This window comes from Rufibacter psychrotolerans (genome assembly GCF_016924645.1).
Taxonomy (GTDB): Bacteria; Bacteroidota; Bacteroidia; order Cytophagales; family Hymenobacteraceae; genus Nibribacter; species Nibribacter psychrotolerans.
Genome location: NZ_JAFFJV010000011.1, coordinates 57,672 through 173,014, shown reverse-complemented (window position 1 = coordinate 173,014; position 115,343 = coordinate 57,672). Strand labels below are relative to the sequence as shown.

Sequence of the window (115,343 nt, the reverse complement as noted above, 5' to 3'; positions counted from 1 at the left end):
CTCGGGAGCTATCTGCTGGCAGGCGGCGTACATCTCATCGGCGGTCATCACGGAGGTAACCTGCACGTTGGGGTGCTCCATTTTCAGGGCGGTAGGGCCAGAAACTAAGAAAACCTCTGCTCCTTGCTCGGCCAGGGTGCGGGCCAACGCATACCCCATTTTGCCGGTGGAATGATTGCCGATAAAACGAACCGGGTCTAAAGGCTCATAGGTGGGCCCGGCGGTGATCAGGACTTTCTTGCCGCTAAACAATGTTATGAGAAATAAAATGCTGTTGTAAAACCTGAACAATCTCCTCGGGCTCCGCCAGGCGTCCCTGCCCTACCAGTCCGCTGGCCAACTCCCCGTGTCCGGCCTCAATGATGTGGTTCCCGTAGGAACGCAACAACCGGAAGTTCTCCTGAACGGCCGGGTGCTGGTACATGTCCAGGTCCATGGCAGGCGCCACAAACACCGGGCACCGGGCCGAGAGATACGTAGCCGATAAAAGATTATCGCACAAACCCCGGGCAAACTTGGCCACCGTATTGGCGCTGGCGGGCGCCACCAGCATGACATCGGCCCAGAGGCCCAATTCCACGTGGTTGTGCCACAGACCGGAGTTGTCATCGCGCACAAACTCGGTTAAGACCGGTCTTTTAGACAAGGTGGCTAACGTTACAGGGGTTATAAAAGCAGAAGCAGAAGTGGTCAGGATTACCTGCACTTCTGCTTCTGCTTTGATGAGGAGCCGCACCAGCAAAGCCGCTTTGTACGCTGCAATGCTACCGCAAACCCCCAGGAGTATTTTCTTATGCCGAAGCATTCAGAAACGGTGGATTAAAGCGCGGATGAAGTTTGCGCTTCGTCGTCGGCTTTGCGGAAATACACTTTGCCTTCAATGAACTCCTCAATAGCCATGTTGGTAGGCTTAGGAAGACGCTCATAGTATTTAGAGATCTCAATCTGCTCGCGGTTCTCGAACACCTCTTCCAGGTTGTCTACGGTAGTAGCAAACTCGGCCAGTTTAGAGTTCAACTCCTCCTTCACCTTTACGGCAATCTGGTTGGCACGCTTAGAGATGATAGAGATAGACTCGTATACGTTACCGGTTTCAGTGGCCAGGTCAGAGATATTACGCGTTACAATGGATGCTGGTACTTGGGCCATATAGCTAGTGAATTGGGTTTTACAAATGAATAATTACTGGTTGGTTGCCGTGGCGGCGGCTGGCTGACTCTTGCTCAGTCTCTCCAGGGCCTGACGGCTGGCATCGTAGCGCTCTTCGGCGTTACGCAAAAACTTGCTCTGCGGATATGCATCTACAAACGCTTGGTACATGGCAACGGCTTCCAGGTAGCGGTCGCGTTGCTTGGTCTCAATACTTTCCTTGGCGTAGTTGAACTGGGCATCTAAGCGAAGGTAAGCGGCTTCTTCATTGTACGTGGAAGAAGGGAAGTTTTTCCGGAAGTTCTCCAGGGCCACAACCGCTGCCTTGTAGTACTGAGGATCGTAGTTGGTAAGCTTGTAGTATTGTCTGGCGTTGTCAAAAGCCTTCAGTTCAATCTTGCGCGAAAGCTCATCATAAATGGTGTTGGCTTCCTGCATGTACTTGCTCTGCGGATACCGGCGCATAAACTCCTGCAGCGCAGTCATGGCTTGCGAAGTGCTCTGCTGGTCCAGGTTCTGATCTGGTGACTCGTTGGTCAGCGATTTGGCATTCATGAACGCTGCCTCTTCCGCGTACTGGCTCCGCGGGAAAGTCTGCCCGAAAGAAGTGAAGTGGAAAGAGCTTTCCAGGTACAGGCCCTGGTGGTATTTGGTATAGGCGTACAGAAAGTTGGCCCGCTCGTACTCGCTGCGTCCTTTTAACAGAGGCATGAGGTCTTCCAGCAGAGCACCGGCTTTGTCGTAGTCCTGGTCCTCGTAGTAGGCAAGCGCCGCGGCGTATTTCTTGTCTACGTCGTCGCTCTTCAGGATTTTATTGTATTTCCCACAAGCGCCCAGTACTACTACCATGAGCATGATGGGCAAATAGGAAAGAATGCGTTTAGTCATAAGCGCGCAAAAATAACGATTTTTTTTATATGTAACAGAACGTTGGGCCTTTCCATTCAGTATAGCGTGGCTTTTACTGCGAATTACCCAGCCTGGAAACCCGCTTCTTCACCCCGTTGGCCGGCGCCGGGCTAATCTTGTCTTTCTTCACCGCCTTGGTGGGTTTCTTGGGGCTGGCTTGTTTGGTGGCTGTGGCGGGTTTCGCAGGCTTGGCCGGAGCCGTTTTTTTCCTGGCACCGCGCTTCTCCAGCACGTAGGCCCGGGTGGGCTTTTCATCGGACCTCCACACAAACCCCTTCAGGCGGGTGTCGGGCTCCTCCAGTTCGTGGGGCGGAATCAGCTTGGCGTCGGGCTCCTCCAGGAACGTGATGTACTGCACCTGCCCATCCTGAAAGGTGAGCCGCATGTCGCTGGACACCGCCCGGTTCATGCCAATGGTGGAGGTATCGCCCTGCAGGGCGAAGTAAAGGCTCTCGGCGTTCCCGTTCACGTCAATGCGCCGGATCTTGCCGTCAGCGAAGTGGGCAATCATTCTGCGCCCCTTCACCTGGTTGTAGTTCTCCAGCGTGTCTACGGAAATAGCGAACGCCTCGCCAAACATGCGCATCTGGTCTATGGTGTTGTTGCGCAGCCTCATGACCACACTGTCGGCGGTCATCTGGTTTTTGTTGGCCCACAGGCGCGGGTTGCGGTTCATGTAGATGGTGGAGTCGCCCTGGTCATAGGTGAGCGAGTCGCACAGGCCCTGCAGGTCAGACTTGAAGATACGCACGTCATGGTAGGCGTACAGCTTGCCTTTCTTGGTTTTGTCCTTCACGTTCTCCACCGACACCAGCGTGTCGGCCGAGAGGTACATGGTGTCGCGCTTCTCAATGGTGCGCATCACCGGCGACCCGTAGACCTTGGCCCGGCCCCGGGCCCGCCAGTACAGCGCCGTTTGCCCGGTAATGATGGTGGTGTCTTTGATGGAGGTCATAGACACGTTGCGCGAGGCGGTATAGTACTCCTTGGTCTTGTCATAGGTGAGCACCTCGCCCCTGATCAAGTAATCGGGGGTTTTGATGCTGGCGTTGCCCCTGAAGTTAGACTCGCGGGTAACGGTGTTGTAGGTACCACGGTTGGCGAACAGGGTTCCGTCCGGCGACTTGATGGTGGTAGGCCCGAAGAACTCCACCACTTTGGTCACCGTGTTGTAGGCCATGGTGTCAGAGAGCACTTCGGCATTCTGGCCCACGTACTTGATGTTTTTCTTAAACGTGAGCACCTTGTCATCTGAGGTATAGGTGCCCAACTGGCTCTGGATGGTGTAATCTGGCCCTACAATGTTCCCGGCCTGGGTATAGAAGGCCTTTTTGGCGTTAAGGTCATAGTCCAGCGAAGGGGTGGTCAAGGTCATCTGCTCATCGCGCAGAGTCACGCCGCCGCGCATGTTGGCCATGCGGCGGGTTCCGTCATAGCTGGCCGTGGCGCTGGTGGCGTCCATGCCCGGCTGGGTAATGTGCACGTTTCCAAACACCTCCAGGCGGTTGCGGTCGCTGGCGTACTGGTAGGCCGAGTCTGAGGTAAGCGTAGTCTGCCCCTGGCGCATGACCACGTTTCCCAACAAACGCCGCACCTCCTCGCCGTTGTACCGGCCCGACTGCAGCGTGTTCGCTGACACCTCTACCGGCTGCCCGCCCCCTTGCGGCTGCGGCTGCGGCACCTGGCCAAACGCCAGCACCACAGAAAACAGGGAGAAAAGAGATACTAGAACTATCTTTGTGTTCATCAAATAAATGCAATAGCTGCGAAATTACTAAAAATACCCTTCCTTCACCGATGCTCCAGAAAGTTTTACAGTATATACATACCCACCAGTTAGCCACCCCCGACACCAGGATTCTGGCTGCCGTGAGCGGAGGCCTGGACTCTGTGGTGCTGGCCGATGTGCTGCACCGTCTCAAGCTGCCGTTTGCGGTACTGCACTGCAACTTCGGGCTGCGCGGCGAGGAGTCTGATGCCGATGAGCTCTTCGTGCGCAAACTGGCTAAACAATACGATGCGCCTTTTTACAGCGAGCAGTTCCAGACCCAGGCCTTCGCCGAGCAGGAAGGCATTTCCATCCAGATGGCGGCCCGCACCCTGCGCTACCAGTGGTTTGAGCAGATGCGCCAGCAATTGGGCTACGACGTCATCGCCACGGCCCACCACCAGTCCGATGCGCTGGAAACCGTGCTCCTGAACCTGGTGCGCGGCACTGGTTTGGCCGGACTTCACGGAATTCTGCCCAAAAACGGAAACCTTATCCGCCCCTTGCTGAGTCTGACCAAAGACGACCTGTACGACTGGCTGGTAGCCAAACGCCTGGCGTGGCGGGAAGATTCCAGCAACGAGAGCCGTAAGTACCACCGTAACCTGGTGCGCCACGAGGTAATCCCGGTACTAAAGCAGCTCAACCCCAACCTGGAGGAAACCTTCACCCAGACCCTGGAACGCCTGCAAGGTGCCGAAGCCGTGTTTCTGGCCTCTTTTCAGGAAATGAAGGCGAAAACGCAACGTGAGGAGAACGGCGCCACCTACCTTTCTATTGCTCCGCTGCAGAAGAGCCCCGCCCCGGTGGTGTTGCTCCACGAACTGCTAAAACCGTTCCACTTCTCCTATGTGCAGGCCCAGGAAATTGCCGCCGCCTGGGAGGGCATCCCGGGCAAAACGTTCGCCTCCCCTACCCACGTGCTGGTGAAAGACCGCGAAGACCTGGTCATCACCCCAAAACCGCTGGAGAAATTCGGAAGCGTGCTGGTACCGGAAGACGCCACCGAAATCCGGTTCGGGCCTTATCTGGCGAAAATAGCCCGGAAACCCGCCGAAGGCTACAAAGTGCCCCGCTCCAAAGATGTGGCCGCCCTGGACGCCGCCCTGCTCAAGTTCCCGCTCAAACTTCGCCCCTGGAAAGAAGGCGACTGGTTTATTCCGCTGGGCATGAACGGCAAGAAAAAAGTCAGCGACCTGCTCATCGACAAGAAAGTACCCGCCAACCTGAAGCCCGACGTGTGGGTGCTGGTCTCAGACGCCTCACTCACCTGGGTCATCGGACAGCAGTTGGACAACCGTTTCAAGGTAACCGAGAACACCCACGAAGTGGTGGAGATCACCGTGACCCGGGTTTGATGGATGATTGATGCTTGCTGAAGTTTAGTCCATGAGTCATCCTTTTTAGTGAAGCGGCTTTAAAGAGCTTTCATTGAAAAGCTGTTTCAGGCCCGTTTACAGGGAATCAGGCCTAAATCAACCATCAGCAATGAGTAATTAACTCATGTTGCGATGTTTACCGCCCAACCGTGAGACCCACCCCTACCCCTCCCAGGAGGGGACTTTCTCCTGCCAACGTTGCAGATGATTCCCCTCCTGGGAGGGGTAGGGGTGGGTAATGCTTCAACTGCTTTCATAAATCGCGATTTGAGTTAATTAGCAATTGACAACGAGCAATCAGCAATGAACAAACAGCCCTTGGAAATCAACAATTAACCAGATAATGAGGAAATAATTTTCAGGTGACGGCCTTTTTTCTAATTTCACCACGTAGTCTAGTAGAATATCCATCTAACCAAACCTAAAAAATGAAAGTAACCGTAGTTGGAGCCGGTAACGTAGGTGCCACCTGTGCCGACGTATTAGCGTACCGCGAGATCGCCAATGAAGTAGTGTTAGTAGATATCAAAGAAGGCTTCGCCGAAGGCAAGGCATTGGATATCTGGCAGAAATCGCCGATTAACCTGTATGATACCCGCACCGTGGGCGTCACCAATGATTACACCCGTACCGCCAACTCAGACGTGGTGGTGATTACCTCTGGGTTACCCCGCAAGCCCGGCATGACCCGCGATGACCTGATCAGCACCAACGCCGGCATCGTTCGTTCCGTGACCGAGAACGTAATCAAGCACTCGCCTGAGGCCATCATCATTGTGGTGTCCAACCCACTGGACGTGATGACCTACCAGGCCCACTTGACCTCAAAATTACCCCGCACCAAAGTAATGGGCATGGCCGGCATTCTGGACACGGCCCGTTACCGCGCGTTCCTGGCCGAGGAACTGAACGTTTCCCCAAAGGATATTCAAGCAGTATTGATGGGTGGCCACGGCGACACCATGGTACCGCTTCCGCGCTACACCACCGTAGGCGGTATTCCGGTCACCGAGCTGATTGACCCGGCCAAACTGGACGCCATTGTAGACCGCACCAAAAACGGTGGCGGCGAGTTGGTGAAACTGATGGGCACCTCGGCCTGGTACGCTCCGGGCTCTGCGGCGGCCCAAATGGTGGAAGCCATTGTGCGCGACCAGAAACGCGTGTTCCCGGTGTGCATCAAGCTGGAAGGCGAATACGGCATCAACGGCACCTATCTGGGCGTACCGGTAGTACTGGGCAAGAACGGTATTGAGAAAGTAATAGAACTGCAACTGAACGAAGACGAAATGGCGCTTTTGAGAGCCTCTGAAAAAGCCGTGCGCGAAGTAATGGACGTGCTGGACAACATGCCTACTGAAGCGTAAGCTGTTCACTTCTGATATGTAACAAAGAAGCCCGGCCAATTGACCGGGCTTCTTTGCTTTTAACTCAATTCCCTAAAAAAAGGTAATGATTTCCCTCGCTCGCCTCCGGCGAGTGTGAGGTATGGGGCGGCGTCCCGCCGCTGTGTGGTGATGATTTTCCAGGGCATATTACCGCTCCTACTTCAATCATTTTCCTCAAGTAACTAAAAGTCGCGTAATGCCGCAGACTCAACTACCTACTGGAACACAGTGATTCCTAATAACACCCACAGCGGCGGGACGCCGCCCCATACCTCACACTCGCCAGAGGCGAGCGAGGGAGAAGAGAGAGAAAGTTAGAACTCGCTGAAAGATACTTGGCATGACAGCGGGTGTTAGTTCGTTTAGGGTCAGTTTTACAATAAATAATGACAAAACGCACTTGTTTCGATAACCCACTCTGGCACGGAAGCAAATCCGCGTCATAGAAAACTATAAAGCCCAAAGACTCGCCACAGGACTCTATCCTTTTCCCATTGTCATCCTGGAAGGATCTTGTGTGAGAACTAGAATACCACTCAAGCAAAGCAATAACCCCTCCTTCCTCGCTCGCCTCCGGCGAGTGTGAGAAATGGGGCGGCGTCCCGCCGCTATGCGCATCTAATGAACACCCCCCCCCAGCGGCCAGAGTCCGCAAGAAGACCTACACTCGCCAGAGGCGAGCGAGGAATCACCAGGGTTATTGCTTGTACACCTTTCCGTCCTTCATCACAAAAGACACCTGCTGCAACAGCTTTATGTCTTCCAGAGGATTCCCGCTAACTGCTACCATATCTGCGAACTTGCCTTTCTCCACGGTGCCTAGCTTATCAGGCATGCCCAGCAACTCTGCGGCGTACAGGGTGGCGGCTTTGATGGCTTCCATGGCGGGCATGCCGGCTTCCACCATGTACTCAAACTCCTTGGCGTTCTTGCCGTGCAGGAACACGCCGGCATCGGTCCCGAAGGCGATTTTCACCCCTTTTCTGTACGCTTTGCCGAAAGTACCCTGCAACTGCGGGCCAATGGCCAATGCCTTGGGCGTGACCAACGGAGGGTAGTACCCCGGAATTTTGGCGGAGTCTGCCACAGATTTACCCGCCGTGATGGTGGGTACGTACCAGGTGCCGTTCTTCTTCATGAGGTTCATGGTTTCCTCGTCCATGAGCGTGCCGTGCTCAATAGAGGTCACCCCAGCCCTTACAGCCCGCTTCATGCCCTCGGCCCCGTGCGCGTGCACCGCCACCTTCAGGCCCAGGTCTTTGGCCGTCTGCACAATGGCCCTGATCTCTTCCTCGGTGAACTGGGGCGCCGAGCCGTCCTTGGCTACGCTCAGCACGCCGCCGGTAGAGGCGATCTTGATCAGGTCTGCGCCGTTTTTGTATTGGTACCGAACGGCTTTCCGGCACTCATGGGGTCCGTTGGCCACGCCCTGGGCCGGTCCGGGGTCGCCCTGCAGGTCCTGGCGGTAGCCGTTGGTGGGGTCCATGTGCCCGCCGGTGGCCGAGATGGCCTTGCCCACCACAAACATGCGCGGCCCTTTCACCAGCCCTTGGTTAATGGCGTTGCGCAGCTGCACGTTAATGCCGCTGCCGCCCAAATCACGCACGGTGGTGAACCCGGCCATTAGGGTCCGCTCGGCGTAGTTCACCGACCGGAACGCCACTGTGCCCTGGTTCAGCGAAAGCTCCTCGGCATACTGGTTGGGACTGGTCTCGCTCTCAAAATGCACGTGCATGTCCATGAAGCCGGGCAGCACGGTCTGGTTCTTCAGGTCGATGACTTTGGCTCCCGCGGGGGCTGCGGTATAGCCTTTCTCCACGGCCACAATCTGGCTGCCCTCCACCACTACCGTCATCTCGGGTTGGGGCTGGTCTCTGCGGCCGTCTATCAAGCGGCCGCAGTGCACATAGGTTCTTTGCGCCACGGCCTGGGCGCCGGTAAGGGCCAGCAGGGCGGTAACGGCTATTGCGTAAACGTGTTTCTTCATAGCATAGGGTAGGTTGGAAACGGTTAGGAAAGGTTAAGATACCAATTTCTGCGGCATCCCGCAGGGGTTTTGCCCCTGGACCACACAGCGCGCCCCTGATTTGGGGCTGTTTTGCCGAAAAGAGCCCCAAAACTATCTGCCGCCGGTTTGTTATTTTGGGGGCTTGCCTGCGACTAATAAGATACGCGGGCGGTATTCGCTGAAATTCATTATCTTGAAAAAGAAAAGAAACGGGTATGGAGCTCTCCTTTTGGTGGTTTTGGCTTATTGCGGGCATCCTGCTGTTGGTGGCAGAAATGGTGACCGGCACGTTCTACCTGCTCTGGCTGGGCGTTTCGGCTTTGGTGGCGGCGGCCCTGGCCTACTTCTTCCCAGACAGTTTCTGGCTTCCACCGCTGGCCGCCAGCATTACGGGGGTGCTCCTGATGCTGTTCACCAAGCCCCTGACCGCCCGGGCCCGCCAGGTGAAGGGCTACTCAGATCCGGTGCTGCAACTCACCAACCAACAGGGCGAAGTGCTGGAACCCATCACACCCTCGCGCCTGGGAATTGTGCGCGTGGGTACCGAGGTGTGGAGCGCCAGCGCCCAGGAGGAGCTGGCCCCGGGGCAGCGCGTGCTGGTGGTGCACCAGAGCAGCACCGTTTTGCAGGTGGTGCCTATTAAATAGTTTTCAGCGGAACCGGCGCTCCAGCCAGCCCGGCGCCCCGTGTATACCTCAACCTTACCAAACCCTATGACTACCACCCTCATCATCCTTGCCGCCGTTGTCGTGCTCATGGCCCTTTCTATCCGCATTATTCCGCAGCAGCGGGTGGGCGTGGTAGAACGCCTGGGCAAATTCCAGCGCCTCATGCACCCGGGCCTCAACCTGTTCATCCCCATCGTGGACCGGGTGCGCACCTACCACGACCTGCGCATTCAGCAGACCAGCGTGCCGCCGCAGAGCGTGATCACGCGCGACAACGTGCAGGTGCTCATTGACACCATTGTGTTCTACCAGGTGGTGGGCCCCGAGCAGGCCACCTACGGCATCTTTGACTACGTGCTGGGCGTGCGCAACATCACCACGGCCACCATGCGCCAGATCATAGGCAACCTGGAGCTGGACGAGACCCTCTCGGGCCGCGAGCGGATTTCCGCCGAGATCAGGACCGCCCTGGACGAGGCCACCGAGAAATGGGGCGTGCGCATTGAGCGCGTGGAGGTCATCGACATTAAACCGCCGGTAGACATCCAGGAGGCCATGGACAAACAGATGAAAGCCGAGCGGAACCGCCGCGCCACCATCCTGGAGGCCGAAGCCGCCAAGCAAGACATGATCCTGCGCTCTGAAGGGGACAAGACCAGCAAGATCCTGCGGGCCGAAGGCGAGCGCGCCGCCCGCGAACTAGAGGCCATGGGCCAGGCCAAAGCCATCACCGAGATTGCCGAAGCCGAGAAAGCCCGTATCCGCCTCCTGATTGAAGCGGGACTGGACGAGCGCGTGCTCACCTACAAATCCTTCGAGGCCCTGCAGCAACTGGCCATGGGCCCCGCCAACAAGATCTTCATGCCTACCTCGGCGGTAGAAACGCTGGGCAACATCGGCGCCATCGGCGATATGCTCAAGAACAGCAAAGGTTAACCCGTTACAGGGCTGTTTTCCAGAAAACCCGCCCAAAACGGAGACATGGTTTCTTGAAAAGAGAAGCACATAAAAAAAACGCCTCGCAGCAATCGTCTGCGGGGCGTTCTTTTTTTAGAGCAAATCTTCAACGTTGATATAAGTTCTCAGAAGGGAAATCCAGGCCACGCATTCTGTTCCCCTTGGAAGGGGTAGGGAGATGACAAGGCTATTTCAAGAACCACTAGTTTTTCTACAGAGCAAGTCTATTATTCTGGCGCGGAAGTTACTTCCGTGACTTTCAAAATTGAGTTAAAGCCCCGGAAGTAATTTCCGCGCCATAGTAAGTATCTACAAGAGATTACCCCTACGAACGACTAGGACTGGAATAATCACAAAGAGAAGTCATCCCCCTTACTCCTTTCGAAGGGAACAGAATGCATAGTTCCTTTTTTTAAGGGTAAAAACAGGAACTAACTATAACCTTCTTTGCAAGATTACTCTCCCTGTTTTAAGCCTCGTTCCAGGAAAACAAACCGAAAACTAATCACTAATTACTACCGCCTAACCCCTATTTCTGGCTGGCTTTAAAGAGCTTCTGCTTTTCTTCCTTGGTCAGGCTCTCGTAGCCAGACACCGAGATCTTATCCAGAATCTGGTCAATCTCCAGCTGCGACGGCGTTCCGGCGGCGGTGGACACCCCGTTGGGGGCCGAAGTGGAGCCGCCGGAGAATGGCCGGTTGGGGTTCTTGTACGTGACTTTCAAGGGAGAACGGCGCTGGAACAAGCCCCTGAACAACCCCAGCACCGCCTGCACCGGACGACCCCAGTCAGAGCCGCGCTGCAGTTGCCTAATGTAAAAGAAGCCCAGAATAGCCCCGCCCAGGTGGGCGATGTTGCCGCCCGCGTTACCGCCGGTTGCCCCCGAGATGGAAAGCAACACCATGAGCAAGGCGATGTACTTGATCCGCACCGGCCCGATGAGGATGAGATTGAAGGTATAGTTGGGCAGCAGGGTAGCGGCGGCCACCATAATAGCAATGACGCTGCCAGAGGCCCCCATCATGAAAGAGCCTTCGGCGCGCAGCTGCAGGTACGGGATGGTGTTGTAGGCAACCAGGTAGATCAGGCCGCCGGCCAGCCCGCCCAGCACGTACAGGTTCACCAGGCGCTTGTCGCCCAGGTACTCCTTGATCAGCATGCCAAACCAGTACAGGTTAAGCATGTTGAAGAGGATATGGAAGAACTCCAGGTGCGTGAAGAAATAGGTAATGAGGGTCCAGGGCCGGAACATGAACAGCTCCAGGTTGGAGGGCAGGCTCAGGAACGTCATGAGGTACGCGAACGTGCTGCCCGAGCCGCTCAGGGTCATGATGGTTCTCAGGATGATCAGGAACGCAAACACCACCACATTGATGAAAATGAGCTGGTGCAGGGCATTGTTGCCCTTGCTGAACGCTGAACGGATATCGTCAAAAATACTAGTCATGGTTTAGTAAAAGTTGTTTCGCTGGCGCTCCCATAGTCTCAGCAAGATATATGCAAAAAGCATCCCGCCCAAATGCGCGAAATGGGCTACGTTGTCACCCGGCATGCGGTTCAGCCCCGAGTACAGTTCAAAGGCGCCGTACAGGAAAACAAAGTACTTGGCCTTAATGGGAATGGGGAAAAACAGCAGCATCAATTCGGTATTGGGGAACAGCATGCCAAACGCCATCAAGATCCCGAACACCGCCCCCGAGGCCCCCAGCATGGCGCCGTTCAGCACTTTCTGGTACAGCAGCTGCGCGTAGGCCTTGGTCTCCGAGATAATGGCCGGATTGTCGGGGTTAAGCTGAAACTGGCGCAAAAACCCGGTGTTGTTAGAGGCCGAGCCGTGGGCCTCCAGAATGTCGCGGAACAGGAACGGGTCTGGGTTCTGCAGATACGTGGCCACCATCTGCTCCATCTGCGAGATTTCATACGACCGCACGCCTAGGTACAAGAGGCTGGCCCCAAACCCGGTGATGAGGTAAAACAACAGGAATCGTTTCTCGCCCCAGTACCGCTCCAGCAAGGGCCCGAAGATAAACAAACTGAACATGTTGCTGAACAGGTGCATCACGCTCCCGTGCATGAACATGTGCGTGACAAACTGATGCGGCCGGAACAGGTCTGAGCGCACGTCATGCAGGGCAAACAACTCAGTGGGGAACAGCCGGTCGCTCATAAAGTACATGAGTACGTTAAGCACGATGAGGTTCCGCACCATGGGGGTGATGGGTGGCATAGGGTAGTGTCTAAAGATATACGTTCAAAGAAAACGAAGATCGTGGGCCAGTATTGAACGCCGCCACCGCCTTCTTCCCTTAAACAGGTCACGAAAGTACTAGTTCTGCTCCCAACAGTACGGAAGAAAGCCCGCAAATGGTACCCTTCTCTCCTTATTTCACGCCAATCCCACCTGGTTTTCTTACTTCCTGCCTGCCGGTTGCTAATTTCTCAGGAAAAGGTCCTGCAGCTGCTCGGTTTGCAGGATCACCAGCGTTTTCTGGCCGCCCGGCGTGTAGTTGGGCACCTGGCAGGCAAACAGCCGGTCTACCAGCGCGTTCATCTCCTGGTCGCTGAGCTTGCCGGTGAGGCGCGAGGCCACCCGTTTGGCCATGGCCCGTGCCAGGTTCTCCTGCCGGTCCACTTTGAGGGCACTCAGGTTGTTCTTGTACTGCTCCAGCAAGCCCTCAATCAGTTCCCGCTCATCGCGCAGCGGAATCTCGGCCGGAATCCCGTTCACTACCAGGGTGTTGTTGCCGAAGTCGTTGAACACGAAGCCCAGCGCGCTGAACTCCTCGGCCAGCTCCATCACCAGCGAGAAGTCGGCGGGTGAGAGCTGCAGGGCCTGCGGAAACAGCAACTGCTGCGAGGCCCCGGTGCGCTTGCCCAGGGCCTGGCTGTATTTCTCATAGAGAATGCGCTCCTGCGCCGCCTGCTGGTCTACCACCATCAACCCCGACTTGACCTGCACCATGAGGTACTTCTGGTGCACCTGCAGGGCCTTGGAACCGCCCGAGGCGCTCACTGCGGCAGGTGCCAGGGCCTCCTCCTCGGGGAACAGGCTGCTGTCGTCTGAGGTGGCGCGGGAAACTTCGCGTACCGGGGCCTGCTCAACGTAGGCACCGGCACGTGCGCCGGCACCGGAGGCCCGGCTGGTAAAGGTGGCCGGCTCCTGCTCCTGGTAAGCGGTTCGGGGGGCCTGGGCCGGGGCCGCCTCAAAATCCATGGAGGCCGGAAACTTCAGGGGCTGCAGCGGAATGTAGTTCACGTCGGCCCCAAAGTCCAGCGAAGGCGTGATGTTGTGCAGGCCCAGGCTCTGCTTCACGGCCGCCCGCACAATGGCGTACACGGTTTTCTCGTCCTCAAACTTGATCTCCGTCTTGGTGGGGTGCACGTTGATGTCAATCGTTTCCGGGGCGATTTCCAGAAACAAGACGTAAAACGGGAAACAGTCTTTGGGCAGCAGGCCCTCATAGGCGGTGAGCACCGCGTGGTTGAGGTACTGGCTTTTGATAAAGCGGTTGTTCACGAAGAAAAACTGCTCGCCGCGGGTTTTTTTGGCAAACTCAGGCTTGCCGATGTAGCCGCGCACGGTCAGGAACGGGGTGGTCTCCTCGCAGGAAGCCAGCTGCTCTTTGTAGTCGCGCCCAAAGATGCCCACAATGCGCTGGCTCAGCTTGCCGGCAGGCAGGTTCATCACCTCCACCTCGTTCTGGTACAGCGCAAAGGCAATCTCGGGGTTGGCCAGGGCCACGCGCTGAAACTCGTCCAGGATGTGGCGCATCTCCACCGGGTTGGTCTTCAGGAAATTGCGGCGCGCGGGCACGTTGAAGAACAGGTTCTTCACGCTCACCACCGTTCCTTCGGCCATGGCCACCGGCTCCTGCTTGATCACCTCATTGCCCTCAATGCTGAGGCAGGTGCCCAGCTCCGCGCCCCGCGGGCGGGTTTTGAGCTCCACCTGGGCCACGGCCGCAATGGAAGCCATGGCCTCGCCCCTAAAGCCCATGGTCCTGATGCGGAACAGGTCCTCGGTGGTTTTGATCTTGGAGGTGGCATGGCGCTCAAAGCACATGCGGGCGTCGGTCTCGGTCATGCCCACACCGTCGTCCACCACCTGTATCAACTGTTTTCCAGCGTCTTTGATGATCAAAGTCACGCTGGTGCTGCGCGCGTCTACGCTATTCTCCAACAACTCCTTTACCACCGAGGCCGGGCGCTGCACCACCTCGCCGGCGGCGATCTGGTTGGCCAGGTACTCGGGTAACAAACGGATGATATCTCCCATATAGAAACTTCCCTGCGTAGTGTTTTTAGCTTTTGCCGTGGTCTGCGTCACCGGGAAACTGCCCGGCTTCGCCGATTTTTAAGGCGCAAAAGCAAATTTTTGAGTAATATTACCAGCTTAAACCGTGGCCTCACCCCCTCTGGTTCTGCCCTTTGGCTCTTTTTGCCCTGCCAGCGCCGGCCCAAAGAGCCAGGCTGTAGCCAGAAAGTCTAAGAACCAAAGGGTTGGGGAAAAGTTGCGCTGAACAAATGAGGTTTTAAGGCCGTTTGCACAAAACGAGCAAGAAACGCTTCAGAGCTACTCAGGCCACCGGCTAGTTTTCCTCTGCGAAATTAGCCCTATGAAACAGTTATTCAAATTAAATTACGCGTTGCGAAATGCTAAAGCGATATAGCCTGGGGCTGCTGGTGGTTGTGATGGGGGCCTGGTGGGTCTTGTCGGGCTTCGGCCCCAAAGGCCGGGGCAACATTTCCGTTCAGGAGCAGCGCTGGGTAGACAGTGTATATCAGTCTCTTACGCCAGACCAGCGATTGGGGCAGCTCTTCATGGTGGCGGCGTACTCTAACAAAACGCAGAGCCACGTCCGGGAAATTGAACACCTGATCACCCACTATGGCATTGGCGGGGTCATGTTCATGCAGGGCGGCCCCGTGCGCCAGGCCAAGCTCACCAACCGCTACCAGAGTATTTCCAAAGTGCCGCTCTTGGTGGCCATTGACGCCGAGTGGGGCCTGGACATGCGCCTGGACAGCAGCATGCACTTCGCCAAGCAGATGACCCTGGGTGCCCTGCCCGATGACCGTTACGTGTACCTCATGGGCCGCGAAATTGCCCTCAAGCTGAAGCGCCTGGGCATTCACGTGAATTTCTCGCCGGTAGTAGACGTCAACAGCAACCCCAAGAACCCGGTCATCGGCAACCGCTCCTTCGGCGAGAGCAAGGAACAGGTGACCGCCCGCGGCATTGCCTACATCAAAGGCCTGCAGGACCACGGCATTATTGCGGTGGCCAAGCACTTCCCCGGCCACGGCGACACCGACGCCGACTCGCACTTCTCCCTCCCCGTTCTTTCGCATGACATGGCCCGCCTCACCGAGGTGGAGTTGTACCCGTTTAAGCGCTCGTTTGATGCCGGCGTAATGGGCGTGATGGTGGCGCACCTGCACGTGCCCAAGCTGGATTCCATTGCCAACCGGGCCGCTACCCTATCGCCCTATCTGGTGCAGGACCTGCTCAAAGGCAAGATGCAGTACGAGGGCCTGGTCTTCACCGATGCCCTGAATATGAAGGGCGTGACCCGCTACCACAAACCCGGCGAGGTAGACGCCCTGGCCCTGAAAGCCGGCAACGACGTGCTCCTGTTCTCAGAGGATGTGCCCAAGGCCATTGCCAACATCAAACAGGCCATCGCCGACAGCACCATCAGTGAGCAGGAAATAGAACTGCGCGTGCGCAAGATGCTGCACGCCAAGTACTGGGCCGGCCTGAACCAATACGCGCCCGTGGACCTGGAAAATCTTTCGCAGGACCTGAGCCGACCGGTAAGCCACGTGCTGCAGCAGCAGTTGTATGAACAGGCGGTCACCGTGGTAGCCAACAAAAGCAACCTCCTGCCCTTCAGAACCCTGGACACCATCCAGTTTGCCTCGGTCTCTATTGGGGCAGATCTTAACAATGCCTTCACCCAGAGCCTGGAGAAATACACCTCGTTCCGGAAGTTCGCGGTCACCAGCCGGTCGGCGCCCGACAGCGTGTACCGGACCATTCAGCGGGAACTGGCGGGCTCAGACGTGGTGGTGGTGTCGTTGCACCGGCTCAACAACAACCCCAACAACAACTTTAACCTGCCGGGCAACGCCCTGGGCTTTATCCGGCAACTGCAGCGCGACTCCACTAAGAAAGTGGTGGTGGTGGTGATGGGCAATGCCTACAGCCTCAAGAACTTTGAAGCCAGCGACTGGCTGGTATGCGGCTACGAAGACAACGAGGTGTCCCGCAAAGTAGTGCCGCAGGTGCTGTTCGGGGCGCTGCCGGCCAATGGGCGCCTGCCCGTGACGGCTTCGCCGAAGTTCAAGGCTGGCATGGGTATCTCCACTCCCGCCCTCAGCCGCCTGCGCTACTCGGTGCCCGAAAGCGTGGGCATGAACTCGGGCATCCTCAGGCAGATTGACAACATTGCCCTGGAGGCCATCGCCTATGGGGCCACGCCCGGCTGTCAGGTGCTGGTGGTGAAAGACGGCACCGTGGTGCTGGAGAAAGGGTACGGCTACTATACATTTGACCGCAGCCAGCCCGTTACCGAGAAAACCATCTATGACCTGGCCTCTATTACCAAAGTGGCCGCCACGCTGCAGGCCGTCATGTTCCTGAAAGACCAGGGCCGCCTCAAGCTGGACGAGAAGCTGGTGACCTACCTGCCCGAGCTGAAAGGCTCTAACAAGGCCAACCTGTTGGTGCGCGACGTGCTCCTGCACCAGGCCGGGCTGGCTGCCTACCTCCCTTTCTGGAAGCGTACGCTGGTAGACGGCAAGCTGAACCCCTTGTACTATGACAGCCTTCCGTCTGAGGCCTACCCCAACCTGGTGGTGCCCGGCGTGTACAGCAACAAGGTACTGGAAGACTCGGTGTGGACCTGGGTGGTGAAATCTGACCTGGTGGGCAAGTACGTGCCGGGCGGCAAGTTTGAGTACCGCTACTCAGACCTGGGTCTGCACCTGATGAAACGGGTGGCCGAGCGCCTCCTGAACCAGCCCCTGCCCGATTTCCTGGAGCAGAACTTCTACGCCCCCCTGGGCGCTTCTACCCTTACCTTTAACCCGCTGGACAAATTCCTGAAGGAGCAGATTGCCCCTACCGCCCCGGCCTCAGACTTCAAACCCGAAACCCCGCTGCAGGGCACCGTGCACGACGGCAACGCGGCCATCCTGGGTGGCAAGGCGGGCCACGCGGGCTTGTTCTCCAACGCCAATGACCTGGCCATTCTCATGCAGATGGACCTGCAGAACGGCAGTTACGGTGGGCAGAAGTTCTTCAAGACACCCGTTGTCACGGAGTTTTCGCAAAATGGCAGCAAAAACAGCCGCCGCGGCCTGGGCTGGGACAAACCAGACCCCCAGGGCAACGGCCCCACCTCAGACCTGGCCCCCATGAGCACCTTCGGGCACACCGGGTTCACCGGAACCGGTGCCTGGGTGGACCCCGAAAACAACGTGATCTACATTTTTCTCTCTAACCGCGTGTACCCAGACGCTGAGAACGATAAACTGCTCCAATACAACATCCGCACCCGGATTCATGACGTAGTATATCAATCGTTAGAGCCGAAACCGTAACTTCGCGGCAAACACATACGCGCATGAAGATTGGAATTGTATGCTACCCTACCTTTGGCGGTAGCGGTGTGGTGGCCACTGAGTTGGGCAAGGCCCTGGCGCAAAAAGGGCATAAGGTGCACTTTATCACCTACAGCCAACCGGCTCGGCTGGACCATTTCAACGAGAACCTGTTTTACCACGAAGTAAATATCCCTAATTACCCCCTGTTCCAGTATCCGCCCTATGAGTTGGCGCTGGCCAGCAAGATGGTAGACATTGTGCAGTTTGAACGATTGGATGTGCTGCACGTGCACTACGCCATTCCGCACGCCTCGGCGGCGTTCATGGCCAAGCAGATCCTGCAGACCAAGGGCATCCAGATTCCGGTCATCACTACCCTGCACGGCACTGATATCACGCTGGTGGGCAAAGACGCCTCCTACGAGCCGGTGGTCACGTTCAGCATCAACCAGTCAGACGCCGTGACCTCTGTTTCGGAGGACCTCCGCAAGGAAACCTACGAGTACTTCCCTATTGAGAAGGAGATTGTGGTCATCCCCAACTTCATCAACCTGGAGCGGTTCCAGAAGCAGCGCAAAGACCATTTCAAGTCGGCCATTGCGCCGTTTGGCGAGAAACTGCTGGTGCACACCTCCAACTTCAGGGGCGTGAAGCGCATTGGCGACGTGATCAAGATTTTCTCCAAGGTGCGGGAAAAAGTACCTTCCAAGCTGCTGCTGGTGGGCGACGGTCCCGAGCGCCCCAAGATGGAGAACCTCTGCCGCAAGCTGGGCATTTGCCAGGACGTGCGGTTTTTGGGCAAGCTGGAGGCCGTGGAAGAACTGCTGTCGGTGGCCGATGTGTTCCTGATGCCCTCTGAGAAAGAGAGCTTCGGCCTGGCCGCCCTGGAAGCCATGGCCTGCGAGGTGCCCGTGATCTCGTCCAACGCCGGCGGCCTGCCCGAGCTGAACGTGCACGGCGTCACCGGGTTTGTGAGCAACGTGGGCGACGTGAAAGACATGGTCAAAAACACGCTCTTCGTGCTGCAGGACGATCAGCTGCCCCAGTTCAAGGCCAATGCCCTGGCCCGCGCCCAGGAGTTTGAGATCAGCAAGATTGTGCCCCTGTACGAGCAGGTGTACCAGCAGGCCGCCGAGGCCGTGCGCCAGCAGATATAGTCTTCATGCCCCTTTTGGGGCTATTTCATCAAAAACACCCTTAAAACAGACAGATACAAGATTCTTTATTCCGCAAAGCCCTACCTATGCACTTTGAGAAACCACAGCATTCTGAAGAAAATCCCTGGAAAACCCTTGATTCCACCCCCATCTACAGCAATCCCTGGATTAGCGTACGCGAGGACCAGGTCATTAACCCAGGCGGGGGAAACGGCATCTACGGCGTGGTGTCCATGAAGAACTTGGCCATTGGCATTATTCCGGTGGACGATGAGGGCAATACCTGGCTGGTGGGGCAGTACCGCTACACGGTGCAGGAGTACTCCTGGGAGATTCCCATGGGCGGCGGCCCCATTGGCATAGACGCGCTGGAGTCGGCCAAGCGGGAGCTGAAGGAGGAGACCGGCTTCACCGCCGAACAGTGGACCAACATTGGCCGCATCCACACGTCCAATTCAGTAACCGATGAGGAAGGCTTCATTTTCCTGGCCGAGGACCTCACTGCCGGCGAGACCGAGTTTGAGGAAACCGAGGACCTCAAAATCTGGAAGCTGCCCCTGCACGAGGCCGTACGCATGGCCATGGACAGTGAGATCACCGATGCCATCAGCGTGGCCGGCCTGCTCAAAGCCGAGAAGATTCTTTTAACCCGTCGGCCCAAATAAGAACCGTTTCTGGCACTAAGTCAGGGCGAAGCGCGTTTGCCGTTTTAAAGCAGATTTTGGCAAAACAGGGCTAGAACGGCTTTGACCGGCGCAGATGTGGCGCATTTCTTATTAATTCGTAATTTTGGGAAAGATGAACAGGTTGAAAGGAATCGGCAAAAAGGTTTACTCCGTGTGGTGCACCACTTGGTTTGTACTCCCTTTTCTTACCTCTTACCCGCTCTTCCGGGTCTTGATTGCCAAGCCCAACCGTCTGAAGCACGCGCACACGCTTAACCGCCTGTGGTCTAAGTTCCAGCTGCGCATGTACCTCATGCCGGTGACCGTGCAGGGCGTGGAGCAGCTTGATCCTACCCAGAAGTACGTGTTCGCGCCTAACCATAGTTCCTACATAGACATTCCCATGATCCTGGCGGCCGTGCCGGGCTTCCTGAACTTCGTGGGCAAGAAGTCCCTGACCAAAGTGCCGCTGTGGGGCAAGATCTATGACGCGCTGTACATCTCGGTGGACCGCGACAGCCCCATCAGCAGTGCCAAGGCCTACATTGCCTCCAAGCAGAGCCTGGAACAGGGCCGCAGCGTGGTAATCTTCCCCGAGGGGAAAATCTCGCCGGACTCTGGCCGCACCCTGCTGCCGTTCAAAGACGGGCCGTTCAAGCTGGCCATTGAGAAGCAGGTGCCGCTGGTACCCATCACCATGCCCTACAACCACCTGTTCCTGCCCGACGTGAAAGGCAAACTCATCATCCGGTACCATCCGCTGGAAATGATCATCCACCGGCCCATTCCCACCGCCGGGATGACCCTGAAGGATCTGGAGACCTTGAAACAACAGACCTTCCACATTATCAACGATACGTTACAACAGAAGAACCATGAGCACCAACATAGAAACCTTACGGCAGCTGGCGCACTTAGCCCGGCTTGAGTTTGACGAAACCAAAGAGCAGGAAATGCTCAAAGACCTGAACAACATCCTGGACTGGGTAGACCAACTGCGCCAGCTGGATACCCAGAACGTGGAGCCGCTCATCCACATCTCAGAGGAACTGAACGTGATGCGCGAAGACGTGGCCCAGAACACCGTGCGCCACGAGGATGCCCTGCGCCTGGCCCCGCGCAAAGACTCAGATTATTTCAGGGTTCCTAAAGTTCTGGAGTAAGCCAGAATGAAGCTTTTTCCGTTCTGGCCGGCGGTGGAGCCTGGCCGCCGCATTCTTTATTTTCTCCTGACGGCGCTGGTTTTAGGCGCCGTTGCTTTGGGCCTCTGGGGCTTTTACAACGGTCATCAATTAGTGTTCCCGCTGGAGAAGCAAGCCGAGCTCTTTCCCGCCGAGGCGCACCTTAGCCCTTCTTCTCCTCTGCTCACCCCCATGCGGGTAGAAGTCAACGCCTACCTGGTTTCTGAGCGGTACACCATTGGCGACATGCAGTTGCCGCTGTGGGCCACCTGGACCTACTTTGCCGGCCTGGCCGTGGCCCTGGCCTTTTTCTGGACCCTGGCGAGCACCCTGCGGCGAATACCATTTTATGTGGCGGTATCTTTGGGCATGCTCTGGCTGGCTACCCTCAACCTTGATCTGCTGGGCATTTTCTCCCCTACCAGCCGGGTGCTATTGGGGGCAACCCTGGGCATTCTGGCGCTGGTGAGCTTCGGGTTTCAGGCCTTCTGGACCCGGGTCCGGTTTTTGGGCCGTTTTCTGGTTTTTGGGGCCATACTGGCGCTGCTGGCCTGGGCGCTTTTCCACTTCTCGCCACTGGCGGCCCCGCTTACCGCCCTACACGTGGTGAACCATGCCACCCTGGCCAGCTTTGTGGCGGCAGTCTTGTTCATGGTGCTGGTGGCCTATGAGAACCTGCACGGCTTGCTGTGGTTCAACACGCAGGCGCAACAACCGCAGCGCCGGTTTGGCTTGGTGCAGTTCGTGCTCATTAGTGTGCTGTATTTGGGCAACCTGTTGCTACTCTACCTTCGGCAGATTGGTACCATTGAGGCAGAGTTTGCCGGGCTAGACGCACTGGTGGTTTTCCTGTGCTCGGCCCTGGTGGGGCTATGGGGCCTGAAGCAGCGCCAGGTACAGTATACCCGCTTCTTCCAGTTCGAGACAGAGGCAGTTCCCCTGTACCTGCTGCTGGCCTTTCTGACGTTTCTGAACCTGGGCTACGCTCTGCTGATGGCCAACGACCCGCTGGTGCAGGCCTACCGCAGTTCCATCATCCTCACGCACCTTTCGTACGGCACCGCGTTTTTCCTGTACGTGCTGGTGAACTTCGGCCCCTTGATCAAGCAGAAACTGCGGGTGTACAAAGTGGTGTATGACCCCAAGAAGCTGGCTTTTTTCACGGTGTATCTCATGGGCACCACGCTGGCGGTGATCCTGCTGTTCCGGAGCAATTACGCCCCCTACCTGCAGCACCAGGCCGGTTACTACAATTACCTGGGCGACCTGTACCGCCAGACCGAAGACACGCCGCTGCTGGCCGAGCAGTTCTACAACGAGGCCAGCCTGCAAACCCGCAACAACCAACGCTCCAGCCTCGCCTTAGCCGACCTGTACCGCCTGGGCGGCAGCCGCACCCTGGAGATGCAGCGCCTGGAAGAAGTTTTGGAACGGAAGCCCTCGCCGGAAGCGTACCTGCGCCTGGCCAGCCTGTTCACCGCCCCGTCTGACCTGTTTGACCACCTGAAGGTGCTGCAGGAGGCCGTGAAAAAGTACCCCGACCACGCCCCGCTCCTCAACAACCTGGGCCTGCTGTACGGCACGACCTCCTTTGTTGACTCGGCGGCGTTTTACTTAGACGCGGCCCTGGCGCAGAGCAAAGAGCAGGAAGTCATTCAGGCCAACCAACTGGCGTTCCTGGCCAGCCACAACTTTCCGCAGCAGGCCAAAGAATTCTCGGAGAAATATGCTCCAGGCAGCTACGCTCCGTTACAGGCCAACCGGCTGGCCATTGCGCTGGCCCTTGGAGCCCCAAAACCCCAGAACCTTCCGGCGCAGGCACAAGACAGTGTGCTGAGCACCCAAACCTTCGCCCGTTTCTACAACCGTCAACTGCTGCAGCCTGAAAAGAACGACAGTGCCACCCTTCAGCGCCTGAACGTGCTGTTGCGGCAAGAAGCCAACCAGGCGTTTCTGGATGACCTGAACCTGGTACGGGCCCTCTTGCTGCACCAAGGCACGGCCGCTAACCCGCAACCCGTGCAGGCCAAAGCCATTCTGGAGAACCTGGCGCTCAACAGCGAAGGCACCGCCGGCTACTACTATGACATTCTGGGCCAGTGGATGCTGCAAGGCAAACTGTACCCCTTGGCCGCCGACTACTTCCAGCGCGCGCGCCAGGCCGGGTACCGTGACGCCCACCTGCACGCCGTGGTAGCCTACGCTTTGGCCGGTAATTTCCCGCAGGCGGCCGGCATCGCGCTCAATACTACCGATTTCCCCGAGCCCTGGCAGCAGAAAGCCGCTACCCAGTTGGCCTTCGCTACCCAGATTACCCCTGAGCAGGCGGTGAACGCCCCCGATTCTTTGAAGGTGCAGTTTCTGCAGCTGCGGGCGCCCTCCCTGCCCCTGGCCCAGGTAGAGGCGGTGGCCAACGCCATCACTACTCCGGCCTTGGCGCCCGCGGCGGCGCTGCCCCTAGTGAGCAGGTACATTCAGGAAGGCACTTACCCTACTGCCGCCAACCTGCTGCAGATCCATTTTCCGGCCAGTTTTCCTAAAAACAGCCTAAAATCGCAGGCCAGCGCCCTACAGGCTGAGCTGTGGTGGAAGACCGAGCAGTGGCAGACCCTGAGCCAGCAATTGCCTACCCTGTACTTCGCTCCGCAGGACGCCGGCACCAGGCTCTATTACCAGGCACTGCTAGCCCAGCGTAATAAAAACGGCAAAGCGGCGACTAATCTCTTTACCCAGCTGCTGCAGCGGGCTCCCGGCTCTGAGCCAGCGCACCTGGCCGCCGCCGATTTCTTTGTGGCCCAGAAACAGCCCATGCGGGCCTATGACCTGCTGCTGGAGGGTATTAGTTACAACCCGGCGTCGGTGGTGCTGCGCAAGGCCTACGTGAAAATTGCTTTGAGCCAGGGCCTGCGCGAATATGCCCTGCAGGGCCTGGAGCAGCTGGAGCCTTTGGTTAGTCCTGCGGAATACCTTACTTTTAAAAGAGAAATTGAGCCCCAACTCCAGGCCAGCGAGGCCTTGCAGCAGGAGTGGCAATAAAAGCATACCTATGAGCACCATCATCAAAACCGAGAATATCTCCAAAGTTTACCAGATGGGCACGGAGACCATCCATGCGCTGCGGTCTATTTCCATTGAGATAAAGCGGGGCGAGTACGTGGCGTTCATGGGTCCGTCCGGCTCCGGCAAATCCACGCTCATGAATATTGTGGGCTGCCTGGACACGCCCACCTCGGGCACGTACATCCTCAACGGCAGCGATGTCAGCAACATGGCAGACAACGAGCTGGCCACGGTGCGCAACAAAGAGATTGGTTTCGTGTTCCAGACGTTCAACCTGCTGCCCCGGTCTACCTCGCTGGACAACGTGGCCCTGCCGCTCATCTACGCCGGTTACGGCAAAGCCGAGCGCGAAGAACGGGCCATGGAGGCCCTGAACAGCGTGGGCCTGGGCTCCCGGGCCAGACACAAGCCCAATGAGCTCTCGGGCGGGCAGCGCCAGCGCGTGGCCATAGCCCGGGCTCTGGTGAACGACCCCAGCATTATCCTGGCCGATGAGCCTACCGGTAACCTGGACACCAAGACCTCTTATGAGATCATGGGTCTCTTTGAGAACCTGCACGCCAAGGGCAACACCATCATTATGGTAACCCACGAAGACGACATCGCCCATTACGCCCACCGCATTGTGCGCCTGCGCGACGGCCTGATTGAGTCTGACCTCATCAATGAAAACATCACGGTGCCTGCCCTGCAGGCGGCCGCTTTAGACTCCCCTCAATGAAGATCTACACCAAAACCGGCGACAAGGGCGAAACCTCCCTCATTGGCGGTACCCGCGTCAAGAAATCGCACCTGCGCATAGAGGCCTACGGCACCGTAGACGAGCTCAACTCCTTTATTGGCGTGGTGCGCGACCAGGAAGTGAACCAGAAGCGCCAGGAGATCTTCTCCGAGATCCAGGACCGCCTGTTCACCATCGGCTCCACCCTGGCCACCGACCCAGACAAGGAAGGCAAGGTCCAGACCCCTGACCTGCATGAGGCTGACATTCAATTGCTGGAAGAGCAGATGGACCTGCTGGACCAGCGCCTGCCCCCGCTCCGCAGCTTTGTCTTGCCCGGCGGGCACCCGGCGGTCTCGTTCTGCCACGTGGCCCGCACCGTGTGCCGCCGGGCAGAGCGCCTAGCCATTGCGCTGCAGGAAGAATCGCACGTAGATGACCTGGTGGTGAAATACCTGAACCGTCTTTCTGACTTCCTTTTTGTGTTAAGCCGCGCCGTGGGTTTTGAATTAGGAGTAAAAGAAATAACTTGGAAGCCTCGTATGTGAGGCTTTTTTTATTCAGAATTGCCAGAAATGCGTACAATACTTACCTCTAACACCTAACCTATGCAAACAGAATCCATGCCTATTCATACCACCGTTACCACGGCCAGCCAACTCGCCAACCTTGACCTGGAGAACCTGCAGTTCGGGAAAGTCTTTGCCGACCACATGCTGGTGATTGACTACAAGGACGGTGCCTGGCAGGAGCCCCACATCTTGCCGTTTGGGCCCATTGAGTTGAGTCCGGCCACCGCTGCCCTGCACTACGGGCAAGCCCTGTTTGAAGGCATGAAAGCCTACAAAACGCAGGAGGGCGAAGTGGTGCTGTTCCGTCCGCAGGCCAACTGGGCCCGGTTGAATGAATCGGCCAAGCGCCTGTGCATGCCCGAGATTCCGGAAGACCTGTTCATGGAGGGCCTCAAGCAACTGGTGGCCCTGGACGCCGACTGGGTGCCGCAACGCCCGGGCTTCTCGCTCTACATCCGGCCGGTAATGTTCGGCTCTGAAGGACTGTTGGGCGTTCGTCCGGCCACCGAGTACAAGTTCATCATTTTCTGCAGCCCCGCCAGCAGCTACTACGCCGAGCCCGTGCGCGTGAAAATTGAGGAGCACTACACCCGCGCCGTAGAAGGTGGTTTTGGCTACGCCAAGGCGGCCGGAAACTACGGCGGTTCTTTGCTGCCCGCCAAACTGGCCCACGAGGAAGGCTACCACCAAATCATCTGGACCGATGGCCGCGAGCACAACTACATTGAAGAGTCCGGTACCATGAACGTGATGTTCGTGATTGACGGCAAGCTGGTAACTCCTGCCCTCAGCACCTCCATCCTGGCCGGCGTTACCCGCGATAGCGTGCTGCAGCTGGCCCGCGACTGGGGTGTTCCGGTAGAAGAGCGCAGAATCCAGATCCAGGAGATTGTAGACGCCTACCAGGCCGGCAAACTGCAGGATGCCTTTGGTACTGGCACCGCCGCCACCATCGCGCACATCAAGTCCATCACCTTTAGGGGAGATGAGATGGTATTGCCGCCGGTAGAAGAGCGTGCCCTCTCCAACAAGATCTCCGTGGAACTGGATAACATCCGCTACGGCCTGGCGCCCGACCCGCACGGGTGGGTAGTGCCAGTGGTTTAAATTTTTCTATCTTTTAAAAATCCGTTTCGGGGTTGTTTTCTGAAAAACGGCTCTGGAACGGATTTTTTGTTTTTGGCTTAGACACTCGTAGGAACTGCGCACACTACGAGGTCTTTTGAGCAAGAGGCGTAGCGGCCTTACCTGTAACGCCGTGGTTCTATGGAAATGATGGGCTCACCCAGAACAAACCTTTTCTCCCCTGCGGGGAAAATAATGGCAAAGGCGGTTCTCAGCGACCTCATCCGAAATCGCTGCGTGGAGCCACGGCGGTACAGGGTAACGCCGCTACATACCGCATGGTCCATAATTGTCAAACCAACCCTGGCCTGATATCTAACCTTTTACACCATCTTCCCTTATAACCACTATCTTTGCGCATACTGCTTTTAGCATTTTGAACCTATGACCCAAGACCAGATAAAAGAATTGAAAGGCCGTGTAGAGGCGTTGAGGAGGTATCTTTGACTACGATGCCAAGAAAGAACAAGTAACAGCCATTGAGGCGCAATCCACTGCCCCAGACTTCTGGGATGATCCCAAGAAAGCCGAAACAGTGCTGAAGGAGGCCAAGAGCCTGAAGACCTGGACCGATGACTTTGAAGCTACTTCCAAGGCCGTGGAGGACGTAGAAGTGCTCTTCGACTTTTACAAGGAAGGCGAAGTGTCTGAAGAAGACATGAACGCCGAGTTCAAAGCCGCCGAGGAAACCGTGGAGAACCTGGAGTTCAAGCGGATGCTCAGCAACGAGGAAGACCAGCTGGGCGCCATTCTGGAAGTAAACTCCGGGGCCGGCGGAACCGAAAGCCAGGACTGGGCCGAGATGCTCTACCGCATGTACCTCATGTGGGGCGAGCGCAAAGGCTATTCCGTGAAACAGATCGACTTCCAGCCGGGCGAAGGTGCCGGGATTAAATCAGCTACTTTGCAATTTGAGGGCGATTTTGCCTACGGCTATCTGAAGGCCGAAATTGGCGTGCACCGCCTGGTGCGTATTTCTCCGTTCGATTCCGGCGGACGTCGCCATACGTCGTTTGCCTCCGTGTTCGCCTACCCTATTGTAGACGATACCATTGAGATCAACGTGAACCCCGCCGATATTGAGTGGGATACCTTCCGTTCCGGTGGTGCGGGTGGTCAGAACGTGAACAAGGTGGAAACCGCCGTGCGTTTGAAACACAAACCGTCTGGGATTGTGATTGCCTGCCAGATTGAGCGCTCGCAGCTCATGAACAAAGAGCACGCCATCCGGATGCTGAAATCGCAGCTCTACCAGATTGAGATCAACAAGCGCAACGAGGAACGCGACAAGCTGGAAAGCACCAAGAAACGCATTGATTTCGGTTCGCAGATCCGGAACTACGTGCTGCACCCGTACAAACTGGTGAAAGACATCAGAACCGGCGTGGAGCGTTCAGACGTGCAGAACGTGCTGGACGGCGACCTGGATGAATACATCAAGGCGTACCTGATGCAAGCTTAAACACCTGATGCGTTTACAAAAACAAAGGCCTTTCTGAGCAGCTCAGAAAGGCCTTTGTTTTTGATAGCTATTTGGGAAAAGACCGCAAAAACGCAGAAAAGTTATTCCAATCCCTCAGACTCAACGCCTGAGTTCTTAGGCACCGGCAGCACTTTGTATTTCTTCTTCAGCAGGTGGTGGTGCACCCTGGCCTCTGGTTTGACCACAGGCAAATCGTCTTGCTTCCGCCCGAACTTGGCCTGCGGCATGTTGCTGTAGATGATGGTTTCTTCCCCTGCAAAAGCCTGGGCTTGGGGAAGGGCATCGGCGTACAGCTTTAGGGGAGACTTCTGAAAGAGTTGATCCTTCCTGAAAGGCTCAATCTTGAGTTTCGGGGCTTGTGAGGGGTTTGGCCTCGGATGGAGGCTATCGGAGGGTGTCTGGGCCACGGCCATGTTCGCCAGCAGCAACAGCACCCCACCCAGTAAGATCTTCTTTTCCATAATATTGAGATACATCCTATTGAAAGTAGGCAAGCAGCAAGGCGGCTTCAGGGCTCAAGGACACGTTGCTTTCCACCCGCTACACAAAAGCCAAAGGCAACCGGAGAAAATCGCAACTAAGTGACAGTCCCGTTTTGGGCCTGTTTTCCTGAAAACAGCCTTAAAACCTTTGTCCTACAACTGCCCACCTGTTCACCTGTTTACATAGACTCGGTCTTTTGAACCCATGCCCTAAACGGCATGTTCTCTTCTCAAAAGCTGCCTTTTCTCTACAACGGCAGCACTCTCCAAAACCATATCGTACGACCATGGCTTCTAAGTTTGCTTCTATTTTATACGGAGGCGAAATGAAAACATATTTCCGGCGCGGGCTTTTCTTGCTGGCCGCGCCGCTGCTGGTCCTCTCGCTGCTGGCGATGCGCGGTGCGGGGCAACCCATAGCTAAAATGGGACCGCTGGTGCTCAAATCTGAGCAGCTTCCGTTCCAGACCAGGGAGTTCTACATCAGTGATGTGATTGACGAGCGCCCCAATGCCAAAGGCGTGGGTTTGTTGGTGCCCACTCCTTCCACCGGGAGTTCAACACCGAAGACGGTAGACTTCCAGGGCGGCAGCGTGCCTGCTATCAAGAAATACATCAAGGAAAGCTTTTCGCACAATCCTAAGCTCAGGCCCATTGTCATGCGCTTGAAGGAATATCAGGTCACCGAGAAACAAACCTCGGGTTCCCGGGTAGAGGGGCAGATGCAGATTGTGGCCACCTTTGAGGTGCAGCGCGAAGGCAAGCGGCTGCATCTGTTCGACTACAGGAGCGGGGCCCGCTACGCCCGCCCCATCGGGAACCAGTCGGTGGTGGAGCCTACGCTGCGCAAGATGCTGTCTGAGTCGTTGCGGTATCTCACCACCTGGGTAGAGCAAGAGGCACCCACCAACGAGAAACTGGCCCGGTCAATCAAAGTCTCCTTTGAAGACTACACCCGCAACCAGGACGATGACACCCTGTTCTACGACCCTAGCCGTCCGCTGAGTTGGAGTGATTTCCAGGGTGGCTCGCGTATTTCGGGTTCGTTTGCGGCGTCGGTCTTCCCCGGGCTCTCCAACGACATCTATGCCACAGTGCAGAACGGCGTGATTCACGTGCGGGTGTCTACCAAACCGTATATTCTGCGCAACCTCTCTAAAGTGCTGCCCAGCGCCAAAAACGACTACGCCCTGAACCATGAGCAACGGCACTTTGACATTGTGAAATTGGTGTCTGAGCACTACAAACAGCGCATCAAGCCCGAAAAACTGACGCTGGAAGACTACGAGAGCATCATCAAATACCAGTACCTGGAAGCGCTCTGGGAAATGGACCGCCTCCAGAAGCAATACGACGGCGAAACCGGCCACGGCCTTAACCGCATGGCCCAGGAACGCTGGAACCAGAAAATTGACGAAGAGCTGCGGGCACTAAAAGTGAAGCAGTAAGCAATTCTCCTTTCTTGGCAAACTGCTTACATATTCCCTCGCTCGCCTCTGGCGAGTGTGAGAAATCCGGCGGCCTCTGGCCGCTATGCAGTGAGGAAGGGGTGAATAGTTAAAATCAATATGAGTGCGAGTGTAGGCTATAAGGCGGGGTCCGGCCGCGAAGAGCTCCAATCATTCATTCCAAAGCGAGCCAATCACTACTTTCCTGCATAGCGGCCAGAGGCCGCCCCATAGCGCACACTCGCCTGTGGCGAGCGTGGGGTATGTTCTGAAAAAGCAAGAAGGGCGGGCACTTTTGCAGTGCCCGCCCTTCTTGCTATGTTTTCCGGATATTACCCCAGAAACGAAAGAATCACAATTACCCGAAGATTTCGTCCAGCACTCCGGCCAGCCGTACCCCGCCTTTCAGGAGCTGCTCGTTCAGGGTTTGCACGTGCTCAAAGTTGTACTGGTAGCTCAATCTTTCCTCGGGTTTGGTGATGCCCTGGTACAAGCGGTCGGCGATCTGGTATGACTCAAAGAACCACTGCGGCATGAGCTGCTGCTGCCACGTCTTTACCTGGCTCCTGGTAGCAAAGTTGATGGCGGCGGTGTACTCGGTGTAGCTCAGCTCCTGGTACTCCACCAGTTGCTCGTCCCACACGCGGTGCAGGTTAGAGGGCTGGTTGAACCACTGCACCCGCACCCGGTTGCCGCCCAGATCCTCTGGCCGGCCCACGTGCATGGGTTGGTGCACATCGCCCACAAAGTGGATGAGCAGGCGCAGGTACATCACTTTCTTATCCTGCGCAAGGTCCTTCTTCTTCAGCTCGTTTTTAAGGAAGTTGATGCGTGTGAAGGCGTTGGTGGTGGTATCGTTCAGAAGGTGCTTCTCCACCTCAGCCTGGGTCAAGCCTTGCTTCAGGTTGATGTAGTGCCAGTTGCCCAGGTAGTTGTACGCGGGGTCAGACTTGATGAAATCGGCCCAGTTGCTGGCCATGGCAATAGACTCATTGCCCAGAATCTTCTTGATGTTCTTCCTGGTTTTGGAGGAGATGTGCCGGTCGGCAATCTCGCCCACGATGCGGTGGCCCAGCATGCCCCACGCCATTGACTGGAACGGCAGGTACATGAAGAGGCAGAGTGCTACTAATTTCTTGAAAACGCTCATGGCTGTTTTTAATGTTGAAGGGTCTGCAAAAGTAGCCTAAAAATCTGGGCTGCCCCAAATCCTGTCCCGGAGTTTAGAGGCTGTTTTCCTGAAACGGGCCCAAAACGGCTAGAAATCCCGCACGGAGCACACCACGCCCCGCGCAATCTGCGGCTCGTCTATCAGGCGGAGAATCTTCTGCGCCGCTTCCTGGGGCGAGGCCAGGGCCCCCTGTTTTTTGTACTCCCTGAACTGCTGCACACTGCTGAACTGCTCCACCGGAGCCTCCCTGATCTGCTCCTGCATCTCGGTGTCAATGATGCCGGGCGCCACCGAGAATACCTTTACCCCGGTGCCCAGTTGCTGCTGCTCCAGCTGCGCCGTTTGCGAGAGCATGTCCAGGGCGGCTTTGGAAGCGCAGTAGGCGGCCCAGCCGTCCTTCGCTTTCTGCCCGGCCCCGGAGCTGATGTTCACAATCATTTTCTGGCAGTGAGGGCGGTGCTGGTAGCTTTGCAGAAACAGGTTCATGAACATGGCCGGCACAATCACATTCACGTCAAACACGTACTCAAAGTGCTCGTTTTTGCTCTGGCCCATGTAGCCTATTTCTCCAATGACCCCGGCGTTGTTCACCAGCACTATTTTCTGGGCATCTTCCAGCGGGGCGAACACCTTGTGCAGGTTGTGCTCTACCCCGGCAATGTCTGAAAAGTCCAGCGGCTGGTGCCGGTAGCGGGCGTGCGTAAGGGTATTGTTGCGGGACACGCCTATCACAAAGTTCTGCTCGTTTTCCAGCAAGGCCTCGGCCAACGCTTTCCCCAGCCCACGGCTGGCTCCGGTGATGATATAGTAGTGCATATTTCTAATTAGGAATTTAGAATTAGGAATGGGGGGCTAAGAACGTCCTTTCTGCTGCATACGCAAAATCTTGGGAGGAAAGTTGGGGTAAGGTCGTGGGCAGAGACGCTCGCAGGTCCTGCGGACGCTACGAGGTCTTTTGAGAGGCGGTAAGGCGGTGGGAAGCTCATTGAACCCACCCCCCGCCCCTCCCAGGAGGGGAGTTTCGGGTATGCGTGTTTAGAGGGAGTAAATACTTCTCTCTGCAGCCTTGAAAATTAAGTTACGGGAATGGGAACTCCAAAGTATAGTCCCATGCACAGCTGCATCAAACTGTTTTCGGCTTGAATTCTGAAAACCAGCTAGAAAACAGAAACTCCCCTCCTGGGAGGGGCAGGGGTGGGTCTATTGCGTCTGCCTCCGCCTTGTCGCCTCTCAAAAGACCTCGTAGCGGCCGCGGGACCTGCGAGCGTCTCCGCCAATTCCGTTTTCACCCTCCTTTCCCCAAAACAGCCCGAAAACAAAAGAGCCACTCCCCATTCGGCAGCGGCTCCTTCAATTCTTACTTCCTACTTAAAGAATGTATTGGCTCAGGTCGCGGTTTTTCACCATGTCGCGGAGACGCTCCTCCACCAATTCTGGGGTGATCATGAGGCGTGCGTTGGCGGGGATGGTGTCGGGTACGTCAAACAGGATGTCGTTGAGCAGGCGGCTCATGACGGTTTGCAGTCTGCGGGCCCCGATGTTCTCCACTTCGGCGTTCACCTGGAAGGAGATTTCGGCAAGCTTATGCAGGGACTCATCGGTGAAACTGAGTTCCACACCCTCGGCGCGGAGCAGTTCTTCGTACTGCTTGGTCAGGGCGTTTTTAGGGTACTTCAGGATCTGGTAGAAATCGTCGGTGCTGAGACTCTGCAGTTCCACTCTGATGGGGAAACGGCCCTGCAACTCCGGAATCAAGTCTGAGGGCTTAGCCACGTGAAACGCCCCGGCCGCGATGAACAGAATATGGTCGGTTTTGATGACGCCGTACTTGGTGTTCACGGTGCTGCCTTCCACAATAGGAAGCAGGTCGCGCTGCACGCCTTCGCGGCTCACGTCAGGACCGCCGCCGCCTTTGTTGCTGGAGCTGGCTACCTTGTCAATTTCATCAATGAAGATAATGCCGGCGTTCTCGGCTTTGGAAATGGCTTCTTCCTTCACCTCGTCCATGTCAATGAGCTTGGCAGCTTCCTCTTCCAGAAGCAGTTTGCGGGCCTCGGCGATGGTTACTTTCCGCTTCTTGGTTTTCTTGGGCATCATGTTCCCGATCATCTCCTGGATGTTCATCATGGACATTTCGTCCATGCCCGGGCCGGCGATGCCCACCCCTGAGGTAGGGTTCTGCGATACCTTGATGTCGATTTTACGGTCCTCCAACTCGCCGTTCCTGATCTTTTCCCGGAAACGCTCGCGCGTGCGCTCGTTCAATTCATGGTCGCTGTCGGGGATGTCTGAGGTGGGATGATTGTTGCTGCCAAAGCCCACCATGTCGCGGTTGCCCGGCTGGCTGATGGGCGGGATCAGCGCATCCAGGATCACTTCCTCCACTTGCTGGGCGGCCTGTAGCTTTACTTCTTCCTTCTTGCGGGTTTTGACCATGTTCACGGCCTGTTCTACCAGGTCGCGCACCATGCTTTCCACGTCGCGGCCCACGTAGCCCACTTCGGTGAATTTAGAGGCTTCCACTTTGGTAAACGGCGCATCAGCAATGCTGGCCAAACGGCGCGCGATTTCGGTTTTACCTACCCCAGTAGCGCCAATCATGAGGATGTTGTTGGGCACAATCTCCTTCTGCATCTCGGGGTTGGCGTGCATCCGGCGCCAGCGGTTGCGCAACGCAATGGCCACGTTGCGTTTGGCGTCGTGCTGCCCAATGATATATTTATCTAGCTCGGCTACAATCTGGCTGGGGGTTAAATACTTGCTTGAATCTAACATGTTAAATGAGTGATTGTGTGAATGCGTGGTGGAGTGAATGAGATGTACCACGCATTCCATTCATGAAATTTATAGGTCTGGAGCGGCCTCTTGCCCCTCCTTTTTCATTTTTTAAACTGCTCTTCCTGACCTAAACGACTGGGGGAAAGAACTTGTTGGCCCCTCTCCTACATCAGGCAAGCATTCTGTCGGTTTTACGTCCGTTTTCAGGAATTCGGCCCCAAAACAGAAACCCTCCAACTCTTCAGATTCCCGGTCGCTGAACAGGCACCTTTTAAGTTCGCCCACAAGATCCTTTCAGGAGGACAATCGGGGAGAGTTATTCGCACCTCTGGACATCTCCAAATTTCCAAATCTTCCCATCTCCACATCTTCAATCCAGCTTCTTTTTCAGGAAACGGTTCAGGTCGGTGTTCAGGGTGAGGTAATTGCTGGCCCCGGCTACGTGAAATTTGGCGTACGTGTACTCAAACCGAAACGCGTGCACTTTGATAGATGTCCCGAAGGAAAAACCCGCCATGCCACCCACGTTCTCCACCACCAGCTCTTTTCTTCTGAGGTGGTTGTAGCCCGCCCGCAACTGAAAACCCGGCCCCAGAATAAACTCGCCGCCCACCACAAAGTGTCTTGCCAGTTTATCACCGAAGGTTTTTTCTTCCTTTACTTCCTCGTTGTTCTCGTTGAGGGTGCCTTTCTTGTTCGGGTCCAGGTACACAATGTCGAAGCGATGCAGGTGATGCGCGGTCACCGATAAGCGGAACGGCGCGTGCTCGGGCTTGAAACTGGCACCCAACTGGATGTCCAGCGGCATTTCTTCGCGCTCACCGTTGTCATAGGGGTTCACCATCACGCCCAGGTTCTTGATGAGCAAACCCACCACAAAATCCTTCTGCGGATGCTTGAACGTGCCGCCTAAATCTACTAGTGTGGCTAACGCCTGGTCTCCGGCAATGCTGGAAATAGCCAGTTTTGCGGTAGCGCCCAGCGTGAAATGCTCAATGGTGGCCGCGTGCGAAAGGGTAAGCGCGTAATCCCGCACCTTAAAGCTGCCTTCCTCCAGCCCGGCATCGTTGGTTTGGGTGAACGAGCCGTAGTCCAGGTACTGCACACCAATGGCGTTGCGGCCCCAACGGCTGCTCTCTAAGGTGTAGTTGAGGTTATTCTGGCTGACATCGGCCAGGTAGTTGAGGTACGTTAGCCCCAAGTGGTTATCGGTTTTGCCGTGCATCAGCGCTGGATTGGCCGTCACCGCATTCACGTCTTCCAGCCCCGAGGAAATGTTCACGCCGCCCAAGGCCGCCACGCGGGCGTGGGTAGGGATGTCCAGGAACCGAAACATAGAACGCCCTCCCACCTGGGCCGAAGCCAGCGGCACCAAGGCCGCTAACAGGAGTCCCAGAAGGAAAAGGCGTTTCTGCATCGTTTATCGTAAAATAGCTTTAAATCAACTTTCTGCTTTTACCGGCACCGCTTCTTCGCGCACGCGCAGGTCCAGCGGCTTGGCCACTTTCTCCTCCAGCAAGGCGATTTCCAGCACCTCGTCCACGCGGTCCACGTAGTGGATGTTCAGGCCCTCAATGTAGTGCGCCGAAATCTCTTCCACGTCTTTGCGGTTCTTGTAGCACAAAATCACGTCTTTGATGCCCGCGCGCTTGGCCGCCAGAATCTTCTCTTTGATGCCGCCTACCGGCAGTACTTTTCCGCGCAGCGTAATCTCACCGGTCATGGCCAGATGCGACCGCACTTTGCGCTGCGTGAACACCGACGCGATGGAAGTAAAGATAGCAATTCCGGCGCTTGGTCCATCTTTCGGCACCGCCCCTTCGGGGAAGTGGATGTGCAGGTCGTACTGGTCGAAGAGACGGTAATCCACCTCCAACTCATCAGCGTGGGCGCGCAGGTAAGAAACCGCCGTGATGGCTGATTCCTTCATCACATCGCCCAGTTGCCCCGATAAGGTCAGTTTGCCTTTGCCACGGCTCAGCAATGATTCCACGAACAAGATATCGCCGCCCACCGAGGTCCAGGCCAAGCCGGTTACCACCCCGGCGGTTTCGTTGTCCTGGTAAATCTCTTTGTCAAAAATCTCCGGTCCCAGAATACGGGACACGTCTTTCGGCTCCAGTTTGGCAGGCCACTCCTCTTCCATGGCTTTGGATTTGGCCACGTTCCGGATTACCGCGCCCAACTTGCGCTCCAAATTCCGCACGCCCGACTCGCGGGTGTAGTCTTCAATCACTTTCTGGATAGCCGCGTTGGACAGAGCCACGTCTTTGGCCGTCAGGCCGTGGTCTTCCTTCAGTTTAGGAATAAGGTGGCGCTTGGCAATCTCGGTTTTCTCCTCAATGGTGTAACCCGTCACCTCAATGATCTCCATGCGGTCGCGCAGGGCCGGATGAATGGTGTCCAGAGAGTTGGCCGTGGCGATGAACAGGACTTTGGACAAGTCGTATTCCACCTCCAGGTAGTTATCCGCGAAGGTATGGTTCTGCTCAGGGTCCAGCACCTCCAGCAACGCACTAGACGGATCACCTCTGAAATCAGAAGTCAGCTTATCCACCTCGTCCAGGATCATCACCGGGTTGGAAGAACCCACTTTCTTGATCTGGCTGATGATACGGCCCGGCATAGCACCCACGTAGGTTTTGCGGTGGCCTCTGATCTCCGCCTCATCGCGCACCCCACCTAAGGCAATGCGCACGTATTTACGTCCCAAAGCTTTGGCCACGGAACGGCCCAGCGAGGTTTTCCCCACGCCCGGAGGCCCGTACAGGCAAAGAATAGGCGCTTTCATGTCGTTCTTCAGTTTAAGAACGGCCAGGTACTCCAGAATGCGCTCTTTCACCTTCTCCAAACCATAATGGTCGGTGTCCAGGATCTTTTTGGTGCGCTTCAGGTTGAAATTGTCTTTGGTGAACTCGCTCCAGGGCAGGTCCAGCAGGAATTCACAGTAGTTCAGGGAAATGGGGTACTCAGCAGCCTGCGGATTGAGGCGGCTCAATTTGTCCAGTTCCTTGCTGAAGTGTTTGGCAACCGTTTCGGGCCACTTTTTCTTGGCCGCGACGGCGCGCATTTTCTCCACTTCCTGCTCCGGACCGTCCATGCCCAGTTCATCCTGCAAGACTTTGATCTGCTGGCGCAGAAAATAGTCGCGCTGCTGCTCGTCTATGTCTGAGTGTACTTTGGTATGGATTTCCTGCTTGATCTCCAACATCTGGATTTCGCGCATCATGAGCTGCAGCAAGGTGGTGCCACGCTCCACGCCGTCGTTAATCTCCAGCAGTTTCTGTTTCTGGGCCACTTCCACATTGATGTTGGAAGACAGAAAATGGGTCAGAAACGAAGGGCTGTCAATATTGTCCAGGGCCACCTGCGCCTCCTGCGGAATCTCAGGGTTCAACTTCAGGATTTTGGCGGCCGCCTCCTGCAGGGACTGTACTAAGGCCTTTACTTCCTTGCTCTTTTGGTTCGGGAAGGTCTCGGGGCAATAGGAAACCTTGGCCACCAGATAGGGGTCTTCCTGGGTGACCTCGTCAATCTTGAAACGGCTCTGGCCCTGAATGATGATGGTGGTATTGCCGTCTGGCAACACCAGCATTTTCAGGATCTTGGCCATGGTGCCCACCCCGTACAGATCATCGGGCATAGGCTCCTCGGCCGACATGTTTTTCTGGGCCACCACGCCCACGGTTTTGTCGCCACGGTAGGCTTTGCGCACCAACCGCACCGATTTTTTCCGGCTTACCGTGATGGGAATGACCACGCCCGGAAACAACACGGTGTTTCTGATGGGCAGCAGCGGCAGGGTTTCTGGGGTATTTTTCTCAGCGCCTCCTTCGTCGTCCAGTTCTGAGGTGATAATGGAGATGATATCGCCATTGCCATCGTCAGTCAAATCAGACAACATGAGTTGCTGTAGTAAGTTCTCTTGGATATAATTCATACGTTGTGTCTCTGAGGGTGCCAATTTGGCAGCAATCCTCCCGTAGGTTCTGTTGTTTGCCTTTAAGGTATATACTTGTCAAGAGCTGTGCCAATATCTGGCCGGAAATCTGGACTCTGGGGTTAAATTTCACCTCAGAAAGAACTACATTTGGTATTGTGGGGAGAAAAAATGCTTTCCCCGGCCTGTTTACCCTATGTCGCGTACCGGTTATCTTCTATTTTTCCTGCTCCTCTGTGCCTTTGGTTTCTCCGCTGCCGGCCAAACCAAGGCGCCCTTGCGTCTCAAGCTAAAGCCCGTCAATGACTCCCTTAAGCGGAAAGCTCCCCCGGCGGGGATTGTCCTGGAGTTCCCCAACATCAACCGCGTTCCCTTTTACTACAACAGAGCCAAGTACCAGAGCATTCTAAAACTGGAGAAGAAAAAAGCCTGGGACAAGGTCTTGCCCCTGCTGGCGGAGTACGTGGGAAATTTCGGGATTGAAAATTTCTATAAAGATACAAAACTTCTCTGGCGTTTGGGCCAATTGTATGAGCGTTTGGGGCAGAAGGACCGGGCCATTGCTTACTACCGCCTGGTCTTGAAGCACCACCGTACCGACATCAGGCAGGTGCAGCAGTACTATGACTCTTTGGAGCAGAAGAACAAAGACCTGTACGTGCCGCTCAACTACTACTATGAGCTGGTGGAGTACCGCAAATCGGTGGCCACGTTCAAGCCGCCGCGCGGCATTTACACCAACATGGGCGACGCCATCAACTCCAAGGCCGAGGATTACGGCCCGGCGGTGCACTCAGACGAGGAGCTGTTCATTTACACTTCGCGCCGCAAAGGCGTAAAAGGCAAAGGCACCGACGAGGACCTGTACTTCTCCCGTTTTGAGGGCGGTTTCTGGCAAGAGGGCCAATCCTTCGGAAAACCCATTAACAGCGTGTACAACGAAGGCTCGGCCTGCCTCAGCCGCGATGGCAAGACCCTGTACTTCGCCCGCTGCGATAGTCCTGACGGCCTGGGCAACTGCGACCTGTACAGCGCCACCCGCCTGGGCGATGGCTCCTGGGGCCAGATCAAAAACCTGGGCGCTGCCGTGAACAGCAACGCCTGGGACTCGCAGCCCACCCTTTCGCCGCAGGAAGACACGCTGTATTTTGCCTCTGACCGCCTGGGCGGCTTTGGCATGTCTGACATTTACTTCACCTACAAGCAGAAAAACGGGCAGTGGGCACCGGCGCAGAACCTGGGGCCCGTTATCAACACCCGCGAGAGCGAAGTGAGCCCGTACTTCCACCCGCTGTACCAGGTACTGTACTTCAGTTCGCGGGGGCAGTTGCTCAACTTCGGGGACTTTGACATCTACAAATCGTACAGGGTGAACGACCGCTGGCAGGAGCCGCGCAACATTGGGCCGCTGGTGAACGGCCAGGGAAGCGAGTACTATTTCACCATCAACGCCAACTCCACCAACCTGTACTACGCCCGCTCGGAGCCCTCAGACCTGAAGAACCTGGACCTGTACTCCTTCCCGCTGCCCATGGAGGCGCACCCCTTGGCTGTGACCAAACTCACCGGCGTGCTCACCGATTCGGTGACCCACAAGCCCCTGAACGGCATCATCTCCATCATTGACCTGGACAACGGCATTGAGGTGGCCTCTAAATACCTGCGCGAAGACGGCTCGTTTGACTTTGACCTCATTGACAACAGCCGCTACATGATGATGATCCAGAGCCCCGATTTCTTCTCCATTGAGAAGGAAATTGACCTGAAGCAGGACACGGTGCTCAAGATCATGACCACGCTCATTGACTACAGCATTCCGCTCATTTTCAAGAACCTGGAGTTTGACGAGGGCAAGGCCGAGATCAAGGATGCCATGAAACCTACCCTGGACCGCATTGTGCTGTTCCTGGTAGACCACCCGCAGGTACGCCTCAGCATTGAAGGCCACACCGACAGCAGCGGCGACCCCAACGCCAACATTGAGCTTTCACAGTGGCGGGCGTTCTCTATCCAGAAGTACCTGGAAGACAAAGGCCAACTGGCGCCCGGCCGCATTGACGCCGTGGGCAAAGGCAGCTCAGAACCCATCAAACCCGAACTCACCATCGAGGACCGCGCCGTGAACCGCCGGGTAGAGTTCAAACTCATCAAACCCAAAGATGCCGCCACCGGCGGCGGCGATTGGTAAGCGCCCCGTGAAGGGTTTCCTCCTGAAGAGCGATTCGGGGCTGTTTTGCGCAAAACAGCCCCGAATCGCTTTTTTATTTAGAATAGTTGGGCTGATTTAGTATTGAAAACTACCATGGCGCGGATTTACTTCCGCGCCATGGTGAGCAAACGCGTAAACAATCCATAATCCTATTTCGGGGCTCTTTTCTGAAAAGAAGCTCCCAAACAGGACTAAACAGCATATTGCTTCCTGCCCCACGTTGCCAGCAACAAAAATGCTACTCACCTGCTGTAACAAGTGAGTAGCATTTTGTCAGTGTATCGGCTTGGAGCAGGCTTCAGCTATAGTTTGATGCTGCCCTTTTTCTTCCAGGAAGGCGGAATCTGCGGCAGGGCCGGGGTCCTGTCCTCGGGTCTGGGCGGGTCCTTTTTCAGCTTCAAGCCTCCCACGTTCACAATAAACCCAATGCTGAACACCGAGTTTCCGGCAGTCATGAAGTCGCGGTTCTTGAGCCCGAAGTTGCTGCCGCTGGTGTACTGCAACTGAATGGCCGGCGTGAGCGACATGCGGGTGTAAAAGACGGGCTCAAAGAAGATATTGTCCTCGGTGGGCTGCTTCACGTCATTGCGGTAGAACTCGTCCATGGTGAGATAGCTCAGGCGCAGGGCCGTCCCGTAATTCAAGGTATGCTCAGAGCCGAACAGACGCAGCAGGCGCTTTTTCTTGGAAGAATAATTGACCTGCAGAAAGTACTTGTTGAAGGTGGTTTCCTGGCGGTCATAGGTCATGAGCCCTTCGGGGGTTTTGTCTTTGTAGGTGCGATCACTGCTGCCACGGCCCAGGCCCGCGTACACCTCCAGAATGCGGTTCTGGTTAGGGCCGAACGTGGTAAAATAACCGCCGCCGGCCTCCAGCAGGTTGTGCCTGAAATCTTTCTCGTCTTTGTTGTTGTTCATCATGGCCCCACCCACCAGCACGCCAATGTGGTCGGTGACGGCGTAGGCAGTGTTAAAACTCGCGTTGCCTTTGAGGGTGATGTGGCCCCCGGTGCTCAATTCACCTTTGGCCGTAAGCATGGGAGTGTTGGGCACGTTGGGCATATACACCGAAGAGCAACTGCTCACCCCTAACCCCAGTAATAAACCAGCTACCGGAAGGAAGCTTTTTTTCATAAAAACACTTTAAAAACTAACAGTACGCTTGCCTCCATCCTTCTCCCCCTCACGTCTCGCACAGGCAACAACAGCATCAATCACGAGATTCTCGCTGACCTAAAACAGATGCACTTGAGCGGTCTGCTTCAAGCCGGTCGGAATCACTCCGGTTCACCAACTTTCTACTATAATTCTTCTTTAAAACTAAGGAATGCCCGCCACATTAGGAAGCAAAAAAGGCAAACGCCTTCTCTCCCTCGACCGCAGCCACAGACTAGTTGCCCTTAGCTACAGGGTGATGGTCTGCTGGGTATCGCCGGTACGGCAAAGCACCGAGCGTTTTTTACCGGCCACCTCCAGGTTTAAAATATTGGTCTGGTCGTCAAAAATCTCAGTTAAAAGCGCGTTCTGCACCCACACCTGCCCTGCCGGGGCCTTACTGGCCGGAATCTCCACGTACAGCCAGATGGCATCGGCCTCTTCCTGGGCACCTATAAACTTCTGGGTGGCCCGGGTACCCTTGACCGCCGAGATGGCCAGATGGGTCTGCAGGTACTCGGCAATAAGTTTGTTCACGCGCTCAGACCGGTCTAGCCGAACGGTGGTCTTGTGGCGGCGGCTCAGGGCTTCCTCCAGATCATCGGCAAATACCCGCACCGAAAGCTCGTAGGTCTGATTTTTGGGGTTGTAGCGGGCATCAGTAATGCTGGTGTGGAAGTCATGCGCCCCCGCCACTGCGGGCAGCCACACTAACAACAGCAGCAGGCACCACCAACCCTTTGCCCAACTCCCGGTTTTATTCATCTGTCTCATCATATTCTTCCCCTATAAACAGAGAAAGACGCCCTGCTCGTGCGTCTTCCCTGGCAAATAGTTATCAACAGCGCCGCTGGGCGGCTCTTCCTTATTTGAATAACAGTTTAAAAAAGTCATTGAAGATGGCAAAGCCCATGAGGCCCAGCAGCAGGACCATACCCACTTTCTGCGCGTTCTCCAGAAACTTGTCTGAGGGCTTGCGGCCCGAGATCATCTCGTAGGTCAGGAACATCACGTGGCCGCCGTCCAAGGCCGGAATGGGCAGAAAGTTCATGAAGGCCAGCACCATGGAGAGCATGGCCGTAATAGCCCAGAAGTTGATCCAGGAGAAATTACCCCCGAAAATCTGCGCGATGCCAATGGGGCCACTCAGCGCCTTAGACGGAGAAACTTCGGCCCGGAAAATCTTGGCAAACCCTTTGATGTTGGTGGTGATCACCGAGAAAGCCTTGTCTGCCCCCACCGGAATGGAAGCCAGCAACCCGTACTCGCGGGTGGCGCGCGGCAATAACAGCCTTGGGTAAAAGCCCAGGGTGCCGTCTTCGTCTACGGTGGTGTTGAGGGTAACGGGCTTGCCGTCGCGGTCTACCTGCAAGGCGACGGGCTTGCCTTTGTGGGCCTGCAGGGCCTGCTGAAACTCATGGAAGAACTGCACCGGCTGGTTGCCCACCTGCGTGATCTGGTCGCCGGGTTGCAGGCCGGCGGCCGAGGCCGGGCTGTTGGCTTTCACAGACTCTACCGCAAATGGCTCGCGGGCCATGATAAAGCCTACCTTGTCGCCATCGGCCAGTTTGTCAATCAGGTTGCCGGGCACGGGAACCTGTACCTGCTGCCCGTTGCGCTCCACGGTGTAAGAGGCGTTCTGGCCCAGCAGCACATCGGGGCTGTACACGTCCTGGAACTCTACCAGGGGCTTGCCGTTGACGGCCACAATCTTGTCGCCGTCGCGCAGGCCAATCTGCTCGCCAATCTCGTTGGTCTCAATGCCGTATTTCACGTCCTTGGCCAGCAGGTAGCTCTCGCCGTACAGGTAGGTGAGCGCCGCGAAAATGATGATACCGGTAATCACGTTGAAGATAATGCCGCCCATCATCACAATGAGGCGCTGCCAGGCGGGTTTGGCCCGGAACTCCCACGGCTGCGGCTCCTGGCTTAACGTGGCCGTGTCCAGCGACTCGTCTACCATGCCGGAAATCTTCACGAAACCGCCCAGCGGAATCATGCCAATCATGTACTCGGTTTCGCCCACCTGCTTGCTCACAATTTTGGGCGGGAACCCGATGGCGTATTTCTCCACGCGCATCCCAAACCATTTGGCCGTGAGCATGTGGCCTAATTCATGTATTCCTACTAAGATGGTCAGGCCCAGAATTAACTGGCCGGCCATTACTAATGCATCCATTGAAAGAAGTTATAGGGTAGGCACCAGGGCAAGAAACTTCAAGAGCCCCAGTGCGGTTTGTTCCATTTGTCGCCGGTTTTAGAGAAGCATTACGCCTGCATCAGGCTGAACGCCACCTGGCGGGCCTCCTGATCGGTCTGCACATAATCCTCCAGAGAAGGCTTGGCAATATACGCAACTTTAGCGAGACAGTCAGAGATGAGGTCAGACATCTCCAAAAAGCCAATCTCCTCGCGCAGGAAGGCCGCTACGGCAACCTCGTTGGCCGCGTTGAGCACGCACGGGGCGTTGCCGCCCCGCTCCATGGCCGCAAACGCCAGTCCCAGGTTCTGGAACGTCTCCACATCGGGCTGCTCAAAGGTAAGCTGCGGGTAGTGAAGGAAGTTGAACCGGGGAAAATCGGCCTTCAGGCGGTTAGGATAGTTGAGCGCGTACTGGATGGGCAGCTTCATATCGGGCAGGCCCATCTGGGCCTTCAGGGAGCCGTCTTCAAACTGAACGAGCGAATGCACGATAGATTGTGGGTGCACCACCACTTCTATCTGGTCGTTGCGCAGCCCGAAGAGCCATTTGGCCTCAATCACCTCCAGCCCTTTGTTCATGAGCGAGGCCGAGTCAATGGTGATCTTGGCCCCCATGTCCCAGTTGGGGTGCTTGAGCGCCTGCGCCTTGGTCACGGTTTGCAGGTACGCTCTATCCCGACCGCGGAACGGCCCGCCCGAGGCGGTGAGGATAATCTTCTCAATAGGGTTGTGGAACTCGCCGGCCAGGCACTGGAAAATGGCACTGTGCTCAGAGTCAACGGGGTAAATGTTCACGCCTTTCTGGCGGGCCAGATCGGTAATTAACTGACCTGCCACCACCAGCGTCTCTTTGTTGGCCAGGGCAATGGCTTTGCCCGCCTCAATGGCCTTAATGGTGGGCTGAAGTCCGGCGTAGCCCACCATGGCGGTGAGCACCATATCCACGGAGTCCATCTGCACCACGCCGTTCACGGCGTTCATACCCGCGTACACTTTGATGGGGTAAGGCTCCAGCGCCGCCCGCACCTGGTCGTACAGTTCATCTTTGGTGATGACCACCACGTTGGGCTGAAAAGCGATGGCCTGGGCAATGAGCAAGTCTGCGTTAGAATGGGCCGTGAGCACCTCCACCTCAAACGCCTGCGGCTGCGCCTGAATCACCTCCAGCGCCTGGGTGCCAATAGAGCCCGTTGAGCCAAGAATGGCTACTCGTTTCTTCATGTACTCTGGTTAACGCCGTTTAGGGGCTGTTTTTGCGAAATTAGGGGAAAAACGGGAGTTTCTTTCTATTTTCTGATTTGCCCGGTGGTTCAAGCCAAGGGCTTAATCAGCTGAACCACTCCTAGTATCCTTCTGGAAGATTCTTGAGAGCGAACAGAAGTAACACTTACGACAGGCTTCGCTCGTTCCTACCAAGGGCCTTTCAGAATGACAAAAATTAGGGGCATCAGTGGGGCCAAAGCTCACATGTAATCGAATGCTATTGCCACTGCCAGGAAAGAGGCGAAGCTGAAAACAAGGTACACCATGAGCCAGGTGGCAATGCCTGACCAATCCTGATTCTCAAATTTCGCCTTAACCTTAGCTGCCCTCCTGCCCATTAGTGCATCCATCCCAAACCCAAGCAAAATGGCCGCTAGGAAACAGTATACCTCTGACTTTGCCGATAGGATACCCCGGGTCTGCAAAAAAGAATTCAACAGGAAAAGCAAAGTAGTGGCATTCAGGAAAACTAAGAACGTGTAAAACCGGGTGGCGTAATGAAAGCCATCAACCTTCCCTTCCAGCCGTTGCCGGTAGATGGCGTAATACATCATCTCATAAAACCTCAGCATACAGCAGCTATCAATACCCGTTTCTGACCCAATTTCCAAAAAAGAGGCCTAAAACCCGGGTTGGCTTTAGCTAGTTGGAGCGCCTGTGGGGCAAACTGGCGCGGTCCAACCCCTCTTACCCTGCCGGCTGGTCCCCCACCACGGGTTCTGCCGGTGCCGCCAAAGCCTTCACAATGAGTTTGTCTATCTTAACGCCGTCCATGTCCACCACCTCAAACCCGAAGCCTTTGTGCGTAAACGTCTCGCCCACCTGGGGCAAGCGCCCCAAATGATGGATCACGAACCCGGCCAGAGTGGTAAAATCGGGCGACTTCTCTTCCAGGAGTTTCTTTCTCAGGCCTTTGTTCAGCTCCCGGGCCGTGATGGAACCGCTCACCAGGTACGACTTGTCTTCCCGCCGCACCATGAGGGGCTCGCCCAGTTCATCGGTATCCGGAATATCGCCCACAATGGCCTCCAGGATGTCGTGCAGAGTAATGATGCCCTCAACGGAGCCAAACTCGTCTACCACAATGCCCATGTACTGCTTGCGCAGCCTGAAGAGGTTTAAGACGGCGTGCGCGTACATGGTCTCTGAGATAAAGATGGGCTCCAGCAGGATGCTGCGCAGCGGCAGGTTCTGGCCCAGCAGGTTCTCATAGAAGTCGCGGGAGGTGAGCACGCCCACCACCTCGTCATGCCCGGCGTCGTACACCGGGAACCGGGAGTGCACGCTGCGGTGCATCTTCTCTTTGATGGTCTCCACCGAGTCTTTTACGTAAATCCACTCCACCTCCATGCGGTGCGTTTTCAGGTCCTTGGCCCGCAGGTCGGCATAGCTGAAGAGGTTCTGGTGCAGGTCGCTCTCCTCTTTGTTCAGGACGCCCTGCTTTCCGGCGGTCTTGATGATCTGCCGCAGCTCTTCCTCAGAGATCTGCTCCTGGGCCGGCTCCTTAATGCGCAACAGCTTGATGATAACGTTAGTGGACACTGAAAGCAGCTTCACCAAGGGCAGCGTGAGGGTGGTGAACACCTTGATGATAGGGGCCACGGCCAGGGCAATAGGCTCGCTGTTGCCCAGGGCAATGGTTTTAGGGATGAGCTCGCCCACCACAATGGAGATGTAGGTAATCAGGCCAATGACCAGCACAATGGACAGGGTGTCGGCGTAGGGCGCCAGGAAATCTACCCGCACCAGCAAGGCCCGCATGTCATCTGAGAAGGCCGCCCCGCCGTACGCCCCCGAGACAATGCCAATTAAGGTAATGCCCACCTGCACCGCCGAGAGGAAATCCTCGGGATTGTCCAGCAGGCGGAGGACCGTTTTGGCGCCTCGGCTGCCTTCTTTGGCTTGGTGCGCAATGCGGCTCCGTTTTACTGAAATGATGGAAATCTCTGAAAGCGCGAAAAAGCCATTGAGCAGGGTAAGCACTAAGATGATGAGTATTTCCATGTGGGTACGTTCACGAACGGGGGTACTGCCTCGCCCGGCAAGATAAAGTACTTTTCTAACGAAAGGATGTTCTCTGTATTGGTTTAAAAAATTACTTGTAGCCGTTTTAGGGCTATTTTCCACAAAACCGCCCAAAACGACTCCTCTCTTCCTTAGCGCCGCCGCAAGGTTCCGGGCGGTTTCAGGCCATGTGCCGGGTCCGCAAGGGGCAGTAAGTGGTCCTGCTCCCTGCAGTTTCCTTCCTTTCCAGGGCAAGCTGCGCTTTCAACGCCGATTTTCAAAAACAGGCCCTGAAACCCGGCTACCGGAAAATCTCCAGGAGCCCGTCGGCCAGGGTGCGGTCATTGCTCAGGCGCGGCACTTTGTTCTGGCCGCCCAGTTTCCCCTGCCGCTTCATGTACTGCTGGAACGCATCTGCGGGCAAAGGGGTCACCTGCAGGGTAGTCAGAATGTTGCCCGAGATAAGGTCATCATAGTAGCTGTTGCGCCGGCGCAGGTGCAGGTCCAGGGCTTTGGCAAAGCGCTCCGGGTGGTGCGGTGGGGTGTCAAAGGCAATGAGCCACTCATGGTAAGAGGCGCCGGTTCCCTGGCTCACGTAGGGCGCCACGGTGAACTCGGTCACCTTCACCTCCGGAAACTCGGCCATGGCCGCCTGCAGGGCGCTTTCCACCTCCTCGCCAATCACGTGCTCGCCAAACGCCGAGATAAAGTGCTTCAGGCGGCCGCTCACCACCACTTTGTGCGGAAACAGCGAGGTAAACTTTACGGTATCGCCAATGGAGTAGCCCCACAGCCCGGCGTTGCTGTTGATGATGAGCGCGTAGTTGACCCCGGTCTCCACCTCGGCCAGGGTTAGGCGGCGCGGGTTGGGCTGGTGGAACTCCTCGGCGGGGATGAACTCATAGAAAATGCCGCTCTGGGCCAGCAAGAGCAAGCCGGGGTCGTCTTGCTGGTTCTGGAAGGCGAAAAAGCCCTCAGAGGCCGGGAACGTCTCAATGGAATCTACCTGGCGGCCAATGCTCTCCAGCAGCTTGGTGCGGTAGGGCGCAAAGTTCACGCCCCCGTACACAAACAGGTTGAAGTCTGGGAACACGTCTTTGATGGGTTTGCCGGTGCGGGCCATGAGCTTGTCAAAGTACATCTGCACCCAGGGCGGAATGCCCGAGATGAGCGTCATGCGCTGGTGAATGGTTTCCTGCACAATGGCGTCCAGCTTGGTTTCCCAGTCTTCTATGCAGTTGGTCTGGTAGCTGGGCAGCTGGTTGGTGCGCAGGTACGCCGGCACGTGGTGGTTCACAATGCCCGACAGCCGGCCGGTATTGATGCCGGCCACTTGCTCCAGCACCGGGCTGCCGCTCAGGAAAATCAGCTTGCCGTCCAGGAACTGCGCCCGGCCCGTCTCATGAATGTAGTTGAGTAGCGCGTTCTTGGCCCCGTTGATGTGGTTGGGGATAGAGTCCTGCGTGATGGGAATGTACTTGGTACCCGACGTGGTGCCCGAGGTTTTGGCGAAGTACAGGGGCAGCCCGGGCCAGAGCACATCGCGCTCGCCTTGTTTGAGCCGGTCAAAGTAGGGCTTCAGGGCTTCGTAGTCGCGCACGGGCACCGCCTGGGCAAATTCCTGCGGGGTCTGAATATCCTTGAAGTAATGGTCCCTCCCGAACGCGGTTTTGGCCCCTTTCCGGATAATTGCCTCAAAAACCTGCTGCTGGGCCTGCCCGGGCTGTTCCATCCAGCTTTGCTGCTGGGCCACGGTCCAGGCCGCTAAAGGTTTACTCAAGAACGCTTTAACTCCCATGGTTGAATTTTAATGGTAAAGGCGGCGGCACCAGCCTGAAAAAAACAGCGCCGCCCCGCCTCTGGTAGGCGGTAAAGATAGCAATCTTACGCAAGTTACCGGCGGCGGGCTGCCCCCGGCGTTTTAGGGCTACTTTCAGGAAAACCGCCCCAAAGCGCTTGGTTTCCTGGTCTACACCGGCCGCCAAAAACAAAATGGCGTACTTTTTAGTATTTTGAAGCAAACAAACCTAAACACATACCCTTATGGCAAATAACACCGGTACAGGCGTCTGGGAAGGCGGCCTGAAAGAAGGCAAAGGAACGGTTTCTACCCAGAGCGGCGCCCTCGACGCCCGTTATTCGTTCGGCTCACGCTTTGAGGAAGGCGTTTCGGGCACCAACCCCGAGGAACTGGTGGGCGCGGCCCACGCGGGCTGTTTCTCCATGTTCCTGAGCAGCCTGCTGGAGGGCGCGGGCAAAACCGCCACCTCGGTCAGAACCCAGGCGAAGGTGCACCTGGGCCAGGAGAACGGCCCGTTCATCCGCAAGATTGACCTGACCACCGAAGTGGAGGCCCCGGGCTTATCTGACGATGAGCTGCAGCAGCTGGCCCAGAAAGCCAAGGAAGGCTGCCCTATTTCGCGCGCCCTGGCCTCGGTGCCCGAGATTACATTAACTGCAACCTTAAAGGGCTCCTAACCCCACCGCCTGCCCTGCGGCGGCGGATATCAGAATTTTGCTATCTTTGTCCAATAATTTTATTGCATGAAATCATTGGCTAGAGTGGGGTTGCGTCCTTCGCGCGACCATAAAATTTCTTTTGGGGTGCAGTTGGCACTGGTACTGTTGTGGTTGGTTTATGGCTTGTTCCTGATTTTCACCGAGCCGGAGAACTCTACCAATGACCGCCACTTTATCCATTACGTTTTCCTGATTCTGGCCGTAGGCTACCTGCTGTTCATCCTGGCCCAGAACACCTCGTTGTTTGGCCGGCAGTCTTACCTGGAGATCACGCCGGCGTACGTGGTGGAGAAACGGGGGCACTTTAAGCAGAAAATCGCCATTCACCTGCAAGACGTGACCGGCATTACGCTCAGCCCCGTGCAGGCCCGCTTTGCCATGCGCGACGGCAGCAAGCACAGCGTGAACCTGCGGCTGATCAGTACCCGCAAGGGCCAGAAAATTGCCCGCGAAAAGCTCCTGGAGGTAGCCGACCGGCACGCTATTCCGGTGACCGAGGCCGGCGGAACCAGAGCATAATCCCGTTTAGGGGCTTTTTTCCCTAAAACCTGTCCAAAACAGAAAAGGCCCATCTTTGCAGATGGGCCTTTTCTGTTTTGAGCCGCCGGACTTCCTGAAGACCGAAAGCCGGCTAATTATTAGTTAGTCCAGGTTTGGCTGAGGGGTCATGCGCAGGTACGGCTTAATGACCACGTGGCCTTTCGGGAACTTAGATTCTACTTCTTCTTGCTTCACAGACGGCAGAATGACGCAGTCCTGGCCGTTCTCCCAGTTGGCCGGGGTGGCCACGCTGTGGTTGGCGGTTAATTGCAGCGAGTCAATCACGCGCAGGATCTCGGCGAAGTTACGGCCGGTAGACGCCGGGTATGTGAAGATCAGCTTCACCTTCTTGTCTGGCCCAATGATGAACACCGAACGCACGGTAAAGGTATCGCTGGCGTTGGGGTGAATCATGTCGTACAGGTCAGACACTTTGCGGTCTGCGTCGGCAATGATGGGGAAGTTCACGTTGGTATTCTGGGTCTCGTTGATGTCTGCAATCCAGCCGTGGTGCGAGTCCAGCGGGTCTACGCTCAGGGCCGCTACCTTCACGCCTCTGCGGTCAAACTCGTCTTTGATGCGGGCTACCGCGCCCAGTTCAGTGGTACAAACCGGGGTATAGTCGCGCGGGTGCGAGAAAAGCACCGCCCAGCCATCGCCAATCCACTCATGGAAATGGATGGTACCCTGAGAAGTTTCCGCCGTAAAGTCAGGAGCAATGTCGCCTAATCGTAATGCCATGGTCTTGTTGTTATGTTTTAGAAATTGAGTACCGTTGATTCTGCTTCTTCTACCCGGGAGTAACCAAAAAGACGCCTGATTACCCTACCGCCTTGGTAAACCCTATAGAAGAAGTAGACAAATAAAGAGCTCAATTGCCAGAAATCCAACTTAGCTGGAAGAAAGTTATCAAGTTCATACCCTTCGTTCCTTTCTTGTGCAAGATTTTCTTGCGGATTTAGGGTACCTGCTCACCGTAGGGCTCTTGCTGGCTGGTAGACGTTACTATCCGCTTTACTCGTTCTCAGAAGGATTTAGGTTTGGGAAGCGTAGTGCTGGTTGTTGGTGATAACACCAACAACGGCGGCGCGGCGGATAGTGGCGGATGGTAGCAGACAGCGCCGGAAGAAGGCGACACGACTACCAACCCCGGCGGCAACGGCAGCGCACCAACAACGGCGGCTCATTAGCGAACGGCGGCGAAAAGATCCAATAAAAAGATCTAATGAAGAGATCCAATAAAAGAAAGCTGTATTTCAAGCTTTCCGCACCTGCCAGCCTTTCTATTCTACTCCGGTTGACTCTGGCAAATGTAAGAAATTTGGTAGCCTCTGGCCGCCGTACGTTGAAGCTGCACCAAGCTTGATGCTGCATACCAACCAGAGGCTACGGCATAGCCCACCCGCGTTCTAGAGGCGGGCAAGGGAAATTGTAAGAAGGCTTCCCCTATCTGCTACCGCAAAGTTTGGAACTTGCTACAACCTGAACAGATTGCAAGTAACCAATCAAAGGTCTTGCAGCAAAAAAGAAACCGCCGTTTCCAGCCTGTTTTTCAGAAAACAGGCTGGAAACGGCGGTTGTATGGGGTAAAGGTGGGTTAAATCTGGTTGGCTTCCTCTTCCACTACCAGCGCGGTGACTTTGCTAAAGTCCGCCAGGTAGGTAGTGTCCAGGATGTCGCAGGTGGCGTCGCGGACGCGTTTCATGAGCAGGCGGATCTCGCAGGTGGCCTCATCCACGCACTCCTCGCATTTGCGGTAGTAGAGATGGCTCACGCAGTGCACGGGAGCCAGCGGACCATCTACCATTCTGATCACGTTGCCCACTGAAAGTTGGGCCGGGTCTTTGACCAGGGTATAGCCGCCGTTTTTGCCGCGGGTGCTCTGCACCACTTGCTGCACCTTGAGGTCTACCAGAATGGCTTCCAGAAACTTCCGCGGAATGCGCTCCGCGGCGGCAACCTCAGAGATCAGCACCAGACCGCGATCGTGCTGCTTGGCCAAATAAAGAAGTGCTTTAAGCGCGTACTTGGCTTTTTTTGAAATCATAAGCGAAAGAAAAGCGTTTTATACCGCCTTTACCTTGAACTTCTTCTGCAGCTCCTGAATAGAAGCCTTGAATTTTTTGTCGGTGTCAATTAGGTCAGAAACCGTCTGCACTGAGTGAATAACCGTAGAGTGGTCTCTGCCGCCAAAATGGTACCCGATGGACTTGAGCGAGTGGCTGGTGTACTCCTTCGCGAAATACATGGCCACCTGGCGCGCCGTCACAATCTCTTTCTTGCGGGTCTTGGCTTTGAGAGAATCCAAACTCACCTGGAAGTACTCGGCCACGGTTTTCTGGATAAAGTCCAGGTTCACCTCGGTCTCCACATCTTCAATGATGTGTTTCAGGGCCGCTTTGGCCAATTCCAGGTCAATCTCTTTGCGGTTCAAGGAAGACTGTGCTATTAACGAAATTAGCACCCCTTCCAGTTCCCGCACGTTGGTATCCACGCTGTAGGCCAGGTACTCAATCACGTTGTCGGGAATATGAATGCCGTCGCTCTGCATCTTCTTCTGGATGATGGCCATGCGGGTCTCAAAGTCGGGGCTCTGCAGGTCGGCGGTGAGGCCCCATTTAAAGCGCGACAACAGGCGCTCCTCCAGCCCTTTCAAATCACGCGGCGGGCAGTCTGAGGTCATCACAATCTGCTTGCCGCTCTGGTGCAGGTGGTTGAAGATGTGGAAGAACATTTCCTGGGTTTTGTCTTTCCCGCTCAGGAACTGCACATCGTCTATGATGAGGATGTCTACCAGCAGGTAGAAGTTGGCGAAATCCTGTACGCTGTTGGTCTTCACCGATTCAATGAACTGGTTCACGAACTTCTCTGAAGACACGTACAGCACAAACTTGTCTGGGTTGTTGCCCTTGATGTGGTTGCCAATGGCCTGCACCAGGTGGGTCTTGCCCAACCCTACGCCGCCGTACACCATTAAAGGGTTGAAGGAGGTGGTACCCGGTTTGTTGGCCACGGCGTACCCCGCGCTTCGGGCCAGGCGGTTGCAGTCTCCCTCAATGTAGTTCTCAAAGGTGTAGCTCTGGTTGAGCTGCGAGTTGAAGAAGTGCCGGTCAATGGACTTTGACTCAAACGGATTCTTCAGGAAACTCTGCTCTGGGCGGTACGAGTTGGCTACCGCGGCCGGCACCTTTTTGGTGGGAATGTTGACCGTCTGCGGCTTGCTCTGGTCGTTCCCTTGGTCTACAATGATGGAGTACTCCAGCCGGCCTTCTGAGCCCAGTTCCTGGAACACTACTTTCTTCAGGAGCCCTACGTAATGCTCCTCCAGCCACTCATAGAAGAATTGGCTGGGCACCTGGATGGTCAACACGTTATTAGCCAAAGACAAAGGCACAATGGGCTCGAACCACGTCTTGTAGCTCTGCTCGCCTATGTTGTCTTTGATAACCTGTAAACAGTTATGCCAGACGGTTGTACAGTCTTTTACCATTAACATCGCTTCTTCCAATCCCGCGTTTTTTTGAGTGTAGAATTTTTCAGGGGGGTACAAAAATGAAAAAAAACTCCATAGAAAAAAACTTGAAGATTACGAAATAATAACACGGTCATTCAAAGGCAGCACAGAGGCCGTTGTGGCCGTTTTTGCCTTGGTTTTTCTATGGAAGGTAAAATCTATGCGACCCAGGTTAATGCCCGACCAGCCCACCTGGTTCACCAGCGTCACGTGGCCGTCTGCGTGCGTAATCTGCTCGGGCTCATCCAGGAAGGTGTGCGTGTGCCCGCCAATGATGAGGTCAATGCCGCTCACCTGCTGGGCCAGTTTGCGGTCGCTGATCTTGTCGGTCTCGTAGGTGTAGCCCAGGTGCGAAAGGCAGACCACCAGGTCTACGTTCTCCTGCGCGCGCAGGGTCTTTACCATCTGTTGGGCCGAGGCCACCGGGTCAAGGTACTTCACGCCCCTGTAGTTGTTCTCGGCCACCAGGCCGGCCAGCTGAATGCCCAGCCCGAACACCCCCACGCGCACCCCTTCCTTCACAAACACTTTGTAAGGGTTGAAGCGGCCCTGCAGAATAGAGGCTGAAAAGTCATAGTTGGCAATGAGGAACGGGAAACCGGCGTGCGGCAGCTGTTTCTGCAGCCCCTCCAGGCCGTTGTCAAAGTCATGGTTGCCCAGGGTGGCCGCGTCATAGCCCATCTGGGTCATGAGCTTGTACTCCACCTCTCCCCCGAAGAAGTTGAAATAGGGCGTTCCTTGCCAGATATCGCCGGCGTCTAGCAGGAGCACGTTGGGTTCCTGCGCCCTGATCTGCTTCACCAGCGTGGCTCTACGGGCCATGCCGCCCATGCCGCCGTTCTTGCGTCCGTCGTTGGGGAACGGGTCAATGCGGGAGTGCATGTCATTGGTGTGCAGAATGGTTAATTTAATAGGTGCCGCCGCAGCCGCTCCAAGGCTGGGAAAACCCAACACCGCCAAGCCCGCCGTGCCGGCTACTGTATTTTTGATGAAATCCCTGCGGTTCATGTTTTTAGATTTGGAGATTTGGGGATGAGGAGATTTGAAGATTTGGAAGTGTGCAGATTTGGAGAGGAGGAAATGGGGAAATTTGAAAATGAAGAGATTTGGAAATCTACACCGGCGCAAGTGTCCGCTGGTGTCTGAGTAGGTGCCGGTGAAATTTCCTGTTTGAGCCTTGTTTTGGTAAAAACAGGCCCAAAACAGCAGCATTCGCTTGAAAACCGTTTTCGAATTTTCTCATCTGCAAATCTCCAAATTCCCTAATCTCCAAATCTAATTTATCACTTTCACCCGGCCGTCTTTCTGGGCAGTAACGGGTTTGCCCTGGGCGGTCAGTTGCTTGATCTCGTTTAGGATGGCGTCGCGGGCCAGCAGGCCGGTCTGCTCCACTTTCAGGGCCTTTTTCAGGAAACCCATGTTGTCGCCACCGTTGGCCAGGTAGTCTGAGATGGCCAGCGTGTAGGTTTTGGTTGGGTCCAAAGGCTGACCGCCTATGGTGATGGCCTCGGCCTTATTGTCCCGAATGGTGTAGGTGGAGTTGGCCACGGTCAGAATCTTGGTGCGGGCGGCAAAGTCAAACATCTCCTTCACCGTCTCACCCGAGAGCGTGAGCACCAGCATCTCGTTTTCAAAGGGCATGAGCTCAAACACGTCGCCCACGGTCACCGGTCCTTGGTCAATGGGGTTGCGCAGCCCCCCGTCGGTCATGCCGCCCATGTCAATGGGCTTGCCGTACACGGCCATGGTCTGGGTGCGGCTCAGATCGGCCACGAAATTGCCCAGGGTAGACTCCGGCCCACCCTTCTCCAGGGCTACGGGCGCCTGCCCTATTACCTGGTTCATGGTCTGGTCCACCCGGGAGCGGTAGGGCGTGATGGTGCTCTCGGCAGCCGGGTCTGGGCTGATCTGGGTGTTCACCGGGATATCGGTGGTGGCCTGAAGGCTGGCGGAAGGAACTAGTTCTTTCTGGCACCCCACCAGCGCAAGGGCAAAGGCAAGGCCCAGGGCAGCGCTGCGGGTACGGAGGCAAGAAAATAAAGACATGGGTAAATACTGATTTTATCAAAGATACGAGGGGTGGCCTGAAAAAACCAACCTTGCTTTAACGGACGCCTGCCGCGTTTGGCACCGGAAATATCATAAAACTGCGGGCCCACGTGCCCAGCACCCTCTGGTAACCGCTTGACATTTAATAAGTTTTTAAGTAAACTTGTTTTGCTTCAGCTCCACAGCCAGTTGAAGTTGGTGCACATGCGTAAACGCGCCTCTGCTCTAAACCACTTGGTTCTTTTTCTCTGTCAAGCTTGTGGCAGGCAACCATTGGGCGGCGTTTACCTTGGCTTCAGCTTCCCCAAGCTGCGCCTGTAGGCTGGGGCGGAACAACTGCAAGCAGGAGGCGCTGGAAACGGCTCGCCCCTGCGTGCCGGACCTGTTGTTCCCTCTCTTTTCGCCGCAGGTTACGGCAAGGGCAGCCAGCGGAACTGTCCTGCCTTCTACCCGTACCGTGCTCCCCTTGCTGTACCTGCACCTCCGGCGAACTACTTGCTTTGCCGGGAGAAGACAGGGCCGTTTTTAGTAGGATTACCTCTTCTTCTTTCAAGGAGAGCCTTTTTGCACACCGCGTTTTGTTCTAACAACTTACCTAAAACCATCACTACCATGACCACTTCCTATTTACAGTACAGTAAATTCATTCTTCTTAAAGTTAGTTTTGATGTAGTGTTGTTTGAAAAAGAATTCCGGAAATGCCTGCGCCTGCTGCTCCTGCACGAGATCAGGGAGCTGAAGCGCTGGTGCCGGGCCACCTTCCCTAAAAGATTCAGAGGCATTATGGGCCGGTGTTTCCGGTACTTCTGGCGCAACCGGGCCACGGCCACCGCTTAGCCTCTGCCCTCCGCAAGAAAATAGCCAACCGTACGGCAACTACTTCTCCCCGCTCCTTCTTACCAGAAAGAGCGGGGATTTTGTTTGGGGCCCGTTTTCAGGAAACTGGCCTGAAAACGGGCGTCCTTCCCCTGGCTAGCTGCCCCAGGCCCCACCCACTTCTCACTATGGTGGTTTTGCCGTATCTTGCACCGTTCAACCCACACGGCAGGCCCATGCAACCCGAAAACAAACTCCCCGCGCACCCAAACGTTCCGCTCGCTACCCAGGTCTTGCTGGTGCGGCCCGCCCGCTTTGGGGCCAACCCAGAAACCGCCGCCACCAACTCCTTTCAACAGGAAGTGCCGACGGGCACAGAAGCAAAGGTGCAGCAAAAAGCGTTGGATGAGTTTAACCAGTTCCTGCTCAAGTTATGGGCCGCCCGCATTGACGCCATTGTACTGGACGATGTGGAGGAGCCTGCCACCCCCGATGCCGTTTTCCCCAACAACTGGATCTCCTTTCACCCCGGTGGCAAGGTAGTGCTCTACCCCATGCTGTCGCCTACCCGCCGCCTGGAGCGCCGCCCCGAACTGTTGACCCAATTGGAGCAGGAACATGAGCTGCCACTCACCGAGGTCATAGACCTCACCTACTTTGAGAACGAAGGCAAGTTCCTGGAGGGCACCGGCAGTCTGGTGCTGGACCGCCAGCACAAGATTGCCTACGCCTGCCTCTCTGAGCGCACCCACCCAGAGCCGCTCCAGGCCTTCTGCGATAGACTGGGCTACAGGCCGGTGGTGTTTCACGCCGTAGATGACAGCGGCCTGCCCATTTACCACACCAACGTGATCATGACCCTGGGTGCCGATTTTGCCCTGGTGTGCCTGGAGGCCATACCAGACGAGGAAGAGCAAGGCCTGTTGCTGGAGGCCCTGGTAGACACCGGCAAAGAAATCATTGACCTCAGCCTGGCCCAGGTAAAAAAGATGGCCGGCAACATGATACAAGTGCGCAACAAAGCCGGCGAACCCGTGTTGGTCATGTCTGAGAAAGCCTACAAGGCCCTGCGCAAAGACCAGTTTGAACTCCTCAACACCCTCACCAAAATGGTACGCTCTGACTTACGCACCATAGAGGCCCACGGCGGTGGAAGCGCCCGCTGCATGCTAGCCGAGGTGTACAGGTAGTTGATGGTTATTAGTTTTTAGTTGTTGGTTGCTGGTTGCTAGCTCCGAATTTGACTTCCAAAACACTGGCGCGAGTCTCTGACTCGTGCCTTGGGATGCCGGGTAGTCTCTGACTACCCTCGCTGCCCCGCAGCGAAATTAGGATTGTTGGTCTTCAATATTTTCAGCAGCGCGTAAAAATGCTCTTGGTTCCCGGCAAGCTGGAGCGTTCGCTTCCTCCCCCGTCACGAGACCGGAGCCTCGCGTCAGAATGTACAGTGTGCTCACAGGAAGCGCTTGCTCAAAAGACCTCGCAGTGTCCGAAGGTCCTGCGAGTGTCTGTGCCAGCTGCCAGGAGCAGGTATCTCATCAAATGCAAGTGTTCTAGGACCTACCCCATCATAAATTCAGCAGCAGCTGCCGCAGTTTTTGAGCGTCTGCCGTAGCATTGCCCCCGATGGTGTTGTTGAAGAAACACCAGACCGTTTTATCGTCCTGCAGCCAGTCCTGCGCCATGTAGGCGAACCGCTCCAGTTCCTCCTCGGGGTAGGCACCGCGGTACAGCTGCTCGTGGCCGTGCAGGCGCAGGTATACCGTGTTGGTGGTAGCGGCGGCCAGGCCCGGCCACTTCTTTCCGGCACTGATCACCACCAGCGAGATAGCGAATTCCTCCAACAGTTCCAGCACCTCCTCCGTGTGCCAGGAGGCATGCCGTACTTCCAGCGCAAAGACCGTTTCTGGGTACAACTTCCGGAGCAGCGTGAAAAAGTGCTTTGCGATGAGCTCGTTGAAGTGGAACGAGCCCGGCAACTGTACCAGCACCGGCCCTAATCGGTCGCCCATGAGCAGGAACCGATCCATCCACTTGCGTAACGGGTCTTCAATGTTCTGTAACCGGTTCTCGTGGGTAATGCTGCGGTGCAGCTTGGGCGCGAATTTGAAATGGGCAGGCGTTTGCTCCAGCCACTTCAGGATGGTTTTCTCCATGGTGAAATGGTAGAAACTGCTGTTCACCTCGGTGCAGTTGAAGTGTTGCGCGTAGAAGGGCAGCATGTCCGCCGATTTCAGGTCTTCCGGGTAGAAGAGGCCGCGCCAGGCGTAGCTCCAACCCGAGGTCCCGATGTACAGTTGGTCTTGGGGAATGTTCATGGTGCATAGAGACGCAGAAATGCCCAGGAGGTTATGGTTCCTGTTTTTGGCCTGTTTTGCTGGAATGGTAAGGGAAACGGGTGGAGGGCAGGTTATGGACTGATTTCTTTGGTTGTTTGCAGATGGTGAAATTTGCTTTCGCTGGTGAAGTGCCGCTTGTGTGTGGACTAATGAATTTGTTTGCTTTTGCTGGCGTTTCTGCCGCTTGTCTATGGACTTATGAGCTGTGTTGTTGCATAGGTAGCTTGGTGCGCTCACGGCCGCGGGGCCCCGTCTTCCGCCTTCGCGCTGTGCTCTCTCGCCTGGCCCTCAGGCCTGCCGCATGCGCGGCACCGGGTCGAGCGCTAGGCGCTCAGCCGAAAGACTGGAATAGGGGAAAAAGAGGCAGAAGCAATAGCGTTGCTGGGAGAACTGTAATGCTTGTCAGCAAGGCGTACTCCCCTCCTGGGAGGGGCAGGGGTGGGTTTACATTCCTCATGGTTCAAGTCTGTGAGGTGGACCTACCATTAGCGGCAGTTTGTAACTGCCTTGTCGCAACAGAGTAGCAGTTGGAACACCGCGGTAGCAGGCTTCTTTCCTAGCTGCTGGTTCATGTTTTGCCCCTACCCTCTTTTCTTTCTGTTTTCCTGAAAACAGGCCTGAAACAGATGGCGTAAATCCGGTGGGGGCCGTAGAACAGTTTCCGCAAAAGAGTATCTTTACCCAAACATCCGTTCGCGATTGTATGACTGACATCACCTCCGCCGAGGCATTGTTCCCCGAGTTTGGGCCGGTAACGGCTGAGCAATGGCTTGCCAAGATAAAGCAAGACCTCAAAGGCGCCGATCTGGCTGATCTGCACTGGCAGAGCTACGAAGAGATTTCGGTGGCCCCTTTTTATACCCAAAGCCAGTCGCCGCAGAGCAGGGCCTTTGATACCATTCCGGGTCAGTTCCCCTACTTGCGCACCGCCAAAACCGACCGCAACAGCTGGCTGAACCTGCAGCCGATCCATACCTGGGGCAAGGGCCACGAGGCCGTGGACAAAGCTGCGCAGGCGCTTGCCCGTGGGGCAGACGGCATTCACTTTATCATGGAAAACGGGCATGAGTTTGACGCCGACTACCTCATCCAGCACCTTGACCTCACCAAAGTGCCGGTGGCCTACACCGTGTCTACTGAAGCCGCCAACTTTCTGCACCACCTCACCACCGGGCTGTACCGCAAGAAAGTGCCCGTGGGGGCTCTCACCGGTTTCCTGAAGTGCTCCCCTATCCTGGCCTCCGAAAGCTACAAGCAACTGGACCTGGACCACGCCATGCACCTGCTGGAGCAGACCCTGGAGGCCCCTAACTTCTACGCGCTTACCATCAACGGGTCGCACTTCAGCAACAAAGGGGCCACGCTGGTGCAGGAGCTGGCCATCACGCTGGCCATTGCGGTCTGCTACACCAATAGCCTTACCGGCGCCGGCCTGGCGCCCGAGGCCATTTTCCGGAACATGCAGTTCCACCTGACGGCGGGCACCAACTACTTCTTTGAGATTGCCAAGTTCAGGGCGGCGCGGCTGCTCTGGGCCAAGGTGGTGGAAGCCTTTGGGGTACCGGGGGAAGTGGCGGGCGCTCTGCGCATCCACGCCTCCACCTCGCGCTGGCACCAGACTACCTTAGACCCGCACACCAACCTGCTGCGCCACACCACCGAGATGATGAGTGCCATCATTGGCGGCGTGAACTCGGTGGAGGTGGAGCCATTTGACAACACCTTTAGGGAGAGCAACGAATTCAGCGAGCGCATCGCCCGCAACATCCCCATCATCCTGAAGGAGGAGGCTTACCTGGACCAGGCCATTGACCCGGCCGCCGGCTCCTATTACCTGGAGTACCTTACCCGGCAGCTGGCGGTGAAAGCCTGGGCCCTGTTCCAGGACATTGAGGCCCGCGGCGGGTTTATTCCGGCCTCCAACGCGGGGTACCTGCAAGACCTCCTCAAGGAAACCAGCAACCAGAAGTTCAAGGACATCGCCAGCGGCAAAGAGGTGCTGGTGGGCACCAACAAATACCCCAACCCGCAGGAGAAGCTGGACTTTGACCCCGAGCAGCTCATCCAGAGCCGGCACTTTGACAATACCCGCGGGGCATACTCCTACGAGGTGCTGCGCCTGGCCACCGAGCTGCACTTCCGGAAGAAAAAGAGCCGTCCGCACGCGGTGGTGGTGCACATGGGCAATGCTCTGCAGGAGCACATCCACGCCTCCTTCGCGCGGGAGTTCTTCACCTGCTCGGGCTTTACTACCCAGGTGCTCAAGTTCCACTCGGTGTCCGATGCGCTCCAGGCCGTCAAAAACCTGAACGTGCAGGTGATTGTGATGGCCGCCCCCGAGAAACAGTTCCAGGACTTTGCCGAGGCCTTCGCCAAGGGCATGCGGGCCCAGCACCGTCAAGGTCCAGCCCTGATTCTGGCCGATGACCCCATGCAACTGAAAGAAGAACTGCAGGCCCACGGCTTTGACGAGTTCCTGTTCAAGGGCTGCGATACCAAGGAAATCATCACCCGCATTCAGGAACGCCTGGGGGCTTAACGCGCGGGGCGCGTCAGTCTTGAGTTCTGAGTCTAGAGTCTTGAAAATGTTTTGACATAATCCTCTTCAGGAGGAGACCTCCCTTCCTATTTGTCATCCTGAAAGGATCTTGTGGGCAAACTAGAAAGACAAGAGCGATGAAACAACTTTTTCTACTTGAACAAGGAAGAGGGGCAATGCAAATAGAACGTGTATTTGCACTTAGCTGACAGCGTTACAGTTCGCCCACAAGATCCTTCCAGGATGACAACACGGGGGGGAGCGAGAACTTTACACATGATAAACATGCAGATATCTCGTAACCTAATACTTGATACCTGCTACATGATACGAACACATGAAACCAGATTTCACCAAGATACCTTTCACGTTTCAGGGCTCTTTTTTCGGGAATGAGCCGAAAACGGAACCGAAAACCTGGAAAACCGCCGAGCGCCTGCCGCTGCAGAACTTCTACACCAAAGAAGACACGGCCGCGTTTGAGCACCTGGACTTTGCAGCCGGTCTGCCGCCGTTTCTGCGCGGACCGTACAGCACCATGTACGTGAAGAACCCCTGGACCATCCGGCAATACGCGGGCTTCAGCACCGCCGAGGAATCCAACGCCTTTTACCGCCGCAACCTGGCCGCCGGTCAGAAAGGCCTTTCCGTAGCGTTTGACTTGGCCACGCACCGGGGCTATGACTCAGACCACCCGCGCGTAGTGGGTGATGTGGGCAAGGCCGGCGTAGCCATTGATTCCATCCTGGACATGAAGATTCTGTTCGATCAGATTCCGCTGGACCAGATGAGCGTTTCCATGACTATGAACGGGGCGGTGTTGCCCATCCTGGCGTTTTACATTGTAGCCGCCGAGGAACAGGGCGTGAAACCGGAGCAACTGAGCGGCACCATCCAGAACGATATCCTGAAGGAGTTCATGGTGCGCAATACCTATATCTACCCGCCGGAGCCCAGCATGCGCATAATCGCCGATATCTTCGCGTACACCTCCCGACACATGCCCAAGTTCAACTCCATCTCCATCTCGGGCTACCACATGCAGGAAGCCGGGGCCACGGCCGATCTGGAACTGGCCTACACCTTGGCCGATGGCCTGGAATACGTACGCACCGGTCTGGCCGCGGGCATGGACATTGACACCTTCGCGCCGCGGTTGTCGTTTTTCTGGGCCATTGGCATGAACCACTTCATGGAAATTGCCAAAATGCGCGCTGCCCGCATGCTGTGGGCCAAACTCATCAAGCAGTTCAACCCCAAAAGCGATAAATCCCTGGCCTTGCGCACGCACTGCCAGACCTCTGGCTGGAGTTTAACCGAGCAGGACCCGTTCAACAACGTGGCCCGCACCACCGTGGAAGCCCTGGCCGCCGCGCTGGGCGGAACGCAGAGTTTGCACACCAACGCTCTGGACGAAGCCATCGCCTTACCAACAGACTTCTCCGCGCGCATTGCCCGCAACACCCAGATTTACCTGCAGCAGGAAACGCATATCACCAAAACCGTGGACCCCTGGGGCGGCTCTTATTACGTGGAGGCCCTCACCCACCAACTCGCGCACCGCGCCTGGGATTTGATCCAGGAAGTGGAGCGCCTGGGTGGTATGGCCAAAGCCATAGAAACCGGATTGCCCAAAATGCGCATTGAAGAGGCCGCCGCCCGTCGGCAGGCCCGGATTGATGCTGGAAAAGACGTGATTGTGGGTGTGAACAAATACCGTCCGGAGACCGAGGAACACCTGGAGATTCTGGATATTGACAACACTGCCGTACGCGAGGCCCAGTTGGCCCGTTTAGCCCAACTTCGGGAAAACCGGGACGAAAACGCCGTGTTCGCCGCCATGGATGCTTTGACCCAGGCCGCCGAAACGGGTGAAGGCAACCTGCTGGAACTAGCCATCAACGCCGCCCGCGTGCGCTGCAGCCTGGGCGAGATTTCCTATGCCTTAGAAAAAGTATTCGGCCGCCACCGGGCCACCATCAGATCCATATCCGGCGTGTACAGTTCAGAGATATCAGACGACGAGAACTTCGGCAAGGCCCAGGCGCTCGCCGACCAATTTGCGGAGCAGGAAGGCCGCCGACCAAGAATCATGGTAGCCAAAATGGGCCAGGACGGCCACGACCGCGGCTCCAAAGTAATCGCCACCTCCTTCGCCGACCTCGGCTTTGACGTGGATTTAGGTCCGCTTTTTCAGACCCCGGAGGAAGTGGCTCTGCAGGCCGCAGAGAATGACGTGCACGTGGTAGGCGTGAGCAGCCTCGCCGCCGGCCACAAAACCCTGATTCCGCAGCTAATTGCAGAGTTGAAGAAGCTGGGCCGCGAAGACATCATGGTCATTGCCGGGGGCGTGATTCCGGCGCAGGATTACCAGTTTTTGTATGATGCCGGCGTAGCAGGTATCTTCGGACCGGGTACCGTGATCAGTGTGGCGGCGCAGCAGATTTTAGAGAAGTTACTGCAAGAATAGGCTTCTTACCCAATTTCAAGATGGATTTACACGAGCTGTTTGTCAATATCCCCGAGGCCCTGGTGGCCATTGCCCCAGACTACACCGTGCTGGAGGCCACAGACAAGTACCTGGGCCTGGTGCTTCGCACGCGGGAGCAACTGATTGGCCGTAACCTGCTGGAGGCCTTCCCTGACAGTCCGGTGGACGCGGATTCCAAGAACGGCTCTATCCTGCGGCAGTCCATTGACAGGACTTTCCGGGAGAAGACCGTCACCTATTTTGAGGTGCTGCGCTATGACATTGCCCGTCCGGAGGGAGGCTACGAGACCCGCTACTGGGAAGCCTCGCACACGCCCGTGCTGGACCAGGACGGCAACGTGAAATACATCATCCGGCGCACGGCCAACGTGACCGCCCGCGAGCTGGCCAAAAAGGCCCAGCTGGAGTCTGAGAACAAGTTCAGGTTCATGACCGATGCCGTGCCGCAGCTCATCCACACCGCCGATACGCAAGGTAACGTGACCTACGTGAACCAGCGCTGGATAGACTACACCGGCCTTTCTTCTGAGCAACTGCTGGGCACCGGTTGGCGGCAGACCTTCCACCCCGATGACCTGGCGGCGCTGCAGCGGAAAATGAACCAGGCCTGGCCCAACAACCAGGAGTTTCAGGCCGAGGTGCGCATCCGGAACAAAGACGGCAACTACCGCTGGCACGTGGTCAAGAGCCTTCCGCTGGTAGACCTGGACGGAACCGTGAAACTGCGCGTGGGCAGCAACACTGACATTCACGACACCAAGCTGATGGTACAGGAACTGCTGGAAAGCAACGAGCAGCTGGCCCTTTTGTCTGACCAGATCCAGCTGGCCCTGCAGAAAGCCCAGGCCGAAAGGTCTACCCTGGAGCGCCTCATCATGAAAGCACCGGCCTTCTTCTGTATTCTGCAAGGGCCCGAGCACCGCTACCACCTGGTCAACCCCGAGTACCAGAAGCTGTTCCCCGGCCGCGACCTGCTCCACAAAACGGTGGCAGAGGCGCTGCCTGAGGTGGCCGAGCAGGGCTTTGTGCAGATTCTGGACAAAGTGTACCAGACTGGCGAGGATTTTGTGGCCAAGGAGGTGCCTATTTTGATTGGCCGCACCAGCGCCCAGGACCTGGAACAGATCTACATCAACTTCACCTACCAGGCCCTTTACTCTGAGACGCAGCAGATTGAGGGCATTCTGGTGTTCGGCTATGAGGTAACGGAGCAGGTGAAATGCACCCAGAAACTACAGGAACTGGAAAACCAGAGTAAAAACAGCGCCTCTTAACGCGCCTAAAAACCTGCATGACAAACGCCGAGATTGATATCCAGCAACTCAGGATCAAGCATATCCTCTACAAATCTAAAGTACGCTCCGTGCTTTATGTGAGTGGCGGGGAGTATGATGCTGCGTTCTTCTCCTCGGCGAACCCCGTCACGGAATGGTTCAACACCATCGGGTTGAAGAAGTACCGCCAGCAGCCCGTCTTGCTGGCGCTCTATGACTTGCAGCAAGACATAGAACGCACCGCCCGGCACCTGTTCACCCTCTACAACACCGGCAAGATTGACCTGGCCCAGCAAGGCCTGAGCACCATAGAGGAGAAGTCTGGCAGGTTTATTTCGTTGTTGGGGCAGTTGGAGAAGAGCTTGAAGGATTGAAGAGGCTGCATTTCAGCTAGTAATTCCCGGATAGTCTGGAGCGTTCGCATTATGCAAAGGCAAGAGTTTGGAAACTCGCGCCAGTGTAGGCCAGCGCAGAAGTTGTAGAAAAAAGATATTAGCTAATCCAAATAAACCAGAGGAAGCAAACCTTTGCCGCCGGCATAATCTACTGCGCTGCTATACCGCCAATGTTCTGGTTCTTCCACCAAGCCCAGTTCTACTGGATTTTGGTGTAAATAGGTCAATTTCTGCTCTATCAAATATGGAGAATCGAGTTCTACAGGATGATTACTCTGCTGCCAGAATTGATGGTGAGTGTTCTGAGAGTTGTGTTGGCCATTGCTCTGGAAAATCCAAAGTATCCACCGCCTTCGGCTTTCCAGCGGATTGTCCTGAATAGCTTGAATCAACTTATTGGAAGTAAATTTCTTGAAGTCTCTCAGAATATTGGGCAGAGAGCTCTTTTCCGTTGAGGATGCAATCAGGTGTAGATGATTAGGCATGATGACCCAGGCATGCAGCACCAGTCCCTTTTGCTGAATGCAATACTTGAGGCTATCCACTAGTAGCTCGCAATACTCTCTTCGGGTAAATACATCTACCCACTCCACAACGGCCATGCTTATAAAGTAAATACCTTCTGGATTGCGGGTTTTGTATTTGGTGCTCATGGCGAACTTATACGAAATTTGGCAAATGAAGGAAGATGCTTGTTTTAGGCCTGTTTCCCAAAAACAGCAGAAAAACGGTACAGGGAATCTCACAAGGAAAAGCTGGCGCGAGTCTCCAGACTCGTGCCTTGGGATAATGCGAGTCTCCAGACTCGCCGGGAACCACGAACCGGAAATGCTTGGAAACAACAATGCGTAATGTCGCTGCGGTGCAGCGAGGGTAGTCTGGAGACTACCCTCATCAAGTGTCACGAGTCTGGAGACTCGCGCCAGTTTTACTTGTGATGAATCCGTTTCCCGCCCTCTTTCCCAAAAACACCTCCAAAACGCCTACCACAATTTTTAACTTTCTCTCCCTATCTCATTAAACCTTCTCCACCGCTGCTTGTCTAAGCCTGGGTGCATTCCACACTACACGCAACCCTTTATACAACTAACAAGCTTACTACAGCATGAAGAAGTTCTTACTGACGCTGGGGCTGGTTTCTACCTTTGCCGGAGTAGCCATGGCCCAGGGTCGCACCCAACCCGCCGATTCCACGCGCCGGGTAGCCGGAGCCGCCGGGCTGCAGGGCAACGCGGCCAAATCATCCAAACCGAAGCCCTACGCCGACGTCATCACCGACAAAGCCCAGTCCAAGTCCGGCTTTTTCAAGACCCACAAAGTAGAAGACAAGTACTTCTTTGAGCTGGCTGACTCCGTTTTGGGCCGCGAGATCCTGGTGGTGAACCGTATTTCCAAGGCCGGGGCCGAGGTGCGCTCCGCCTCGGGCTACGCCGGGGACCAGATCGGCAGCGCCGTGATCATGTTTGAGAAAGGTCCCGATGACCGCGTTTTCATGCGCAAGATCTCCTACGCAACCTACAGCCCAGACAGCACCAAGTCTATGTACCAGGCGGTGCAGCGCTCTAACGTGCAGGCCATTGTGGCGGCGTTCAACGTGGCGGCCTACGGTCCTAACAACAAGAGCAGCGTCATTGACGTGACCGACTACATCAAGGGCGAAAACGAAATCTTCTCGTTCAGCTCGCCGGCGGGCAAAACCCGTTTCCGGTTGGGCAACTTCATAGGCGACCGCAGCTACATCCAGAACGTACGCAGCTATCCGCAGAACGTGGAAGTGACCACCGTGAAAACCTACGTACTCACCCCTCCTACCACCGGCTTCGGGGCCGCGCCTTCGGGCGGTGGGGCTGCCAACTCTAACCTCAACGGCTCCTCTACCATTGAGATCAACACCTCCATGGTGGTGCTGCCCAAAGTACCCATGCAACCGCGTTACTTTGACCCACGCGTGGGTTACTTTACCGTGGGTTACACCGATTTTGACGCCAATCCGCAGGGCGTGAAGGAAATCCAGATGGTGAAGCGCTGGAGACTGGAGCCCAAGGAAAAAGACATGGCCAAGTACAAGCGTGGTGAACTGGTAGAGCCCAAAAAGCCCATTGTCTTCTACATTGACCCGGCTACGCCGAAGCAATGGGTGCCTTACCTGATTGCCGGCGTGAACGACTGGCAGAAAGCCTTTGAGAAGGCGGGCTTTAAGAACGCCGTGATCGGCAAAGTGGCCCCCACGCCCAAGGAAGATCCAAACTGGAGCCTGGAAGACGCGCGCCACTCGGCCATTGTGTACAAACCTTCCGAGATTTCCAACGCCAGCGGGCCCAGCATCTCAGATCCGCGCAGCGGCGAGATCATGGAAAGCCACATCAACTGGTACCACAACGTGATGAAACTGGTGCGCGACTGGTACTTCATCCAGGCGGCGGCCGTTGACCCCCGTGCCCGCAAAATGGAGTTCCCTGAGGAACTGATGGGCGATTTGATCCGGTTTGTGTCTTCGCACGAGGTGGGCCACACCCTAGGCTTGCGCCACAACTACGGCTCCAGCTCCACCGTACCGGTAGAAAACCTGCGCAACAAGAAATGGGTGGAGCAGAACGGCCACACGCCGTCCATCATGGACTACGCCCGCTTTAACTACGTGGCCCAGCCGGAAGACAACATCACCTCCAAAGGCATCTATCCAAGAATCGGTGACTATGACCTGTGGGCCATTGAGTGGGGCTACCGCATGCTGCCAAACGCCAAGAGCGCGAAAGACGAGATCGCTACCCTCAACAAGATGACGGTGGAGAAGCTGAAAAACCGCCGCTACTGGTTCGGGACCGAGACCAACCCAGATGACCCGCACTCGCAGAACGAGGACCTGAGCGACAACGCCATGAAGGCCTCTGCGTACGGCATTAAGAACCTGCAGCGCATCCTGGCCAAGCTCCCCGAGTGGACCCGCGAGGAAAACGAAGGCTATGACAACCTGGAGAACATGTATGGCCAGTTGACCACGCAGTTTAACCGGTACATGGGCCACGTGGCCAAAAACATTGGCGGTATCTATGAGACCCCCAAAACGGTAGAGCAGGAAGGTGTGGTGTACGAGCGTACCCCGGCCGCAACCCAGAAGGAGGCCATGGCCTTCTTAGACAAGCAGCTGTTCACTACGCCTACCTGGTTGCTGGCGCCCAACGTCCTGAACAACACCGGGGCCAACCCCATGGTGGTGGTGTCCCGCAGCCAGCAGAACGTGCTTAACCGCCTCATCAGCAACGCTACCCTGACCAAGCTGATTGCCGGCGAGGCCATGGACGGCGCCAAGGCCTACAAAGTGACCGACTTCTTTACCGACATGAACAACTCTATCTTTAAAGAAGTGAAGAACAAACAGGCCATTGATGTGTACCGCCGAAACCTGCAGAAGCTGTACGTTGAGCAACTGATTGATCTGGTGAAACCAGCGCCGGCTACGGCCGCTTCGACTCAGGCCGCCGCCAGAAGACCCGCTGCCCCTACCCTGGATGTCATGCAGAGCGACGTGGTGTCTGTAGCCAAAGCGGAGTTACGCAACATCAACTCCCTGATTAAAGGAGCGGCTGCGGCTCAATCAGATTCTCTGAGCAACTACCACCTGCTGGACCTTTCTGACCGCATCAACGAAGCCCTGAACCCAAGAGGATAATCCTCCTCCGTTCCATTACCGCAAAAGCGCTGCCTCTTACAAGGGGCAGCGCTTTTGTTTTTACCGCCCTTAACCGGCTCTTTTTCATCTATTTATCAAAAATATTTAAGCATTTTCACCTAGTAGAAATTTACCATCACCCACGTGTAGAGGTTAAATTTTGGCAGAAGCAAACGCTGTTTGGAGCGCTTTGAGGGTATTTTTACTGATAACATCTTATTTAGATCATATTATTTATAAATATATACAAGTTATGAATTACCCAGTGCATTCCTTTCCATTTAGGTAAAAGTTAGAGATTTTAGTATCATTCAAAGGAAAATATGTGATAGTATGAAGAAGAGGTTGGCAGTTTTCTTGACAGGCATGCTCTTGCTGAGTTGCGTGACCCGGGTATCTGACGGTTGCATCACCATGCCTCTGCATTTCCACGCTGCCCCTTTGCAGGCTAGTGCCCAGGACTCTACGTACGCTACGGCTTCTTTTACCGCTTTCCAGTCGCTTACCGCAGGCAAGGCTTCTGGCTTGCAATAGACCTCTCCTCCCGTTTTCTGGTCTAAAAATATCTGGCGTAATCTTTGAAATCTTCAGGCAACTTAATCGTTTTCTGAATGATGAAGAGATTGAAGAAACTGTTGCTCCTGCTTCCTCTTGGACTCCTGGCGCTTACCGCATCGGCCCAGAAAGAAGCGATCAATTGGTACTTCGGGCAGAATGCCGGCCTGAGCTTTGCCGACCCATTCAAACCTGAGCCGCTCAAAGACGGCAAGATGTTTAGTGAGGAAGGCTGCGCGGTGCTGTCAGATGCCCTGGGCAACCTGTTGTTCTACTCCAACGGCATGCAGGTATGGAACCGCAACAAGCAGATTATGGCCAACGGCGACTCCCTGAAGGGGCACGAGTCTTCTACCCAATCGGCGTTGATCTTGCCCAAACCCGGGGCCTCGCACCTTTACTACCTGTTCACCACCGACTTCCAGGGCCAGAGCCATGGCTTGCAGTACCACCTCATTGACCTGAGCCGCAACGGGGGCCTGGGCGAAGTGGTCTCCAAAAACAACCTCATGTTTGCGCCGGTCACCGAGAAACTCACCGCCATCCGGCACCGCAACGGCCGTGACTATTGGGTGATCACGCACCGCTGGAACAGCTCGGCTTTCTACGCCTACCTGGTCAGCCCAGACGGCATCACGTTCAAACCCGTGGAAAGCCACCTGGGCAGCATCCACGCCGGCGACAACGGCGCTACCATTGGGTACATGAAAGCCTCGCCTACCGGCAACAAACTGGCGGTGGCCACCTGGGCGGCCGTGAACAAGATCGAGGTATTTGACTTCAACAATGAGAACGGCAAGCTAGCCCTGGCGGTAGACCTGGGCAAGTTTGACGAAGCCTACGGCGTGGAGTTCTCACCAGACGGCACCAAGCTGTATGGCGGTAAGAACGGCATAGCCGGCGGCGAGGCCCGCATCTTCCAGTTTGACCTGAGCGCCGGCACGCCAGACGCCATCATCCACTCGGGCAAGCAGGTGGCCAGGAGCATGAGCCGGAAGATAGGCGCCCTGCAACTGGCCCCCGACGGCCGCATTTACGTAGCCCGCAACGCCAGCACCTGGCTGGGTGTGATCAGGAACCCTAATGCCCTGGGCGAAGCCTGTGACTACAAAGACGCCGGCATTAGCTTGGGCAAGCAGAAGAGCGCCCTGGGCTTGCCCAACTTCCCGGGGTTCTACTTCCAGAACCTGCCGCAGCCTTCCAGTGCCATCAATTCGGCTAAATAAGCGCTGGCTTAGGCCCACTGGTTGATCCCTTCCTTCAGAAAGCCCGGCAGAACTCAGGACTAATTCCTATTTTTCGCGTACTTTTCTGAAAACAGCCCCAAAACGAGTGCCTAAACGATTTTCGCCAGACGAGTATGCCGCCGGAGTCCTGTCGGGGAACCGGGTGCTCCTGAGCCGCGCCATCACCTTAGTGGAAAGTACGCTTCCTTCAGACCAGGACCTGGCCCACCGGGTCATGGAGCTGGTGCTGCCGCAGGCCGGCAAGTCGGTGCGGGTGGGCATCACGGGCGTGCCGGGCGTGGGCAAGAGCACGTTTATTGAGGCTTTCGGGAATTACTTGCTGGAGGAACCAGGCCGCAAGCTAGCCGTACTGGCCATTGACCCCACCAGCCAGCGCACCGGCGGCAGCATCTTAGGCGACAAAACCCGCATGGAAACCCTGTCTGCAAACCCACGGGCGTACATCAGACCCTCGCCGGCGGGCAAGACCCTGGGCGGCGTGGCCCGCAGCACCCGCGAGAGCATCCTGCTGTGCGAGGCCGCCGGGTTTGACGTGATCTTTGTGGAAACCGTGGGCGTGGGCCAGTCTGAGACGGCCGTGCACGAGATGGTGGACTTTTTCCTGCTTCTGATGCTGGCCGGGGCCGGCGATGAATTGCAGGGCATCAAGAAGGGCATCATGGAAATGGCCGATGCCATTGCCATCACCAAAGCCGACGGGGCTAACCTGCCCCCTGCCACCAGCGCCCAGGCCGAGTACCAGAGTGCCCTGCACCTGTTCCCGGTGGGGCCCTCAAAGTGGAACCCGCAGGTGACGGTGTGTTCGGCCTACGAGAAAACCGGCCTGGCGCCTATCTGGGACCTGGTGCAGCAGTACGTGCAACAGACCCAAGCCAACGGCTTCTTTCAGCAGCGGCGGCAGGAACAGAACCTGCACTGGCTCAAACACAGCATCAGGCAGCAGTTGGAGGAGCGTTTCTACCAGCACCCGGCCATCAGGGCGCAGTGGCAGGCAGTGGCAGACCAGGTCACGCAGGGGCAGAAATCGCCGTTTGCCGCCGCTTCTGAGCTGTTTGGGCTACTTTAGCCCCCAAACGCACCCTTTCAGGGCAGTGGTCAAAAGGACGTAAGCAATTTGACTTAGCTGCGCGGGTGAAACTCCTGGATGACTTGCTTGAGGTAATCGCGGTCCAGGTGGGTGTAGATCTCGGTGGTGGTAATGGACTCGTGGCCCAGCATTTCCTGCACCGCCCGCAGGTCGGCGCCGCCCTCAATGAGGTGCGTGGCAAACGAATGCCGGAACGTGTGCGGGCTGATGTTCTTCTGCAGGCCAATCTTGGCGGCCAGGTCTTTGATGATGTTGAAGACCATGACGCGGCTCAGGCTGGTGCCCCGGCGGTTCACAAACACAAAGTCCTCGTGCCCTTTCTTGATGGTCTGGTGCCGGCGCACCCCGTCCAGATACACCCTGATGTATTTGAGGGCATCGCGCCCAATGGGCACCAGCCGCTCTTTGTTGCCTTTGCCGGTAATGCGCAGGAAACCCAGGTCTTCGTACAGGTTGGTGATCTTCAGCTCAATCAGCTCGGTGACGCGCAGGCCCGAGCTGTAGAGGGTTTCCAGCATGGCTTTGTTGCGGGTGCCCTCGGGGGTGCTCACGTCAATGGCGTCAAAGAGCGTGGTGATCTCGTCGTAGCTGAGCACATCGGGGAGCTTGCGCTGCAGTTTGGGGCCCTCAATGGTCTCGGTGGGGTCGGCGTTGAGCACTTCCTCCATGATCAGGAACTTGTAGAACGCCCTGATGCCCGAGATGGTGCGGGCCTGGGAGTGCGGCGTCATGCCCAACCCATTGATCCACTCCAGGAAATCCTGCAGGTGGTGGGGCTCCACGGCCAGGGGCCCTACCTTCTGGCGGGTTACCTCAAAGTACTGCACCAGTTTGCGCACGTCCCGCAGGTAGGCTTCTACTGAGTTACTGGACAGGGACTTTTCCAGCTGAAGGTATCCTTGGAATTGGGTTATACTTACTGACCAGTTCATGGGGGGAGAATGGTATGGAAATCTGTAAAAGGCGCAGGGCTACGTGCTGCCCAAAGGTAGTTATTCCGTACATTTGGCCATGCTGTTCGCCCCTTTTTTTTAGAAGAGGGTTAAATTCTACCCGCTATGAAAATCTTGATACTCAACGGCCCCAACCTGAACCTGCTGGGCCGCCGCGAAAAATCCATTTACGGTTCCCGCTCTTTTGAAGACTACCTGGAAAAGGACCTGATTCCGGCATTCCCAGACCTGAAACTGGAGTACTACCAGTCTAACATAGAGGGTGCCCTCATTGACAAACTGCACGAGGTGGGCTTCACCTACCAGGGCATTGTGTTCAACGCCGGCGCCTACACCCACTCCTCCCTGGCCCTGGCCGATGCCATTGCCGCCATTGAGACCCCCGTGGTAGAGGTGCACATCTCCAACGTGTTCGCGCGCGAGGCCACGCGGCACATCACCTACATTGGCGGCCGGTGCAAGGGCAGCATCAGCGGATTCGGGCTGGAAAGCTATCGGCTTGCCTTGCAGTACTTTGAGCGCCAGAAGCCCAACAAGGTAGGATTTACTTACACCAAAGCGTAACCAGGCACCGTTTTACACGTGTAGCACAGTTCAGGCGGTTGCGTCTTCCGGCCGTTTTCTGGCCCTTTTCCCTGAAATGGCCCCAAAACGGCCGGTGCTGCCTGTGCACGTCACCACACCACCACAACCCTATTGCCCATGCTTAATTTCTATCCGGGTCCGTCCAAAGTCTATCCAGAGGTGAGAGAGTACCTGACCATGGCCTATGATGAGGGAATGCTCAGTATTCCGCACCGCGGCGAGCGCTTTGTGCAGATGATGCGCGACCTGGTGGGCCTGCTGCGCACCAAGCTGAACATTCCGCAGGATTACTTCATCTTCTTCACCTCCTCGGCCACCGAGTGCTGGGAGATCATTGCCCAGAGCCTCACCCCCACCAAAAGCCTGCACCTCTACAACGGCGCCTTCGGCGAGAAATGGTACCAGTACGCCAAGCGCCTCAGGCCCGATGCCTACGGCCAGTCGTTTGAGGTGGATGACGTGCTGGACGTGCCCAACCTGCCCGTGGAAGACGATACCGATGTGATCTGCGTGACCCAGACCGAGACCTCCAACGGCACGCAGGTGAACATGAACACGCTACTCAAACTGCAGAACCAGTTCAAAGACCCGCTGCTGGCCGTAGACGCCACCTCCAGCATGGCCGGCCTTAACCTCAAGTTCATCCGGGCCGATATCTGGTTCGCCTCGGTGCAGAAGTGCTTCGGGCTGCCCGCGGGCATGGGCGTGCTGGTGTGCTCGCCGCGCACCATTCACCGGGCCAAGGCCCTCAACGACCGCCGGCATTACAACAGCCTGGTGTTCCTGCACGAGAAAATGCTCAATTACCAGACCGGGCACACGCCTAACGTGCTCAACCTGTACCTCATGCGGCGCACCCTGGAACACAAGCCGTTCATCAAAAACGTGGACCAAAGCCTGGTGCAGCGGGCGCAGGAGCTGTACGCGTTCCTGGAGGAGAACCCCGAGATGCAGCTGCTGGTGGAAAACCCCGAGGTACGGGCCCACACCGTGATTGCCGTCAAGGGCGCAGACCGCTGGGTGCAGGAGATCAAGCGAAACGCCGCGGCGCAGGGCATCACGCTGGGCAACGGCTACGGCCCCTGGGCCAAGAGCACGTTCCGGATCGCCAATTTCCCGGCCATTGCCGACGCAGAATATGACGTGCTCCGTAATTTCATTTCTGCCCATTATCACTAATTTCGCGCCCAACCTACGTTCACGTTGAAATTGACGCCCTATGTTCCAATTCAGCCTTAAAGAGATTGTATCTGTTAGCCTGATCTTGTTTGCCATCATTGATATTCTGGGGTCTATTCCCATCATCATTGAGCTGCGGCGGCGCGAGGGGGTGATCCAGTCTGAGAAGGCGACCTTGGTAGCCGGGGCCATCATGATTGCCTTCCTGTTCCTGGGCGATGCCATCCTGAAGCTCTTCGGGATTGATTTTCAGTCGTTCGCCCTGGCCGGAGCCATCATTATCTTTCTCATTGGCATGGAGATGGTGCTGGGCATTCACCTGTTCCACTCCAACCCCGACACCAAGACCGGTTCCATTGTGCCCCTGGCGTTTCCCCTCATTGTGGGCGCCGGCACCATGACCACCCTACTCTCGCTCCGGGCGGCCTACGCGCTCCCCAACGTGCTGGTGGGCATCATCCTGAACCTGCTGTTTGTGTACATCGTGCTCAAGAGCTCTAACTGGCTGGAGCGGAAACTGGGCCAGAACGGCACCGAGGTGCTCCGCAAAGTCTTCGGGGTAATCCTGCTGGCCATCGCCATTAAACTGTTCAAGACGCACGTGAGCTTCTAACGCTGTTTCCAGGCCCTTTCGGGAAAACCAGGCCTGAATCGAATGGGAGAATGCTTGAATGAGTGAATGATTGAATGGGTGATGGAGAAAGCCCGAAGAATTGGAAGATTGGGGAAACCTGTTTGGGGAGCCCACCTCCGATTGGATACTTCCCTTTTAATAGCGTAAGGTTTTGGGCCCGATTTTGGAAAATGAGGGCTGAAACAGCGGGCCTTGCATAAGGTTTGGCTCTATGTTGGAAAATAATCTTCGCGCACCGCCGCCGCTTGCCGGGCATTGGGTATTTTTGCGGCAGACTAACCAAGCACATTTTGATAGAGATTTTTACCGATGGTGCCTCCAGGGGCAACCCGGGTCCCGGTGGCTACGGCGTGATTCTGCGCTACGGCCCGCACGTGAAAGAACTGAGCGAAGGCTTTAGAAAGACCACCAATAACCGCATGGAGCTCCTGGCCGTGATTGTGGGCCTGGAGGCCATTACCCGGCCTGGCATTCCCGTGACCATTTACTCCGACTCAAAGTACGTGGTAGACGCGGTGGAGAAGCGCTGGGTGTTTGGCTGGGAGAAGAAAGGCTTCAGCGGCAAGGCCAACCCAGACCTGTGGCAGCGTTTCCTGAAAATTTACCGCCAGCACCAGGTGAGATTTGTGTGGGTCCGCGGCCACGCCGGCCATCCCGAGAACGAACGCTGCGACCAATTGGCCGTTGCCGCCGCTCTGCAACCCAACCTCCCCCCCGACAAAGGCTTTGAAGCCAACCCTACAGCAGGGTAATGTGCTGATTTAGCAATGTGCTAATTGTTCAATGTGCTGAAGTGCTAATTGGTTGATGTGCTAATTTGTTGACGAGAGAAGATGTACTTGTAACAAACTCAGATGGGTGTGCTATTAACAAACATCATTGAATTGCAGCATATTACTTCCCAGAAAATAACAAATCACCTAATTAGCACATCAGCACATTAATTCATTAGCACATTACTCCCGTGGCCAACGACTATTTCCAGTTCAAGCAATTTCTCATCAGGCAGGACCGCTGTGCCATGAAGGTGTGCACCGATTCCTGCGTGCTGGGGGCCTATGCCCCGGTTGCTGGGGCCAGACGCATTTTGGACATTGGGGCTGGTACGGGGCTCCTGAGCCTGATGGTGGCACAGCGCGCGCCGCAAGCCCTTCTGGAAGCCGTGGAACTGGACCCTGCGGCGGCGGCCCAGGCCCAGGAGAATATTGCGGGCAGTCCCTGGGGCAACCGCATCACGCTGCACCCCGTGGGCCTGCAGGAATTTGCCCAGCAGCAGCCCGCACCGTTTGACGCCATCATCAGCAACCCGCCTTTCTTTCAGGCTTCGCTGAAGTCAGCGGATGCGGTGAAGAACCAGGCCAAGCATACCCAGACGCTTTCCTTTTCAGAGGTGATCCGGTTTGCCTGGCAGTATCTTACTCCCCAGGGCCAGTTGCACATCTTGCTGCCCCCGCATGAAGCCGGAGTGTTTGCGCGGGAGGCCCACCAAACCGGCTTTTACACCAACCAGATTCTGTGGCTGGAGGCTACTCCCGGCGGAAAGCTCTTGCGGGCCATCCATATCTATTCCCGCCAGCCTAGCGCCCTGCAGGAAAGCACCCTGGCCGTACGGGAAAAGGACAACGCTTACACCCCTGCCTTCCGGGAGCTTCTGAAAGACTACTACCTGATCTTTTAGCGGGCGTTTGGGGACTAATTTCTGAAAATCAGCCTTAAAACGCAGAGGCACTTTCTTCTTCCCGCTCGGTGAACTGCACGCCGTGCGTTTCCAGCTCCGCCAGGATGGGCTCATAGAGGTCGGGTTGCAAGGGCACTACCACGCCGGTGCTGGTTAGTTTGCCTTCCAAAAGCAGCCGGGTGGCAATGCCCACGGGCAACCCCACGGTTTTGGCCATGGCCGTCTGCACCTCGTCCTCGCCCAGCACCACCAGGGAAGAGGTGAGCTTTTTCTGCTCCCCGTTGAGGGTATATTCAAACTGGTGCAGCATCACAATCATGTCTTTGTCGCCGGGCTCCAGCCGCCAGCGGGGCACCAGCAGTTTCTCCAGCGCCTGGGCCGGGGTGGCCATCTCCAGACCAATGGGCAACTCATCAAACAAACCGGTCCACTCCACCAGCTGCAGCTCCGCTGAGGTGGCGGGGAGCCCCACGTAGGCGGCCACCCGCTCTTTCAGGGGCAGGGCGGCACTAGAAGCCGGCAAAAAGCTTTCCACCAAGGCCCGGTACGTCAGGTGGGCCGGGTTTTCCAGGGGGTACGAGTCATCGGTGAGGCCCAGCGCTACCAGTACCTGCCAGGCCTGGCAGTAGCCCGGCCGGCGCAGGGTTCCCCGCAGCATGGTGTCAATGCCCTGCAGGCCGTAGGGCTCCCGGTAGCTCAGCGAGTCGCGGTTGGCGTAGCCGTCAAAGAAGCCGAAGCCGTCTACCTGAAACGTCTGGGTGCGGCGGAACAACTGCGGATAGGGAATGTACTTGTAGGTGCCGTCTTCCATGTACCGGGCGGTACCCTGCCCGGCCAGGATTACGTTGCGCGGGTTCCAGGTAAACTTGTAGTGCCACGGATTGTTGTCAGACTCGGGGGCCATTAAGCCGCCGGTGAAAGACTTGAACGAGGTCACTGTTCCGCCCTGCCGCTGAATGTGGTGGATGATGCGCATGGCCGACATGTGGTCAAGGCCCGGGTCAAGGCCGCACTCCATCAGAAAGGTCAATCCTTTGGCCTGGGCTTCAGGGTGCATGGCCTTGATGGCGGGCGGCACGTAGGAGGCGGTGACCAGGTGTTTGCCCAGGGCCAGGCAGGTCTCCGCCACCAGGGGGTGGAACTGGGCGGGCAGCATGGAGATCACCACCTCGGCCTGCCCTATCTCTGTGATCCGCTGCTCCTGGTTCTGCACGTCAAACGCAAATGCCCTGGTTTGGGGGTGCTGCTGCAGCTTTGCCTCCAGGTGGGTGACCGTGACGTCGCCAATGGCGAGGTGCCAGCCGTGGGTCTGGGCGTTGGACAGCAGGTAGTCAATGAGCACGGTGGCCGAGCGGCCAGCGCCCAGCAGCAGGATCTTTTTCATGGCATGGAACGGGTTTGCGCCATAAAATGGGCATTTTTTTGGGGCCAGGCAACCGTTGGTTGCATTTTGCGGCCAACTTGTTAACTTTGACTCCCGTACGTGCCCGTGCGGAAACCGCACTTTATGACAGAACAAGTACAGCTTACCATTACCTATGAGGTAGTGTCCTCGGCCCAGGAGTTAACCCCACAGGAGCGGCAGGTACTCCAGCTTGCCCAGCAGGCCACCCACAACGCATACGCCCCCTATTCTAACTTTATGGTAGGCGCCGCCCTGCTGCTGGCCGATGGCAGCACCCACATGGGCACCAACCAGGAAAACGCCGCCTACCCGTCTGGCCTGTGCGCCGAAAGGACCCTGCTGTTTGGCGTGGGCTCCAATTACCCCCAGGGAAAAGTGGAGATCATGGCCGTAACCGCCCGCCGCCGGCACGAGGAGCATTTTGTGGCTGCCTGCCCCTGCGGAGCCTGCCGGCAGGTAATTGCGGAGTACCAGCACCGGCAGCAAGCCCCCATCAGGTTCCTCATGCAGGCCAGTGACGGCAAAGTGGTCCGGTTCCAGTCGGCCGGGGATTTGTTGCCGTTTACCTTCACCAAAGATAACCTGTAAGCCGTGGCCGCTTTGCACCGCACGCTGCAAGTGCCCCGCACCGCGCACCTGTACCAGGCCGGCACCCTCTCGGCAGACACCCAGCACCTCTGGATTGTCTGCCACGGGTACGGCCAGCTGGCCCGCTACTTTATCCGGCACTTTGAGGGATTGGTAGATGCCCATACGGCCGTGCTCGCCCCCGAGGGCCACTCGCGCTTCTATCTGGAGGGATTCTCGGGCCGCGTGGGCGCCACCTGGATGACCAAGGAAGAACGCCTGCACGAGATTGCCGATTACGTGGCGTACCTGAACCGGGTGCGGGAAACCGCCCTGCAGGAGGCGCCCCACGCCCACCTGCACGTGCTGGGTTTCTCACAGGGAGCCGCCACGGTGTGCCGCTGGCTGGCCCAGGCCCACTGGCCCATCGCCGATCTGGTCTTGTGGGCGGGCGTGTTCCCCGAGGACATGGAAATGAGATCAGCCAGGCAGGCACTTTCCCAGACCAGGCTCACCTACGTGTACGGCCTGCAAGACCCCTTCGTGGCCGAGGACAAGGTGCAGGAGCAGTTGGCCCGCGTGCGGTCTGCCGGGCTGGAGCCCAAGATCATCACCTTTGCCGGTAAGCATGAACTCAACCCGGCCGTGTTGCAGCAACTCAAAGCCCAAGGCAAGCCGTTTTAAGTCCCTTTTTCAGAAAACAGCCCCAAAGCAGGGTTACTCCCCGCCCCAGATGCCGGGCATCACAATCTCCAGCAGGTGCTGGTCGGGGTCACGGAAGTAGCAGGATTTGCGGGCCTGGGGCCAGGTTTGCTCGTGCTCCACCACCACCCCGGCCTGGGTGAGTTTTTCCTTCCAGCGGGCGTAGTCATCGGGCTCGCACTCCAGGGCCAGGTGGAGCTGCCCTTCGCCGAAGTGCGGCGGCAGGTCTTTCCCCACGCGGGTTTTCTGGGCGTTAAAACACAGCAGCACCGAGCTGCCCGCCCGGAAGAACACGTGCCGGTCGGGCACCTGCCCGATGACCGGCAACTCCAGCACCTGGGTGTAGAACGCAATGGTTCGGTCCAGATCCTGCACGTAGAGGCAGGTTTCCTTTATCTGCTTGAACTTCATGGGCGTGGCTTATTTCATCTGCAACGCAAACGCCCCCCGGAAAGATATCTGTTTTAGCCCGGCTTTTGCCAGAATGGCCCTAAAACAGGAAAGCCCCTGCGGAGCGGTCCGGCAGGGGCTTTCCTGTGTATGGAAGCAGGTGGCTATCTTTTGTTGATGACCGTGGCCGATGCCTGCGCCGCGGGCAGGATCAGGACTTCGGCGATGTTCACGTGCCGGGGGCGGGTCACCATAAACCCGATCAGCTCCGCGATGTCATGGGCTGTTAGGGGCTCAAACCCCTGGTACACGCTGGCGGCACGCTCTTTGTCGCCTTTGAAGCGCACCTCAGAGAACTCGGTCTCCACTGCTCCGGGGTTTACCTCAGAGACTTTCACGCCTTCGTGCACCAGGTCAATGCGCATGGCCTTGGACAGGGCGTCTACGGCAAATTTGCTGGCGCAGTACACGTTTCCGTTGGCATAGGCCTCTTTGCCGGCAATAGACCCGATGTTGATGATGTGCCCGGCCTTGCGCTCTATCATGATGGGCAGGATCTCTTTGGTGACGTAGAGCAGGCCCTTCACGTTGATGTCCAGCATGGCGTCCCAGTCGTCCAGGTCGCCGCTCTGGATGGGGGCCAGGCCGTGGGCGTTTCCGGCGTTGTTCACCAGCACTTCCACGGCGCGCCACTCGGGGGGCAGGCTGGTGAGGGCGGCGTGCACCGCGTCACGGTCGCGCACGTCAAATTCCACGGGAAACACCTGGTCTTGCCCAAGTTCCTGCACCAGTTCCTGTAGCCGTTCAGAACGCCGGCCGGCGGCTACTACTTTAAATCCTTGCTGAACCAGTTGGATGGCCGTGGCTCTTCCTATGCCGGACGTTGCCCCGGTCACCAGTGCTATTTTCTGCGCCATAACGCTTATTCAAAGTTGAGGTAAAGGGTGACGGTATTGGTGTTGAGTTGCTGGATGCTGTTGTTGTAGATGCTGTCCGCGGGCTTGTGGATGTTGCCAATGCCGCGGGAGTAACGCAGCTCCGGCGCAAACTTAAAGAAGGGGTAGAACATATCAAGCCCCACGCCATATTCAATGGTAAAGTCAAACGTTTTGAGCTGCAGGTACTCGGCACCCTTTTTCTGGCCGCCTATGACCAACGAGGGTTTCACGCCCGCCACAAAGTACATCTGCGTGTTTTTGCGCCGGTTGGCCTCGTACTTCACCAGCACCGGAAACTCTCCAGAGAATGTGTTAACTTCCTGCAGCACATCGCCGCCAGCAAAATTCATCTCAGGGTCGGCCGGAAGGTCTTTGTACTGGATGGCCCGGCTGTGGTACCCTACCCCGGGTTGCGCCCGCAGCACAAAATCCTGGTTGAGGCGGTAGGTGGTGATGAAGTTCACGTTGAACCCAATGCCCGGCTTCTGGTTCATGGAATAGGGAGCGTACACGCCATCGGGCGTTCTAGGGTCATTGTCTGGGTTTGAGCTGGGGTCAATGCGCTGCACATAATACTCAGAGTGTTCCAGCTGGTACCAGGAGTGGTTCAAGCCCAGGGAGAAACCCCAGCGCAGTTTCCGGTGCTCATAGCCGGGCAGGTTTTCGCCTTTGAGCCGACCCTGGGCGGCCGCTTGCTGGCCCAGCCCGGCCAGGGCCAGAACCACGAGCGCTACTATTTTGTGCCTATGTAAATGGAGCTGATGCCGAAGGTAAGTGAGTGCCATTCTGTGTTTTTAAAACCTGTTTTCTGAAAAATGCTGATAAAGTCCTTTCCGTCTGGAAACGCCTGAACCGACTCCGGCAGGTATGTGTAGGCGGAATTATCTTTTGAGATCAGTTTCCCGAAAACGGGCAAGATATGCTTGAAGTAAAAGTTGTACCCTTGTTTCATGGGGAATTGCTGGGGCTTGGAGAACTCCAGGATCACGGCCATGCCGCCGGGCTTCAGGACGCGCAGCATCTCGGCCAGGCCTTTCTCCAGGTTCTCAAAGTTGCGCACCCCAAAGGCAACGGTGATGGCGTCAAAATGGTTGTCGGGGAACTGAATGTTCTCAGAGTCGCCCAACTGCAGCTGAATGAGGTGTTTTAGCCCGCGCTTGCTGATTTTCTCGCGCCCCACCGCCAGCATGCCCTCAGAGATGTCAATGCCAATGACCTGCCGGGGCTTGAGTTTGAGGGTTTCCAGGGCAAAGTCGCCGGTGCCGGTGGCAATGTCTAAGATCACCTGGGGCTTTACCCGCGCCAGCAGCTTCACCGCCTTTTTGCGCCAGTAAATGTCTACCCCCGCGCTTAGGAAGTGGTTCAGGAAGTCGTAGCGTTTGGCAATGCTGTTGAACATCTGCGCTACCTGCTTTTTCTTTCCGGCTTCCTGGTCTTTGTATGGAACTACTGACATGTACTAGATTAATTGTAGAGGGCAAAGCTACTATGGATAAACTAGATTTTCTGCATTATGTTGTGTTCTGCCCGCCCATAAATAAAAGAGCCCCGGCCTATGGCCAGGGCTCTTTCCGGGGTGTTTTCTGAAAAACGGCTCAGAAACGCTTTTTGTTATTGCTGTTGCTCGTCTGCCCCCTTGATCACGTTGAACTCGGTGCGGCGGTTCAGCTGCATGTTCTCAGGCGAGGTGTTTGGCGCCGCCGGACGACGCTCGCCATAGCTCACGGTAATCATGCGGTTGCTTGGGATACCTTGTTGAATCAGGTAGTTGTAGGCGGCCAGGGCCCGGTTCTCACCCAGCGTGATGTTGTACTCATCTGAGGCACGCGAGTCGCAGTGGCCGTCAATGGAGATGCGCAGGGTTGGGTTGGCTTTCAGGACTCTGGCAATGTTGTCCAACTCCCGGATAGACTCAGGGCGCAGGTTGTACTTGTCTGTGTCATAGTAAATGCGCTTGAAGGCAAACGCTCCTACGCCAATACCGGTGGTGTCATCAAAGGCAATGTAGAAGTCTTTCTCAAACACGGTGGTATCGCTCAAGGAAAGCGGCACCTCATATTGCTCGGTGGCCAGGGTTCTGCCGTCTCTGGAAAGCGTTACCTGGTACGGACGGGAAGACAGCACATTTACCTGGTAGGTGCCTGAGTCTGGCTTGGTCACGTCGCGGTACTCCAGCGGAGCGTTGCTGGCGGTTTTACCGGTGAACACCAGTTCCACGCCCGGGATGATGGTAGAGTCACGCAGGCTGTACACGTGGCCCCGCACGGTGGCGTTGCGGATGTAGTTGATGGTGTAGATGTCTTTCTCGCCGTAGCCGCCCATGCGGTAAGAAGAAAGGTAGGCGTAAGAACCATCTGGGCTTAAGCGGTAGTAGGTGTCATCGTCTGGGGTGTTCACCGGATATCCCATGTTCTGCGGTCTGCTCCAGCGGCGGGCCACGGTGTCAAACTTCATGGTGAAGATGTCATACCCGCCCATGGTGCTGTGGCCGCGGGAGCTGAAGTACATAGTCAAACCATCTGGCGTGAAGTAAGGGCTGTCCTCGTCAAATGGGGTGTTTACCCCGTTCCCGAAGTTCTTGGGCGCGCCCCACTCGCCGTTAGGCTGACGCTTAGAGTAGTAGATGTCCAGGTCACCGTTCTGCGAGAACTGGCTGGTAGAGAAATAAAGGGTGCTGCCGTCTGGGGTGATGAAGGCGTCACTCTCAAAGCCTTTGGAGTTGATGTTCTTGCCCAACTTCTGCGGCTGTCCCCAGTCACCGCCGTCGCGGCTGGTCATGAAGATATCGCCACCCTCGTCCTGGCGGTACATCAGGAGCTTGGAGTCATTGTCAAACAGCTGGATGGAAGCATCGTGGCCGGTACCGTTCAGGCGACCGCTCAAAGATTTAGGAGTTTCCCAAGAATCTGGCCCTAAACGGCGGGTCTCAAAGATATCCTCAAAATACTCCCCGTCTTCGGCTTCCTTGCCACCGGTTACGCTGGCGCTGCGGGAAGTGAACAGCAGGTAATTGTCATCTGAGGAGATCACCGGGCTGTGCTCTGAGTAGGGCGTGTTCACGGTAGGGCCCAGGTTCTTCACGAAGATATCCTTGGGGTTGGCCACCTCTCTTTTGGCGTTACGGGCGTGCTGAATCAGCAGGGCGGCCTGCTCTCTGCCTTCCTCATCGCGCTTGCCCAAAGTGGCCTGGTACGCCTGGGCGTTTTTAATGGCATTGTCAAATTCATAGTTCACCAGGTCTACCCGGCCCAGCCAGTAGAGGACATCGTTCTCTACCTTGGGTTTCATGCGGTAGGCTTTGTACACGTACTCGCTCGCTTTTTCCTTGTCAAAGGCAATTAAGCTGATACCCGCCCGGTACAGGGCCTTGGCATTATTAGGATCCCGCTCAAGGGCACGCTCGTAGAAAGGAAGCGCAGCCCGGAAGTTGGCCTGGTTGAAAAACTTATCTCCACTCCGGATAAGCTTACGCGTACTCTGGGCCATGGCCGACGAAGCCAGGAGACACAGCGTCAGAAGTAAAAAGGAAGTTCTTGAAAACCGCTTGTCTAAGTGATTCATAGTGTAAAGGTTTAGGTATAGAAGCTACTAAAGGGCGCAAAACAAGAATAATTATCAAGGCCTGGTCTGAGTCCGAACGCTCTATTTACTGCCTCAGGCGTTAAATAGATTTACAATAATATTCAAAAATCGTAAAATTCTAATTTTCTATTTAAAAAATATTACAACTCTACTACGGTTTAAGTGCTGCTACGGAGCAAAAGTATCTTATCAGCCGCCAAAACCGCACTGCGCTTTCGCCCTACGATACTCTAAAATGCAACAAATGGTTGCCATTTCCTTCCAAGCGCGGGGTAAAATTGACCTGTTCCCATAATTAAACGGGTTCGTGTTTATTTGGTACCTTTGTGTTTATCAATAAACGTATTAGTAGTTATGGTCATCAAAGAAGCAAAGTTTATTACCAGCAATACCCGCGCTGACCTGTGCCCGCAGACAGACCTGCCGGAATATGCGTTTATTGGTCGTTCTAACGTAGGAAAGTCTTCCCTCATTAATACGCTTACCAACCGGCTAAAGCTGGCAAAAACCTCTTCTTTTCCGGGAAAAACGCAATTGATCAACCATTTCCTGATCAACAACGAATGGTTTCTGGTAGATTTACCCGGTTACGGCTGGGCCAAGGTGAGCAAGGAGTCCAGGGAGAGCTGGCGCAAAATGATCAACCACTACCTGAAGAACCGGCCCAACCTGGCCTGCGTCTTCGTGCTGATTGACTCCCGCCTGCCCCCGCAGAAGCCAGACCTGGAGTTCATGGAACTTCTGGGCAACATGGGTGTTCCCTTTGTGCTGATCTTCACCAAGATTGACAAACAGTCTGGCACGAAAACTGATGCCAATATTGCAGCTTACATGAAAACCCTGCAGGAAACCTGGGAAGAGCTACCCATGTACATGAAGAGCTCTTCTTCCACCAAAGCCGGCCGCGAGGAGATCCTGCAGTTCATAAGTGAGGTAAACCAGCGCTACCATGAGGCGCGCCAGGCCTAACGCACATTTTAACGTTTATCATAGAAATGAAAGGAAAACACATTTTTGCCGCCGCAGCCTTTGCTTTCTGCACCGCCGGCGCTTTTGCTACCCAGGCCCAAACCACTAAACCGGCCACCGCGCAGACCGGCAAGTTACCCGTAGCGGAGCATTACCCGGGCGGGCAAGACTCACTAGTGGCGCACATCCAGCGCAACATCCAGTATCCGGCGCTGGCAAAGCGCAACCGCATGCAGGGGCAATGCATCATTGGGTTCACCCTGCAGGAAGACGGCTCCATCACCAATGCCAAAATCCTGAAGGAATTTGGCGGCGGCACCGGCCAGGAGGCGCTCAGAGTGGTGCAACTGCTCAGGTTCAACGCCCCGGGCTACAGCCAGCAGTACAGCGTGCCGGTTAACTTCAAACTCTAATTCTTACACATAACCACTTTACCTCTATGCCATTTGACCTGAAAGAGATTGCTTCTATTTCTGGTATGCCAGGCCTTTACAAGATTGTAGCGCCTACCCGCAACGGAATCATCATAGAAAGCCTTGCCGAGAAACCGGTGCGCAGCGTGGCCCAGGCCCGCAATCGCGTGTCTATCCTGCAGGAAATCTCTATGTACACCAATGATGCCGAGCACACCGTTCCGCTGGCGGAGGTCTTTGACCGCATCAGAACCAAATACGGCGCTGATCTGCCCGTGAACGCCAAGTCCAGCACCCAGGAGTTGTCTGCGTTTGTGGAATCTGTTCTGCCAGACTATGACCAGGAGCGCGTATACGCCTCAGACATGAAGAAACTGGTGCAGTGGTACCAACTGGTGAACCAGTTTGTACCTTACACTGAGGCCGAGGCCACTGAGACAGCCCCCGCGGGCGAGCAAAAAGAAGACGCTGCTGAATAAGGCACCTGTACAAAAAGAGGCGGCTCCTGGTAAAACAGGAGCCGCCTCTTTTTTTGTACCTATTTGTCAGGCAATTACATAGACAAGGCTGCTTTTCTCACCGATACTTCACGGGCCTTCAGCAGAGACTCTACCTCCTCAACCATCTCAGTGGAACCAATGTAGAACGTGCAGCGCTGGTGCAGGTCAGAGGGTTGAAGTTCCAGGATGCGGTTGCGCCCGTCAGAGGCCTTGCCGCCGGCCTGCTCCACAATAAACGCCAGGGCATTGCACTCATACAGCAGCCTGAGCTTTCCGCCCGGCGACTTGAGCGTGTTGGGGTACATGTAAATACCGCCCTTGAGCAGGTTGCGGTGGAAGTCGGCCACCAGCGAGCCGATGTACCTGGAGGCGTAGTTGCGCACGCGGCACAGTTCCACGTAGTTCTTGATGCCCTCGGGGAAATGGTTGAAGCCACCCTCGTTCACCGAGTAGATGGTACCGTTCTTTGGAGTGGTGATGTTGGGGTGCGACAGGAAGAACTCGCCCAGCGAGGTCTCGTAGGTGAACCCGTTCACGCCGTTGCCGGTGGTGTAGACCAGCATGGTGCTGGAGCCATAGATGATGTAGCCGGCGGCCACCTGCTCGGTGCCTTTCTGGAAGCAGTCTTCCAGCGTGGCCTCGGTGCCCAGCTCCGTTACCCGGCGGTAGATAGAGAAAATGGTACCAATGGATACGTTCACGTCAATGTTAGAAGAGCCGTCAAGTGGGTCAATGGCTACAATGTACTTACCTTTGTTGTTGCCCGTCAGGATCATCTCATCCTCTTCCTCTGAAATAATGGCGCAAACCTCGCCCCCGTTCCGCAAGGCACGTATGAACCGGATGTTGGCCACCACGTCCAGCTTCTGCTGGTCTTCGCCTTGTACGTTCTGCTTGCCGTACGCCCCTCCTATGTCGGTTAAACCGGCGTGGTTGATGGCGCGGTTCACAATCTTAGCAGCCAGCGCGATGTCTCGGAGCAATTGGGATAATTCACCAGTGGCAAAAGGGAAATCCTCTTGTTTCCGCATGATGAAGCGGTCTAAGGTAGTACCCACCGGCAGGGCCAGGTTTTCTTTTAGCGTCATAGGAATAGGTAGATTAAAGGATGGAATAGTGGTAAACTACTTTACCGTTTACAATAATAATAAAAATAACTGAGCATAGCTCTGTACTTTTGCCAAATTATTAAACCACCCACCGCTCAATGATCGTTTATAAATTTGGGGGAGCCTCCGTAAAAGATGCCGCCGCCTTCCGGAACATCAGGCACATTCTGGCTAGCGTGGCTCTGAATGAGGAAAAACTGATTGTGGTTTCTGCCATGGGCAAGACCACCAACGCCCTGGAACTGGTGTTCAAACAGGCCTATCAGGGCCAGGAATACCGACACACCTTTGCGGAAATACAGGACTACCACCTGCAGATTGTGCGGGAGTTGTTCCCCGCCCTCCAGCACCCGGTGTACGCCGCGCTGCACCAGCAGTTTGCCCACCTGCGGGTGCTTCTGGAGCAGGTGCAACCCCACGACTTTGACCGCCAGTATGACCAGATCATCAGCGTAGGCGAATTGCTCTCCAGCCTGGTCTTGCACCACTTCCTGGACCAGCAGGACCTGCCCAACCACTGGTTAGACTGCCGGGACGTGCTGCGCACCGATGAAACCTGGCGCGAGGGCCGCGTAGACTGGACCTGGACCGAGCAGCAGATCTCCCATAGACTGCCGGCCCTGCTGGCGGAGAAGCCCATTATCACGCAGGGGTTTATTGGGGGCACCGCCCAAGGCGCCACCACTACCCTGGGCCGCGAGGGCTCAGATTTCAGCGCCGCCATCTTCGCCTACTGCCTGCAGGCCCAGTCGCTCACCATCTGGAAAGACGTGCCCGGCCTGCTGAACGCCGACCCCAAGCTGTTCCGGGAAACGGTGCGTTACGAGGAGATCGCCTACCAGGAAGCCATTGAGATGGCCTACTACGGGGCCTCAGTCATTCACCCCAAAACCGTGCAGCCGCTGGCCAAGCGGTGCATTCCGCTGTACGTGAAGTCCTTTCTGCACCCCCAGGAGCCCGGCACCGTGATCTGGAACTGCCAGCACGACCGCATCGCGCCCTCCTTTATCCTGAAGCAGAACCAGAGTCTGCTGTCCTTCCACACCAAGGACTTCGGGTTTATCTCTGAGCAGCACCTGAGCAGCATCTTCCAGGCCCTGAGCCGCCACCGCCTCAAGATCAACCTGATGCAGAACTCGGCCATCTCGTTCTCCACCTGCGTGGATACCGATGAACCCCGGCTGGAGGCCCTCAAAGCCGACCTGGCCGAGGAGTTCCAGATCCTCTACAACCAGCCGCTGCACCTGTTCACCATCAAGAACTATGACCAGCCCAGTCTGGATAAACTCACCCACGGCAAAGAGATTTTGCTGGAGCAGCGCAGCCGGCAGACCTTCCAGTTTGTGTGCCGCCCCACCCAGGAGTTTCCGCACTAAGGCGTAGCGCTCCTTTCAGGGCCGCTTTTGGGAAAACAGCCCTAAAACGCTTGGTGGTATCTGGTAGGCAATCTCTTCTTTAGTTGCAAGGTAAGCCCATGCGCCGTACCTTTGCACCCGCAAAAGGGGTGAGGCCCACAAAACCTTAAATCCTTGTTGTTCAACCCATTTAAAAATTATCATCTTAACTCATGGCAGTTTTAGTAGGTAAAAAAGCTCCTTCTTTCAAGGCTACTGCGGTAGCAGATTTAGAATTTGTAGAGGATTTCTCTCTGGATCAATATGTAGGCAAGCAGCACGTGCTGTTCTTCTTCTACCCAATGGACTTCACGTTTGTGTGCCCTACAGAAATCATCGCGTTCCAGGACCGTCTGGAAGAGTTCACCCGCAAAGGCGTAGCCGTGGTAGGTTGCTCCACAGACACGCACCAGTCGCACTGGGCCTGGCTGAACACCCCGCGCGAAAAAGGCGGTATTGAAGGCGTAACCTATCCGCTGGTGGCCGATGCAGCCAAAACCATCTCTGCCAACTATGACGTGCTGGCCGGTCACTATGACTACAACGAGGCGGGCGAAATGATCTTCGTGGGCGAGCCCGTAGCTTACCGCGGCCTGTTCCTGATCGACAAAGAGGGCGTGGTACGTCACCAAGTAGTAAACGACATGCCCCTGGGCCGCAGCATTGACGAAGCCCTGCGCATGGTAGACGCCCTGCAGTACTTTGAAGAGAAAGGCGAAGTTTGCCCTGCCAACTGGGAAGAAGGCAAAGAAGCCATGCAAGCTACCCACGAGGGAGTTTCTAACTACCTGGCCAAACACTAAGCCGCTCCGGCATTTAAACAAAAAAGCCTCCGCAATAAGCGGGGGCTTTTTTGTTTTCCCGCTCCGCTGATCTTAGCAGCCTCACTACACTTGCCGTTTAGGGCCTTCTTTTCTGAAAACGGGCCACAAACAGGGCACTAAGGCAGTAAAATTGTGCGGCACTGGCGGCGAACGAGTGAATTCCCTGCAAACTCTGTCTCCCTCCCCTGGATTAGGTGTATCTTTGGGCCGCAAGGGGCACGCTGCAGGGCCGGCCCCGCCTTTACTTGACCAAACAACCCAAGAGAAATGTCAAAGCTTCTGTACGAGATTGGGGTACGGGCCTACGGGGTAGGCATACGGCTGGCGGCTCCTTTCCTGCCCAAGGCCGCCCAGTGGGTCAACGGCCGCAAGGGAATCTTTGAGGAAATTGGCCAGAAGCTGGCTGGCAACCAGGCGCCGCTGGCATGGTTCCACTGCGCCAGCCTGGGCGAGTTTGAGCAAGGCCGCCCCCTGATAGAGGCCTTCAAACTCCGCTACCCTAACTTTAAAGTGGTGCTCACCTTCTTCTCCCCTTCGGGCTACGAGGTGCGGAAAAACTACGCCGGCGCCGACTTTATCTTTTACCTGCCCTTAGACACCGCCCAGAATGCCCGCCGGTTGGTGGCCCTGCTTAAACCCAAGCTGGCCGTGTTTGTGAAATATGAGTTCTGGCACCATTACACCAGAGAACTGCACCACCAGCACATTCCGCTGTTCTCCATCTCGGCCATCTTCAGGCCCAACCAGATTTACTTCAGGAAGAACGGCAGCTTTTACCGCCGCATCTTAAAGCGGTTCACGTACATCTACACCCAGAACCAGGAATCGGCGCAGCTGCTGGCCAGCATCCACATTGACAAAGTAACCATGGCCGGCGACACCCGCGTGGACCGCGTGCTGCAGAATGCTCAAAACGCGAAGCAGATCTCCATTGCCCAAGCCTTTAAAGCTGATTCCCCAGTGATGGTGATTGGCAGCAGCTGGCCCCAGGACCTGGCGGTGCTGCTTCCCTTTCTGCAGGCGCAGCTGCCCACGCTCAAATTCATCCTGGCTCCGCACGAGATCAAGGAGCAGGAGCTAAGCGAACTGGAGGCGCAGTTCCCCGGGCAGGCTATCCGGTTCTCACAGGCCCGGGCTGAAACGGCTTCCAACTACCGCCTCCTGCTCATTGACAACATCGGCATGCTCTCCAGCCTCTACCAGTACGCCGATTACGCCTACGTGGGCGGGGCCTTCGGGAAAGGGCTGCACAACACGCTGGAGCCGGCCGCGTTCGGTCCGCCTATTTTCTTTGGGCCCAGGTACACCAAGTTCCAGGAGGCGCAGGATCTGATTGAGGCGGGTGTTGCGTTTCCGGTGCGTTCTACCCAGGATCTCTCCAAAACGTTTGAAGAACTGCACCAGGACCCGGACAGACGGGAAAAAATCAGGCAGGCCACGCAGGTGTATCTGCAAAAACAGGCCGGGGCCACGGAGCGTATCTTAACTTCCATGGAATATTGGTTACCTTCGCGGCACGCATGAAAGGCATCGTAGTAAAATCCACCGGCTCCTGGTACCTGGTACGCGCCCACGCAGACGGGCAGCTGTACAAATGCCGTTTGCGCGGTAAATTCAAGAACAAGGGCCTAAAGGTGAGCAACCCCCTTGCCGTGGGCGATGAGGTGACGCTGGAGCCCGAGGGCGGCGAGCAGCAGGCCGTGATCACCGAGATCACGCCCCGGCGCAACTACATCATCCGGCGGTCCACGCACAAGGCGCACCACGCCCACATTGTGGCCTCTAACCTGGACCAGGCCTTTCTGGTGGTAACGCTGGTCTCCCCGCGCACCTCGTTTGGGTTTATTGACCGCTTTCTGGTCACCGCCGAAGCCTACGACATTCCGGCTACCCTGCTTTTCAACAAGATTGATTTGTATGATGAGGAGGCGATGGGTTACCTGCAGCAGGTGATGCAGCTGTACGGGCAGATAGGGTACACCTGTTATCCTATCTCGGCGCACACCGGCGAGGGTCTGGAGCAGGTGCAAACGCTGCTGTCCGAAAAAGTCACGCTCTTCTCGGGCCACTCCGGCGTGGGTAAGAGCACCCTGGTGAACGCCCTGGTGCCGGATCTGGACCTGAAGACCTCGGAGATCTCGGCGTTCTCAGACAAAGGGGTGCACACCACCACCTTCGCCGAGATGTTTGAGATTGGTCCCCGCACGTTTCTCATTGACACCCCGGGCATCAAGGAACTGGGCGTGGTGGAGATGAAGCGCGAGGAGATTGCCCATTACTTCCCCGAGATGCGGGACCGCCTCAACAAATGCCGCTTCCATAACTGCGTGCACGTGAACGAGCCCGGCTGCGCTGTGCAGGAAGCCGTGAAGAAAGGCAAGATCGCGCTGCCCCGCTACGAGAGTTACCTTAGCCTGCTGCAGGACGAGGATTCGCACCGGTAACGGGGAGTCCTGAGTTCTGAGTCTTGAGTCCTGAGTCCTGCGTCAAGTAGTGGAAAGTAGTAGCTTAAGGAAGGTGGAGGAGCAGTTGGGGTTGTTGGTGAGAACACCAACAACGGCGAAGCGATTGCGGATGAAGCATGCTACCTTATGAAGTACGTTGCCAATGGCCAAGAGGTGGACTTTCCAGCGGGGCAGCACTTTTCCTAAAGGTTGATTATCTTGGTAAAAGGCCAGGTACTCCCTACCGGTAAGTGACAGATTCCTGCCCAGCACCAAAGATATTCTATATTAAAGATGATATTCCTGAACCACCTGATCAATTTCTTCCGGCCGTACGTGACCGGAGTTTTGGCTTTGTTTTCCCAGAAACAGTGCCAAAACCGCCGGTAAACCGCCCTCCTTTCTAGGCAAGCCAAGGCGACAAAAAATACGTACCTTTGCATCAGCAACAGTTCTGGGTTGCTGCCTCCCGCAGGAAAGTAGCCAAGAACAAAACGTAACAGTACAATAAACATTTATGAAAACCGCAGAAATCCATACCGCTAAGGGTGTCATGAAAGTAGAGTTCTACGAGCAAGACGCGCCTAAAACCGTTGAGAACTTCACCAAGCTGGCCAAAGAAGGCTTCTATGACGGCCTCACGTTTCACCGCGTGATTCCTGATTTCGTGATCCAGGGCGGTTGCCCTAACTCCCGCGAGGGCGCCAAAGGCATGCCGGGCACCGGCGGACCAGGCTACAAGATTGACTGTGAGCTAACCGGCGGCAACCAGTACCACGACCGTGGCGTTTTGTCCATGGCGCACGCGGGCCGCAACACCGGGGGCTCTCAGTTCTTCATCTGCCACAGCCGCAACAACACCGCCCACTTGGACCGCAACCACACCTGCTTCGGCAAAGTGGTAGAAGGCCTGGACGTGATTGATGACATCCGCGCCGGAGACCGCATTGAGAAAATTGTGGTGAACGAGGCCTAAGCAATGCCTTAAAGGCAGTCCCAAACCTGCCAGCATAACCATAGCCGGAAGACACTAGTTTTCCGGCTATTTTTTTGTTTTCCGGCCCAAAACAGAATCCTGTGGGCAGACAGCACCAGCAGAAATCTGCCCTAATGGCAAAGGTTGGGGATGAAAGAATTCAGACGGCTGTGCTAAGAAGTCTCCCCTGGTTTGCGCCTTGAACTTGAAGAGTTACAGCAGCAGCAGCACGAAGGAATACACGGCTGTACCCACCAGAAACGCCCAGAACTTACTCTTCCGCTCCTCCGGAAGCTCCTCTTTGAGCACGTTCAGCACGATGCCGCCGGCCAGAAAGGCCTGCAGCAAGGCCGTGGCGGCTTCTGAGACCTCAGCTACCAACCCCAGGGCCCACCCTACCGCCAGGGCCAGGACCAGGAACCAGCGCCCGGCGGACTGGTACCGCTCTTTGTGGTGCTCGCGCAGACCGAAGTCATTGACCAAGAAATGTAGCGCCATGGCCACCCAGTAGAACAGGATCTCCTGAAACTCCTGCGCTTCGCGTTGGTGCAGCAGGTAGCCAATCAGAGCATTGTACAGGGCAAAGGACCCGATGTGGACCCAGAAGACCGAGGCCGGGGTACCTTCCTCCGTGCCCTTCCCCTCCCTGCGCGAGGTCACCGCCATGCGCTCCACGCCGTAGAATGCGGCCAGCCCCACCAGGGTCATCAGGTACATGTGGTGCTCCAGAAAATAAAGGCCCCTGGACTGGGCCGCTTCCTCCACGTGCCGCTGCCCTTCCTGCAGCTCGGGCAGCAGGTGCAGAAACACGTACGCCACCGACACCCCACCAGCCCCCGACAACCAGATGCTGCGCGGAATGCCCGCCAGGAACTTGAGTCTATACCCAAACAGGTGAACCAGAACAAGCCCAACCAGGGGCAACAGCGTAAGGAGAAAGTGGCGCATGGGCAGCAGGTGGTGATACCCTGGGGTTTACTCTGTCCGCCTCTGAAAAGTTAAGGGCCCAGATCTTTCCAGACCCAGGCCCCTGCTTTTGTTTTCCCTCTGTTTTACCAGAAAAGGCTTAATAACGGCGGTTGTCTTCCTCGTCATCATCGTCTTCCAGGCTGAAGCTGCCGCCCGAGAACATACTGCTGAGCAAGTCTTTGAACTGCAGGCCCGCAGTGAGGCGGTTGCGCGAGATAAGGCTGTACTCGGCCAGGCCGTGCAGGCAGAACTCCATCCAGAACAGGTGCTCGTCCTCGCTCTGGGGCGTGGGCTGGTATTTGTTCACCACCTCAGACAAGCCCGGCACCTGGTTGAGTACTCGCTTGTACTCGGCATCGGAGGCGTCGTTGAGCAGGTCCAGGGTGTGGCCGTCTGAGAACCAGGCTGTCACCTTTTTGTACGGGTCTTTGTCTTTCTGCTTCTTGAACTTGTCTGGGTCTGGGAAGTAGTTGAGGAACTGCGTTCTGATGGCTTTGCCCATGAGCCGGTACGCCACGCCGCCGGCCCCTTCCTGCTCGCCCTCGTACACCAGCTCCACCTTGCCGGTCACCGCCGGAACCGCCGCCAGGAAATCAGCGATGCGCAGGTGGCTCTGGGACTCGGCGTTGAGGAGCACGCGCCGTTCGGCGGCACTGATCACGCTCTCGTACGCCGAGATGGTCAACCGCGCCGAGACCCCGCTTTTGGCGTCTACGTACTCGCTCTCGCGGGCCTCAAAGGCCACCTGCTCCACCAGGTCATGGATGAGCTCATGGCCTTTCACGCGCTCTTTCTGGCTGGCGGTAATGCGGGCCTCCTGCTTGGTGATGCGCTTGCCTACCTCAATGTTCTTAGGGTAGTGCGTGATAATCTGGCTGTCAATGCGGTCTTTGAGCGGGGTTACAATAGAGCCCCGGTTGGTGTAGTCCTCTGGGTTAGCGGTGAACACAAACTGGATGTCCAGCGGTAGCCTGATCTTGAAACCCCTGATCTGGATGTCGCCCTCCTGCAGGATGTTGAACAAGGACACCTGAATACGGGCCTGCAGATCGGGCAGCTCATTGATCACAAAGATGCCGCGATGCGCCCGCGGGATGAGCCCGAAGTGGATCACCCGCTCGTCTGAGTAGGGCAGTTTCAACGTGGCGGCTTTGATAGGGTCGGCGTCGCCGATGAGGTCGGCCACGGATACATCGGGCGTGGCCAGCTTCTCGGTGTAGCGCTCGTCGCGGTGCAGCCAGGCAATGGCGGTGTCATCGCCGTGGTGGGCAATCTGGTCCAGGGCGAAGCGCGAGAGCGGCTCCAGCGGATCATCGTTGAGCTCAGAGCCGGCCACCACGGGCACGTACTCGTCCAGCAGCTGCACCATGAGGCGTGCAATGCGGGTCTTGGCCTGCCCGCGCAAGCCCAGCAGGTTAATGTGGTGCCGGCTCAAAATGGCCCGCTGCAGGTCTGGGATCACGGTTTCCTCGTAGCCGTAAATGCCCGGGAACACCTCTTCGCCGCTGCTCAGTTTTTGGATGAGGTTGGCGCGCAGCTCTTCTTTGACAGAACGCGGCTCATAGCCGGCAGCCTTCAACTGCCCCAGGGTTTTGATCTTCTGCAGTTGCTCTGCAGGTATATCTGAATAAAGCATGTACCGTTGCGGTGGTTAATGGTTCAAGGTTAAAAATGGGGACTGTTTTACGCCTCTTTTTTGAAAAACAGCCCTGAAACGTATTTTTCTTGTTAGCTTTAGTATCACTTAAATATCCGATAAATAGCCGAATGAAACGTCACACGCTCCTGCAGCTTCTTGCCCTCACGGTTTTACTACTGGGCACCGGGTTGCAAATTTTCCATGTCATTGACCGACCCGTTTTTTACGTTTTCGTGGGGATTGGCTTCGTGCTGAGCATGGTGGCCAGAACCCTGCGCAACCGCTCCCTGCACCAGAAATAACCAACCGCTGTTTCAAGGCAGTTTTTCAGAAAAAAGGCCTAAAACGGCCGGTTTGTTCTGGGGCTGCCCTTTCCCTCTTCCCTATGAAAACTGTAACTACGGCCCTTACCTTAACGGTAATGGGCGCTGCTTTGGTCCTCCTCAGTGCCCTTCTACGCATTTTCCACGTGGTAGACCGGCCGGTGGGCTACGTGCTGCTGGGCATTGGCGTGGTGCTGGGCCTGGTGGGCAACGTGCTGCGCCGGCGGGCGGCGAAACAAGACCGGCCAGACTAAGCGCTGCCTTTTCATTTCAACCCTATTTTCCGCAAAACGCCCCTTAAACGCCCCGGTGCCTACAACCGTTTCTTGCGGTTACGGCCGTAGTCTCTGAACACCAGGTTGCCCAGGCCCTGCAGGCTGCTGTAATACGCCTGCCCGTTGTTCACCTGCGTGAACTCCTCCACAAACTGCTGCAGGTAGGGGTCTGAGGCGATCATGAACGTGGTGATGGGAATACCCAGCCGGCGGCACTGCGCGGCCAGGTTCAGGGTCTTGTTCACCACCTTCCTATCCAGCCCGAAGCTGTTTTTGTAGTACTTCAGGCCTTCCTTCAGGCACGTGGGTTTGCCGTCGGTGATCATGAAGATCTGCTTGTTGGCGGTCTTGCGGCGGCGCAGCAGGTCCATGGCCAGTTCCAGCCCGGCCACGGTGTTGGTGTGGTAGGGCCCCACCATGAGGTACGGCAGGTCTTTCACGCTGATCTGCCAGGCATCGTTCCCGAACACAATAATGTCCAGGTTGTCTTTGGGGTACTTGAGCTTCACCAGCTCGGCCAGGGCCATGGCCACTTTCTTGGCGGGCGTGATGCGGTCTTCGCCGTACAGAATCATGGAGTGCGAGATGTCTATCATGAGCACGGTGCTGGTAAGGCTCTTGTGCTCGCGCTCAGTTACCTCCAGGTCGCGTTCGGTGAGGAAAAAGTCCTCTGACAGGCCGTGGTGGATCTGTGCGTTGCGGATAGACTCGGTGAGCTCAATCTGTTCAGGGGCATCGCCGAAGCGGAACTCGCGCCGGTCGGCGGAGGGCTCGTCGCCGATGCCCGTTTTGGGCGTGGTGTGATTGCCACGGCCGCCTTTCTTCAGCTTCCCGAAGATCTCCTCCAGGGCGCTCTTCCTGATTTGCTGCTCCCCTTTGGCCTGCAGCTTGAACTGCCCGTCGGGGCCTTTGTCGTCTATGTAGCCTTTCTTCTTGAGGTCCTCAAAGAAGTCGCCTAGGCCATAGGAATCATCGGTAAGCTTGTAGCGCTTGTCCAGCTCGCTCATCCAGCTCATGGCCTCGGCCACGTCGCCGGCGGTAAGGGTGATCAGTTGGAGGAAGATCTTGAGCAAAGACTCAAACCCCTTGTCCTGGGGCTCCTCGGGCACAAAGTTGGTAAATCTATATCCGGCTGCCATTTCTTAGATGTAAGAGGTAAGATATAAGACGCAAGATGCAGGACGCAAGGCATAAGACTTGCCTTTTGAAATGGTATATATTTTTACACCATTCACCTTACAGTATACTCATACGGCCATTGGGCGTGGAGTTCTGGTAAAGATCTAATCTTGTGTCTTTAGTTAACAACGTGTAAACGCAAATGTTCTTATGGCAGGTAACCTTCTGGCCTAATAAGAGTAAACACAGGTAATTAGTCCTATCAATTTATTACTAAAATACAACAATTAAGTACCTGTATGCGTGCCATTTGGAAAAATACAGTTCTGGCGGAGAGTGAAACGACTATTGAAGTTGAGGGGAACCATTATTTTCCGCCGTCTTCTTTGCGCTGGGAGTTTTTCAAGCCCAGTACCCGGCATTCTGTGTGCCCCCGCAAAGGAGAAGCATTTTACTACTCGGTACAGGTAGGTCATTTTGAGAACCCAGATGCTGCCTGGACCTACCCCCAAGCCCGGGAGAAAGCAAAAGACATAGAAGGTTTCTTTGCTTTCTGGAAAGGAGTACAGGTGGTGGGCACCAACTAGGTTGTCCGCCGCCTGCCAACCCAATACATGGTGAAGTTGGAAGCCAAACGCCCTGCAGTTCTCTGCAGGGCGTTTTTGTGGTATTTTCTATAAAACAGGCAGGAAACAGGTTTGCTTAGCTGTCTATCCACTTGAACTTGTACTGCAGCTCAGGAACGCGCAGGCGCTCGGCCACGCGACGCAGGCGGTTAGGCAGGGCCATCAGGTAGTCGCGGGCGCGCTCGCCGGCTTCGTTGAGGCCGGTGATGCTGGCCACCTTCCACTCCCTTATGAGCGTCTCCATGATCTCCACGTAGTCAGAAGACGTGTACACACCAATGCGCTGCGCGGCGTCTGTGAAGTGCCCAAAGGTCTGCCCCTGGTCAATGCCCAGCTCGCGCAGGTAGTGCGCCGGCATTACAATCTTCTTGCGCATCATGTCTTCAAACGCGATCATCATCTCGGAGGGGTCTACCTCAAAGATTTTCTTAACGAAGGTTTTGTAGGCCTTGGCGTGGCGCCCTTCATCGGCGGCGATGTAGTTACAGATGCGCGACAGCGTGGTCTCGCCGGCTTTCTTGGCCAGGGCGCCCACGCGGCGGTGCGACACGTTGGTGGCCGTTTCCTGGAACGAGGTGTACACGAAGCTGCGGTACGGGTCATCGTCGGTCTGGATGTCCATGCCGTCGGCGATCAGGTATTGGGTGGAGGCCTCCATCTGGCGCATGTCAATGCGGCCGGTGAGGTACAGGTAGCGGTTGAGCAGGTCGCCGTGGCGGTTTTCCTCAGAGGTCCAGCCGCGGTTCCACTTCATCCAGGAGGAGTTGGGGTCGCGGTTCACGTCCTGGATGCTCATGATCCAGCTCTCGTAGGTAGGCAGCGCCTCCTCGGTAATGGTATCGCCAATCAGCACTGCCAGCAAATCATAGGAGAGTTCGCGGGCGCGCTCCCGCAGGTCGCGCAGCTCGTCAAAAAACGAGTCCAGGCGGGCGTCTGGCAGGAAATCGGCGGGCTGCCAGCTATCTTCCACAGATTTCAGGAACTCCGGCAGGGCTGAGTCCAGGAAGTTCTCCAGGTATTTCATCACCTCGGTACGGGTGTGTATGGCCTTTTCTATCATATTGTCTGTTAGATATGGAAGAACAAATATATCACTTTTCACGCAGAATGCCCGACAGTTGCGCCCGCGCGGGGTGAACCAACTGTCTCCTCAACACTCACTGGTAGAATAATCACTACGCAAAAACGGGGGCAGGGTGACAGTATTGGGTGGTACTTAGCAAAACGGCGGGCTTTTTTTTATCTTTGGACAGACCTTGCCTGCCGCCATGACCCCGCCCCTGCTCAAGAAACTGCTTCCGGCCAAAGCCCGGTTCTCGCTCAGAAAGCTGTACTGGCTTTCCAGGAGCTGGCTGTACCTGGGCCGCAACGTGTTCTGCCCGCTCTGCGAAGGCTCCTTCAGGACATTTCTGCCCTTCGGCTCTGAACGGCGGCCGCAGGCACTTTGCCCCCGCTGCCACACCGTGGAGCGGCACCGCCTGCTGTGGCTGTACCTGCAGGAGCAAGTGGGCATTACGGAACGCCCACTGGAGGTCCTGCACATGGCCCCCGAGCCCATTCTGCAGCAGCGCCTGAAGCGGCTCCTGAACCTGCGCTACCGCAGCGCCGACCTTACCTCGCCCCTGGCCATGGACCACGTAGACATCCAGGCCCTGCCCTACGCCCCCGCCACGTTTGACCTGATCCTGTGCTCACACGTACTGGCCCACGTGCCCGATGACCGGCAAGCCCTGCGGGAACTCCGCCGGGTCCTGAAGCCGGGGGGCACGCTCCTGCTGCAGGCCCGCCTGCACCCCCGCGCCACCACCCTGGAAGTGCCCCAGGCCGTCACGCCCCAGCAGCGCCTGCAGGCCTTCGGCCAAGCCGACCGGTACCGCAACTACGGGCAGGACTTTGCCCACCGGGTAGCCGAAGAAGGGTTTGCCGTACAAGCCGTGGAGTATGCGCTTGCCCACCCCCCGCAGGAGCGGACCCGTATGGGCCTGGGGAACCAGGAACTGATCTTTGTTGCCACGTTGCCTGCGCATGAAGGTAGCTAAGAGGGCGGGCGCCGTTTTCCGGCGGTTTTTGCCCATTCTGCTCCAAACCGTTGGCCCCCTGAAACACTTGCTCTGGCGCCTCCGGCTCAGGCCCTTGCCGGCTGCCGACCAAGTTACCCCAGACATGGTGCCCCAACCGCTGGAAGGCTACTCAGACAGGCTCTACTACAAACCAGGCGAAACCGTTTCGTTCCACCTTAGGGCCCTTCAACCGCACAATCAGCTTTTCCTGCAGCGTTCCATAGCCGATGGGGAATGGGAAGACGTGGCGCGACACACCTTCCAGGAGCTGCCGCAACCCGAAGCTTTAGACGAGGCCCAGCACGGCTGTAACTGGACCATTGGCTGGCAGTTCACCCTGCCCCCTCACGCACCAGCCGGCTATTACCGGGCGCTGCTGACCAACCCGGCCCTGAAAACCGCCGCTGAGATCCATTTTCTGGTAGGCGCTGCCACTGCTACGGGCAAAGTAGCGGTGCTGGCCCCGGTCACCACGTGGCTGGCCTACAATGCGTACGGCGGGCAGTCTTTGTACCGCAATGCCATCTACGCGGGCTACGTCCCGTTTGTCTCGGCTTTGCGGCCCAACACGGCGCTCACCTACCACGGCACCAGCTCGCTCCAGCACAACCTGCGGATTGAGGCCAACATCTTCCACTGGTTTTCCCAACACCACCAGGCAGACCTTTACCCAGATTATTACCTGGAGGCGCACCCTGAACTTTTTAAAGATTACCAGGTTCTGGTCCTGGCCTACCACGCGGAGTACTTCTCAGAAAAGATGTACCAGGCCCTGCGCGAGTTGGTCTTGCAGGATAAAAAATCATTGGTGGCTTTGGGTGGCAACCAGGTGTACTGGCAAGTGCGCTGGCACCAGCACTTCACCCAGGTGGAATGCCGGAAAAATGGCCGTTTTTTTCAAAACGAGACTAAACGGGGCGGGCTCTGGCGCCACACTCCCCAACCCGAGGCGCAGCTCCTGGGGGCTCAATTCTCAGAACCCGGCATGGGCACGTATGCTCCCTACCAGGTACTCGCGCCTGACCACTGGCTGCTGGAGGGTACCGGAACGAAGGCGGGCGACCTCTTTGGGCAGCAGGGCGTAGACGGCCGCCCCCTCTGCGGCGACGAGACCGATAAAGCCTGCTGGTGTTCTCCGGCGGCCTCGGTAGTCATTGCCAAAGGCTTGAACCCGGCCCAGACAGATGAATCAGGAAAATTTGCCGAAGGAGACCCCACCTGGGATGGCTCCGGGGGCGGAGAAATTACGGTTACGGAACTCTCTCCCCGCCATGCGGTGCTGCACACGGGCTCCATCCAAAGCGGGGCTGGCCTGGGGCTGGATGCGGTGTTCACCCAGTTGGTTCAGAATTTCATGCAGCGCTACGGCCGTACTTCCACCGGTGGTACCACTTGCGCAGAAACTGTAGCGGCACCCGCCCCTGTACCAGTACCCGCAGCACCTGGTAAGTGAGCGTCATGCCCTGCTCCTGCTCCAGCAAGGCCAGTAACTGGGCTGCCTCGGCGTAATTGGCCGTGAGGTAGGCATGCCGGGCCTCGTATTTTATTCTGGTCTTCAGCGCTTCTCTTTCTGTCGGGGTACGCACCAGTTGCTGTGCTTTCTGGATCACTTGGATGGTGGAGGCCAGCTGCCGGTCGCCTTTCTGGTACACCTGCTGGGAGAGGGAACGGGGGTGCATCCGGCGTTTGCAGAGCACCTGGTCCAGGAAATGGTACTGCCAGTTGCGGGAAGACCGCACCCAGAAATCGAAGTCTTCATAGGCCAACGCCGGGTCATAGCCCTGCAGCTCTTCCAGCACCTGCCTGCGCATCATCATGGTGGGCGGACAGATGAAGTAGCGCCCCAGCACTTCCGCGAAGACATCGCCCTGCGCCGGGGCTGGGGTCAGCTGTCCGGTGGCGGTTCGTTTGTAGAAAAAGCCCAGGTGCGCCGACTGCTCGTCCATCAGCTCGGCATCGGTGTAGACCACGCCGTAAGTAGGGGGCAGTTGCTGGAAGGCCTCTACCTGCCGGGCCACCCGCTCCGGCGCCAAGACATCATCGGTGGCGAAATCAATGATAAACGCTCCTTTGCTCAGGTGCAGGGCCTCGTTGAAGGAGGCACAGTTGCCTTTGTTCTCACGGTGCCGGATAAAACGGATGTGGGGGTGTTGCCGCACATAGTCCTCTATAATGGCCACGCTGCTATCGGTACTCAGGTCATCTACCACCAGCACCTCCAGGTGGGGGTAGGTCTGGGCCAGAACCGAGTCCAGGGCCTCGCGCAGAAAAGGCGCGTGGTTGTAACAAAGGCAGATGATAGAGACCAGGGGCTGATTCATGTAGCAGAGAAATACGACCGGAAGAGGTACAGGTGGAAGAGCAGGTACACCGCGTAACGCAACGCATGAGCCAAAGGCAGGCCCTCTACGCCCAGCAGAGGCATCAGCCAAGCCACCAGGGCCACGTAGACTATCCCAGAAGCCAGTTGGGTGAAGATGTACAGTTTCACGCGGGCCTGTACCGTTACAATATAGGACAGCACCCAGGCCGTCATCTTCAGGAAATCGCCCAGGAGTTGGTAGTCCATTAGCTCACGGGCGGCCAGAAAATCACGGTGGAACAGCAGTTGGATAAAGAAATCGCGCAGCCACCCAAACGTGAGCAAACCTACGGCTATTGTAGGCACCAGCAGGAAAAACACCGTTCGCACATACTCCCGCAAGGCCTGGGGCTGAGGCAGCAACGCGGCAATCTTGGGGTAATAGACCATGCCCAGAATGGAGATGTAGACCATGGTGTAGCTGTCTGAGATCTTGGCAACTGCCTGCCAGAGCCCCGTTTCCACCAAGGAGAAGTGCTGAATGGCCATTTCCCGCACCACGAAGTCCACCAACTTAGCGCCTACCAAGGTAGACAAGGCCATGACCAGGAACTTGCCCAAATCTTGCAGCACACTGGTTGGGAATCTAAGTTGCCAGGCGGGTACCAGCCCCTTGGAGAACACCACAGCCAGCCCCACCAGCCCGGTAAACGACTGCCCTGTGAGGAAAAGAACCAGTGCGGTGGTCAGCTCCACCCGGCCCACGGCCCACCACGTCACAGCAACGCTGGTAATACTAGTCAACAATCCCAGCCAGACGTAAGGCCTGAGCGCCTGCCGGGCCAACAACACCGCCAGCCAAAACAATTGCAACAAGAGCAGAACAAACAAGCCCACCACCGCCCAGAGGCTTCCTTGGCTTTCCTGCCCCAGCAGTTGCTCCCCGAACCGCTCCAGGAAAAAGTCCGGGAACAGCGCCACCGTCCCTACCACTCCCACGAAAGTAGCCGCGTTGAGTAGGAGTCCGGCCCAGAAGAAAGACCGATACTCGGGGGATTCCGGTTCGTGCTGCGCCAGGTGGCGGATGAGCCCCACATTGATGCCGCTGTTGGGGAGCGTGGTGAGCAGCGCGACCAGGTTCTGGAAGTGGGCCAGCAGGGTGATGCCCAGCGGGCCGTAATAGACGGCAAACAACTTGTTGATGAGAAGCGAACTACCCGCCCGGGCCACCGTGGACAACCCCGACCAAACTGAATTCCCCAAAAATTGCCGCACGTGCTGCTTCTGAGCCATTTCGCAAACTACGAAGAAATTACGTCAACTCGGGCAATTTGCCGTCTACCCACAAGCCTGCTGCCAAGACGTTTTGCCGCAGAAATCAGAAAAACAGCTTTGAAACAGACTACTTGTTACCTGCCTCAGGAGGCGAAAAACGCTTGGATCTGCTCAATCACGTAGTCCTGCTCCGCCTCCGTCATTCCCGGGAACAAGGGCAGACTTAAGCTAGTGGCGGCCAGTTCTTCCGTGATGGGGAAGTCGCCTTTTTTGTAGCCCAGGTGCTGGTACGCCTTCTGCAGATGGGGCGGAATGGGGTAATGGATAAGGGTCTGGATACCTTTCTCCAGCAGGTACTGCTGCAAGGCATCTCGTCTGGCGGTACGGATAACGTAGAGGTGGTACACGTGGTCTGTGCTATCACTACCTACCTGGGGCAACACCAAGTCCCCAACCGCATCTAATTGCTGGTGGTACGTGGCTGCCAACTTCTTCCGCTCACTATTTAGCGTATCCAGAGCAGCCAGCTTAACCGACAACACGGCTGCCTGCAGTGAGTCTAAGCGGGAATTTACGCCCACCTGCGCGTACTCATAGCGCCTGGTTTGCCCATAATTATGGTGCTGTCTTACCCAATGCGCCAACTCCTCATCCTGGGTGACCACAGCCCCGCCGTCTCCTACCGCCCCTAGATTTTTGGTGGGGTAAAAGCTGGTCGCGTTTATTTTCCCGAATGTGCCTACCCTGTTGCCCTTGTACCAGGCCCCGTGCGCCTGGGCAAAGTCTTCTACCAGCGCCAAGTCATGCTGCTGACAAAGCTGCATCAGGGCATCCATCTCACAGGCCTGGCCATACAGGTGAATGGGAAGCAGCACTTTGGTTCTACTGGTAACAGCAGAAGCAGCGGATTGCGCGGTCAGGTTATAGGTATGGGCATCAGGCTCCGCAAAAACCGGAGTTGCGCCCAACTGCTGCACGGCGTTAATGGTGGCAATGTACCCGTTGGCGGGTACTATGACCTCGTCGCCTTGCGTTATGCCCAGACTTTTAAGACTCAGCACCAGAGCATCGTACCCGTTGCCTACGCCAATTACCTCTCCGCCGCCCAAATATTGGGCAAATTCCCGCTCAAACCTGGTAACGGCGGGTCCTAAGATCAACTGGTTGCTGCGTAGCTCGGTTATTACAGCCTCTTCCACTTCTTGGGTGAGCCCCTGCGGAAAATCACGGAAAGTATTGAATGGTACAGTCATGATTGGTGGTAGGTTATCAGTCAAAATGGAGCAGATACTGCTCCTGCAAAAGGGCCCGGGCTCCCATGCTTTCTTTGAAGTACAGGAGCTTTTCATTCACATATTCCCCACCCTGTGAGGTACCAAAGCTGAAAGACTGCTTCTTGCCCCGGTAGAACTGAAAAATGGAGTCTAGCAAGAAAGGTGTGGCTGCCAGCTCCTTCCCTCTCTCTGACATGCCAATGTACTGGGCATGTACCACCCGTTTGGTCAGGAACAACAAGGTGCCGCCCAGCATCTGCTTCCCCTCAAAAACACAGACAAGGGAGATTTGCTCAGGGAAAGCCCCCAGGAGCATTTTCAATTCTTCCGCAGTGTGGGCAGTTTGCAACCCGTATTTACCCGCCAACACCCCAGCCATGATCTGGAGAAAAGAGGCGACATCATTGGTCTTTCTTATTTCCAATCCTGCCTTCCTGGCCTTCTGAATCCCCCACCGTACCCCTTTGTAATACTTGATTGGGGTAGTTAAATCAACCACGCTTACCAGGTCTCTGGCAACTATCTTGGCGCGCAGCACGGTTAACACCGCTACGTCTTCAGATGCCGGAATTTGATGGTAGCACGTTGGAATCGCTTTATAAAAGACCGAGGTGACGTTGTTCGCCCGAAGGTACTTCTTCAAGGCGGAGAAGACTTCCTGCATCAAAGCAAACGTCATGGAGACATCGCACAGAATCCCTCCGAAAGTAAGGCCTTTGTGGCTAGCCAGAACTTGTCCGTCTAGGTGCGCGGGAAGCAGGGCAAGCAGCTTCTGCTTGTGGTAGAACAGCAGGGATGCATCTTTGAACCGGTGGGCATGGTACTCCATGTAGCGCCTCTGGAACATGAAATGTCCGTTCTTGGCAGTTTGTACAAATGCATCCCACTCCTTCTCCCTTGTAGCCTCATATGCGCGTACTTCCATACAAATTCCCGCAGTTATCTTTGGTTAACACCTCCTAAAAGTGCTTTGAACTCACCATATTCCCTGATGTAATCGGCCTCATCAAAGTAACTGGAAGTGATGCAGCACAGGATGGTTTCAGGCTCCAGATGAACCGTTATCCAGCAAAACGGGGGAATGTAAAGCCCCTGGGAAAGGTTCTCCAGAAAGAAGGAATGGTTTCCGTACGCTGATTCGGTTTCAACCCGTACCTGCCCCTTTACAACCGTAAGAATTTCCTTTGTGGTCTTGTGGGCATGCCCCCCGCGCACGCTCCCCGGGGCTGCCCCAAACACCCAGAAGATGCGGTTGGCCGGGAAAGGTAAGCCGCTCATATCTTGTGTGGAGGCAATATTTCCAGAGGCATCAGAAATCTGCAGAAAGGGAACCAAGTAGGGAGCTTCGTATTTCATCGGCCCGAAATTACGCAAACCTGAGGAAATGCTGCAGAAATCATCCTGTAAACCCTGATATTACAGGTAACCTGAAGTTTACTCCCCTTTTACCCTTTCCCAAACGCCAGTCAGCTCTAAATCATATTCCTTTCGTACTTTTGCCCTCCATGGAGGACACCTACCGCACCATCGTTGCGCCCGTGGAGGGGCTGTACAAGGAGAAAGGCAGCAAGTTCATTGCCAAGGCTTACCCGGTGCGCTCTGAGGAGGAGGTAAAGGAAATCCTGACCGGGCTGCGGAAAGAGTATTTTGATGCTCGGCACCACTGCTATGCCTACCTGCTGGGCGCGGCCCGGGCCATTTACCGCGCCAACGACGACGGCGAACCCAACCACTCGGCCGGGGACCCTATTCTGGGGCAGATCAAATCCATGGGGCTGAGCAACGTGCTGGTGGTGGTGATCCGGTATTTCGGGGGCGTTAAACTGGGCGTGGGTGGGCTCATCCACGCGTATAAAACCGCCACCGCCGATGCCCTGGAGCAGGCCCAGATCATAGAACGCCACGAAACCACGCTGTTAACCGTCCAGTTCGCCTACGAGCAGATGAACGACATCATGAAAGTGGTGAAGGACCTGGACCTGCCCGTGCGCCAGCAGGACTTCGGGTTAGATTGCCGGCTCACCGTGGAGGTGCGCACCAGCCTGGCGCCGCAGGCGGCCGCCCAGTTTGAGAAGAACGGAACCATCCTGGAGCCGTAAGAACTGGTGCCCCTGTTTTCAGCCTTTTTTTAGAAAAAGAAGCCTAAAACGGGCGCAACCTCCGCTTACCTTTCAAAGAGAGTGACAACAACGTACGTACCTTTCAGAGCAATCCGTTTACCAGAGCCCCATGCAAACCATTCCCGCTTCTAAACAGGCCACCAAAAGCATCTTAGACAGGGCCGTGGGCCAGAAACCCGGCTCACTGAACATTGCCGCAGACGCGCTCACGCCCCGGCTTTTCCTGGTCTCGTTTGATGAGGAGTGGTACCAAGCCCGCGAGTTCTCAGACTATGACCAGCTGCTGGAGGTCTTCCGCGAAGCACCCGAGGCCCGCCACTGGATTGACGTGCGCGGCTACGGCAACCGCCAACTGCTGGAGCGCATGATGGCAGACTTCCAGATCCATCCCCTGCAGATGGAAGACGTGGTGAACGACTACCAGCGGCCCAAGCTGGAGGAAGAGGGCAACCGCCTGTTCATTGTCTCGCGCATGATCACCTTCACCCCGGAAAAGAAGATTGACGATGACCAGCTCTCGCTCTTCACCGGCCACAACTACGTGCTCACCTTCCAGAGCGATTACGAGGACTGCCTGGACATCCTGCGCGAGCGCATCAAAGGCGGCAAAGGCGCCATCCGCCGCAAACCGGTCCTGTACCTGGCCTACGCCATCCTGGATGTGGTGCTGGACAACTACTTCCCCGCCATGGCCCAGTTGGGCGAGTACGCCGAGGACCTGGAGGACTGCCTGTTCCGGAGCCCCAACCGGCAACTCCTCAGCCAGATCCTGGACCTGAAGCGGGAGGTGGTGAAAATCCGCCGCATTGTGTGGCCCGAGCGCGACAAGATCAACGAGATCCTGCGCATGGACGACCAACTGGTGCCGCACGAGCTCAAGCTCTACTTCAAGGACATCTACGACCACTGCGTGCAGCTCATGGACCTGGTAGACAACTACCGCGAGACCACCAGCAGCCTCACCGACCTGTACCTCTCCAACGTGAGCAACCGCATGAACGAGGTCATGAAGGTGCTCACCATGATCTCCACCATCTTCATTCCCCTCAGTTTCATTGTGGGCGTGTACGGCATGAACTTCTCCCGCGAAAACCCCAGGGGCGGCCTCAACCCGCTGAACATGCCAGAGCTATACCATCCGTACGGCTACGTGACCCTGCTAGGCTTCATGGCCCTGGTGGTGGGAGGCATGGTGTACTACTTCTACCGCAAAGGCTGGCTCTCCAAAGACTAACCCACCAACCCGGTTGCGGCCCAGGCCGAAGGGCCAGAAAAGAAAATGCCCCGCGGAAAGCGTTAGCTTCGGCCGCAGGGCATCTATCATGAAAAACGGGTAAGCTTATTTCTGAGCCACCAAGTCAACTTTCAGCTCAAACTCGTTGCTGATGGCTTTGTCGCCCAGGTTGTCAAAGAAGCTACCTGAACCGTATTTGATGTCATATTTGGTTCTGTCAACGGTAATGTTGGCTTTGGCCTTGATCTGGTTGCCGGCGTGCTGAATGGTAGCCGGGAACACTACCGGATGTTTGATGCCTTTGATGGTAAGGTCACCGGCCACCGTGTATTGGCCTTTGCCTTTAGGCGTTACCTTGTTGATCACCAGCGTAGCCTTAGGGTATTTGGCCGAGCTGAAGAAATCATCAGACTTCAGGTGACCCACCAGGTTCTGGTTCATCTTCTCATCGGTGATGTCGGTGCAGGTGATGGAGTTCATGTCAATGGTGAACGTACCGCCCAGGATGTTTTTGCCGTCGCTTTTCAGGCTGCCTTCAGCCACGTTGATGGCCCCAGAGTGCTCACCAGTTACCTTGGTACCTCTCCAGTTTACTTTAGACTGGTTCTTTACCACTTTGTAGTCTACTCCCTTGCCCACGAAGGCAAACGTTACCAGCGCCACCAGCGCCAATAAAACTGTATTTCTTACTTTCATTTGGTTGACTTAATAGTTAAGTGCTGCAAATGTATAAACAACTAATGTATATACATACGTTCCGCCGGAAAAAATTTTTGCCAAGTAATTTTCAGCGGCTTAGTTGCTTGCCGTAATCTGCTAATAACCGGCAAAAAGCGCGTTTTGGGGCTGTTTTGGTGAAAACGGCCCCAAAACCTTTAGCGCCCCTGCACAATGGTTTTCTGCAGAGCCCGGTGGTGGGAAGAGAAAATGGTGAATTGGTTCTGCACCTCGTTGTAGCGCACGCTTACCGGCTGGCTGGTGTTGATGGGCTCCTGCCCCAGGGGCTGCGCCTGCACGTCAAACAGGTAGGCCTTGCGCGGACCGGTTTCCCAGATCACGTACAGTTTGCGGTCTCCCCCAAAGTGGAAGTACTGCACCTCTTTGGCCGAGGACGTGACAAAGCGACGGTCCAGCAGCAACTTGCCGTCCTGGGCAAACAGGGCCACCCGTCCCGGGTCTGAGCGGGCGATGATGTACGATTTGCCACCCGCCTCGGGCACCAGTTTGAACGTGCTGCGTCGGTCGGGCCGCAGCAATTGCTGGCGCTGCACCACCTCGCCGGTAAGGTCAAAGGTGATGATTTCGCCGCTCTGCGTCACCGTGGTGAACAAAGACCGCCGGAACGAGATGCCCGGCTTGGCAAACAACCCCGACCGCAGGCTGGCGTTCAGGTTGATGGGAAAGCCCGGGTAAGGTTCGCCCTGCTCGCCAAACGCGTACACCACCCCATTCTCCAGCACCACCAGCACCACGTTGCGGCCGTTCACCTTCACGTGCTGCGGCGCCGCGGCCAGGCGGCCGTCCAGGCGCATGGGGCCCCAGCCCGGCTGTATGTTGCCCTGCATGTCCAAGATGAAGAGGTTGCCCAGGTTGTCATCGGCGGCCAGCCGGTAATCGCCGGACTTGTCATAGTCAAACACCGTGAGGCGCTGCAGCCTGATGGAGTCGCCCAGGATAAAGGGGAAGTTCTCTACCTCGTTGCCGTTCTTGTCTATGCAGTGCAGGCTGTTGCTGGTGGCAAAGAAGTATTTGGGCCGCTTGTCTGCGCCGTAGGGAAGTTGCTGCACTGGCCCCATGATGCGGGAATACAGCGTGTCGGTCCAGTTGCGGCGGCCCTGTTCGGCCCCAATGCCGTACAGCACCAAGGCCGAGTCCTGCACCACCAGCTCTTCGCTGTTGTCTACCGGAAAACGGGTCAGAAACGGTCCGGCCACAAGGCGGCTCTTGAACGGAAAACTGGTCTCTTGCCGGATGCCCTGGTTGGCCAGCACCTTCTTCACCGACGACTCAACCTGGTGGCGCAGCAGGTAACTGGTGTAGAACTGGTCCTGGGCTGCGCTGAACTGCACGCTGAAGTAATTGAACTTCTTGATGATAGAGCTGTTCCGGATCAGGCTGGTCTGCTTTTGGGGACTCATGGCCCGCAACAGCAGGTTCCAGGCGTGGCTGGTGTTCACGAAAAGCCCGATGTTGTCTTCCTGCTGCGACTCAGTGAGCAAGGGTTCCAGGGCCTCGGTCTGGCTCCACACTTTCCCCTCCTCCACCTCGGTGAGCAGCGAGCGCATGGTGGCCACGTCATCGGTGAACAGGATGTAGGGTCCCAGTGTGGTATAATAGGTCTGCTCAAAGCCCTTGAACAGCTCCCCGAAGAGTTGCTGCGGCAGTTCTTTGGTGGTGAGTAACCGGATGATATTTTTCCCGTGCTTTTCCTCAGTGCCGGCGGTGCGGCCCGGCTGCAGCCGGTTCAAGAGCCGCTGGGTGTACGCCGGGTTGGAGGCCTGGGCGAAGAGTACCTTCTCGGGGGCGGTTTTGGTGTCGTAGGCCTCCAGGTAGCAAAGGCCCAGCTCCCCCGCGAACGAGGTAGAAAGCGAATCCAGGAACGTGCCTTCTGCTGCTTCGGCCCCCGGGCGCAGGGTACCCATCTGGTTCAGGCCCAGGTGCAGCACTACGGCGGCGCGGGTGGGCAGCACCTCCCGCATCTTGAACGACTTGGCCGGGTGCCCCTTTACCCGGCTATAGAGGGAGCCCTCCACCGTCTCGGGGTACGAGAAGCCGTTCAGGAAAAGCCGGTTGTTGTCTAGTTTGAGTTCCAGCAGGCTGCTGCGGCAGAGGCTGCTGAGCAGGTTCACGTCGTCCAGCAGGTCTTTTTTCAGGAAAACGCCCAATAAATCGGGCAGGTGCTGGTAGTTGATGAAGACGTTGGCGTATACGTCTGGCTGGCTCAGGTAATTGGTGTTCTTGTAGTCCTTGGCCGGCGACTCCAGCTGCCCCCGGTTGATCTTCCGGATGATCTCCTCCACCAGTACCGGGCTGGGGCTGATAACCAGGTTGTTGTGGTAGCTGAAATAGGAAAGGTTGTCGTTGTTGTCGGTGTGGGTGATATCTGTGATCTGGAAGCCCTGGTAGTCCCGTATCTCCTGGCGGTACTCGCCGCTTTTGCCCAGGTTCTCTACCAGCGTACGGATGTAACGGTGCTGGGCCACGGTGCTCACCGGCACGTAATAGATGAGCTCGTACTCAGAGCGCCCCATCACGTGCATAGACACCAGCACGTCTTTTTTGGTGAAGAAATTACGCAGCTGGGAGCGCCCGTTGGAAAGGCTGTCCAGGAGCCGGAGCTGGTCCTCCATGCGCAGCACGTACGGCATCTGCGACACGGTGGTCCACAGGTCGGTCTGCTGCAGGTGCTCCAGAAACCGGGGGGCGTTGTTGGTTTCCACCACGAAAACGGCATCGTCGGGTACCAGCGTCCAGAGGCTCACCTTTTCGCGTGCCTCCGTCCACTTTGAGAACCCATAGAAGCCCAGCGCCAACAGCACTACCACACCGCACAGCCAGTAAATCGTTTTTTTCGGCATCCTTTAAGGCTTAGGAACACAAAAATAACGGAAAAACCTCCGCTTCAACCCACTTGCCCATAAATTGCCGAGGCGGCCCGCTTTGCCCAGGCTGCGGGTTTTCTTCTTAACTTGCCCTTTAGAAATGAGGGAAGGAGCAGTTGAGGGAAGGAGCAACGAACGAAGCAATGTACGCGGAAAGCTATTTTCGGCCTTGTTTTCTTAAAACAGGCTCACTTCAGCTATCCCTGGTTCCCCAAACAGTTGATCTTATGCGCGTAGTGATTCAGCGGGTGTCTGAGGCATCCGTTACCATTGAAGGAAACAAGAACGGCCACATTGGCCAGGGGCTGCTGGTGCTGGCCGGCTTTACCTCCACCGATACCCCCGAGGACCTGGCCTGGACCGCCAAAAAGATTGTGCAGCTGCGGATTTTCTCTGATGCCGAGGATAAGATGAACCTGAGCGTGCAGGACGTGCAAGGGGGCATCCTGCTCATCAGTCAGTTCACGCTGTACGCGCTCACCAAGAAAGGCAACCGCCCCTCCTACATCAACGCCGCCCCGCCCGCCGTGGCCATCCCGCTGTACGAGCAGTTCCACCAGGTGCTGGAGAAGGAACTGGGCAAACCCATCCCCACCGGCATCTTCGGGGCCGACATGAAGGTGGCCCTGGTCAACGACGGCCCCGTCACCATCACCATTGACTCGCAGAACCGGGAGTAGCGGGGTGGTTGTTAGTTGCTAGTTATTAGTTGTTAGCTGTCAAATGGCAGTGGATGGTAAAAATAGAAAGTAGACTCAGAACTCCTGACTCAGAACTCAGAACTCAAAAAAACATGACCTTAGAAGAAGCACAACAAGCCGTAGACACCTGGATCAAAGACGTGGGCGTCAGGTATTTCTCTGAACTTACCAACCTGGCCATCCTCACCGAGGAAGTGGGCGAAGTGGCCCGCATCATTGCCCGGCGCTACGGCGACCAGTCGTTCAAGAAAAGCGATGAGGAGGTGGACCTGGGCGCCGAGATGGCCGATGTGCTGTTCGTGCTCATCGCACTGGCCAACCAGACCGGCGTGAACCTGACGGAGGCCTTCGCCAAGGGCATGGAGAAACGCACCTCCCGCGACAAAGACCGCCACCAGAACAACCCCAAGTTGCGGTAATCTCAACGGCTCCCTCGTTCGCCTCTGGCGAGTGTGAGTTTTTGGGCGGCCTCTGGCCGCTATGCGGGAAGTTTTGAATGTAATGTTCCAAGCGGCGAGACGCCGCATAATTTCTCACACTCGCCAGAGGCGAGCGAGGATAAAGAGGGCGGTAAAACTCACAGAAACCAGGAACCCGTTTTAGGGCTGTATTTTGTAAAACAGCCCCAAAACGGGTTCTCCTATTTTAACCAGAAAAGGTTACTCCTAAACCAGAATCGGTTGCTCCGCGGGTACCAGGAAATCGCCTTTGAGCACGGGCACTACGGTGTACACGTCTTCCTGCAGGCAGAACTCGGTGTCTTTTAAGATGTCCAGGCGTTTCATGCGCTGCACGTGCGAGGCGTTGGCCAGGAAGCCCATCATGTCGGGTTTGGCGGTGGTGTAGAGGTGCCAGGCGGCCTGGGTGGCATCATGGTCAAAGGTGAATTCGCCATTTAAACGGTCGGCCAGAGCCCCGGCAAACAGGGTGTCTTCCAGGTTAAAGAGGCCCTTCCAGCCGGCGCAGACCACTACTACGTCTTTGCCGGCCTTGCGTACATACTGGGCAACGGCACCCACGTTGAGGAAAGCGCCGGCCAGCACCTCATCGGCGGGGCTGGACAGGCGCATGGCCTTGGTGCCGTTGGTGGTGGTGATGGCCAGTACGCGCCCGGTGCGGTCTTCCTCCAGGTAATGGAAGGGCGAGTTGCCCAGGTCAAAGCCATCGGCTTTGAGGCCTTCGCGCTCGGCGGCCACCAAGTAGCCCTGGTCGCGGTAGGTGCGGCATTCCTCCAGTTCGCTCACGGGCACAATGTGGGTTACTCCGTGCGACAAAGCCGTGACCATGCTGGAGGTGGCCCGCAGCACGTCTACCACCACGGCAATCTTGCCGGATAAATTATACAAATGCAACAGCTCTGGGCTGAAACAGACATCTAAGGAAGGCATGGGAAAAGAGTTCTGAGTCTTGCGTTATGAGTCCTGAGTCTTGATAAAAATTTGGCGTTTAGCAGCTGTTTTTGGGAAAACAGCCGCTAAACGCCCATGGAAGGTTCTGTGCCTTGAGCCAAAAACACCAGTTGACTCAGGACTCATGACTCAAGACTCAGAACTTACAGAGTTGGTTTGTAGAAAGGCAGTTTCACTACCTGGGCTCTGAGTTGCTTGTTGCGCACTTTGATGAACAGTTCGGTACCGGGGGCCGAGTACTCGGTCTGCACGTAGCCCAGGCCCACGCCTTTGCCCAACGAGGGCGACATGGTGCCCGAGGTCACTTCTCCAATGGTGGCGCCCTCGGCGTTCACAATCTCGTAGTGGCTGCGCGGAATGCCCTGCTCCTGCATCTCAAACCCAATGAGCTTGCGGCGCACGCCCTGCTCTTTCTGGGCTTTGAGGTTGGGGGCGTTGACAAAGTCTTTGTTGAATTTGGTGATCCAGCCCAGGCCCGCCTCCAGCGGAGAGGTAGCGTCGGTGATGTCGTTGCCGTAAAGGCAGAAGCCCATCTCCAGGCGAAGGGTATCGCGGGCACCCAGCCCGATGGGTTTGATCCCGAAGGCGGCACCGGCTTCCATTATTTTCTGGAACACCTCTTTGGCGTTCTGGTTGGGCACGTAGATCTCAAATCCGCCCGCGCCGGTGTACCCGGTGGCCGAGATGATCACGTTGGGCACGCCGGCAAACTCGCCTTTGTCAAAGGTGTAGTATACCATGCTGGCCAGATCTACCGAAGTAAGGCTCTGGAGCGCGTCTACCGCCTTGGGGCCCTGCACCGCAAACAAGGACATCTCGTCTGAGATGTTCTTCAGCTCGGCACCTTCGGTGTTGAACTGGTTGATCCAGTTCCAGTCTTTCTCAATGTTAGAGGCGTTCACCACCAACATGTACTCCTCGGGGGCCAGGCAATACACCAGCAGGTCGTCCACAATACCGCCTTCCTGGTTGGGCAGGCAGGAGTACTGGATCTTGCCGGGCGTAAGTTTAGAGGCGTCGTTGGTGGTCACGCGCTGGATCAGGTCCAGGGCCTGGGGGCCGGAAACCAGGAACTCGCCCATGTGCGACACGTCAAAGATACCCACCGCCTTGCGCACGGTGTGGTGCTCGTCCAGGTCTGAGCTGTAGCGCACCGGCATGTTGTAACCGGCAAAAGGCACCATTTTAGCGCCCAGTGCCTCGTGCACGTCATTCAGGGCTATTTTCTTCAATTCCATGTATGGTCTGTTTAGGAAACGCAGTAAAAGATTGGCAAAAGTAGGAAATAAGTTGGCCTTTCTAAACCCATGCCCTTCCGGACCGGGCAAGTGACCGGGTTGAGAGCGCCTTCTGCCCTGGCTTGGATAAATACAAGCCACCCCCTGGCCAAACCGCCGCAGAAGGCTGGTGCGCTGCATCGGTGCCTTGCTCTGTCCTTATCCCATCCAACTTGGGCGGAGGGCGGGCCTTATTTTCCTAATATTATGCTACATTAAGCCTGTTTTCTCTAAAACACGCCCTAAACCGGCCGCGTACGCTTTTGTGGTATAGTCCGGTTCCTCCCACTCTTCCCTGTCAGTTGGCGTATGCTCCCTACTTAGCGGTTGGGCGTAGGAATTGTTTGATGTTAAGCCGGGCACGCGAAACGGAGAAGGGTATGGGTTTTAAGGAGACCATCTTAGACG

Annotated in this window: 102 protein-coding genes (2 of these 102 cut by a window edge); 52 read left to right on the top strand and 50 right to left on the bottom strand. The window is 56.4% G+C overall.

Annotated features, from left to right (window positions below):
* From coaBC to JT718_RS11715, 5 genes are all read right to left on the bottom strand, one after another.
* Positions 1-252, bottom strand: partial view of a bifunctional phosphopantothenoylcysteine decarboxylase/phosphopantothenate--cysteine ligase CoaBC gene (gene coaBC / locus JT718_RS20740; protein ID WP_317195505.1) — the 5' end (the start) only. Its footprint begins 411 nt before the window's first position; 252 of the gene's 663 nt are visible here — the first part of the coding sequence; the start codon lies at positions 250-252; its stop codon lies off the left edge, out of view.
* Entirely contained in the window at positions 245-805 is a 561-nt protein-coding gene (locus JT718_RS20735; protein ID WP_205502886.1) for a flavoprotein, read from the bottom strand. The genes coaBC and JT718_RS20735 overlap by 8 nt, the downstream gene beginning before the upstream one ends.
* A gap of 14 nt (positions 806-819) precedes the next feature.
* Positions 820-1,149 (bottom strand): DNA-directed RNA polymerase subunit omega, encoded by a 330-nt coding sequence (locus JT718_RS11725; protein ID WP_205502885.1) that lies wholly within the window; start codon positions 1,147-1,149, stop codon positions 820-822.
* Positions 1,150-1,182: 33 nt separating this feature from the next.
* Positions 1,183-2,037 carry an outer membrane protein assembly factor BamD gene (locus JT718_RS11720; RefSeq protein ID WP_240337051.1) on the bottom strand — a complete coding sequence of 285 codons (855 nt, stop codon included), beginning with the start codon at positions 2,035-2,037 and terminating at the stop codon, positions 1,183-1,185.
* A 73-nt stretch (positions 2,038-2,110) separates the two neighbouring features.
* Positions 2,111-3,805: an OstA-like protein gene (locus JT718_RS11715; protein ID WP_205502884.1), complete on the bottom strand. Its 1,695-nt coding sequence runs from the start codon at positions 3,803-3,805 to the stop codon at positions 2,111-2,113.
* Between the two features lie 50 nt (positions 3,806-3,855).
* On the opposite strand from JT718_RS11715, the gene tilS reads away from it, so the two are divergent.
* Positions 3,856-5,184, top strand: coding sequence for a tRNA lysidine(34) synthetase TilS (tilS, locus tag JT718_RS11710; RefSeq protein ID WP_205502883.1), 1,329 nt, complete (start codon positions 3,856-3,858; stop codon positions 5,182-5,184).
* Positions 5,185-5,633: 449 nt separating this feature from the next.
* A complete protein-coding gene (mdh, locus tag JT718_RS11705) occupies positions 5,634-6,572 on the top strand; it encodes a malate dehydrogenase (RefSeq protein ID WP_205502882.1) in 939 nt (312 codons plus the stop codon).
* 718 nt (positions 6,573-7,290) lie between these two features.
* Here the strand turns inward: mdh and JT718_RS11700 are convergent.
* Positions 7,291-8,580, bottom strand: coding sequence for an amidohydrolase family protein (locus JT718_RS11700; RefSeq protein WP_205502881.1), 1,290 nt, complete (start codon positions 8,578-8,580; stop codon positions 7,291-7,293).
* 236 nt (positions 8,581-8,816) lie between these two features.
* Here JT718_RS11700 and JT718_RS11695 point away from each other — a divergent pair, with 236 nt between their 5' ends.
* Together JT718_RS11695 and JT718_RS11690 are read left to right on the top strand one after the other, a co-directional pair.
* Positions 8,817-9,248, top strand: coding sequence for an NfeD family protein (locus JT718_RS11695; RefSeq protein ID WP_205502880.1), 432 nt, complete (start codon positions 8,817-8,819; stop codon positions 9,246-9,248).
* A gap of 66 nt (positions 9,249-9,314) precedes the next feature.
* Positions 9,315-10,205, top strand: a complete 891-nt coding sequence (locus JT718_RS11690; RefSeq protein WP_205502879.1) for an SPFH domain-containing protein — start codon at positions 9,315-9,317, stop codon at positions 10,203-10,205.
* 550 nt (positions 10,206-10,755) lie between these two features.
* Here the strand turns inward: JT718_RS11690 and JT718_RS11685 are convergent.
* From JT718_RS11685 to mutL, 3 genes are all read right to left on the bottom strand, one after another.
* Positions 10,756-11,673: a rhomboid family intramembrane serine protease gene (locus tag JT718_RS11685; RefSeq protein WP_205502878.1), complete on the bottom strand. Its 918-nt coding sequence runs from the start codon at positions 11,671-11,673 to the stop codon at positions 10,756-10,758.
* A gap of 3 nt (positions 11,674-11,676) precedes the next feature.
* Positions 11,677-12,453 (bottom strand): rhomboid family intramembrane serine protease, encoded by a 777-nt coding sequence (locus JT718_RS11680; RefSeq protein ID WP_205502877.1) that lies wholly within the window; start codon positions 12,451-12,453, stop codon positions 11,677-11,679.
* A gap of 204 nt (positions 12,454-12,657) precedes the next feature.
* Complete coding sequence (gene mutL / locus JT718_RS11675) at positions 12,658-14,502, bottom strand: DNA mismatch repair endonuclease MutL (protein ID WP_205502875.1); 1,845 nt, start codon at positions 14,500-14,502, stop codon at positions 12,658-12,660.
* Between the two features lie 377 nt (positions 14,503-14,879).
* Here mutL and JT718_RS11670 point away from each other — a divergent pair, with 377 nt between their 5' ends.
* The 10 genes from JT718_RS11670 to prfB all read left to right on the top strand — a co-directional run bounded on the left by JT718_RS11670 (position 14,880) and on the right by prfB (position 27,780).
* Positions 14,880-17,834: a serine hydrolase domain-containing protein gene (locus JT718_RS11670; protein ID WP_205502874.1), complete on the top strand. Its 2,955-nt coding sequence runs from the start codon at positions 14,880-14,882 to the stop codon at positions 17,832-17,834.
* 23 nt (positions 17,835-17,857) lie between these two features.
* Positions 17,858-18,994, top strand: coding sequence for an N-acetyl-alpha-D-glucosaminyl L-malate synthase BshA (gene bshA / locus JT718_RS11665; protein ID WP_205502872.1), 1,137 nt, complete (start codon positions 17,858-17,860; stop codon positions 18,992-18,994).
* An 86-nt stretch (positions 18,995-19,080) separates the two neighbouring features.
* A complete protein-coding gene (locus JT718_RS11660; protein WP_205502870.1) occupies positions 19,081-19,659 on the top strand; it encodes an NUDIX domain-containing protein in 579 nt (192 codons plus the stop codon).
* A gap of 133 nt (positions 19,660-19,792) precedes the next feature.
* Positions 19,793-20,587, top strand: coding sequence for a lysophospholipid acyltransferase family protein (locus tag JT718_RS11655; protein WP_205502869.1), 795 nt, complete (start codon positions 19,793-19,795; stop codon positions 20,585-20,587).
* A complete protein-coding gene (gatC, locus tag JT718_RS11650; RefSeq protein WP_123132602.1) occupies positions 20,535-20,822 on the top strand; it encodes an Asp-tRNA(Asn)/Glu-tRNA(Gln) amidotransferase subunit GatC in 288 nt (95 codons plus the stop codon). The genes JT718_RS11655 and gatC overlap by 53 nt, the downstream gene beginning before the upstream one ends.
* A gap of 6 nt (positions 20,823-20,828) precedes the next feature.
* Positions 20,829-23,876 (top strand): tetratricopeptide repeat protein, encoded by a 3,048-nt coding sequence (locus tag JT718_RS11645; protein ID WP_205502867.1) that lies wholly within the window; start codon positions 20,829-20,831, stop codon positions 23,874-23,876.
* 10 nt (positions 23,877-23,886) lie between these two features.
* Positions 23,887-24,621 (top strand): ABC transporter ATP-binding protein, encoded by a 735-nt coding sequence (locus JT718_RS11640; RefSeq protein ID WP_240337050.1) that lies wholly within the window; start codon positions 23,887-23,889, stop codon positions 24,619-24,621.
* Complete coding sequence (locus JT718_RS11635) at positions 24,618-25,169, top strand: cob(I)yrinic acid a,c-diamide adenosyltransferase (protein ID WP_205502865.1); 552 nt, start codon at positions 24,618-24,620, stop codon at positions 25,167-25,169. Before JT718_RS11640 ends, JT718_RS11635 begins: the two co-directional genes overlap by 4 nt.
* A 60-nt stretch (positions 25,170-25,229) precedes the next feature.
* Positions 25,230-26,300 (top strand): branched-chain amino acid aminotransferase, encoded by a 1,071-nt coding sequence (locus JT718_RS11630; protein WP_205502862.1) that lies wholly within the window; start codon positions 25,230-25,232, stop codon positions 26,298-26,300.
* 402 nt (positions 26,301-26,702) lie between these two features.
* Positions 26,703-27,780, top strand: a protein-coding gene (gene prfB / locus JT718_RS11625) for a peptide chain release factor 2 (RefSeq protein WP_205502860.1) whose coding sequence is annotated in 2 segments (ribosomal slippage) — positions 26,703-26,762 and positions 26,764-27,780 — 1,077 coding nt in all. Because the reading frame shifts where the segments join, the coding sequence is not laid out codon by codon here.
* A 101-nt stretch (positions 27,781-27,881) separates the two neighbouring features.
* Here prfB and JT718_RS11620 read toward each other — a convergent pair.
* Positions 27,882-28,262: a hypothetical protein gene (locus JT718_RS11620; protein WP_205502858.1), complete on the bottom strand. Its 381-nt coding sequence runs from the start codon at positions 28,260-28,262 to the stop codon at positions 27,882-27,884.
* A 347-nt stretch (positions 28,263-28,609) separates the two neighbouring features.
* On the opposite strand from JT718_RS11620, the gene JT718_RS11615 reads away from it, so the two are divergent.
* Positions 28,610-29,731 (top strand): hypothetical protein, encoded by a 1,122-nt coding sequence (locus JT718_RS11615; RefSeq protein ID WP_205502856.1) that lies wholly within the window; start codon positions 28,610-28,612, stop codon positions 29,729-29,731.
* A gap of 358 nt (positions 29,732-30,089) precedes the next feature.
* Here JT718_RS11615 and JT718_RS11610 read toward each other — a convergent pair whose 3' ends face one another.
* From JT718_RS11610 to lon, 5 genes are all read right to left on the bottom strand, one after another.
* Positions 30,090-30,881, bottom strand: a complete 792-nt coding sequence (locus JT718_RS11610) for a S1/P1 nuclease (RefSeq protein WP_240337049.1) — start codon at positions 30,879-30,881, stop codon at positions 30,090-30,092.
* 108 nt (positions 30,882-30,989) lie between these two features.
* Positions 30,990-31,718: an SDR family NAD(P)-dependent oxidoreductase gene (locus JT718_RS11605; RefSeq protein WP_205502854.1), complete on the bottom strand. Its 729-nt coding sequence runs from the start codon at positions 31,716-31,718 to the stop codon at positions 30,990-30,992.
* Between the two features lie 552 nt (positions 31,719-32,270).
* Positions 32,271-33,677, bottom strand: coding sequence for an ATP-dependent protease ATPase subunit HslU (hslU, locus tag JT718_RS11600; protein WP_205502851.1), 1,407 nt, complete (start codon positions 33,675-33,677; stop codon positions 32,271-32,273).
* Positions 33,678-34,050: 373 nt separating this feature from the next.
* The gene (gene porQ, locus JT718_RS11595; protein ID WP_205502850.1) at positions 34,051-35,097 is read right to left on the bottom strand and encodes a type IX secretion system protein PorQ; all 1,047 of its coding nucleotides are present in this window, start codon (positions 35,095-35,097) and stop codon (positions 34,051-34,053) included.
* Between the two features lie 24 nt (positions 35,098-35,121).
* Entirely contained in the window at positions 35,122-37,620 is a 2,499-nt protein-coding gene (gene lon, locus JT718_RS11590) for an endopeptidase La (RefSeq protein ID WP_205502848.1), read from the bottom strand.
* A gap of 277 nt (positions 37,621-37,897) precedes the next feature.
* On the opposite strand from lon, the gene JT718_RS11585 reads away from it, so the two are divergent.
* Entirely contained in the window at positions 37,898-39,808 is a 1,911-nt protein-coding gene (locus JT718_RS11585; protein ID WP_240337048.1) for an OmpA family protein, read from the top strand.
* 323 nt (positions 39,809-40,131) lie between these two features.
* On the opposite strand, the gene JT718_RS11580 is transcribed toward JT718_RS11585, so the two are convergent.
* From JT718_RS11580 to JT718_RS11550, 7 genes are all read right to left on the bottom strand, one after another.
* Complete coding sequence (locus JT718_RS11580; protein ID WP_205502844.1) at positions 40,132-40,962, bottom strand: hypothetical protein; 831 nt, start codon at positions 40,960-40,962, stop codon at positions 40,132-40,134.
* 270 nt (positions 40,963-41,232) lie between these two features.
* Positions 41,233-41,760 carry a DUF6702 family protein gene (locus tag JT718_RS11575; protein ID WP_205502843.1) on the bottom strand — a complete coding sequence of 176 codons (528 nt, stop codon included), beginning with the start codon at positions 41,758-41,760 and terminating at the stop codon, positions 41,233-41,235.
* An 88-nt stretch (positions 41,761-41,848) separates the two neighbouring features.
* The gene (rseP, locus tag JT718_RS11570) at positions 41,849-43,162 is read right to left on the bottom strand and encodes an RIP metalloprotease RseP (protein ID WP_205502841.1); all 1,314 of its coding nucleotides are present in this window, start codon (positions 43,160-43,162) and stop codon (positions 41,849-41,851) included.
* Between the two features lie 89 nt (positions 43,163-43,251).
* Positions 43,252-44,406: a 1-deoxy-D-xylulose-5-phosphate reductoisomerase gene (locus JT718_RS11565; RefSeq protein WP_205502840.1), complete on the bottom strand. Its 1,155-nt coding sequence runs from the start codon at positions 44,404-44,406 to the stop codon at positions 43,252-43,254.
* A 242-nt stretch (positions 44,407-44,648) separates the two neighbouring features.
* Positions 44,649-45,059: a hypothetical protein gene (locus JT718_RS11560; RefSeq protein ID WP_205502838.1), complete on the bottom strand. Its 411-nt coding sequence runs from the start codon at positions 45,057-45,059 to the stop codon at positions 44,649-44,651.
* 76 nt (positions 45,060-45,135) lie between these two features.
* Positions 45,136-46,452: a hemolysin family protein gene (locus JT718_RS11555; RefSeq protein WP_205502836.1), complete on the bottom strand. Its 1,317-nt coding sequence runs from the start codon at positions 46,450-46,452 to the stop codon at positions 45,136-45,138.
* 301 nt (positions 46,453-46,753) lie between these two features.
* Positions 46,754-48,250, bottom strand: coding sequence for a GH3 auxin-responsive promoter family protein (locus JT718_RS11550; protein WP_205502835.1), 1,497 nt, complete (start codon positions 48,248-48,250; stop codon positions 46,754-46,756).
* Between the two features lie 245 nt (positions 48,251-48,495).
* Between JT718_RS11550 and JT718_RS11545 the strand changes: the two genes are divergently transcribed.
* Together JT718_RS11545 and JT718_RS11540 are read left to right on the top strand one after the other, a co-directional pair.
* Positions 48,496-48,930: an OsmC family peroxiredoxin gene (locus tag JT718_RS11545; protein ID WP_205502833.1), complete on the top strand. Its 435-nt coding sequence runs from the start codon at positions 48,496-48,498 to the stop codon at positions 48,928-48,930.
* 66 nt (positions 48,931-48,996) lie between these two features.
* Positions 48,997-49,491 (top strand): hypothetical protein, encoded by a 495-nt coding sequence (locus tag JT718_RS11540; RefSeq protein ID WP_205502832.1) that lies wholly within the window; start codon positions 48,997-48,999, stop codon positions 49,489-49,491.
* A gap of 123 nt (positions 49,492-49,614) precedes the next feature.
* Here the strand turns inward: JT718_RS11540 and JT718_RS11535 are convergent, their stop codons facing one another.
* The 5 genes from JT718_RS11535 to JT718_RS11515 form a co-directional block, all read right to left on the bottom strand.
* Complete coding sequence (locus JT718_RS11535) at positions 49,615-50,253, bottom strand: peroxiredoxin (RefSeq protein ID WP_205502830.1); 639 nt, start codon at positions 50,251-50,253, stop codon at positions 49,615-49,617.
* Between the two features lie 856 nt (positions 50,254-51,109).
* Complete coding sequence (locus JT718_RS11530; protein WP_205502827.1) at positions 51,110-51,559, bottom strand: RrF2 family transcriptional regulator; 450 nt, start codon at positions 51,557-51,559, stop codon at positions 51,110-51,112.
* 18 nt (positions 51,560-51,577) lie between these two features.
* The gene (gene dnaA / locus JT718_RS11525) at positions 51,578-53,002 is read right to left on the bottom strand and encodes a chromosomal replication initiator protein DnaA (protein WP_205502825.1); all 1,425 of its coding nucleotides are present in this window, start codon (positions 53,000-53,002) and stop codon (positions 51,578-51,580) included.
* A gap of 96 nt (positions 53,003-53,098) precedes the next feature.
* Positions 53,099-54,034: a bifunctional metallophosphatase/5'-nucleotidase gene (locus JT718_RS11520; protein ID WP_205502823.1), complete on the bottom strand. Its 936-nt coding sequence runs from the start codon at positions 54,032-54,034 to the stop codon at positions 53,099-53,101.
* A gap of 267 nt (positions 54,035-54,301) precedes the next feature.
* Entirely contained in the window at positions 54,302-55,072 is a 771-nt protein-coding gene (locus JT718_RS11515) for a 5'-nucleotidase C-terminal domain-containing protein (protein ID WP_205502821.1), read from the bottom strand.
* Between the two features lie 615 nt (positions 55,073-55,687).
* On the opposite strand from JT718_RS11515, the gene JT718_RS11510 reads away from it, so the two are divergent.
* Positions 55,688-55,912, top strand: a complete 225-nt coding sequence (locus tag JT718_RS11510; protein ID WP_205502819.1) for a hypothetical protein — start codon at positions 55,688-55,690, stop codon at positions 55,910-55,912.
* A 215-nt stretch (positions 55,913-56,127) separates the two neighbouring features.
* A complete protein-coding gene (gene ctlX / locus JT718_RS11505) occupies positions 56,128-57,081 on the top strand; it encodes a citrulline utilization hydrolase CtlX (RefSeq protein WP_205502818.1) in 954 nt (317 codons plus the stop codon).
* A gap of 378 nt (positions 57,082-57,459) precedes the next feature.
* On the opposite strand, the gene JT718_RS11500 is transcribed toward ctlX, so the two are convergent.
* Positions 57,460-58,209 (bottom strand): DUF72 domain-containing protein, encoded by a 750-nt coding sequence (locus JT718_RS11500; RefSeq protein WP_205502816.1) that lies wholly within the window; start codon positions 58,207-58,209, stop codon positions 57,460-57,462.
* Positions 58,210-58,933: 724 nt separating this feature from the next.
* On the opposite strand from JT718_RS11500, the gene JT718_RS11495 reads away from it, so the two are divergent.
* The 4 genes from JT718_RS11495 to JT718_RS11480 all read left to right on the top strand — a co-directional run bounded on the left by JT718_RS11495 (position 58,934) and on the right by JT718_RS11480 (position 64,908).
* The gene (locus tag JT718_RS11495) at positions 58,934-60,769 is read left to right on the top strand and encodes a methylmalonyl-CoA mutase family protein (RefSeq protein ID WP_205502814.1); all 1,836 of its coding nucleotides are present in this window, start codon (positions 58,934-58,936) and stop codon (positions 60,767-60,769) included.
* A gap of 337 nt (positions 60,770-61,106) precedes the next feature.
* Positions 61,107-63,239 carry a methylmalonyl-CoA mutase gene (scpA, locus tag JT718_RS11490; RefSeq protein ID WP_205502812.1) on the top strand — a complete coding sequence of 711 codons (2,133 nt, stop codon included), beginning with the start codon at positions 61,107-61,109 and terminating at the stop codon, positions 63,237-63,239.
* 20 nt (positions 63,240-63,259) lie between these two features.
* Complete coding sequence (locus JT718_RS11485; RefSeq protein WP_205502810.1) at positions 63,260-64,534, top strand: PAS domain-containing protein; 1,275 nt, start codon at positions 63,260-63,262, stop codon at positions 64,532-64,534.
* Between the two features lie 17 nt (positions 64,535-64,551).
* Positions 64,552-64,908 (top strand): histidine kinase, encoded by a 357-nt coding sequence (locus tag JT718_RS11480; RefSeq protein WP_205502808.1) that lies wholly within the window; start codon positions 64,552-64,554, stop codon positions 64,906-64,908.
* A gap of 122 nt (positions 64,909-65,030) precedes the next feature.
* Here JT718_RS11480 and JT718_RS11475 read toward each other — a convergent pair whose 3' ends face one another.
* Positions 65,031-65,582 carry an REP-associated tyrosine transposase gene (locus JT718_RS11475; RefSeq protein ID WP_205502806.1) on the bottom strand — a complete coding sequence of 184 codons (552 nt, stop codon included), beginning with the start codon at positions 65,580-65,582 and terminating at the stop codon, positions 65,031-65,033.
* Positions 65,583-66,034: 452 nt separating this feature from the next.
* Between JT718_RS11475 and JT718_RS11470 the strand changes: the two genes are divergently transcribed.
* The 3 genes from JT718_RS11470 to meaB all read left to right on the top strand — a co-directional run bounded on the left by JT718_RS11470 (position 66,035) and on the right by meaB (position 71,467).
* Positions 66,035-68,599 carry a zinc-dependent metalloprotease gene (locus JT718_RS11470; RefSeq protein ID WP_205502804.1) on the top strand — a complete coding sequence of 855 codons (2,565 nt, stop codon included), beginning with the start codon at positions 66,035-66,037 and terminating at the stop codon, positions 68,597-68,599.
* 611 nt (positions 68,600-69,210) lie between these two features.
* Positions 69,211-70,380: a YncE family protein gene (locus tag JT718_RS11465; protein WP_240337047.1), complete on the top strand. Its 1,170-nt coding sequence runs from the start codon at positions 69,211-69,213 to the stop codon at positions 70,378-70,380.
* Between the two features lie 106 nt (positions 70,381-70,486).
* Positions 70,487-71,467: a methylmalonyl Co-A mutase-associated GTPase MeaB gene (meaB, locus tag JT718_RS11460; protein WP_205502802.1), complete on the top strand. Its 981-nt coding sequence runs from the start codon at positions 70,487-70,489 to the stop codon at positions 71,465-71,467.
* Between the two features lie 53 nt (positions 71,468-71,520).
* Here meaB and xerD read toward each other — a convergent pair whose 3' ends face one another.
* Positions 71,521-72,420: a site-specific tyrosine recombinase XerD gene (gene xerD / locus JT718_RS11455; RefSeq protein ID WP_205502800.1), complete on the bottom strand. Its 900-nt coding sequence runs from the start codon at positions 72,418-72,420 to the stop codon at positions 71,521-71,523.
* 126 nt (positions 72,421-72,546) lie between these two features.
* Between xerD and JT718_RS11450 the strand changes: the two genes are divergently transcribed.
* The 5 genes from JT718_RS11450 (at position 72,547) to JT718_RS11430 (ending at position 76,517) form a co-directional block, all read left to right on the top strand.
* On the top strand, positions 72,547-73,005 hold the full coding sequence (locus tag JT718_RS11450) for a type II 3-dehydroquinate dehydratase (RefSeq protein WP_205502798.1): 459 nt from the start codon (positions 72,547-72,549) through the stop codon (positions 73,003-73,005).
* Positions 73,006-73,143: 138 nt separating this feature from the next.
* Positions 73,144-74,205, top strand: a complete 1,062-nt coding sequence (locus JT718_RS11445; protein ID WP_205502796.1) for an aminotransferase class V-fold PLP-dependent enzyme — start codon at positions 73,144-73,146, stop codon at positions 74,203-74,205.
* Positions 74,206-74,245: 40 nt separating this feature from the next.
* A complete protein-coding gene (locus JT718_RS11440; protein ID WP_205502794.1) occupies positions 74,246-74,818 on the top strand; it encodes a MarC family protein in 573 nt (190 codons plus the stop codon).
* A 311-nt stretch (positions 74,819-75,129) separates the two neighbouring features.
* Positions 75,130-75,591 carry a ribonuclease HI gene (gene rnhA, locus JT718_RS11435; protein ID WP_205502792.1) on the top strand — a complete coding sequence of 154 codons (462 nt, stop codon included), beginning with the start codon at positions 75,130-75,132 and terminating at the stop codon, positions 75,589-75,591.
* Positions 75,592-75,803: 212 nt separating this feature from the next.
* Positions 75,804-76,517: a tRNA1(Val) (adenine(37)-N6)-methyltransferase gene (locus JT718_RS11430; protein WP_205502791.1), complete on the top strand. Its 714-nt coding sequence runs from the start codon at positions 75,804-75,806 to the stop codon at positions 76,515-76,517.
* A 34-nt stretch (positions 76,518-76,551) separates the two neighbouring features.
* Here JT718_RS11430 and JT718_RS11425 read toward each other — a convergent pair whose 3' ends face one another.
* Positions 76,552-77,901, bottom strand: coding sequence for a saccharopine dehydrogenase family protein (locus tag JT718_RS11425; RefSeq protein ID WP_205502789.1), 1,350 nt, complete (start codon positions 77,899-77,901; stop codon positions 76,552-76,554).
* 123 nt (positions 77,902-78,024) lie between these two features.
* Here JT718_RS11425 and cdd point away from each other — a divergent pair, with 123 nt between their 5' ends.
* Positions 78,025-78,510: a cytidine deaminase gene (gene cdd / locus JT718_RS11420; protein WP_205502787.1), complete on the top strand. Its 486-nt coding sequence runs from the start codon at positions 78,025-78,027 to the stop codon at positions 78,508-78,510.
* 3 nt (positions 78,511-78,513) lie between these two features.
* Entirely contained in the window at positions 78,514-79,173 is a 660-nt protein-coding gene (locus JT718_RS11415) for an alpha/beta hydrolase (protein ID WP_317195504.1), read from the top strand.
* 33 nt (positions 79,174-79,206) lie between these two features.
* Here the strand turns inward: JT718_RS11415 and JT718_RS11410 are convergent, their stop codons facing one another.
* The 5 genes from JT718_RS11410 to JT718_RS11390 form a co-directional block, all read right to left on the bottom strand.
* The gene (locus JT718_RS11410) at positions 79,207-79,602 is read right to left on the bottom strand and encodes a VOC family protein (protein ID WP_205502785.1); all 396 of its coding nucleotides are present in this window, start codon (positions 79,600-79,602) and stop codon (positions 79,207-79,209) included.
* Positions 79,603-79,745: 143 nt separating this feature from the next.
* Entirely contained in the window at positions 79,746-80,498 is a 753-nt protein-coding gene (locus JT718_RS11405; protein ID WP_205502783.1) for an SDR family NAD(P)-dependent oxidoreductase, read from the bottom strand.
* A 5-nt stretch (positions 80,499-80,503) separates the two neighbouring features.
* Complete coding sequence (porT, locus tag JT718_RS11400; protein ID WP_205502782.1) at positions 80,504-81,304, bottom strand: type IX secretion/gliding motility protein PorT/SprT; 801 nt, start codon at positions 81,302-81,304, stop codon at positions 80,504-80,506.
* Positions 81,253-81,975 (bottom strand): bifunctional demethylmenaquinone methyltransferase/2-methoxy-6-polyprenyl-1,4-benzoquinol methylase UbiE, encoded by a 723-nt coding sequence (gene ubiE, locus JT718_RS11395; RefSeq protein WP_205502780.1) that lies wholly within the window; start codon positions 81,973-81,975, stop codon positions 81,253-81,255. Before ubiE ends, porT begins: the two co-directional genes overlap by 52 nt.
* A 155-nt stretch (positions 81,976-82,130) precedes the next feature.
* A complete protein-coding gene (locus tag JT718_RS11390) occupies positions 82,131-84,080 on the bottom strand; it encodes an OmpA family protein (protein ID WP_205502778.1) in 1,950 nt (649 codons plus the stop codon).
* A 375-nt stretch (positions 84,081-84,455) separates the two neighbouring features.
* Between JT718_RS11390 and yihA the strand changes: the two genes are divergently transcribed.
* The 3 genes from yihA to JT718_RS11375 are packed head-to-tail and all read left to right on the top strand — an operon-like array spanning position 84,456 to position 85,962.
* Positions 84,456-85,070, top strand: a complete 615-nt coding sequence (gene yihA / locus JT718_RS11385; protein ID WP_205502776.1) for a ribosome biogenesis GTP-binding protein YihA/YsxC — start codon at positions 84,456-84,458, stop codon at positions 85,068-85,070.
* A gap of 26 nt (positions 85,071-85,096) precedes the next feature.
* Complete coding sequence (locus JT718_RS11380; protein WP_205502774.1) at positions 85,097-85,483, top strand: energy transducer TonB; 387 nt, start codon at positions 85,097-85,099, stop codon at positions 85,481-85,483.
* Positions 85,484-85,509: 26 nt separating this feature from the next.
* Positions 85,510-85,962, top strand: a complete 453-nt coding sequence (locus JT718_RS11375) for a DUF5606 family protein (RefSeq protein WP_205502772.1) — start codon at positions 85,510-85,512, stop codon at positions 85,960-85,962.
* Positions 85,963-86,036: 74 nt separating this feature from the next.
* Here the strand turns inward: JT718_RS11375 and fbp are convergent, their stop codons facing one another.
* Positions 86,037-87,071, bottom strand: a complete 1,035-nt coding sequence (gene fbp / locus JT718_RS11370) for a class 1 fructose-bisphosphatase (RefSeq protein WP_205502770.1) — start codon at positions 87,069-87,071, stop codon at positions 86,037-86,039.
* A gap of 119 nt (positions 87,072-87,190) precedes the next feature.
* Here fbp and JT718_RS11365 point away from each other — a divergent pair, with 119 nt between their 5' ends.
* The 5 genes from JT718_RS11365 to JT718_RS11345 all read left to right on the top strand — a co-directional run bounded on the left by JT718_RS11365 (position 87,191) and on the right by JT718_RS11345 (position 92,730).
* Positions 87,191-88,468 (top strand): aspartate kinase, encoded by a 1,278-nt coding sequence (locus tag JT718_RS11365; protein ID WP_205502768.1) that lies wholly within the window; start codon positions 87,191-87,193, stop codon positions 88,466-88,468.
* 191 nt (positions 88,469-88,659) lie between these two features.
* On the top strand, positions 88,660-89,289 hold the full coding sequence (locus JT718_RS11360) for a peroxiredoxin (protein WP_205502766.1): 630 nt from the start codon (positions 88,660-88,662) through the stop codon (positions 89,287-89,289).
* A 288-nt stretch (positions 89,290-89,577) separates the two neighbouring features.
* The gene (locus JT718_RS11355; RefSeq protein WP_205502764.1) at positions 89,578-90,834 is read left to right on the top strand and encodes a 3-deoxy-D-manno-octulosonic acid transferase; all 1,257 of its coding nucleotides are present in this window, start codon (positions 89,578-89,580) and stop codon (positions 90,832-90,834) included.
* Positions 90,831-91,754: a ribosome small subunit-dependent GTPase A gene (rsgA, locus tag JT718_RS11350; RefSeq protein ID WP_205502762.1), complete on the top strand. Its 924-nt coding sequence runs from the start codon at positions 90,831-90,833 to the stop codon at positions 91,752-91,754. The genes JT718_RS11355 and rsgA overlap by 4 nt, the downstream gene beginning before the upstream one ends.
* A gap of 517 nt (positions 91,755-92,271) precedes the next feature.
* Positions 92,272-92,730: a peptidylprolyl isomerase gene (locus JT718_RS11345; RefSeq protein ID WP_205502760.1), complete on the top strand. Its 459-nt coding sequence runs from the start codon at positions 92,272-92,274 to the stop codon at positions 92,728-92,730.
* Positions 92,731-92,943: 213 nt separating this feature from the next.
* Here JT718_RS11345 and JT718_RS11340 read toward each other — a convergent pair whose 3' ends face one another.
* Together JT718_RS11340 and JT718_RS11335 are read right to left on the bottom strand one after the other, a co-directional pair.
* On the bottom strand, positions 92,944-93,678 hold the full coding sequence (locus tag JT718_RS11340) for a hypothetical protein (protein ID WP_205502758.1): 735 nt from the start codon (positions 93,676-93,678) through the stop codon (positions 92,944-92,946).
* 118 nt (positions 93,679-93,796) lie between these two features.
* The gene (locus JT718_RS11335; protein ID WP_205502756.1) at positions 93,797-95,335 is read right to left on the bottom strand and encodes a sigma 54-interacting transcriptional regulator; all 1,539 of its coding nucleotides are present in this window, start codon (positions 95,333-95,335) and stop codon (positions 93,797-93,799) included.
* A 131-nt stretch (positions 95,336-95,466) separates the two neighbouring features.
* Between JT718_RS11335 and JT718_RS11330 the strand changes: the two genes are divergently transcribed.
* Together JT718_RS11330 and JT718_RS11325 are read left to right on the top strand one after the other, a co-directional pair.
* A complete protein-coding gene (locus JT718_RS11330; protein WP_205502754.1) occupies positions 95,467-95,640 on the top strand; it encodes a hypothetical protein in 174 nt (57 codons plus the stop codon).
* 83 nt (positions 95,641-95,723) lie between these two features.
* Entirely contained in the window at positions 95,724-95,915 is a 192-nt protein-coding gene (locus tag JT718_RS11325; protein WP_205502752.1) for a hypothetical protein, read from the top strand.
* Positions 95,916-95,974: 59 nt separating this feature from the next.
* Here JT718_RS11325 and JT718_RS11320 read toward each other — a convergent pair whose 3' ends face one another.
* Positions 95,975-97,075 carry a vWA domain-containing protein gene (locus tag JT718_RS11320; RefSeq protein WP_205502750.1) on the bottom strand — a complete coding sequence of 367 codons (1,101 nt, stop codon included), beginning with the start codon at positions 97,073-97,075 and terminating at the stop codon, positions 95,975-95,977.
* 249 nt (positions 97,076-97,324) lie between these two features.
* Here JT718_RS11320 and JT718_RS11315 point away from each other — a divergent pair, with 249 nt between their 5' ends.
* Positions 97,325-97,642 carry a DUF427 domain-containing protein gene (locus JT718_RS11315; protein WP_510184903.1) on the top strand — a complete coding sequence of 106 codons (318 nt, stop codon included), beginning with the start codon at positions 97,325-97,327 and terminating at the stop codon, positions 97,640-97,642.
* Positions 97,643-97,757: 115 nt separating this feature from the next.
* Here the strand turns inward: JT718_RS11315 and JT718_RS11310 are convergent, their stop codons facing one another.
* Entirely contained in the window at positions 97,758-98,741 is a 984-nt protein-coding gene (locus JT718_RS11310; protein WP_205502746.1) for an acyl-ACP desaturase, read from the bottom strand.
* Positions 98,742-98,949: 208 nt separating this feature from the next.
* Here JT718_RS11310 and JT718_RS11305 point away from each other — a divergent pair, with 208 nt between their 5' ends.
* Positions 98,950-99,720 (top strand): class I SAM-dependent methyltransferase, encoded by a 771-nt coding sequence (locus tag JT718_RS11305; RefSeq protein WP_205502744.1) that lies wholly within the window; start codon positions 98,950-98,952, stop codon positions 99,718-99,720.
* Positions 99,707-101,194 carry a N,N-dimethylformamidase beta subunit family domain-containing protein gene (locus JT718_RS11300; protein WP_205502742.1) on the top strand — a complete coding sequence of 496 codons (1,488 nt, stop codon included), beginning with the start codon at positions 99,707-99,709 and terminating at the stop codon, positions 101,192-101,194. The genes JT718_RS11305 and JT718_RS11300 overlap by 14 nt, the downstream gene beginning before the upstream one ends.
* On the opposite strand, the gene JT718_RS11295 is transcribed toward JT718_RS11300, so the two are convergent.
* From JT718_RS11295 to JT718_RS11275, 5 genes are all read right to left on the bottom strand, one after another.
* Positions 101,094-102,062: a glycosyltransferase family 2 protein gene (locus JT718_RS11295; RefSeq protein WP_205502740.1), complete on the bottom strand. Its 969-nt coding sequence runs from the start codon at positions 102,060-102,062 to the stop codon at positions 101,094-101,096. The two genes, JT718_RS11300 and JT718_RS11295, sit on opposite strands and share 101 nt — an antisense overlap.
* Entirely contained in the window at positions 102,059-103,336 is a 1,278-nt protein-coding gene (locus JT718_RS11290) for an MATE family efflux transporter (protein ID WP_205502739.1), read from the bottom strand. Before JT718_RS11290 ends, JT718_RS11295 begins: the two co-directional genes overlap by 4 nt.
* Positions 103,337-103,461: 125 nt before the next feature.
* On the bottom strand, positions 103,462-104,571 hold the full coding sequence (locus JT718_RS11285) for a DegT/DnrJ/EryC1/StrS family aminotransferase (RefSeq protein WP_205502738.1): 1,110 nt from the start codon (positions 104,569-104,571) through the stop codon (positions 103,462-103,464).
* Positions 104,572-104,587: 16 nt separating this feature from the next.
* Positions 104,588-105,517, bottom strand: a complete 930-nt coding sequence (locus JT718_RS11280) for a GNAT family N-acetyltransferase (RefSeq protein ID WP_205502737.1) — start codon at positions 105,515-105,517, stop codon at positions 104,588-104,590.
* Positions 105,518-105,531: 14 nt separating this feature from the next.
* Positions 105,532-105,948: a sugar 3,4-ketoisomerase gene (locus JT718_RS11275; protein WP_205502736.1), complete on the bottom strand. Its 417-nt coding sequence runs from the start codon at positions 105,946-105,948 to the stop codon at positions 105,532-105,534.
* Between the two features lie 149 nt (positions 105,949-106,097).
* On the opposite strand from JT718_RS11275, the gene JT718_RS11270 reads away from it, so the two are divergent.
* Both JT718_RS11270 and corA read left to right on the top strand, forming a co-directional pair.
* Entirely contained in the window at positions 106,098-106,691 is a 594-nt protein-coding gene (locus JT718_RS11270; RefSeq protein WP_205502735.1) for an IMPACT family protein, read from the top strand.
* Positions 106,692-106,821: 130 nt separating this feature from the next.
* The gene (corA, locus tag JT718_RS11265; protein WP_205502734.1) at positions 106,822-107,946 is read left to right on the top strand and encodes a magnesium/cobalt transporter CorA; all 1,125 of its coding nucleotides are present in this window, start codon (positions 106,822-106,824) and stop codon (positions 107,944-107,946) included.
* Between the two features lie 105 nt (positions 107,947-108,051).
* On the opposite strand, the gene JT718_RS11260 is transcribed toward corA, so the two are convergent.
* Both JT718_RS11260 and JT718_RS11255 read right to left on the bottom strand, forming a co-directional pair.
* Entirely contained in the window at positions 108,052-108,642 is a 591-nt protein-coding gene (locus JT718_RS11260; protein WP_205502733.1) for a YceI family protein, read from the bottom strand.
* A 179-nt stretch (positions 108,643-108,821) separates the two neighbouring features.
* Positions 108,822-111,524, bottom strand: coding sequence for a hypothetical protein (locus JT718_RS11255; RefSeq protein ID WP_205502732.1), 2,703 nt, complete (start codon positions 111,522-111,524; stop codon positions 108,822-108,824).
* Positions 111,525-111,775: 251 nt separating this feature from the next.
* Here JT718_RS11255 and dtd point away from each other — a divergent pair, with 251 nt between their 5' ends.
* Together dtd and JT718_RS11245 are read left to right on the top strand one after the other, a co-directional pair.
* Positions 111,776-112,228, top strand: a complete 453-nt coding sequence (dtd, locus tag JT718_RS11250; protein WP_205502730.1) for a D-aminoacyl-tRNA deacylase — start codon at positions 111,776-111,778, stop codon at positions 112,226-112,228.
* Positions 112,229-112,341: 113 nt separating this feature from the next.
* Positions 112,342-112,668 (top strand): nucleotide pyrophosphohydrolase, encoded by a 327-nt coding sequence (locus JT718_RS11245; protein WP_062542532.1) that lies wholly within the window; start codon positions 112,342-112,344, stop codon positions 112,666-112,668.
* A gap of 246 nt (positions 112,669-112,914) precedes the next feature.
* Here the strand turns inward: JT718_RS11245 and JT718_RS11240 are convergent, their stop codons facing one another.
* Together JT718_RS11240 and gcvT are read right to left on the bottom strand one after the other, a co-directional pair.
* Complete coding sequence (locus tag JT718_RS11240) at positions 112,915-113,637, bottom strand: 2-phosphosulfolactate phosphatase (protein WP_205502728.1); 723 nt, start codon at positions 113,635-113,637, stop codon at positions 112,915-112,917.
* A gap of 164 nt (positions 113,638-113,801) precedes the next feature.
* Positions 113,802-114,896: a glycine cleavage system aminomethyltransferase GcvT gene (gcvT, locus tag JT718_RS11235; protein ID WP_205502727.1), complete on the bottom strand. Its 1,095-nt coding sequence runs from the start codon at positions 114,894-114,896 to the stop codon at positions 113,802-113,804.
* Positions 114,897-115,315: 419 nt separating this feature from the next.
* On the opposite strand from gcvT, the gene JT718_RS11230 reads away from it, so the two are divergent.
* Positions 115,316-115,343 carry the beginning of a TetR/AcrR family transcriptional regulator gene (locus tag JT718_RS11230; RefSeq protein WP_205502725.1) on the top strand. It continues 587 nt past the right edge of the window, so the window shows 28 of its 615 coding nt (coding positions 1-28); it begins with the start codon at positions 115,316-115,318; its stop codon lies beyond the right edge, outside the window.

Coding starts and splice junctions, on each gene's coding strand:
- JT718_RS11345 (WP_205502760.1), top strand. CDS start 92,272: ATGAAAACCGCAGAAATCCATACCGCTAAGGGTGTCATGAAAGTAGAG.
- JT718_RS11695 (WP_205502880.1), top strand. CDS start 8,817: ATGGAGCTCTCCTTTTGGTGGTTTTGGCTTATTGCGGGCATCCTGCTG.
- JT718_RS11555 (WP_205502836.1), bottom strand. CDS start 46,452: ATGGAAATACTCATCATCTTAGTGCTTACCCTGCTCAATGGCTTTTTC.
- dnaA (WP_205502825.1), bottom strand. CDS start 53,002: ATGGTAAAAGACTGTACAACCGTCTGGCATAACTGTTTACAGGTTATC.
- ubiE (WP_205502780.1), bottom strand. CDS start 81,975: ATGTCAGTAGTTCCATACAAAGACCAGGAAGCCGGAAAGAAAAAGCAG.
- hslU (WP_205502851.1), bottom strand. CDS start 33,677: ATGTTAGATTCAAGCAAGTATTTAACCCCCAGCCAGATTGTAGCCGAG.
- JT718_RS11275 (WP_205502736.1), bottom strand. CDS start 105,948: ATGAAATACGAAGCTCCCTACTTGGTTCCCTTTCTGCAGATTTCTGAT.
- JT718_RS11510 (WP_205502819.1), top strand. CDS start 55,688: ATGACCACTTCCTATTTACAGTACAGTAAATTCATTCTTCTTAAAGTT.
- JT718_RS11470 (WP_205502804.1), top strand. CDS start 66,035: ATGAAGAAGTTCTTACTGACGCTGGGGCTGGTTTCTACCTTTGCCGGA.
- JT718_RS11670 (WP_205502874.1), top strand. CDS start 14,880: ATGCTAAAGCGATATAGCCTGGGGCTGCTGGTGGTTGTGATGGGGGCC.
- corA (WP_205502734.1), top strand. CDS start 106,822: ATGCAAACCATTCCCGCTTCTAAACAGGCCACCAAAAGCATCTTAGAC.
- JT718_RS11475 (WP_205502806.1), bottom strand. CDS start 65,582: ATGAGCACCAAATACAAAACCCGCAATCCAGAAGGTATTTACTTTATA.
- JT718_RS11520 (WP_205502823.1), bottom strand. CDS start 54,034: ATGAACCGCAGGGATTTCATCAAAAATACAGTAGCCGGCACGGCGGGC.
- JT718_RS11660 (WP_205502870.1), top strand. CDS start 19,081: ATGCACTTTGAGAAACCACAGCATTCTGAAGAAAATCCCTGGAAAACC.
- JT718_RS11450 (WP_205502798.1), top strand. CDS start 72,547: ATGAAAATCTTGATACTCAACGGCCCCAACCTGAACCTGCTGGGCCGC.
- JT718_RS11295 (WP_205502740.1), bottom strand. CDS start 102,062: ATGAATCAGCCCCTGGTCTCTATCATCTGCCTTTGTTACAACCACGCG.
- JT718_RS11615 (WP_205502856.1), top strand. CDS start 28,610: ATGAAAACATATTTCCGGCGCGGGCTTTTCTTGCTGGCCGCGCCGCTG.
- porQ (WP_205502850.1), bottom strand. CDS start 35,097: ATGCAGAAACGCCTTTTCCTTCTGGGACTCCTGTTAGCGGCCTTGGTG.
- JT718_RS11550 (WP_205502835.1), bottom strand. CDS start 48,250: ATGGGAGTTAAAGCGTTCTTGAGTAAACCTTTAGCGGCCTGGACCGTG.
- JT718_RS11540 (WP_205502832.1), top strand. CDS start 48,997: ATGAAATCATTGGCTAGAGTGGGGTTGCGTCCTTCGCGCGACCATAAA.
- bshA (WP_205502872.1), top strand. CDS start 17,858: ATGAAGATTGGAATTGTATGCTACCCTACCTTTGGCGGTAGCGGTGTG.
- mdh (WP_205502882.1), top strand. CDS start 5,634: ATGAAAGTAACCGTAGTTGGAGCCGGTAACGTAGGTGCCACCTGTGCC.
- JT718_RS11300 (WP_205502742.1), top strand. CDS start 99,707: ATGAAGGTAGCTAAGAGGGCGGGCGCCGTTTTCCGGCGGTTTTTGCCC.
- JT718_RS11330 (WP_205502754.1), top strand. CDS start 95,467: ATGAAACGTCACACGCTCCTGCAGCTTCTTGCCCTCACGGTTTTACTA.
- JT718_RS11310 (WP_205502746.1), bottom strand. CDS start 98,741: ATGATAGAAAAGGCCATACACACCCGTACCGAGGTGATGAAATACCTG.
- JT718_RS11260 (WP_205502733.1), bottom strand. CDS start 108,642: ATGAAAGTAAGAAATACAGTTTTATTGGCGCTGGTGGCGCTGGTAACG.
- JT718_RS11610 (WP_240337049.1), bottom strand. CDS start 30,881: ATGAGCGTTTTCAAGAAATTAGTAGCACTCTGCCTCTTCATGTACCTG.
- JT718_RS11360 (WP_205502766.1), top strand. CDS start 88,660: ATGGCAGTTTTAGTAGGTAAAAAAGCTCCTTCTTTCAAGGCTACTGCG.
- JT718_RS20735 (WP_205502886.1), bottom strand. CDS start 805: ATGCTTCGGCATAAGAAAATACTCCTGGGGGTTTGCGGTAGCATTGCA.
- JT718_RS11700 (WP_205502881.1), bottom strand. CDS start 8,580: ATGAAGAAACACGTTTACGCAATAGCCGTTACCGCCCTGCTGGCCCTT.
- JT718_RS11320 (WP_205502750.1), bottom strand. CDS start 97,075: ATGGCAGCCGGATATAGATTTACCAACTTTGTGCCCGAGGAGCCCCAG.
- JT718_RS11365 (WP_205502768.1), top strand. CDS start 87,191: ATGATCGTTTATAAATTTGGGGGAGCCTCCGTAAAAGATGCCGCCGCC.
- JT718_RS11480 (WP_205502808.1), top strand. CDS start 64,552: ATGACAAACGCCGAGATTGATATCCAGCAACTCAGGATCAAGCATATC.
- JT718_RS11405 (WP_205502783.1), bottom strand. CDS start 80,498: ATGGCGCAGAAAATAGCACTGGTGACCGGGGCAACGTCCGGCATAGGA.
- mutL (WP_205502875.1), bottom strand. CDS start 14,502: ATGGGAGATATCATCCGTTTGTTACCCGAGTACCTGGCCAACCAGATC.
- JT718_RS11605 (WP_205502854.1), bottom strand. CDS start 31,718: ATGCACTACTATATCATCACCGGAGCCAGCCGTGGGCTGGGGAAAGCG.
- JT718_RS11515 (WP_205502821.1), bottom strand. CDS start 55,072: ATGTCTTTATTTTCTTGCCTCCGTACCCGCAGCGCTGCCCTGGGCCTT.
- JT718_RS11725 (WP_205502885.1), bottom strand. CDS start 1,149: ATGGCCCAAGTACCAGCATCCATTGTAACGCGTAATATCTCTGACCTG.
- JT718_RS11495 (WP_205502814.1), top strand. CDS start 58,934: ATGACTGACATCACCTCCGCCGAGGCATTGTTCCCCGAGTTTGGGCCG.
- JT718_RS11680 (WP_205502877.1), bottom strand. CDS start 12,453: ATGCCACCCATCACCCCCATGGTGCGGAACCTCATCGTGCTTAACGTA.
- JT718_RS11635 (WP_205502865.1), top strand. CDS start 24,618: ATGAAGATCTACACCAAAACCGGCGACAAGGGCGAAACCTCCCTCATT.
- JT718_RS11390 (WP_205502778.1), bottom strand. CDS start 84,080: ATGAATCACTTAGACAAGCGGTTTTCAAGAACTTCCTTTTTACTTCTG.
- JT718_RS11240 (WP_205502728.1), bottom strand. CDS start 113,637: ATGCCTTCCTTAGATGTCTGTTTCAGCCCAGAGCTGTTGCATTTGTAT.
- scpA (WP_205502812.1), top strand. CDS start 61,107: ATGAAACCAGATTTCACCAAGATACCTTTCACGTTTCAGGGCTCTTTT.
- JT718_RS11640 (WP_240337050.1), top strand. CDS start 23,887: ATGAGCACCATCATCAAAACCGAGAATATCTCCAAAGTTTACCAGATG.
- JT718_RS11425 (WP_205502789.1), bottom strand. CDS start 77,901: ATGAAAAAGATCCTGCTGCTGGGCGCTGGCCGCTCGGCCACCGTGCTC.
- JT718_RS11290 (WP_205502739.1), bottom strand. CDS start 103,336: ATGGCTCAGAAGCAGCACGTGCGGCAATTTTTGGGGAATTCAGTTTGG.
- gatC (WP_123132602.1), top strand. CDS start 20,535: ATGAGCACCAACATAGAAACCTTACGGCAGCTGGCGCACTTAGCCCGG.
- JT718_RS11410 (WP_205502785.1), bottom strand. CDS start 79,602: ATGAAGTTCAAGCAGATAAAGGAAACCTGCCTCTACGTGCAGGATCTG.
- JT718_RS11305 (WP_205502744.1), top strand. CDS start 98,950: ATGACCCCGCCCCTGCTCAAGAAACTGCTTCCGGCCAAAGCCCGGTTC.
- yihA (WP_205502776.1), top strand. CDS start 84,456: ATGGTCATCAAAGAAGCAAAGTTTATTACCAGCAATACCCGCGCTGAC.
- JT718_RS11655 (WP_205502869.1), top strand. CDS start 19,793: ATGAACAGGTTGAAAGGAATCGGCAAAAAGGTTTACTCCGTGTGGTGC.
- JT718_RS11620 (WP_205502858.1), bottom strand. CDS start 28,262: ATGGAAAAGAAGATCTTACTGGGTGGGGTGCTGTTGCTGCTGGCGAAC.
- JT718_RS11685 (WP_205502878.1), bottom strand. CDS start 11,673: ATGACTAGTATTTTTGACGATATCCGTTCAGCGTTCAGCAAGGGCAAC.
- JT718_RS11270 (WP_205502735.1), top strand. CDS start 106,098: ATGGAGGACACCTACCGCACCATCGTTGCGCCCGTGGAGGGGCTGTAC.
- JT718_RS11530 (WP_205502827.1), bottom strand. CDS start 51,559: ATGATTTCAAAAAAAGCCAAGTACGCGCTTAAAGCACTTCTTTATTTG.
- JT718_RS11280 (WP_205502737.1), bottom strand. CDS start 105,517: ATGGAAGTACGCGCATATGAGGCTACAAGGGAGAAGGAGTGGGATGCA.
- dtd (WP_205502730.1), top strand. CDS start 111,776: ATGCGCGTAGTGATTCAGCGGGTGTCTGAGGCATCCGTTACCATTGAA.
- JT718_RS11545 (WP_205502833.1), top strand. CDS start 48,496: ATGGCAAATAACACCGGTACAGGCGTCTGGGAAGGCGGCCTGAAAGAA.
- JT718_RS11445 (WP_205502796.1), top strand. CDS start 73,144: ATGCTTAATTTCTATCCGGGTCCGTCCAAAGTCTATCCAGAGGTGAGA.
- JT718_RS11575 (WP_205502843.1), bottom strand. CDS start 41,760: ATGATGAGACAGATGAATAAAACCGGGAGTTGGGCAAAGGGTTGGTGG.
- cdd (WP_205502787.1), top strand. CDS start 78,025: ATGACAGAACAAGTACAGCTTACCATTACCTATGAGGTAGTGTCCTCG.
- porT (WP_205502782.1), bottom strand. CDS start 81,304: ATGGCACTCACTTACCTTCGGCATCAGCTCCATTTACATAGGCACAAA.
- JT718_RS11565 (WP_205502840.1), bottom strand. CDS start 44,406: ATGAAGAAACGAGTAGCCATTCTTGGCTCAACGGGCTCTATTGGCACC.
- JT718_RS11645 (WP_205502867.1), top strand. CDS start 20,829: ATGAAGCTTTTTCCGTTCTGGCCGGCGGTGGAGCCTGGCCGCCGCATT.
- JT718_RS11340 (WP_205502758.1), bottom strand. CDS start 93,678: ATGCGCCACTTTCTCCTTACGCTGTTGCCCCTGGTTGGGCTTGTTCTG.
- JT718_RS11285 (WP_205502738.1), bottom strand. CDS start 104,571: ATGACTGTACCATTCAATACTTTCCGTGATTTTCCGCAGGGGCTCACC.
- rseP (WP_205502841.1), bottom strand. CDS start 43,162: ATGGATGCATTAGTAATGGCCGGCCAGTTAATTCTGGGCCTGACCATC.
- JT718_RS11355 (WP_205502764.1), top strand. CDS start 89,578: ATGTCAAAGCTTCTGTACGAGATTGGGGTACGGGCCTACGGGGTAGGC.
- JT718_RS11335 (WP_205502756.1), bottom strand. CDS start 95,335: ATGCTTTATTCAGATATACCTGCAGAGCAACTGCAGAAGATCAAAACC.
- rsgA (WP_205502762.1), top strand. CDS start 90,831: ATGAAAGGCATCGTAGTAAAATCCACCGGCTCCTGGTACCTGGTACGC.
- JT718_RS11690 (WP_205502879.1), top strand. CDS start 9,315: ATGACTACCACCCTCATCATCCTTGCCGCCGTTGTCGTGCTCATGGCC.
- JT718_RS11245 (WP_062542532.1), top strand. CDS start 112,342: ATGACCTTAGAAGAAGCACAACAAGCCGTAGACACCTGGATCAAAGAC.
- JT718_RS11630 (WP_205502862.1), top strand. CDS start 25,230: ATGCAAACAGAATCCATGCCTATTCATACCACCGTTACCACGGCCAGC.
- ctlX (WP_205502818.1), top strand. CDS start 56,128: ATGCAACCCGAAAACAAACTCCCCGCGCACCCAAACGTTCCGCTCGCT.
- JT718_RS11720 (WP_240337051.1), bottom strand. CDS start 2,037: ATGACTAAACGCATTCTTTCCTATTTGCCCATCATGCTCATGGTAGTA.
- JT718_RS11255 (WP_205502732.1), bottom strand. CDS start 111,524: ATGCCGAAAAAAACGATTTACTGGCTGTGCGGTGTGGTAGTGCTGTTG.
- JT718_RS11465 (WP_240337047.1), top strand. CDS start 69,211: ATGATGAAGAGATTGAAGAAACTGTTGCTCCTGCTTCCTCTTGGACTC.
- JT718_RS11380 (WP_205502774.1), top strand. CDS start 85,097: ATGAAAGGAAAACACATTTTTGCCGCCGCAGCCTTTGCTTTCTGCACC.
- fbp (WP_205502770.1), bottom strand. CDS start 87,071: ATGACGCTAAAAGAAAACCTGGCCCTGCCGGTGGGTACTACCTTAGAC.
- JT718_RS11535 (WP_205502830.1), bottom strand. CDS start 50,253: ATGGCATTACGATTAGGCGACATTGCTCCTGACTTTACGGCGGAAACT.
- JT718_RS11375 (WP_205502772.1), top strand. CDS start 85,510: ATGCCATTTGACCTGAAAGAGATTGCTTCTATTTCTGGTATGCCAGGC.
- tilS (WP_205502883.1), top strand. CDS start 3,856: ATGCTCCAGAAAGTTTTACAGTATATACATACCCACCAGTTAGCCACC.
- xerD (WP_205502800.1), bottom strand. CDS start 72,420: ATGAACTGGTCAGTAAGTATAACCCAATTCCAAGGATACCTTCAGCTG.
- JT718_RS11500 (WP_205502816.1), bottom strand. CDS start 58,209: ATGAACATTCCCCAAGACCAACTGTACATCGGGACCTCGGGTTGGAGC.
- JT718_RS11715 (WP_205502884.1), bottom strand. CDS start 3,805: ATGAACACAAAGATAGTTCTAGTATCTCTTTTCTCCCTGTTTTCTGTG.
- JT718_RS11325 (WP_205502752.1), top strand. CDS start 95,724: ATGAAAACTGTAACTACGGCCCTTACCTTAACGGTAATGGGCGCTGCT.
- JT718_RS11485 (WP_205502810.1), top strand. CDS start 63,260: ATGGATTTACACGAGCTGTTTGTCAATATCCCCGAGGCCCTGGTGGCC.
- gcvT (WP_205502727.1), bottom strand. CDS start 114,896: ATGGAATTGAAGAAAATAGCCCTGAATGACGTGCACGAGGCACTGGGC.
- JT718_RS11440 (WP_205502794.1), top strand. CDS start 74,246: ATGTTCCAATTCAGCCTTAAAGAGATTGTATCTGTTAGCCTGATCTTG.
- lon (WP_205502848.1), bottom strand. CDS start 37,620: ATGAATTATATCCAAGAGAACTTACTACAGCAACTCATGTTGTCTGAT.
- JT718_RS11580 (WP_205502844.1), bottom strand. CDS start 40,962: ATGAAAAAAAGCTTCCTTCCGGTAGCTGGTTTATTACTGGGGTTAGGG.